The organism is Mycolicibacterium fluoranthenivorans (genome assembly GCF_011758805.1).
In the GTDB taxonomy this organism is placed as follows: domain Bacteria; phylum Actinomycetota; class Actinomycetes; order Mycobacteriales; family Mycobacteriaceae; genus Mycobacterium; species Mycobacterium fluoranthenivorans.
In genome coordinates this window covers 1,086,362-1,198,622 of record NZ_JAANOW010000001.1, presented here as the reverse complement: position 1 = coordinate 1,198,622, position 112,261 = coordinate 1,086,362, and the positions used below count along the sequence as shown (strand labels likewise).

Annotated in this window: 122 protein-coding genes (1 of these 122 only partly in view); 41 read left to right on the top strand and 81 right to left on the bottom strand. The window is 68.1% G+C overall.

Annotated features, from left to right (window positions below; translation table 11 throughout):
- Positions 1–402: the 3' portion of a DsbA family protein gene (locus FHU31_RS05920; protein ID WP_263987997.1), read on the top strand. The gene continues 270 nt to the left of window position 1, outside the view; 402 of the gene's 672 nt are visible here — the last part of the coding sequence; its start codon lies beyond the left edge, outside the window; the stop codon is at positions 400–402.
- On the opposite strand, the gene FHU31_RS05915 is transcribed toward FHU31_RS05920, so the two are convergent.
- From FHU31_RS05915 to FHU31_RS05880, 8 genes are all read right to left on the bottom strand, one after another.
- Positions 377–892, bottom strand: a complete 516-nt coding sequence (locus FHU31_RS05915; protein WP_167156683.1) for a DUF3592 domain-containing protein — start codon at positions 890–892, stop codon at positions 377–379. The genes FHU31_RS05920 and FHU31_RS05915 overlap by 26 nt on opposite strands.
- Positions 892–2,538 (bottom strand): 2-succinyl-5-enolpyruvyl-6-hydroxy-3-cyclohexene-1-carboxylic-acid synthase, encoded by a 1,647-nt coding sequence (gene menD / locus FHU31_RS05910; RefSeq protein ID WP_167156681.1) that lies wholly within the window; start codon positions 2,536–2,538, stop codon positions 892–894. The genes FHU31_RS05915 and menD overlap by 1 nt, the downstream gene beginning before the upstream one ends.
- Positions 2,539–2,547: 9 nt before the next feature.
- Positions 2,548–3,357 carry an alpha/beta fold hydrolase gene (locus FHU31_RS05905; protein ID WP_167156679.1) on the bottom strand — a complete coding sequence of 270 codons (810 nt, stop codon included), beginning with the start codon at positions 3,355–3,357 and terminating at the stop codon, positions 2,548–2,550.
- 10 nt (positions 3,358–3,367) lie between these two features.
- Positions 3,368–4,078 (bottom strand): DJ-1/PfpI family protein, encoded by a 711-nt coding sequence (locus tag FHU31_RS05900; protein WP_167156677.1) that lies wholly within the window; start codon positions 4,076–4,078, stop codon positions 3,368–3,370.
- 11 nt (positions 4,079–4,089) lie between these two features.
- Positions 4,090–5,052: a GlxA family transcriptional regulator gene (locus tag FHU31_RS05895; RefSeq protein ID WP_208410475.1), complete on the bottom strand. Its 963-nt coding sequence runs from the start codon at positions 5,050–5,052 to the stop codon at positions 4,090–4,092.
- A gap of 306 nt (positions 5,053–5,358) precedes the next feature.
- Complete coding sequence (locus tag FHU31_RS05890; protein ID WP_263988012.1) at positions 5,359–6,318, bottom strand: o-succinylbenzoate synthase; 960 nt, start codon at positions 6,316–6,318, stop codon at positions 5,359–5,361.
- Positions 6,302–7,891 (bottom strand): long-chain-fatty-acid--CoA ligase, encoded by a 1,590-nt coding sequence (locus tag FHU31_RS05885; RefSeq protein ID WP_167156675.1) that lies wholly within the window; start codon positions 7,889–7,891, stop codon positions 6,302–6,304. Before FHU31_RS05885 ends, FHU31_RS05890 begins: the two co-directional genes overlap by 17 nt.
- Before the next feature lie 29 nt (positions 7,892–7,920).
- The gene (locus FHU31_RS05880) at positions 7,921–9,528 is read right to left on the bottom strand and encodes an amidohydrolase (protein ID WP_167156673.1); all 1,608 of its coding nucleotides are present in this window, start codon (positions 9,526–9,528) and stop codon (positions 7,921–7,923) included.
- Positions 9,529–9,641: 113 nt separating this feature from the next.
- Here FHU31_RS05880 and FHU31_RS05875 point away from each other — a divergent pair, with 113 nt between their 5' ends.
- The 5 genes from FHU31_RS05875 (at position 9,642) to FHU31_RS05855 (ending at position 15,167) form a co-directional block, all read left to right on the top strand.
- Positions 9,642–10,097 (top strand): YciI family protein, encoded by a 456-nt coding sequence (locus tag FHU31_RS05875; RefSeq protein WP_167156671.1) that lies wholly within the window; start codon positions 9,642–9,644, stop codon positions 10,095–10,097.
- Between the two features lie 211 nt (positions 10,098–10,308).
- Positions 10,309–11,943: a fatty-acid--CoA ligase FadD8 gene (gene fadD8, locus FHU31_RS05870; protein ID WP_167156669.1), complete on the top strand. Its 1,635-nt coding sequence runs from the start codon at positions 10,309–10,311 to the stop codon at positions 11,941–11,943.
- A 67-nt stretch (positions 11,944–12,010) separates the two neighbouring features.
- Complete coding sequence (locus FHU31_RS05865) at positions 12,011–13,204, top strand: RNA polymerase sigma factor (RefSeq protein ID WP_208410474.1); 1,194 nt, start codon at positions 12,011–12,013, stop codon at positions 13,202–13,204.
- 29 nt (positions 13,205–13,233) lie between these two features.
- Positions 13,234–14,472, top strand: a complete 1,239-nt coding sequence (locus FHU31_RS05860; RefSeq protein ID WP_167156665.1) for a GNAT family N-acetyltransferase — start codon at positions 13,234–13,236, stop codon at positions 14,470–14,472.
- Positions 14,473–14,486: 14 nt separating this feature from the next.
- On the top strand, positions 14,487–15,167 hold the full coding sequence (locus FHU31_RS05855; protein ID WP_167156663.1) for an HAD family hydrolase: 681 nt from the start codon (positions 14,487–14,489) through the stop codon (positions 15,165–15,167).
- A gap of 44 nt (positions 15,168–15,211) precedes the next feature.
- Here the strand turns inward: FHU31_RS05855 and FHU31_RS05850 are convergent, their stop codons facing one another.
- Positions 15,212–15,487 carry a hypothetical protein gene (locus FHU31_RS05850; protein ID WP_090360198.1) on the bottom strand — a complete coding sequence of 92 codons (276 nt, stop codon included), beginning with the start codon at positions 15,485–15,487 and terminating at the stop codon, positions 15,212–15,214.
- A gap of 96 nt (positions 15,488–15,583) precedes the next feature.
- Here FHU31_RS05850 and FHU31_RS05845 point away from each other — a divergent pair, with 96 nt between their 5' ends.
- The gene (locus FHU31_RS05845; RefSeq protein ID WP_167156661.1) at positions 15,584–16,486 is read left to right on the top strand and encodes a 1,4-dihydroxy-2-naphthoyl-CoA synthase; all 903 of its coding nucleotides are present in this window, start codon (positions 15,584–15,586) and stop codon (positions 16,484–16,486) included.
- Positions 16,487–16,495: 9 nt separating this feature from the next.
- Here the strand turns inward: FHU31_RS05845 and FHU31_RS05840 are convergent, their stop codons facing one another.
- Positions 16,496–16,990 (bottom strand): pyridoxamine 5'-phosphate oxidase family protein, encoded by a 495-nt coding sequence (locus FHU31_RS05840; RefSeq protein WP_167156659.1) that lies wholly within the window; start codon positions 16,988–16,990, stop codon positions 16,496–16,498.
- A 59-nt stretch (positions 16,991–17,049) separates the two neighbouring features.
- Between FHU31_RS05840 and FHU31_RS05835 the strand changes: the two genes are divergently transcribed.
- Entirely contained in the window at positions 17,050–17,907 is an 858-nt protein-coding gene (locus tag FHU31_RS05835) for an SDR family oxidoreductase (protein WP_167156657.1), read from the top strand.
- Between the two features lie 25 nt (positions 17,908–17,932).
- On the opposite strand, the gene FHU31_RS05830 is transcribed toward FHU31_RS05835, so the two are convergent.
- The 5 genes from FHU31_RS05830 to FHU31_RS05810 are packed head-to-tail and all read right to left on the bottom strand — an operon-like array spanning position 17,933 to position 22,627.
- The gene (locus tag FHU31_RS05830; RefSeq protein ID WP_167156655.1) at positions 17,933–18,778 is read right to left on the bottom strand and encodes a polysaccharide deacetylase family protein; all 846 of its coding nucleotides are present in this window, start codon (positions 18,776–18,778) and stop codon (positions 17,933–17,935) included.
- Positions 18,768–19,736: an agmatinase gene (gene speB, locus FHU31_RS05825; RefSeq protein ID WP_167156653.1), complete on the bottom strand. Its 969-nt coding sequence runs from the start codon at positions 19,734–19,736 to the stop codon at positions 18,768–18,770. The genes FHU31_RS05830 and speB overlap by 11 nt, the downstream gene beginning before the upstream one ends.
- Positions 19,733–20,494, bottom strand: coding sequence for an SDR family NAD(P)-dependent oxidoreductase (locus FHU31_RS05820; RefSeq protein WP_167156651.1), 762 nt, complete (start codon positions 20,492–20,494; stop codon positions 19,733–19,735). Before FHU31_RS05820 ends, speB begins: the two co-directional genes overlap by 4 nt.
- Positions 20,491–21,189: an SDR family NAD(P)-dependent oxidoreductase gene (locus FHU31_RS05815; protein WP_167156649.1), complete on the bottom strand. Its 699-nt coding sequence runs from the start codon at positions 21,187–21,189 to the stop codon at positions 20,491–20,493. The genes FHU31_RS05820 and FHU31_RS05815 overlap by 4 nt, the downstream gene beginning before the upstream one ends.
- On the bottom strand, positions 21,182–22,627 hold the full coding sequence (locus FHU31_RS05810) for an APC family permease (protein ID WP_167156647.1): 1,446 nt from the start codon (positions 22,625–22,627) through the stop codon (positions 21,182–21,184). The genes FHU31_RS05815 and FHU31_RS05810 overlap by 8 nt, the downstream gene beginning before the upstream one ends.
- A gap of 165 nt (positions 22,628–22,792) precedes the next feature.
- Here FHU31_RS05810 and FHU31_RS05805 point away from each other — a divergent pair, with 165 nt between their 5' ends.
- Genes FHU31_RS05805 through FHU31_RS05780 form a run of 6 tightly spaced genes read left to right on the top strand, consistent with a single transcriptional unit; the run spans position 22,793 to position 27,363 of the window.
- Positions 22,793–24,139 carry a PucR family transcriptional regulator gene (locus FHU31_RS05805; RefSeq protein WP_167156645.1) on the top strand — a complete coding sequence of 449 codons (1,347 nt, stop codon included), beginning with the start codon at positions 22,793–22,795 and terminating at the stop codon, positions 24,137–24,139.
- Positions 24,140–24,174: 35 nt separating this feature from the next.
- Positions 24,175–25,122, top strand: coding sequence for an efflux ABC transporter ATPase subunit, DrrA-related (locus tag FHU31_RS05800; protein WP_167156643.1), 948 nt, complete (start codon positions 24,175–24,177; stop codon positions 25,120–25,122).
- Entirely contained in the window at positions 25,119–25,859 is a 741-nt protein-coding gene (locus tag FHU31_RS05795) for an ABC transporter permease (protein WP_167156641.1), read from the top strand. Before FHU31_RS05800 ends, FHU31_RS05795 begins: the two co-directional genes overlap by 4 nt.
- Entirely contained in the window at positions 25,856–26,614 is a 759-nt protein-coding gene (locus FHU31_RS05790) for an ABC transporter permease (RefSeq protein WP_167156639.1), read from the top strand. Before FHU31_RS05795 ends, FHU31_RS05790 begins: the two co-directional genes overlap by 4 nt.
- A 12-nt stretch (positions 26,615–26,626) precedes the next feature.
- A complete protein-coding gene (locus FHU31_RS05785) occupies positions 26,627–27,031 on the top strand; it encodes a VOC family protein (RefSeq protein WP_167156637.1) in 405 nt (134 codons plus the stop codon).
- An 11-nt stretch (positions 27,032–27,042) separates the two neighbouring features.
- Positions 27,043–27,363, top strand: coding sequence for an EthD family reductase (locus tag FHU31_RS05780; RefSeq protein WP_167156635.1), 321 nt, complete (start codon positions 27,043–27,045; stop codon positions 27,361–27,363).
- A 61-nt stretch (positions 27,364–27,424) separates the two neighbouring features.
- Here the strand turns inward: FHU31_RS05780 and FHU31_RS05775 are convergent, their stop codons facing one another.
- The 3 genes from FHU31_RS05775 to FHU31_RS05765 are packed head-to-tail and all read right to left on the bottom strand — an operon-like array spanning position 27,425 to position 29,327.
- Complete coding sequence (locus tag FHU31_RS05775; RefSeq protein ID WP_167156633.1) at positions 27,425–27,733, bottom strand: DUF3349 domain-containing protein; 309 nt, start codon at positions 27,731–27,733, stop codon at positions 27,425–27,427.
- A 9-nt stretch (positions 27,734–27,742) separates the two neighbouring features.
- On the bottom strand, positions 27,743–28,027 hold the full coding sequence (locus FHU31_RS05770; protein ID WP_167156631.1) for a hypothetical protein: 285 nt from the start codon (positions 28,025–28,027) through the stop codon (positions 27,743–27,745).
- A gap of 49 nt (positions 28,028–28,076) precedes the next feature.
- Positions 28,077–29,327, bottom strand: a complete 1,251-nt coding sequence (locus tag FHU31_RS05765) for an inorganic phosphate transporter (protein ID WP_167156629.1) — start codon at positions 29,325–29,327, stop codon at positions 28,077–28,079.
- A gap of 224 nt (positions 29,328–29,551) precedes the next feature.
- Between FHU31_RS05765 and FHU31_RS05760 the strand changes: the two genes are divergently transcribed.
- From FHU31_RS05760 to FHU31_RS05750, 3 genes are read left to right on the top strand one after another with little or no spacing between them, the layout of a single operon-like run.
- The gene (locus FHU31_RS05760; protein ID WP_167156627.1) at positions 29,552–29,854 is read left to right on the top strand and encodes a DUF3349 domain-containing protein; all 303 of its coding nucleotides are present in this window, start codon (positions 29,552–29,554) and stop codon (positions 29,852–29,854) included.
- Positions 29,851–31,014 (top strand): o-succinylbenzoate--CoA ligase, encoded by a 1,164-nt coding sequence (gene menE, locus FHU31_RS05755; RefSeq protein ID WP_167160683.1) that lies wholly within the window; start codon positions 29,851–29,853, stop codon positions 31,012–31,014. The genes FHU31_RS05760 and menE overlap by 4 nt, the downstream gene beginning before the upstream one ends.
- A gap of 7 nt (positions 31,015–31,021) precedes the next feature.
- Positions 31,022–31,636 (top strand): pyridoxamine 5'-phosphate oxidase family protein, encoded by a 615-nt coding sequence (locus FHU31_RS05750; protein ID WP_167156625.1) that lies wholly within the window; start codon positions 31,022–31,024, stop codon positions 31,634–31,636.
- Here FHU31_RS05750 and FHU31_RS05745 read toward each other — a convergent pair.
- Together FHU31_RS05745 and FHU31_RS05740 are read right to left on the bottom strand one after the other, a co-directional pair.
- Positions 31,633–32,418, bottom strand: coding sequence for a GNAT family N-acetyltransferase (locus FHU31_RS05745; RefSeq protein ID WP_167156623.1), 786 nt, complete (start codon positions 32,416–32,418; stop codon positions 31,633–31,635). The two genes, FHU31_RS05750 and FHU31_RS05745, sit on opposite strands and share 4 nt — an antisense overlap.
- Before the next feature lie 68 nt (positions 32,419–32,486).
- Entirely contained in the window at positions 32,487–33,026 is a 540-nt protein-coding gene (locus FHU31_RS05740) for a Dps family protein (protein ID WP_090360241.1), read from the bottom strand.
- A gap of 132 nt (positions 33,027–33,158) precedes the next feature.
- Here FHU31_RS05740 and phoU point away from each other — a divergent pair, with 132 nt between their 5' ends.
- The 3 genes from phoU to FHU31_RS05730 all read left to right on the top strand — a co-directional run bounded on the left by phoU (position 33,159) and on the right by FHU31_RS05730 (position 34,488).
- Positions 33,159–33,818 (top strand): phosphate signaling complex protein PhoU, encoded by a 660-nt coding sequence (gene phoU, locus FHU31_RS05735; protein ID WP_167156621.1) that lies wholly within the window; start codon positions 33,159–33,161, stop codon positions 33,816–33,818.
- Positions 33,819–33,896: 78 nt separating this feature from the next.
- Positions 33,897–34,031 (top strand): hypothetical protein, encoded by a 135-nt coding sequence (locus tag FHU31_RS31820; protein ID WP_263987996.1) that lies wholly within the window; start codon positions 33,897–33,899, stop codon positions 34,029–34,031.
- A 43-nt stretch (positions 34,032–34,074) separates the two neighbouring features.
- Entirely contained in the window at positions 34,075–34,488 is a 414-nt protein-coding gene (locus FHU31_RS05730; protein ID WP_090360247.1) for a nitroreductase/quinone reductase family protein, read from the top strand.
- On the opposite strand, the gene FHU31_RS05725 is transcribed toward FHU31_RS05730, so the two are convergent.
- The 4 genes from FHU31_RS05725 to FHU31_RS05710 form a co-directional block, all read right to left on the bottom strand.
- Complete coding sequence (locus FHU31_RS05725; RefSeq protein ID WP_167156619.1) at positions 34,475–35,923, bottom strand: alpha/beta hydrolase; 1,449 nt, start codon at positions 35,921–35,923, stop codon at positions 34,475–34,477. The two genes, FHU31_RS05730 and FHU31_RS05725, sit on opposite strands and share 14 nt — an antisense overlap.
- 109 nt (positions 35,924–36,032) lie before the next feature.
- Complete coding sequence (locus FHU31_RS05720) at positions 36,033–37,157, bottom strand: nitronate monooxygenase (RefSeq protein ID WP_090360251.1); 1,125 nt, start codon at positions 37,155–37,157, stop codon at positions 36,033–36,035.
- 44 nt (positions 37,158–37,201) lie between these two features.
- On the bottom strand, positions 37,202–37,996 hold the full coding sequence (locus FHU31_RS05715) for an S-methyl-5'-thioadenosine phosphorylase (protein WP_263988011.1): 795 nt from the start codon (positions 37,994–37,996) through the stop codon (positions 37,202–37,204).
- Positions 37,996–38,229, bottom strand: a complete 234-nt coding sequence (locus tag FHU31_RS05710) for a hypothetical protein (protein WP_090360256.1) — start codon at positions 38,227–38,229, stop codon at positions 37,996–37,998. The genes FHU31_RS05715 and FHU31_RS05710 overlap by 1 nt, the downstream gene beginning before the upstream one ends.
- A gap of 135 nt (positions 38,230–38,364) precedes the next feature.
- Here FHU31_RS05710 and FHU31_RS05705 point away from each other — a divergent pair, with 135 nt between their 5' ends.
- On the top strand, positions 38,365–39,234 hold the full coding sequence (locus FHU31_RS05705; protein WP_167160681.1) for a 1,4-dihydroxy-2-naphthoate polyprenyltransferase: 870 nt from the start codon (positions 38,365–38,367) through the stop codon (positions 39,232–39,234).
- Here FHU31_RS05705 and FHU31_RS05700 read toward each other — a convergent pair whose 3' ends face one another.
- Entirely contained in the window at positions 39,235–39,999 is a 765-nt protein-coding gene (locus FHU31_RS05700; RefSeq protein ID WP_167156615.1) for an SDR family oxidoreductase, read from the bottom strand.
- A gap of 57 nt (positions 40,000–40,056) precedes the next feature.
- On the opposite strand from FHU31_RS05700, the gene FHU31_RS05695 reads away from it, so the two are divergent.
- Entirely contained in the window at positions 40,057–40,962 is a 906-nt protein-coding gene (locus FHU31_RS05695; protein ID WP_167156613.1) for a LysR family transcriptional regulator, read from the top strand.
- A gap of 40 nt (positions 40,963–41,002) precedes the next feature.
- Here the strand turns inward: FHU31_RS05695 and FHU31_RS05690 are convergent, their stop codons facing one another.
- Entirely contained in the window at positions 41,003–41,287 is a 285-nt protein-coding gene (locus FHU31_RS05690) for a DUF4229 domain-containing protein (RefSeq protein ID WP_170847363.1), read from the bottom strand.
- 76 nt (positions 41,288–41,363) lie between these two features.
- On the opposite strand from FHU31_RS05690, the gene FHU31_RS31420 reads away from it, so the two are divergent.
- Positions 41,364–41,528 (top strand): hypothetical protein, encoded by a 165-nt coding sequence (locus FHU31_RS31420; protein WP_090360272.1) that lies wholly within the window; start codon positions 41,364–41,366, stop codon positions 41,526–41,528.
- A gap of 14 nt (positions 41,529–41,542) precedes the next feature.
- On the opposite strand, the gene FHU31_RS05685 is transcribed toward FHU31_RS31420, so the two are convergent.
- From FHU31_RS05685 to FHU31_RS05640, 10 genes are all read right to left on the bottom strand, one after another.
- Positions 41,543–42,700 (bottom strand): MinD/ParA family ATP-binding protein, encoded by a 1,158-nt coding sequence (locus tag FHU31_RS05685; protein WP_263987995.1) that lies wholly within the window; start codon positions 42,698–42,700, stop codon positions 41,543–41,545.
- Positions 42,701–42,702: 2 nt separating this feature from the next.
- Positions 42,703–43,719 (bottom strand): c-type cytochrome biogenesis protein CcsB, encoded by a 1,017-nt coding sequence (ccsB, locus tag FHU31_RS05680; RefSeq protein WP_167156609.1) that lies wholly within the window; start codon positions 43,717–43,719, stop codon positions 42,703–42,705.
- Between the two features lie 7 nt (positions 43,720–43,726).
- Positions 43,727–45,289, bottom strand: coding sequence for a cytochrome c biogenesis protein ResB (gene resB, locus FHU31_RS05675; RefSeq protein WP_167156607.1), 1,563 nt, complete (start codon positions 45,287–45,289; stop codon positions 43,727–43,729).
- Positions 45,286–46,038: a cytochrome c biogenesis CcdA family protein gene (locus tag FHU31_RS05670; RefSeq protein ID WP_090360281.1), complete on the bottom strand. Its 753-nt coding sequence runs from the start codon at positions 46,036–46,038 to the stop codon at positions 45,286–45,288. Before FHU31_RS05670 ends, resB begins: the two co-directional genes overlap by 4 nt.
- Before the next feature lie 18 nt (positions 46,039–46,056).
- The gene (locus FHU31_RS05665; RefSeq protein ID WP_167156605.1) at positions 46,057–46,638 is read right to left on the bottom strand and encodes a TlpA disulfide reductase family protein; all 582 of its coding nucleotides are present in this window, start codon (positions 46,636–46,638) and stop codon (positions 46,057–46,059) included.
- Positions 46,638–47,225, bottom strand: a complete 588-nt coding sequence (locus FHU31_RS05660) for a histidine phosphatase family protein (protein ID WP_167160679.1) — start codon at positions 47,223–47,225, stop codon at positions 46,638–46,640. The genes FHU31_RS05665 and FHU31_RS05660 overlap by 1 nt, the downstream gene beginning before the upstream one ends.
- Positions 47,226–47,257: 32 nt before the next feature.
- Positions 47,258–48,556 carry a glutamate-1-semialdehyde 2,1-aminomutase gene (gene hemL / locus FHU31_RS05655; protein ID WP_167156603.1) on the bottom strand — a complete coding sequence of 433 codons (1,299 nt, stop codon included), beginning with the start codon at positions 48,554–48,556 and terminating at the stop codon, positions 47,258–47,260.
- A 78-nt stretch (positions 48,557–48,634) separates the two neighbouring features.
- The gene (locus FHU31_RS05650; protein ID WP_167156601.1) at positions 48,635–49,489 is read right to left on the bottom strand and encodes an NAD(P)-dependent oxidoreductase; all 855 of its coding nucleotides are present in this window, start codon (positions 49,487–49,489) and stop codon (positions 48,635–48,637) included.
- A 10-nt stretch (positions 49,490–49,499) separates the two neighbouring features.
- Positions 49,500–50,369 carry a VOC family protein gene (locus FHU31_RS05645; RefSeq protein ID WP_167156599.1) on the bottom strand — a complete coding sequence of 290 codons (870 nt, stop codon included), beginning with the start codon at positions 50,367–50,369 and terminating at the stop codon, positions 49,500–49,502.
- 2 nt (positions 50,370–50,371) lie between these two features.
- Positions 50,372–51,241 (bottom strand): NmrA/HSCARG family protein, encoded by an 870-nt coding sequence (locus tag FHU31_RS05640; RefSeq protein WP_167156597.1) that lies wholly within the window; start codon positions 51,239–51,241, stop codon positions 50,372–50,374.
- A gap of 95 nt (positions 51,242–51,336) precedes the next feature.
- On the opposite strand from FHU31_RS05640, the gene FHU31_RS05635 reads away from it, so the two are divergent.
- Both FHU31_RS05635 and FHU31_RS05630 read left to right on the top strand, forming a co-directional pair.
- A complete protein-coding gene (locus tag FHU31_RS05635; protein WP_167156595.1) occupies positions 51,337–52,260 on the top strand; it encodes a LysR family transcriptional regulator in 924 nt (307 codons plus the stop codon).
- Between the two features lie 199 nt (positions 52,261–52,459).
- Positions 52,460–53,353: an amidohydrolase family protein gene (locus FHU31_RS05630; RefSeq protein WP_167160677.1), complete on the top strand. Its 894-nt coding sequence runs from the start codon at positions 52,460–52,462 to the stop codon at positions 53,351–53,353.
- A gap of 13 nt (positions 53,354–53,366) precedes the next feature.
- On the opposite strand, the gene FHU31_RS05625 is transcribed toward FHU31_RS05630, so the two are convergent.
- The gene (locus tag FHU31_RS05625) at positions 53,367–53,741 is read right to left on the bottom strand and encodes a helix-turn-helix domain-containing protein (protein ID WP_167160675.1); all 375 of its coding nucleotides are present in this window, start codon (positions 53,739–53,741) and stop codon (positions 53,367–53,369) included.
- A gap of 238 nt (positions 53,742–53,979) precedes the next feature.
- On the opposite strand from FHU31_RS05625, the gene FHU31_RS05620 reads away from it, so the two are divergent.
- Positions 53,980–54,366, top strand: coding sequence for a nitroreductase family deazaflavin-dependent oxidoreductase (locus FHU31_RS05620; RefSeq protein WP_167156593.1), 387 nt, complete (start codon positions 53,980–53,982; stop codon positions 54,364–54,366).
- A gap of 55 nt (positions 54,367–54,421) precedes the next feature.
- On the opposite strand, the gene FHU31_RS05615 is transcribed toward FHU31_RS05620, so the two are convergent.
- The 13 genes from FHU31_RS05615 to FHU31_RS05555 form a co-directional block, all read right to left on the bottom strand.
- On the bottom strand, positions 54,422–54,859 hold the full coding sequence (locus FHU31_RS05615; protein ID WP_167160673.1) for a pyridoxamine 5'-phosphate oxidase family protein: 438 nt from the start codon (positions 54,857–54,859) through the stop codon (positions 54,422–54,424).
- Between the two features lie 49 nt (positions 54,860–54,908).
- A complete protein-coding gene (locus tag FHU31_RS05610) occupies positions 54,909–55,118 on the bottom strand; it encodes a hypothetical protein (RefSeq protein ID WP_167156592.1) in 210 nt (69 codons plus the stop codon).
- A 49-nt stretch (positions 55,119–55,167) separates the two neighbouring features.
- Positions 55,168–55,758: a TetR/AcrR family transcriptional regulator gene (locus tag FHU31_RS05605; protein ID WP_167156590.1), complete on the bottom strand. Its 591-nt coding sequence runs from the start codon at positions 55,756–55,758 to the stop codon at positions 55,168–55,170.
- Entirely contained in the window at positions 55,745–56,638 is an 894-nt protein-coding gene (locus FHU31_RS05600; RefSeq protein WP_167156588.1) for an oxygenase MpaB family protein, read from the bottom strand. Before FHU31_RS05600 ends, FHU31_RS05605 begins: the two co-directional genes overlap by 14 nt.
- A 110-nt stretch (positions 56,639–56,748) precedes the next feature.
- A complete protein-coding gene (locus tag FHU31_RS05595; protein ID WP_167156586.1) occupies positions 56,749–56,979 on the bottom strand; it encodes a hypothetical protein in 231 nt (76 codons plus the stop codon).
- A complete protein-coding gene (locus FHU31_RS05590) occupies positions 56,976–57,458 on the bottom strand; it encodes a transport-regulating membrane protein Mce1N (RefSeq protein WP_167156584.1) in 483 nt (160 codons plus the stop codon). Before FHU31_RS05590 ends, FHU31_RS05595 begins: the two co-directional genes overlap by 4 nt.
- Entirely contained in the window at positions 57,455–57,889 is a 435-nt protein-coding gene (locus FHU31_RS05585) for a hypothetical protein (RefSeq protein ID WP_167156582.1), read from the bottom strand. Before FHU31_RS05585 ends, FHU31_RS05590 begins: the two co-directional genes overlap by 4 nt.
- Before the next feature lie 12 nt (positions 57,890–57,901).
- Complete coding sequence (locus tag FHU31_RS05580) at positions 57,902–58,342, bottom strand: hypothetical protein (RefSeq protein ID WP_308206733.1); 441 nt, start codon at positions 58,340–58,342, stop codon at positions 57,902–57,904.
- Positions 58,339–59,271, bottom strand: a complete 933-nt coding sequence (gene hemB / locus FHU31_RS05575; RefSeq protein ID WP_234901299.1) for a porphobilinogen synthase — start codon at positions 59,269–59,271, stop codon at positions 58,339–58,341. Before hemB ends, FHU31_RS05580 begins: the two co-directional genes overlap by 4 nt.
- A 62-nt stretch (positions 59,272–59,333) precedes the next feature.
- Positions 59,334–61,004 (bottom strand): bifunctional uroporphyrinogen-III C-methyltransferase/uroporphyrinogen-III synthase, encoded by a 1,671-nt coding sequence (locus FHU31_RS05570; RefSeq protein WP_167156580.1) that lies wholly within the window; start codon positions 61,002–61,004, stop codon positions 59,334–59,336.
- Positions 61,001–61,936: a hydroxymethylbilane synthase gene (gene hemC / locus FHU31_RS05565; RefSeq protein WP_167156578.1), complete on the bottom strand. Its 936-nt coding sequence runs from the start codon at positions 61,934–61,936 to the stop codon at positions 61,001–61,003. Before hemC ends, FHU31_RS05570 begins: the two co-directional genes overlap by 4 nt.
- A gap of 28 nt (positions 61,937–61,964) precedes the next feature.
- Positions 61,965–63,326 carry a glutamyl-tRNA reductase gene (locus FHU31_RS05560; RefSeq protein WP_167156576.1) on the bottom strand — a complete coding sequence of 454 codons (1,362 nt, stop codon included), beginning with the start codon at positions 63,324–63,326 and terminating at the stop codon, positions 61,965–61,967.
- Positions 63,327–63,423: 97 nt separating this feature from the next.
- Positions 63,424–63,702, bottom strand: coding sequence for a glutaredoxin family protein (locus FHU31_RS05555; protein ID WP_167156574.1), 279 nt, complete (start codon positions 63,700–63,702; stop codon positions 63,424–63,426).
- A 50-nt stretch (positions 63,703–63,752) separates the two neighbouring features.
- Between FHU31_RS05555 and FHU31_RS05550 the strand changes: the two genes are divergently transcribed.
- Both FHU31_RS05550 and FHU31_RS05545 read left to right on the top strand, forming a co-directional pair.
- Positions 63,753–64,634, top strand: a complete 882-nt coding sequence (locus tag FHU31_RS05550) for an HAD family hydrolase (RefSeq protein WP_409371221.1) — start codon at positions 63,753–63,755, stop codon at positions 64,632–64,634.
- 14 nt (positions 64,635–64,648) lie between these two features.
- Entirely contained in the window at positions 64,649–65,176 is a 528-nt protein-coding gene (locus FHU31_RS05545) for an FAS1-like dehydratase domain-containing protein (protein ID WP_167156572.1), read from the top strand.
- Here FHU31_RS05545 and FHU31_RS05540 read toward each other — a convergent pair whose 3' ends face one another.
- From FHU31_RS05540 to FHU31_RS05500, 9 genes are all read right to left on the bottom strand, one after another.
- A complete protein-coding gene (locus tag FHU31_RS05540; protein WP_167156571.1) occupies positions 65,177–66,241 on the bottom strand; it encodes a lysophospholipid acyltransferase family protein in 1,065 nt (354 codons plus the stop codon).
- 48 nt (positions 66,242–66,289) lie between these two features.
- Positions 66,290–67,381, bottom strand: a complete 1,092-nt coding sequence (locus FHU31_RS05535) for an NAD-dependent epimerase/dehydratase family protein (protein ID WP_167156569.1) — start codon at positions 67,379–67,381, stop codon at positions 66,290–66,292.
- A gap of 29 nt (positions 67,382–67,410) precedes the next feature.
- Positions 67,411–67,512 (bottom strand): 30S ribosomal protein bS22, encoded by a 102-nt coding sequence (locus tag FHU31_RS05530; protein ID WP_003402602.1) that lies wholly within the window; start codon positions 67,510–67,512, stop codon positions 67,411–67,413.
- A gap of 97 nt (positions 67,513–67,609) precedes the next feature.
- Entirely contained in the window at positions 67,610–67,840 is a 231-nt protein-coding gene (locus FHU31_RS05525; RefSeq protein ID WP_167156567.1) for a cell division/environmental response transcriptional regulator, read from the bottom strand.
- A gap of 139 nt (positions 67,841–67,979) precedes the next feature.
- A complete protein-coding gene (gene proC, locus FHU31_RS05520; RefSeq protein WP_167156565.1) occupies positions 67,980–68,831 on the bottom strand; it encodes a pyrroline-5-carboxylate reductase in 852 nt (283 codons plus the stop codon).
- A 27-nt stretch (positions 68,832–68,858) separates the two neighbouring features.
- A complete protein-coding gene (locus tag FHU31_RS05515; RefSeq protein ID WP_167156563.1) occupies positions 68,859–69,680 on the bottom strand; it encodes a thioesterase family protein in 822 nt (273 codons plus the stop codon).
- A 31-nt stretch (positions 69,681–69,711) separates the two neighbouring features.
- Complete coding sequence (locus FHU31_RS05510) at positions 69,712–70,569, bottom strand: sugar phosphate isomerase/epimerase family protein (RefSeq protein ID WP_167156561.1); 858 nt, start codon at positions 70,567–70,569, stop codon at positions 69,712–69,714.
- A gap of 19 nt (positions 70,570–70,588) precedes the next feature.
- A complete protein-coding gene (locus tag FHU31_RS05505) occupies positions 70,589–71,662 on the bottom strand; it encodes an Rv0497 family membrane protein (RefSeq protein ID WP_167156560.1) in 1,074 nt (357 codons plus the stop codon).
- Positions 71,659–72,669 (bottom strand): Ppx/GppA family phosphatase, encoded by a 1,011-nt coding sequence (locus FHU31_RS05500; protein ID WP_167156558.1) that lies wholly within the window; start codon positions 72,667–72,669, stop codon positions 71,659–71,661. The genes FHU31_RS05505 and FHU31_RS05500 overlap by 4 nt, the downstream gene beginning before the upstream one ends.
- A 34-nt stretch (positions 72,670–72,703) precedes the next feature.
- On the opposite strand from FHU31_RS05500, the gene FHU31_RS05495 reads away from it, so the two are divergent.
- A complete protein-coding gene (locus tag FHU31_RS05495; protein ID WP_263987994.1) occupies positions 72,704–73,504 on the top strand; it encodes a DUF3109 family protein in 801 nt (266 codons plus the stop codon).
- 32 nt (positions 73,505–73,536) lie between these two features.
- On the opposite strand, the gene regX is transcribed toward FHU31_RS05495, so the two are convergent.
- From regX to FHU31_RS05465, 6 genes are all read right to left on the bottom strand, one after another.
- Complete coding sequence (gene regX / locus FHU31_RS05490) at positions 73,537–74,223, bottom strand: two-component sensory transduction protein RegX (RefSeq protein WP_167156556.1); 687 nt, start codon at positions 74,221–74,223, stop codon at positions 73,537–73,539.
- Positions 74,224–74,231: 8 nt separating this feature from the next.
- Positions 74,232–75,419 carry a sensor histidine kinase gene (locus FHU31_RS05485; RefSeq protein WP_167156554.1) on the bottom strand — a complete coding sequence of 396 codons (1,188 nt, stop codon included), beginning with the start codon at positions 75,417–75,419 and terminating at the stop codon, positions 74,232–74,234.
- Positions 75,420–75,542: 123 nt separating this feature from the next.
- The gene (locus FHU31_RS05480) at positions 75,543–76,286 is read right to left on the bottom strand and encodes a phosphoglyceromutase (RefSeq protein WP_409371220.1); all 744 of its coding nucleotides are present in this window, start codon (positions 76,284–76,286) and stop codon (positions 75,543–75,545) included.
- 23 nt (positions 76,287–76,309) lie between these two features.
- Entirely contained in the window at positions 76,310–76,816 is a 507-nt protein-coding gene (locus FHU31_RS05475; protein WP_167156550.1) for a type III secretion system chaperone family protein, read from the bottom strand.
- Positions 76,817–76,862: 46 nt separating this feature from the next.
- Positions 76,863–78,218: a D-inositol-3-phosphate glycosyltransferase gene (mshA, locus tag FHU31_RS05470; RefSeq protein WP_167156548.1), complete on the bottom strand. Its 1,356-nt coding sequence runs from the start codon at positions 78,216–78,218 to the stop codon at positions 76,863–76,865.
- A gap of 10 nt (positions 78,219–78,228) precedes the next feature.
- Positions 78,229–79,473, bottom strand: a complete 1,245-nt coding sequence (locus FHU31_RS05465) for an ROK family protein (protein ID WP_167156547.1) — start codon at positions 79,471–79,473, stop codon at positions 78,229–78,231.
- Between the two features lie 275 nt (positions 79,474–79,748).
- On the opposite strand from FHU31_RS05465, the gene FHU31_RS05460 reads away from it, so the two are divergent.
- A complete protein-coding gene (locus FHU31_RS05460; RefSeq protein WP_167156545.1) occupies positions 79,749–80,492 on the top strand; it encodes an SDR family oxidoreductase in 744 nt (247 codons plus the stop codon).
- Here FHU31_RS05460 and FHU31_RS05455 read toward each other — a convergent pair.
- Together FHU31_RS05455 and FHU31_RS05450 are read right to left on the bottom strand one after the other, a co-directional pair.
- Positions 80,476–81,813, bottom strand: coding sequence for a L,D-transpeptidase (locus FHU31_RS05455; RefSeq protein ID WP_208410148.1), 1,338 nt, complete (start codon positions 81,811–81,813; stop codon positions 80,476–80,478). The two genes, FHU31_RS05460 and FHU31_RS05455, sit on opposite strands and share 17 nt — an antisense overlap.
- Before the next feature lie 6 nt (positions 81,814–81,819).
- A complete protein-coding gene (locus tag FHU31_RS05450) occupies positions 81,820–82,875 on the bottom strand; it encodes a UDP-N-acetylmuramate dehydrogenase (protein ID WP_167156541.1) in 1,056 nt (351 codons plus the stop codon).
- 25 nt (positions 82,876–82,900) lie between these two features.
- Here FHU31_RS05450 and FHU31_RS05445 point away from each other — a divergent pair, with 25 nt between their 5' ends.
- The 4 genes from FHU31_RS05445 to FHU31_RS05430 are packed head-to-tail and all read left to right on the top strand — an operon-like array spanning position 82,901 to position 85,892.
- A complete protein-coding gene (locus FHU31_RS05445; protein ID WP_167156539.1) occupies positions 82,901–83,407 on the top strand; it encodes a DUF2505 domain-containing protein in 507 nt (168 codons plus the stop codon).
- Entirely contained in the window at positions 83,386–84,207 is an 822-nt protein-coding gene (locus FHU31_RS05440) for a class I SAM-dependent methyltransferase (RefSeq protein ID WP_263987993.1), read from the top strand. The genes FHU31_RS05445 and FHU31_RS05440 overlap by 22 nt, the downstream gene beginning before the upstream one ends.
- Before the next feature lie 9 nt (positions 84,208–84,216).
- Positions 84,217–85,023 carry a carbon-nitrogen hydrolase family protein gene (locus FHU31_RS05435; protein ID WP_167156537.1) on the top strand — a complete coding sequence of 269 codons (807 nt, stop codon included), beginning with the start codon at positions 84,217–84,219 and terminating at the stop codon, positions 85,021–85,023.
- Entirely contained in the window at positions 85,020–85,892 is an 873-nt protein-coding gene (locus FHU31_RS05430; RefSeq protein WP_167156534.1) for an LmeA family phospholipid-binding protein, read from the top strand. Before FHU31_RS05435 ends, FHU31_RS05430 begins: the two co-directional genes overlap by 4 nt.
- On the opposite strand, the gene FHU31_RS05425 is transcribed toward FHU31_RS05430, so the two are convergent.
- From FHU31_RS05425 to FHU31_RS05405, 5 genes are all read right to left on the bottom strand, one after another.
- Positions 85,889–86,284, bottom strand: coding sequence for a DUF2599 domain-containing protein (locus FHU31_RS05425; protein WP_167160662.1), 396 nt, complete (start codon positions 86,282–86,284; stop codon positions 85,889–85,891). The two genes, FHU31_RS05430 and FHU31_RS05425, sit on opposite strands and share 4 nt — an antisense overlap.
- Before the next feature lie 47 nt (positions 86,285–86,331).
- A complete protein-coding gene (locus FHU31_RS05420) occupies positions 86,332–86,613 on the bottom strand; it encodes a DUF2516 family protein (RefSeq protein ID WP_181953104.1) in 282 nt (93 codons plus the stop codon).
- Positions 86,614–86,653: 40 nt separating this feature from the next.
- Positions 86,654–87,295, bottom strand: a complete 642-nt coding sequence (locus FHU31_RS05415) for a heparin-binding hemagglutinin (RefSeq protein WP_167156532.1) — start codon at positions 87,293–87,295, stop codon at positions 86,654–86,656.
- 16 nt (positions 87,296–87,311) lie between these two features.
- Positions 87,312–87,812: a helix-turn-helix domain-containing protein gene (locus FHU31_RS05410; protein ID WP_208410147.1), complete on the bottom strand. Its 501-nt coding sequence runs from the start codon at positions 87,810–87,812 to the stop codon at positions 87,312–87,314.
- Between the two features lie 83 nt (positions 87,813–87,895).
- Entirely contained in the window at positions 87,896–89,170 is a 1,275-nt protein-coding gene (locus FHU31_RS05405) for a DUF445 domain-containing protein (protein ID WP_167160658.1), read from the bottom strand.
- A gap of 161 nt (positions 89,171–89,331) precedes the next feature.
- Between FHU31_RS05405 and FHU31_RS05400 the strand changes: the two genes are divergently transcribed.
- The 3 genes from FHU31_RS05400 to FHU31_RS05390 all read left to right on the top strand — a co-directional run bounded on the left by FHU31_RS05400 (position 89,332) and on the right by FHU31_RS05390 (position 91,945).
- Positions 89,332–90,024, top strand: a complete 693-nt coding sequence (locus tag FHU31_RS05400; protein ID WP_167156530.1) for a TetR/AcrR family transcriptional regulator — start codon at positions 89,332–89,334, stop codon at positions 90,022–90,024.
- Between the two features lie 81 nt (positions 90,025–90,105).
- Positions 90,106–90,975 (top strand): polyphosphate kinase 2 family protein, encoded by an 870-nt coding sequence (locus FHU31_RS05395; protein WP_090360395.1) that lies wholly within the window; start codon positions 90,106–90,108, stop codon positions 90,973–90,975.
- Positions 90,976–91,084: 109 nt separating this feature from the next.
- A complete protein-coding gene (locus FHU31_RS05390; protein ID WP_167156528.1) occupies positions 91,085–91,945 on the top strand; it encodes an endonuclease domain-containing protein in 861 nt (286 codons plus the stop codon).
- A 59-nt stretch (positions 91,946–92,004) separates the two neighbouring features.
- Here the strand turns inward: FHU31_RS05390 and FHU31_RS05385 are convergent, their stop codons facing one another.
- The 4 genes from FHU31_RS05385 to FHU31_RS05370 all read right to left on the bottom strand — a co-directional run bounded on the left by FHU31_RS05385 (position 92,005) and on the right by FHU31_RS05370 (position 96,312).
- Positions 92,005–92,877 carry a cyclopropane mycolic acid synthase family methyltransferase gene (locus FHU31_RS05385; protein ID WP_090360400.1) on the bottom strand — a complete coding sequence of 291 codons (873 nt, stop codon included), beginning with the start codon at positions 92,875–92,877 and terminating at the stop codon, positions 92,005–92,007.
- A 118-nt stretch (positions 92,878–92,995) separates the two neighbouring features.
- The gene (locus FHU31_RS05380) at positions 92,996–93,850 is read right to left on the bottom strand and encodes a 3-hydroxybutyryl-CoA dehydrogenase (RefSeq protein ID WP_090360401.1); all 855 of its coding nucleotides are present in this window, start codon (positions 93,848–93,850) and stop codon (positions 92,996–92,998) included.
- Positions 93,851–93,954: 104 nt separating this feature from the next.
- On the bottom strand, positions 93,955–95,241 hold the full coding sequence (aceA, locus tag FHU31_RS05375; RefSeq protein ID WP_167156526.1) for an isocitrate lyase: 1,287 nt from the start codon (positions 95,239–95,241) through the stop codon (positions 93,955–93,957).
- Between the two features lie 273 nt (positions 95,242–95,514).
- Positions 95,515–96,312 carry an acyl-[acyl-carrier-protein] thioesterase gene (locus tag FHU31_RS05370; protein WP_208410146.1) on the bottom strand — a complete coding sequence of 266 codons (798 nt, stop codon included), beginning with the start codon at positions 96,310–96,312 and terminating at the stop codon, positions 95,515–95,517.
- Between the two features lie 113 nt (positions 96,313–96,425).
- Here FHU31_RS05370 and ramB point away from each other — a divergent pair, with 113 nt between their 5' ends.
- Together ramB and FHU31_RS05360 are read left to right on the top strand one after the other, a co-directional pair.
- Positions 96,426–97,865, top strand: coding sequence for an acetate metabolism transcriptional regulator RamB (gene ramB / locus FHU31_RS05365; protein WP_167156522.1), 1,440 nt, complete (start codon positions 96,426–96,428; stop codon positions 97,863–97,865).
- The gene (locus FHU31_RS05360) at positions 97,862–98,443 is read left to right on the top strand and encodes a carboxymuconolactone decarboxylase family protein (RefSeq protein ID WP_234901140.1); all 582 of its coding nucleotides are present in this window, start codon (positions 97,862–97,864) and stop codon (positions 98,441–98,443) included. Before ramB ends, FHU31_RS05360 begins: the two co-directional genes overlap by 4 nt.
- On the opposite strand, the gene FHU31_RS05355 is transcribed toward FHU31_RS05360, so the two are convergent.
- The 3 genes from FHU31_RS05355 to lpdA all read right to left on the bottom strand — a co-directional run bounded on the left by FHU31_RS05355 (position 98,440) and on the right by lpdA (position 100,780).
- Positions 98,440–98,976: a hypothetical protein gene (locus FHU31_RS05355; RefSeq protein ID WP_167156520.1), complete on the bottom strand. Its 537-nt coding sequence runs from the start codon at positions 98,974–98,976 to the stop codon at positions 98,440–98,442. The two genes, FHU31_RS05360 and FHU31_RS05355, sit on opposite strands and share 4 nt — an antisense overlap.
- A 133-nt stretch (positions 98,977–99,109) precedes the next feature.
- On the bottom strand, positions 99,110–99,379 hold the full coding sequence (locus FHU31_RS05350; protein WP_167156519.1) for a hypothetical protein: 270 nt from the start codon (positions 99,377–99,379) through the stop codon (positions 99,110–99,112).
- A 6-nt stretch (positions 99,380–99,385) separates the two neighbouring features.
- Positions 99,386–100,780, bottom strand: coding sequence for a dihydrolipoyl dehydrogenase (gene lpdA / locus FHU31_RS05345; RefSeq protein WP_167156517.1), 1,395 nt, complete (start codon positions 100,778–100,780; stop codon positions 99,386–99,388).
- A 189-nt stretch (positions 100,781–100,969) separates the two neighbouring features.
- Here lpdA and FHU31_RS05340 point away from each other — a divergent pair, with 189 nt between their 5' ends.
- Entirely contained in the window at positions 100,970–101,833 is an 864-nt protein-coding gene (locus tag FHU31_RS05340) for a cyclopropane mycolic acid synthase family methyltransferase (RefSeq protein ID WP_167156515.1), read from the top strand.
- Here FHU31_RS05340 and FHU31_RS05335 read toward each other — a convergent pair.
- Positions 101,817–102,299 carry a DUF779 domain-containing protein gene (locus FHU31_RS05335; RefSeq protein WP_167156513.1) on the bottom strand — a complete coding sequence of 161 codons (483 nt, stop codon included), beginning with the start codon at positions 102,297–102,299 and terminating at the stop codon, positions 101,817–101,819. The two genes, FHU31_RS05340 and FHU31_RS05335, sit on opposite strands and share 17 nt — an antisense overlap.
- Before the next feature lie 33 nt (positions 102,300–102,332).
- On the opposite strand from FHU31_RS05335, the gene FHU31_RS05330 reads away from it, so the two are divergent.
- A complete protein-coding gene (locus FHU31_RS05330; RefSeq protein WP_167156511.1) occupies positions 102,333–104,351 on the top strand; it encodes a prolyl oligopeptidase family serine peptidase in 2,019 nt (672 codons plus the stop codon).
- Here FHU31_RS05330 and FHU31_RS05325 read toward each other — a convergent pair.
- Complete coding sequence (locus tag FHU31_RS05325) at positions 104,344–112,065, bottom strand: cadherin-like domain-containing protein (protein WP_167156509.1); 7,722 nt, start codon at positions 112,063–112,065, stop codon at positions 104,344–104,346. The two genes, FHU31_RS05330 and FHU31_RS05325, sit on opposite strands and share 8 nt — an antisense overlap.
- Positions 112,066–112,261 lie beyond the last annotated feature (196 nt).

Sequence of the window (112,261 nt, the reverse complement as noted above, 5' to 3'; positions counted from 1 at the left end):
TACCGTCCGATGACGTTCCTGGACACCGACGGCAACCACCATTCGGAGCGGGTCGCCAACGCGTTGTTCCTGGCGGGCACCGGCAAGCACACCCCGGCCACCGCGTTCCAGTCGTTCGTCGAGGAGCTGTGGGCCAACCAGGACCCCGGCGGTAAGGGACCCACCGACGACGAGATGGCCGAGATGGCCCGCACCGCCGGCGTGCCCGACGCCCAGGCCACCCAGATCGCCGACGGTGAGGCGGTGGTGGACGTCTCGGGCATGGAGGACCTGAACTTCGGGTTTCTCTACGACATCGACCCGACCGCCACCGGCACGCCGACCGTCTACGACCTCAACAAGGACCGCAAGGTCGACATCTACGACAACGACTGGCTCAAGAAGCTGGTCGAATCGGCGTGAGACGCCGGTCCACCACCTCGGCCACGATCAGCACCGCGCCGGCGATCAGCCAGGCCAGCACCGCGATGGAACCCGCCGGGATGATCGCCAGCGAGGCGTTGCGGTGCTGGACGCGCACCAGATCAGGATTGGTCTTGTCGTATTCGACGTAGATGCGCATCCCGTTCTCCAACTCCGACGGGTAGAGCACCCCGAGCTCGGGCCGGTAGGTGACGCGGTCCGGTGTCACGAATTCGATGGTGGAACGGCGCGGGCCCGCGTCGAGCACCTCGGCTGCGGCCACTCCCATATGGCGTTCGATCTGACCGTCGTTCACCCAGGCGCCCACCACCAGCAACACGGACTGGAATGTCACCAGGGCTGCGACCAGCACGACGCCGACCCGGATCCGGCGCAGCACCCGCTGTGGCCGGGTCTGCGCCCCATCACCGACGATGTGCGGAATCACGATGCGCCAGAGGGCTTTCAGCCGCTCGGCGAGTGCACCCACTACAGCGCCGCCCTGATCGACGCGTGCAGCGCCCGCAGCGACGACCGGTCGGCCTTCACCTCCAGCACCCGCATCCCGTCGTACGGCTGCTTGAGGACGTCGGTCACGTCGTCCACGTCGAGCTGCGCGCAGTCGACGTGGTAGGCGCGGCACAGGGCACCCACGTCGACATCATGCGGCGTGCCGAAGATCCGTGAGGACACGTCGGAGAAGCGCGGGTCGCCCTGCTCCAGCAGTTCGAAGATGCCGCCGCCGTTGTCATTGGACACCACGATGGTCAGGTTCTTCGGCGTGGGCTCGGTGGGCCCGATCAGCAGCCCGGAGCTGTCGTGCACGAAGGTCAGGTCACCGATCAGCGCGATGGTCTTGCGCGGCGGACCGCCGCCCGCGCGCTCATGGGCCAACGCTGCGCCGATGGCCGTGGACACGGTGCCGTCGATACCGGCGACCCCGCGATTGGAGCGTACCGAGACACCGGGGGCGGCCAGCCCCACGAGCGCGACATCGCGGACTGGGTTGGAGGCACCGAGCACCAGCTGGTCGCCGTCGCTCAGCGCGGCGGACACCGCCGCAGCCACGTGCAGGCCGGTGGTCAGCGGGTGCTGGGCCAACTGGGTGTGCACCGCGGCCAGGGTCCGTCGGTGCAGCTCGGCGCAGCGGCGCAGCCAGCTCGGATCGGCGGCACCGGTGGTGACGGCACGGGTACCGGTGGCCTGCGAGTTGCCCGAGACGTCGGGCCAGCGTGGGCCCGTGGTCAGAGCGAAGACCGGCACCGCGGGGTCGGCGAGCAGCGCGGACACCGCGCGGTGCAGGGTGGGCCGGCCCAGCATGATGACCTGCTGCGGACGCAGCAGCGGCAGCGCCAGCGGATGCAGCGCATTGGTGAGTCCGGACATCGGCGCTGTGGGTTCGGCGACGGTCGGCAGCCCGGCCAGGTTCGGGTGGATGCCCGCGCCGTGCCCGGCGATGACGACGGTGTCCGGGCTCAGGTCGATGTCCAGCGGCTGGTCGAAATCGACCGGTGGTGTGTAGGTCCACGGTTTGCCGTCCGGGCGGCCGGGCGGGGTCTCGTCGTGATCGTCACGGTCGGGCACCAGCGGCTCACGCAGCGGGATGTCGAACTGCACCGGGCCGGCGTTGGCGCTGCGTGCTCCGGTGGCGGCCACCAGCACCCGGCAGGTGGCCGACCGCCACTGGGCGTTGAGCGCGGCCAGGTCCGTGTGCGGCTCGGCCAGGCCGAGGCTGATGTTCTCGCGGACCTGGCTGCCGAAATAGCCCAGCTGCTCCATCGTCTGGTTGGCGCCGGTGCCCAGCATCTCGTAGGGCCGGTTGGCGCTCAGCACGATCAGCGGCACCCGGGCGTAGTTCGCCTCGACCACCGCGGGGCCGAGGTTGGCCACCGCGGTACCCGAGGTCATGGCGATACACACCGGCGCCTTGGCGCTGACCGCCAGCCCGATCGCCAGATACCCGGCGGTGCGTTCGTCGATACGCACGTGCAGCCGGATACGTCCCGCGCGGTCGGCATCATGCAGCGCGAAGGCCAGCGGCGCATTCCGCGAACCGGGGCACAACACCACGTCGCGCACGCCGCCGCGAATGAGCTCGTCGACGACGACACGCGCCTGTGTCGTCGAGGGGTTCACCACGTCAGCCTATGCCCGGGGCTCGATGGGCAACTGCATGCGCTCTTCGCCGAAGAACTGCAGGACGGCGTCGTTGACGGTGTCGGGCTGCTCGATGAAGCCGAGGTGCCCGGCGTCGGCGATCTCCAGGTAGCGGCCGCGCGGGATGGCGTCGGCCACCTCGCGGCCCAGGTGCGGGGGCATCACGATGTCGTCGGTGAACCCGATCACCAACACCGATGCCGTGATGCTGCGGTAGGCGGGCAGCCGGTTGGTCTGCGGGGAGATATCAAGCTGGCTGCGCAGCCCCGGGGTGTACTTGGTCGGCCACATGGTGAACATCTCCGCCCAGTCCGTCACCGCCCGGTCGTCGTTGAGGGTCTTGGGCGAGAAGCTCTCCAGCAACCGGATCTTGGCGTCGTAGGCCGGCGGCAGGGTGACACCGGCGGCGGCGAGCTCACGTTCGGCATTGCTGAAGAAGTCCCGCGCCTTGTCGTGTCTGCCCCGGGTGGCCATCAGCACGCCCTGCGTGACCAGGTCGGGCCGGGCCAGCATCAGTTCCTGCGCGATGAACGACCCCATCGACACGCCGACGACGCGGACCGGTCCACCGACCAGGTCCTCGATCAGTTTGGCGGTATCGGCGACCACCTGTTCGGTGGTGAAGCCGCTGGCGTTCTCGGTGGCGCCGATACCCCGGTTGTCGAACGTGATGACGCGGTAGCCCGCCCGCCGGAACGCGGGCGTCTGATGCAGGTGCCAGGTGCGGCCCGCGCCGCCACGGCCGGCGATGAACAGGACGGGATCGCCGCTGCCGCGGTCGTCATAAGCCAGGTTCACCCGGCCGACCCTACAAGCGGGCGCGGACCTTCTTGATCGCCTGGTCCCACAGCAGCAGCGTGCTGGCCTTGAGCGCGGCGGGTTTCAACAGCTCGCGCGACATCAGCGCCGTCGCCGAGGCCTTGGTGGCCGCCGAGGCCTTCGAGAAGTGTCCGGAGTCGAACGGCGGCTGCGGGTCGTACTCCATCGACAGCTGGATCGCCTTGGCCCGGTCCTCCCCGCCGATCTGGGCGGCCAGCCACAACCCGAGGTCGATCCCGGCCGACACGCCCGCGGCCGTCACCACCTCACCTTGATGCACCACGCGCTCGTCACCGACCGGCGTCACCCCGAACGTCTTGAGCACCGGCAGGGCCGCCCAGTGCGAGGTGGCGCGTTTGCCGTCCAGCACGCCCGAGGCGGCCAGGATGACCGAGCCCGAACACACCGATGTCGTCCAGGTGGCGGTGCGGTGGGCGCGGCGCACCCAGTCGAGCAACCGTTCGTCGCGGGCGTGCTCCATGGTGCTGAAGCCGCCGGGGATGAGGATCACCTCCGGTGACGGGGTCTCGTCGAACGAATGGGTCGCGCCGACCACCAGCACCCCGGAATCCGCGGCGACGGGCCCGGGCTCGTGCCAGACGAAGCGCACCTCCGCGTCGGGCAGCCACCGCAACGACTCGTAGGGACCGATGAAATCGAGCGCGGTGAATCCCGGGTACAGGACGATGGCGGTCTGCATGGCGATCTCCTCTAGGCGAAGGACTTGCGGTACTGATCGGGCGAAACACCCACGCGCCGGACGAAGTTGCGGCGCAGGGTTTCGGCGCTGCCGAACCCGCAACGGGTGGCGATCACGGTGACGGTGTCATCGGTCTCCTCCAGTTGCCGGCGGGCGGCGTCGGTACGGATCCGTTCGACGTAGGCACCGGGCGCCTCGCCGACTTCCTCGGTGAACAATCGGGTGAAGTGTCGCGGGCTCATCGCCGCGCGCTGAGCCAGGGCCGAAATGCTGTGCGCGCCTCCGGGTTCGGATTCGATGGCCTCCTGCACCTCGCGGATGGGCGCGCGCCGGGCCCGCGGCATCCACACCGGAGCGGCGAACTGCGTCTGCCCGCCCGGGCGACGCAGGTAGAGCACCAGCCACCGGGCGACGGTCTGCGCGATCTCGGTGCCGTGGTCCTCCTCGACGAGGTGCAGGGCCAGGTCGATCCCGGCGGTGACGCCCGCCGCGGTCCACACCTGCTCGGAGCTACGCACGAAGATCGGTTCCGGATCGACGGTGATGGAGGGGAATTCGCCGGCCAGCCGCGGCGCGAAGGCCCAGTGCGTGGTGGCGGTGCAACCGTCGAGCAGCCCGGCCTCGGCCGCCAGGATGGCGCCCGAGCAGACGGTCACGATCCGCCGTGCGCGCGGTGCGGCAGCGCGGATCCATGCGACGACCGCGGGGTTGTGGCGCGCCTCCTCGACGCCGAACCCGCCGGGGATGACCACGGTGTCGACGGCCTGCCGCGGATCCGGTGGTGCGGCGGCGACGAACTCCAGTCCGGTCATGGTGGCGATCGGCCGGCCGTCCATGGAGATCAGGCGCACGTCGTATCCGCCGAGGCGCTCCTGCGCGGCGAGGTGCATCGTGGCGCCGGTGAACACGTCGAACGGCCCGACGACATCGAGCCCCTGGACACCGCCGTAGCCGAGGATCACCACCGATCGCATCACGATCTCATCGTGGCGGGCCCCGGCCGTGGCGTCCAGGACATGGTCCCCACAGATCAGGACACGGCGCTACAGCCGCTTCAGTCTGCGGACGATCTGGGCGAATGGCAGCAGTGCCGTGACTCCCCGCACGGCGCTGCGCTGCAATGCACACCCGTTGATCTGAACGTGTCCACCCGCGGCTTGCCCGCGACGATCGTCTCGAGCAGTCCGACCTGCATGCAGTCAGTGTCTATCCGCTGGTCAGGCCCGCATAGCGTAGGCGGATACGCAATCGCCCGGCGTCACCCGACGACGATCCGCGACTCACCACAGCGCATGACATTCCCGCACCCGCTCGATCCACCACTGGCGCCGGTCCGGCCCCACGGCCAGTCCGGCCAAGCGGGCCGGGTCGGGCGTCACCGGCCCGACCGGAAGGTAGCCGTCGACCGGCGGCGCCGCGTCCACCACGTCCTCGACGAAGAGTCCCCCGGTGCCCAGCCCGCAGGCGTGCGACAGGTCGGGCAGGCAGGCCGCGGCCAGCAGGCCGCGGGACATGCCGACCGCGGAGTCCAGCGCGCTCGACACCACCAGCGGGATGCCGATCGCGGTGGCGATCTCCAGCAGCCGGCTCACCCCGCCCAGCGGGGCCACCTTGACCACCGCGATATCGGCGGCCGCCAGGGCCACCACCCGGAACGGATCGTCCGCCTTGCGGATCGACTCGTCGGCCGCCACCGGCACATCGATCAGGCGGCGCAGCTGCGCGAGCTCTTCGACCGTGGCACAGGGCTGTTCGAGATACTCCAGGGGCCCGAGACTGGCGGCCGCCTGCACCGCCTGGTCCACCGTCCACCCGCCGTTGGCATCGACCCGGACCACGGGCACCAGGGCGCGGACTGCGGCCACCCGGGCGATGTCGTCGGCAAGGGTCTGCCCCGGTTCGGCGACCTTCACCTTCGCGGTGGCGGCACCCGGAAACCGGGCCAGCACTTCGGGCACCTGCGCGGCGGGCACCGCGGGCACGGTCGCGTTGATCGGGATCCGGTCGCGCCGCGGAACGGGCGAAACGCCATACGCCGCTTCGATTCCCGACGCCAACCACAGCGCGGCCTCGGCCGGCGGGTACTCCAGGAACGCCCCGAATTCACCCCAGCCGGCGGGCCCGTCGATCAGTGCCACCTCGCGGACGGTGATCCCGCGGAACCGGACCCGCATCGGCAGCGCGACCACATGCAGCCGTTCCAGCAGATCGGGCAGGGGTACGTCAAACGGTGGCGCGATCGCGACCCTCCCAATGCGGCTTGCGTAGATCCTTCTTCATGATCTTGCCAGTAGGGTTGCGCGGCAGCGCATCGGTGAAGTCGACAGTCTTCGGGCACTTGTACGCCGCCAGGTGCTGACGCGCCCACGCGATGAGGTCGGCCTCGCTGGCGTCACCCTCCAAGGCCACGACGGCTTTGACCGCCTCGCCCCACTTCTCGTCCGGCACTCCGAACACCGCGACCTCGGCCACGGCCGGATGCTCAGCGAGTATCCGTTCCACCTCGATGGAGTACACATTCTCGCCGCCGGTGATGATCATGTCCTTGAGTCGGTCCTCGACGAACACGTAGCCGTCGGCGTCGATCCGGCCGATATCGCCGGTGCGGAACCAGCCGTCGGGGGTGATGGCCTCGGCGGTGGCCTCCGGTTTGTTCAGGTACCCCTTCATCAACTGCGTTGTGCGGAACCACAATTCACCCTGTTCGCCCTTGGGCACGTCCTGCCCCGTGTTGGGATCGACGACCCGCAGCTCGGTACCGGAGATCAGGGTGCCCGCACTGACCAGGCGCTCCTCGTTGTCCGCGCGGTGATCCTCGGGCATCAGCCGGGTCACCACCCCGCACACCTCGGTCAGCCCGTACACCTGGATGAACTCGGTGTCCGGCCAGGCCTCCAGCGCCTGACGCAGCAGCGGCAGCGGCATCGGGGAGGCGCCGTAGGCGTAGGTCTTCAGCGCGCCGAACAGCTGCACCGCCTCCGGGCCGGTGTCGAGCACCTTGGCCAGCACCGCGGGCACCAGGAAGGTCCGGTTCGCGCCGGCCAGGATGCCGCCGGCCAGCGCCGCGCCGTCGACGTCGCGGGTCATGTAGCTGGGCACGCCGTGGTGCAGCCCGTACTGCATGTAGGAGGTGCCGCCGACGTGGAACAGCGGCATGGCCACCAGGTTCTTGTCCCCCGGTTCGGCGGTCCAGCCCTCGAATGCGTTGATCGTGTGGGCGATGACATTGGCCTGCGACAGCGCGACACCTTTGGGCCGGCCGGTGGTGCCCGACGAATACATGATGATGCAGGTGTCCTCGGGGCTCACCTCGGGCGAGCGGCCGGTCGGGGTGGCGGCGGCGAGCATGGCCTCGTACTCGTCGTCGCCCTCGGGTGTGACCTCGATGATCTGCGTGACGGCCGGTAATTTGTCGCGGATCGCCTCGACGGCCGGCTTGAGATCGGCACCGACGAAGAGCAGCTTGGCGCCGGAATCGTTGACCACATAGTCCAATTCCTCGGCGGCCAGCCGGAAATTGATGATGGCGTTGGCCGCACCCAGCGACGCTGCCGCCAGCGTCACCTCCACGCACGCCGGATGGTTCTTGTCCAGGAAGGCGACGACGTCGCCGCGGCCGATACCGCGGGCCGCCAGCGCCCCGGCCGCCCGCCGGATTCGGTCATCCCACTGCGACCAGGTCCAGCTCCGGCTGAGGTAGGTCACCGCCTCCTCGTCGGGTGTGGTTGCCGCCCAGTGGGCGACACGTTCATCGAGAAATTGCGGCTCGGGCAGGGCTGAGCCGAGCGCAGCGGCAGGGGTGGCCTCGGACATGCCCACAGCCTGCCACTTCTACCCGGACATCAGGCTGGTTTGGGATAAACCTGTCGCCCCGCCAGATAGGTGGCGCGGACCGTCAGATTCGCCACCTCTTCGGGGCTCACCGCGGACGGATCCGCCGACAGCACAACAAGATCGGCGTACTTACCGACCTCGATCGACCCGACGATGTCATCGGCGAACAGCTGGTAGGCGGCGTCGATGGTCTGCGCCTTGAGCCCCTGGTCGACCGTCAGCCGCTCCTGCGGTGCCAGCACCCGCCCGCTCGGCGCGGTGCGGGTCGCGGCCACGCTGATATTGCGTAGCGGCTCCTCGGGTGTGACCGGCGGGTCGTTGTGCAGCGAGATCCGCATGCCGGTGGCCACCGCCGACCCGCACGGCATCCACTGCTCCCCGTGTTCCGGCCCGAACAGCCCGTCGACGATGACGTCACCCCAGTAGTGCAAGTGATCGACGAACAGGCTGCAGGTGACGCCGAGGGCGTGCGCGCGCTGCAGCTGGGCCGGGGTGATGGCGCCGACGTGCTCCAGCCGCAGCCGGTGGTCTGGACGTGGATTGGCTTGCAGCGCATGCTCATACACATCGAGGATGGTGTCGACGCCGTGATCGCCGTGCACGTGGCAGGACATCTGCCAGCCCTGGGGATAGAACGTGCCGACGATCTCGGTGAGTTGCTCGCGGGTGTAGTTGGCATGTCCGCACGAGCCCGGGACGACACCGATGATGCGGGTGTCCTCGGTGTCCAGGTACGGGAACGTCAGGTCGACGTTGCCGATCCACGGTGAGCCGTCCACCCAGATCTTGATGCCCACCTGACGCACCAGGTCGTCGCCGTCACCGGGGTTCGCGTCGGTGTGCAGCGCGGCCGTGGACATCTCGTAGGTGCGCAACCGCACCGTCAACCGGTCGTGCAGTGCGGTGAGCACCGGCCGCAACATCGGGTCGAACGCCATCTCCGAACATGTCGTGAGTCCGGCCCGGTTCAGCCGCTCGCATTCGGCCATCAGCATCGCCGGGTAGTCGCTGACCTTGACGGCCCCACCGAGCAGCGGGAACACCGCCGCGGATTCTTCGGCGGTGCCGTCGAGTTCACCGTCGGCGTCGCGCCCGTAGCGCGCACCCTTGGGATCCGGGGTCTCCCTCGAGAGCCCGGCGGCGCGGGCCGCCGCGGAATTGAAGAAGGCCTTGTGGCCCGAGTTGTGGATGATCACCAGCGGGGTGTCCGCGATGTCGTTCAACCAGGACAGCGTGGGTTCGGGCAGACCGCGCTGCAGCAGCGGATCCCAGCCGTTCAGGTACGCGCCGTCCGCGCCACGCTTGGCGACCTCGGCGCGGACGGCGGCGACCACCTCATCGGCCGAGCGCAGCGTGACGGGCCGGATGTCGGCCATCCGGTCCGACAGCGCGACGGCCTCCATCAACGGATGGCCGTGTGCCTCGACGAACCCGGGCAGCACGCAGCCGTCCCCGACGTCGACCACCGCGGTGCCCGGCCCGACCCACTCCTCGATGTCGGCCGGATCAGCCCCGATGGCGACGATGCGGCCGTCGCTGACCGCGAGCGATCGTGCGGTCGGTCGGGAGTCGTCGATGGTGCGGATGTTTCCGGTGAGGACCAGGTCGGCGGGCATGACGATGATTCTTCAAACTTTTTTGCGCGGCCGTGTCGATTTGGCCGGGATGTCGTTCGACGTCATCTCGAGGGCACGATAAGCGGAGCCCCGACACGACAGGAGAGAACACGATGTCGCGCTACATGCTGATCATGCGGTCCACCCCGGCGGCCGAAGAGTTCGTGGCGGAAAATATCGATTTCACCGAGATCATCGCCGCGATGGGCCGCTACAACGAGGAGCTCATCAAGGCCGGTGTCCTGCTGGCCGGTGAGGGGTTGACCCCGCCCGAGGAGGGCTTCGTGGTCGACTTCGACGCCGACCCACCGGTGGTGACCGACGGCCCGTACACCGAGGCCAAGGAACTGTTCAACGGCTTCTGGATCCTGGACGTGTCATCCAAGGAAGAGGCCAAGCAGTGGGCGCGCAAGTGCCCGCTGGGGCCGGGCGTGAAGCTGGAGGTCCGCCGGGTCAGCGAGATCGACGAGTTCCCGCAGGACAACGAGTGGGTGCAGCGCGAGATCCAGTGGAAGGCCGATATGGCCGAGAAACTGGCGGCCGACGCCCGCAAGGCTGCGGGCCGCTGACCGGCCGCTGACGCGTGAACGCGGTCCCCGACGGTGCGTCCACACCGCCGGGGACCACGCCGGCCCTCCCCCGATGGCCGCGCCGGCAAACCCCTCGTCTCTGTTGCGCACCAGTCTCCGACGGCCCGCGTGGTCGCGCATGCGTAGTTGACTACCTGCTTTTCGGGGCATCCCCTGGCTTCATTTCTGAAACACGTTCTAGTCTGTCTGTATGACCCAAGCTGTTGCTTCCTCGCGCGAGCGCTCGTCAGGCGACCTGCTGAGGCACCCCATCCATTCCGGACACCTCACCGTGGGCGCCCTCAAGCGCAACAAGAACAAGCCGGTGCTGTTCCTCGACGACACCACGCTGACCGGCGGTCAGCTCGCCGAACGGATCAGCCAGTACATTCAGGCCTTCGAGGCGCTCGGCGCCGGCACCGGCGCGGCCGTCGGGCTGCTCTCGCTGAACCGCCCCGAGGTGCTGATGATCATCGGTGCCGGGCAGACCCAGGGCTACCGCCGCACGGCACTACACCCTCTAGGCTCACTGGACGACCACGCCTACGTCTTGACCGATGCCGGGGTCAGCACGCTGGTCATCGACCCCACCCCGGCTTTCGTCGAGCGGGCTCTCGGCCTGCTGGAGAAGGTGCCCTCGTTGCGCCAGGTGCTGACGATCGGTCCCGTCCCGCAAGCGCTGGTCGGGGTCGCCACGGATCTGGCCGCCGAGGCCGCCACGTACGATCCGCAGCCCCTGGTGGCCGCCGACCTGGCCCCCGATCATGTCGGTGGGCTCACCTACACCGGCGGCACGACCGGCAAGCCCAAAGGCGTCATCGGCACCGTGCAATCGATCACCACGATGACGACGATCCAGCTCGCCGAGTGGGAGTGGCCGCAGCATCCGAAGTTCCTGATGTGCACCCCGCTGTCGCACGCGGGGGCCGCGTTCTTCGTGCCCACCATCATCAAGGGCGGCGAGCTGGTCGTGCTGACCAAGTTCGACCCGGCCGAGGTGCTGCGGGTGATCGAGGAACAGAAGATCACCGCCACCATGCTGGTGCCGTCGATGATCTACGCGCTGATGGATCACCCGGATTCGCACACCCGGGACCTGTCGTCGCTGGAAACCGTCTACTACGGCGCCTCGGCGATGAACCCGGTGCGGCTCAAGGAGGCCATCGACCGGTTCGGCCCGATCTTCGCGCAGTACTACGGCCAGTCCGAAGCACCGATGGTGATCACCTACCTCGCCAAGGACGACCATGACGAGAAGCGGCTCACCTCGTGCGGCAGGCCCACCCTGTTCGCCCGGGTAGCCCTGCTCGGCGACGACGGCAACCCGGTGCCCCAGGGCGAGGTCGGCGAGATCTGCGTGTCCGGTCCGTTGCTGTCGGGCGGGTACTGGAATCTGCCGGACGCCACCGCCGACACCTTCAAGGACGGCTGGATGCACACCGGCGACCTGGCCCGCGAGGACGAGGACGGCTTCTACTTCATCGTCGACCGCACCAAGGACATGATCGTCACCGGCGGGTTCAACGTGTTCCCCCGCGAGGTGGAGGACGTCATCGCCGAACACCCGGCGATCGCCCAGGTCTGCGTCATCGGAACGCCCGACGAGAAGTGGGGCGAGGCGGTGACGGCGGTGGTCGTGCTGCGTCCGGGCGCCCCGTCCGACGAAGCCGCAGTGTCGGCGATGACGGTGGAGATCCAGTCCGCGGTCAAGGACCGTAAGGGTTCGGTGCAGTCACCCAAGCAGGTCATCGTCGTCGATGCGGTGCCGGTGACCGCGCTGGGCAAGCCGGACAAGAAGGCGGTGCGCGCCCAGTTCTGGGCCGGTGCGGCCCGATCGGTGGGCTAGGCCCTCCCGCGCGCACAATGGCAACGTGCCGGAGGACATCCGCCAGACCGTGGACGCGGTGTGGCGTATGGAGGCCGCGAGGATCATCGCGACGCTGACCCGCTGGGTGGGTGACCTCGGCGTGGCCGAGGACCTGGCATCCGATGCCCTGGTCGACGCGCTGACGCAGTGGCCGCAATCCGGGGTGCCACGCAACGCGGGTGCCTGGTTGACGACCGTCGCCAAGCGCAAGGCCGTCGACCAATGGCGCCGCCAGGAGAACCTGGACGCCAAGTACGCGGTGCTGGCCCGCGAGCTGGACGACCACGTCGACCAGGCGTGGGATCCCGATCGCATCGACGACGACGTGTTGCGGCTCATCTTCAGCGCCGCGCATCCGGTGTTGTCCCGCGAAGCCCAGATCGCGCTGACGCTGCGCGTGGTGGGCGGGCTGACCACCGACGAGATCGCGCGGGCGTTCCTGATCCCGACAGCGACTGCGGCGGCCAGGATCACCCGCGCCAAGAAAGCCCTGGCGGGGTGCGCGTTCGAGGTGCCCGAGCGCGACGAGTTTCGAGCCCGGCTGTCCGCGGTGCTCAGTGTCCTCTATCTGATCTACAACGAGGGCTACTCGGCATCGTTCGGCAGCCGCTGGATTCGTGACGAATTATGCAGTGAGGCAATCCGACTGGCCCGCGTGCTGGCGGCACTGGTGCCCACTGAACCCGAAGTCCACGGGTTGCTGGCCCTGATGGAGTTCCAGTCCTCGCGGTTCGCCGCGCGCACCGACGCCGACGGTAACGCCATCCTGTTGGAAGACCAGGACCGCACCCGTTGGGACCGGGCTCAGATCCGGCGCGCCACCGTGGCCCTGCAGCGCGCCGAGGACGCGCGGGCCGGGCGCGGTTGGGGCCCTTACGCGTTGCAGGCCGCACTGGCCGAATGCCACGCGCTGGCGCCCACGAGTGCCGACACCGACTGGTCCCGCATCGTGACGATTTACGATGCCCTGCTGCAGATCTCGCCGTCGCCGGTGATCGAGCTGAACCGCGCCGTCGCGGTGGCGATGGCGCAGGGACCCGCCAGCGGCCTGCGGATCGCCGACGGCATCACCGGGCTGCAGGACTCCTACCTGCTGCCCAGCGTGCGCGGCGAACTGCTGGCCCGGCTGAACCGCCACGCCGAGGCGGCGGCTGCGTTTCACGCCGCGGCGGAACTGGTCGGCAATGACCGGGAGCGCGACGTGTTGCTACGCAAGGCCGCCAGATATTCACGTGACTGACCGCACCGCGGTGCGGTACGCATGAACGTGTGCCCGAACTGAGCTTGCGCGCTGTTACCGACGATGACGACTTCCAGAGCTTCATGGCCACCATGTACTCGGTGTTCCTGCAGGATCCTCAGCCCGACGAGATCGAACTGGGCCGCAAGTTCACCGAGCTGGACCGGATGTTCGGTTTCCACGACGGAACCCGCTGGGCCGCCACGGCGGGCGCGTACAGCAAGAAGGTGAGCCTGCCCGGCGGTGCGCTGGTGCCGGTCGCCGCCGTCACCGGAGTGACGGTGTCGCCCAGCCATCGGCGCAAGGGTCTGCTGACGGCGATGATGCGCCACCAGCTCGACGACATCCGGTCCCGCGGCACCGAGGCGCTGGCCATGCTGTTCGCCTCCGAGACGCTGATCTACGGCCGGTTCGGATACGGGCTGGCCAGCTCCAATGCGGTGCTCTCCGGCAGGGTCCGCGATCTCGGGTTCCGCACCGACGTCGATCTGGGTGCGGGGACGGTGACCGAGGCCGACCGCGAGACCCTGCTGGGGGCCGCCCCGGCGATCTACGACCGGGCGCTGGCGAACCTGCCCGGCCGGATGGACCGCCCCGCCCCCTGGTGGGACTACTGGCTGCACGACACTGCGGAACGACGCAAGGGTGCCGGCAGTATCCGGTTCGCCCTGCATCACGAACCCGACGGTTCCGCCAGCGCCTACGCGATCTACCGACCCAAGTCGGATTGGGCGCCGGCCGGGCCCAACGGCGAACTGCACGTCCAGGAGGTGCGTGCCACCAATCCTCGTGCCTACGCGCGTATTTGGCGCTACCTGCTCGATATCGACCTGATCAGGACCATGCAGTACGACGGTGCCGCCGTGGACGAACGCCTGCGCTATCTGGTCGCCGACCAGCGGGCGCTGCAATGCCAGGTGAACGACGCCATCTTCACCCGACTGGTCGATGTGCCGCGCGCCCTGACGCTGCGGCGGTACGCCGGCGATGTCGACGTGGTGCTGCAGGTCAGCGACGAGTTCTGCCCGTGGAATACCGGACGGTTTCGGCTGCGCGCCGGCCGCGACGGCGCCGAGTGCGAAAACACCGACGCCCCAGCCGATATCGCGATCACCGCACGCGATCTCGGCGCCATCTACCTGGGCGGGGTCAGCCTGCAGGCGCTGACCACCGCAGGCCTGGCCGGTGAACTCACCTCGGGTGCGGTGCCCGCGACAGCGACCGCGTTCGGCTGGCCGGTGGCGCCGAGCATGCCCGATCACTTCTGAGCCAAGATGGAACGGTGACTCAGCTACGCGCGGTTCTCTTCGACTACTCCGGCACGCTGTTCCGACTCGAGGAGGACGACAGCTGGTTCGCCGGCATCACGGTGGACGAGCAGGCGGTCGAGGGCCATGTGCAGGCCGAACTGATGCGCCGGGTGACCGCACCCACCGGCAACTCCGTGCCGATGGATGACGAACAGCACCACAACTGGGCGAATCGGGACCTGGAGCCGCACCTGCACCGTGAGGCCTACCTGCACGTGCTGCGCGAATCCGGCCTCACCGACCAGCACGCGAGGAGCCTCTACCCCAAGCTGGTCGACCCGGCGTCCTGGACGCCCTACCCGGACACCGCTGCGGCGCTGAACGGCCTGCGCGCCGCCGGCGTCGCGACCGCGGTGGTGTCGAATATCGCTTTCGATCTGCGGCCCGCGTTCGCGGCCGTCGGCACAGCGGCCGACGAATACGTGCTGAGCTTCGAGGTCGGCGCGATCAAACCGGATGCCGAGATCTTCCGCATCGCCCTGACACGCCTGGGTGTCGAGGCGGCCGAGACGCTGATGATCGGTGACAGCGAGGAGGCCGACGGCGGAGCCCGCGCACTGGGATGCGCTTTCGCTCTGGTCGACCCGCTGCCCACCGCGCAACGCCCGGACGGCCTGTTGCACGCACTCCGCGAGCACGGGTTCGACCTCTAGGCTGAACACATGGCGCAGCCCGGCGCGGGTACCCCGTCTAGCCCCTAGAGGTGCGGGGCCTCTTTGATCTTGCTGTCCTGTTTACCGGCGGTCTGGCAGAACGTCTGCACCGAGAGGCGGGTGCCGGTGATCTCCAATTGCGCTGCGTCCTGGCCCTTTTCGTCCTTGAGCATCTTGGCGACCGCATCGGTCTGGGTCTTCTCGTCCGCGTTGAGGAAGTCCTTGCACGATGTGTCACCACCCGTGATCGACGGGGCCGAGCACCCCATGAGCAGCCCTGCTGCTGCGAAAGCCGTCAGCAAACCGGTAGTGAACTTCATCGTCACCCTCCTGTGTCTCGGTGCGTGGGACGCACTGTGGCGGCTCACTGATACCCGACTCCCCACCCGGCCAAACATCCTGAATACAGTCGGGGCATGACCTTTGACCCGGCACTCTGGCAGCCCGTACCCGGTTTCGAGCTGACCGACATCACCTATCACCGGCATGTCCTCGACGGTGTCGCGCAGCCGACGGTGCGGGTGGCCTTCGACCGGCCCGAGGTGCGCAACGCGTTCCGGCCGCACACCGTCGACGAGCTGTACCGGGTACTCGACCATGCCCGGATGTCGCCCGATGTCGGGGTGATCCTGCTGACCGGCAACGGCCCGTCGGCCAAGGACGGCGGCTGGGCGTTCTGCTCCGGCGGCGATCAGCGCATCCGCGGGCGCAGCGGCTACCAGTACGCCGAGGGTGAGACCGCCGAGACGGTGGATCCGGCGCGGGCCGGGCGGTTGCACATCCTGGAGGTGCAGCGGCTCATCCGGTTCATGCCGAAGGTGGTCATCTGCCTGGTCAACGGATGGGCCGCCGGTGGCGGGCACAGCCTGCACGTGACCTGTGATCTGACTTTGGCCAGCCGCGAGCACGCCCGGTTCAAGCAGACCGATGCCGACGTCGGCAGCTTCGACGGCGGGTTCGGCAGCGCCTACCTGGCCCGCCAGACCGGCCAGAAGTTCGCCCGCGAGATCTTCTTCCTGGGCCGCACCTACGACGCGCAGACCATGTACCAGATGGGTGCGGTGAACGAGGTCGTCGATCATGCCGATCTGGAGACCACCGGCCTGCAGTGGGCCGCCGAGATCAACGGCAAATCGCCCCAGGCCATCCGGATGCTGAAGTTCGGTTTCAACCTGATCGACGACGGCCTGGTGGGACAGCAGGTGTTCGCCGGTGAGGCAACACGTTTGGCGTACATGACCGATGAGGCCGTGGAGGGCCGCGACGCCTTCCTGGAGAAGCGCGACCCGGACTGGAGCGGGTTCCCGCGCTACTTCTAGAACCTGACGTCAGAACCGAAACGACGTCTGCCCGTGCGGCGCCTTCGCGAAGGCCAGCACCTTGGCCGGCGCCACCTCGAACACGTACGCGGCGTTCTCGCCCGGGCTGAACGTCTCGTCATCGCAGTCGAAGGTCCAGTCCTCGCCGTACTTGGCGCGGTAGGCCGCCGCCAGCGCGGTCAACCGATCGCGGCCTCGCACCCGCTGCGCGGTGCCCTCGAGCACCGCGTCGAGTCCGGCGTTCCAGGTGTTGGCCCCCGTCGTGACGGCGACGGCCGCGCCGTGGGCGAGGTTGTGTGCCTTCTGCTCGGTCGGTCCGGTGCAGAACACGAACGCCTGCCCCGTCCACAGCCCGACCAGCGGGGTGACGTGCGGGCGGCCGTCGGCGCGCACGGTGCTGAGCCAGTACAACTCGGCGCCGGCCAGCAGGTCGGCCACCGAACCCCAGTCGACGGGTGCGGTGGCCTCACTGAAGCGGGTGTCCAGGGTTGCGGTGATCGCCATGTCATGGTGACCACGCAGGCGGCGCGAACTCATCGCGGCGGCCTTCCTAGACTCGCTGGGTGAGCTTTAACCCGTTGCGCCGACTGTCCGAAGCCGTGCTGCTCACCAGCATGCGCCCGCCGCTGACGGAATACCTCAGCCGCGGGCCCGAGGTCGAGTTGCGCGGTAAGCGCATCCTGATCACCGGTGCCTCCTCCGGTATCGGCGAGGCCTCCGCGCGCAAGCTCGCCGCGTGCGGCGCCAGCGTCATCGTGGTGGCCCGCCGGGCCGACCTGCTGCAGACCCTCACCGAGAGCATCCGCGACGGCGGCGGTATCGCCGAGGCGATCCCGGCGGACCTGTCCGATCTGGATGCCGTCGACGCCCTCACCGCACAGGTGCTCGAAAGCCACGGCGGCATCGACATCCTGATCAACAACGCCGGTCGCTCCATCCGGCGCCCACTGATCGAATCGCTGGAGCGCTGGCATGACCTGGAGCGCACCATGGCGCTGAACTACTACTCGCCGCTGCGGCTGATGCGGGCCCTGGTGCCAGGGATGATCGAACGCGGCGACGGGCACGTCATCAACGTGTCGACGTGGGGTGTGATGAACGAGTCGTCACCGCTGTTCGGCGCGTATCAGGCGTCGAAGGCCGCGCTGACCGCGATCAGCCGGGTCGCCGAGACCGAGTGGTCGGGCAAGGGTGTGCATTCGACGACGCTGTTCTACCCGCTGGTGAAGACACCGATGATCGAACCGACCGAGGCTTTCCGGGGCATGCCAGGCCTGTCGGCCGAGGAGGCCGCGGACTGGATGCTGACGGCGGCACGCACCCGACCGGTGCGTATCGCTCCCCGGATGGCGGTATCGGCCAAGGCGCTCGACAGCATCGCCCCCAGCCTGCTGGACGCGATCATGAAGCGCGGGATCTGAGTCGCAGCGTCCCGCGGGCAAGCGCCTACGGCCTCGTGATGCTGCGGGGCTCCAGCCCCAGCGACCGGACGTGCTCGGCGATGGCGCCCAGGTTCGTCGTCCACACCTGGTCGTGTTCGACGACGTGGCGCATCAGGTCGCCGAGCTCCACCGCACGCGATGCCCGCCCCGACAGGAACGGGTGGTTGGTGAGCACCCAGCACGCGCCGGCGTCACGGAGCGCTTCGAACTCCAGCTGCCACAGTTCTCGCGCCTTGCGCGGGCTCTCGATCAGCCCGCTGCCGGAGATGTCGGGCAGGTAGCAGTACTGCTCCCAGTCGTCGAGCGCCCACTGGATGGGGATCTCCACCAGCGAGCCGTCGCCCACCGCCAGCTCATACGGATGGTCGGCGTCCATCAGGCTGGAGTCGTAGAGGAACCCACGCTCGGCCAGCAGACCCGGCGTGTGCCAGGACAGATCCCACATCGGTGCGCGGTAGCCGACCGGGCGTACACCGGCCACCTCGGCCAGCGCATCCAGACCGCGGTCGAGCGCCTCGTTCTCCTGCTCCAGTGTCAGGGCCGTGGGCTGCTCGTGCAGATAGCCGTGATGGGCGATCTCGTGTCCGGCGGTGACGATGCTGCGCACCGCAGCGGGATACCGGTGCGCGGTGTGGCCCGGCACGAAGAAGGTCGCCGGGATCTGGTGGCGGTCCAGCAGATCGAGGATGCGCGGGATCCCGACGAGCGGGCCGTATGCCTGATGCGAGATCACGCTCATCCGCGCCGCGACGGCCTCGTTCCCCCACAGCACCGCCGACTCGGCGTCCACGTCGAAGGTGAACGCCGCCGCCGCGGACTTACCGGCGGGCCAGACGAGGCTAGAAGTCATCGGCCATCAGGCTAACCAGTTCATAGGCGAGATTGGCCGCGGCGACGGCGGTCACCTCACCGTTGTCGTAGGCGGGGGCGACCTCGACGACATCGGCGCCGACGATCCGCATCCCGCGCATGGCGCGCAGCACGGCGACCAGTTCGCGGCTGGTCATGCCGCCGATCTCCGGTGTCCCGGTGCCGGGGGCGAACGCCGGGTCGAGCACGTCGATATCGATCGACACGTAGACCGGGTGCTCGCCGACCCGGGTCCTGATGCGCTCGATGACACCGTCGATCCCGATCCGGTCGATATCGCGGCAGTGCACGATGGTGAACCCCAGCGATTCGTCGTCGAGCAGATCGGCCCGGTCGTACAGCGACCCCCGGATACCCACATGTGCCGAGTGGTCCTTGACCAGCAGGCCCTGCTCGGCGGCACGGCGAAACGGTGTGCCGTGCGTGCACGGCGCCCCGAAATAGGTGTCCCAGGTGTCCAGGTGGGCGTCGAAATGCACCAGCGCCACCGGCCCGTGCACCTGGTTGACCGCCTGCAGCGCAGGCAGCGCGATGGTGTGGTCACCGCCGAGCAGGACGACGCGCTGCTCCGGGCGCCCCAGCAGGTCGGCCACACCGTCGCGGATCTGATCCACCGCTTCGGTGATGTCGAACGGGTTGGCCGAGATGTCGCCGGCGTCGACCACCTGAGCCTGCGCGAACGGGCTGATGTCGAGTGCGGGGTGGTAGGGCTTGAGCAGCCGGGATGCCTGCCGGATCGCGGCGGGCCCGAATCGAGCGCCCGGCCGGTAGGTGACGCCGCTGTCGAACGGCACGCCCACCACCGCGATGTCGTGGTCGGTCACCTCGTGACGCTGGGGCAGACGCGCGAAAGTCGCCAGCCCCGCGTAGCGCGGGACGACCTGGGCATCGACCTGCCCGACCTTGCCCGCCTGTGACCGTACGTACCGCTGCGTCATACCCTGCTCCTCGTGGATCCCCCGTTGCAGGAGATCACCTGTCCGACAACCGCTTCCATTTCGAAGTCACTCAGCAGCAGGACCGCGGCGGCGATCTCGTCCGCAGTTCCGATGCGGCCCAACGGAATCGACTCCGCGTACCGGGCCGCGACCGTGGCCAAGCCGACTCCGGCCGCGTCGGCGTCGACCTGCAGTTGCGGGGTGTCGATCACCCCGGGTGCCACCGCGTTCACGATGATCCGCTCCGGCGCGAGCTCCCGGCCCAACGTCTTGACCAGCGAGATGAGCCCGGCCTTCGATGCCGCGTAAGCGGTGGCGTCGGGCCAGCCGGTCACGCCCCACTCACTGGTGATCACCACGATGCGGCCCTCCCCCAGCCGGCGCATGTGCGGCAGCACGGCCCGCACCAGATGAAACGTGCCGCCGAGATTGGTGTCGACGACCCGCCACCAGTCGCGCTCGTCGTGCTCCAGCAGCGGCGCCATGGTCATGTAGGCGTGGTTGGCCACCAGCACGTCGAGGCGCCCGGCGTCCGCCGCGACCGCGTCGGCGAGCTGCGCGCACACCCCCGGGTCGGACACATCGCCGGGTACCGCGAGTCCGCCGATCTCGGTGGCCAGTGCGGCCAGGGCGTCGCTGGGGCGAATATCGTTGACCGCCACGGTTGCTCCCGCGGCGGCGAGCCGTCGCGCGTGGGCGGCACCCATACCCTGCGCGGCCCCGGTGACCAGTGCGACGCGGCCGGTCAGCGCGCTCATATGACCGCTCCCGAGTTCACGTTCACCACATCGCCGGTGCTGAAGGTGGCATCGCACACCAGGTATTCGACGCAGCGCGCCACCTCGGCCGGTGCGGTGAGCCGCCGCAGCGGCAGCGTGGCCAGGTATTCCGGTGCGCGCCAGGGTGAATCCGCGGCCAGCAGCGGGGTATCAGTGGGGCCGGGGGCGACGGCGTTGACCCGCACACCACCGCCGGCCACTTCGGCCGCCAGGCTGCGCACCAGTCCGAGGATCGCCCCCTTGGCCGCCGCATAATGCGCATCGTGCTCGCCGCCGCCGACGGCGAGTTCACTGGCCACCGCCACCACCGCTCCCGAGTTCCGTTGCAGCATCCCGGGTAGGCACGCCCGCGTCGCGTGGAACAAGCCGCCGAGGTGGACCCGCAGCATGCGCCGCCACGCCTGCGCGTCGATCTCGGCCACCGGCGCCATCTCGTAGTACCCCGCCGATGTCACCAGCGCGCTGATCGGGCCGAGCCGGCGGCCGATCTCGGCGATCGCACCGGTGACCGCGGGCCCGTCGCAGACATCCACGGCCACCACGTGATCGGCATCGGCGCGGTCGCTGAGGTCCAGGGTGCCGACCAGATATCCGCGGTGCCGCAGCGCGGCGACGACGGCAGCGCCGATCCCGCTGGCACCACCGGTCACGACGGCGACGGGCGCGTCAGGCATCCGCGGTCTCGAGTTCGTCGATCATCTCGGCGCCGACGATGCGGCGGCGCACGCCGAACAGGATCACGCACCCGACGATCAGGACGACCGCCACCCCGATCCACACCGACCAGTCCAGATACCGCTCGTCATACACCGCACGCGGCCAGGAGATGTTGAGCATCTGCAGCACCGCCCAGACCGCGGCGACCACGGCCACCGGAGTGGTGGCCCGCCCCAGGGAGAACGCGCCATCGGTCCACTTCCGCCGGGCCAGCACCACCACGAACCCGATCAGCGGGAACAGGAATGCCAGGTAGAAGCCGCCGGTGGTGAAGTTGACCATCAGCGAATAGATGTCTCCGGCCACGATGCTGAGCAGGAACAGCGCGCCGCCCACGACGGTGGTCACCAGGATGGCCAACACCGGGATCCGCGCGGTGCCACTCAGCCGGGCCAGCGCGGTGGCACCGGGCAGCGCACCGTCGCGGGCGTAGGCCCAGATCACCCGCGACGCGGACGTCTGCAGGGCCAGGAAGCTCGCGATGAAGCCGATGACGAAGAGCACCTCGACCGGCTTGGCGATGCCGCGACCCAGTGCGGTGGTGAGGGTTTCGTACACCGGGTCGGCCACCGAACCGGCGACCACCGCATCGAGGTCGGGAATGGCCAGGATGATCGCCAGGCTGGAGTAGGCCACCACCAGCGCGATGAACGTCAGCGAGAACAGCACGGCCTTGGGCAGATAGCGACGCGGTTCGTGCACCTCCTCGGCGATGGCGCCCGCGCTCTCGAACCCCACGAAGGAGAAGCCGATGAACGCCACCGCGATCAGGAACGGGCCGCTGAGATAGGTCCAGGTGCTGGTGTCCGCGCCACCGCCCTCGAACAGCACCGAGATCGAATTCTGCCGGTGGAACAGCAGTAGCCACGTGCCCAGGCCGATCGAACCGATCACCTCGGCCACGATGCTGGCGGTCATGAACACCTTGAGCGCGCCCCGCCCGATCAGGTTGATGGCGGTCCCGCCGACCAGGATCACCAAGGCGATCACGGCCCGCAGCCCGCCCGACGGTGCGTCGACACCGGCGATGTTGGCCACGAACCCTGCCGCGCCCAGCGCGACGGTGGCCATCGCGATCACCAGCGTCCACATGTAGACCCACCCCGCGAGCCAGCCGTAGGTGGTGCCCAGCAGCCGCCGCGACCACTGGTAGATGGACCCTTCCAGGGGCCAGCGCGACACCAGCATCGCGAACACCAGCGCGACCAGTAACTGTCCGCCGAACACCAACGCGAAACCCCACCAGAAGCTCGGCCCGGCGGCGGCCAGCGCCAAGCCGAAGATGCCGTAGAGCGCCACGATCGGCGAGATGAACGCGAAGGCGAACGCGAACGCCGACCACAACGAGAATTCGCGCCGCAGGACGTGCGACCCGTCGGTATCAGGTGCTGACATGGTGCTGCTCCTCAGGACGTGTTGGACGAACTATCAACCGGCACCCGCATGTGCACCAGCGTTGCAGGCGAAGACGCTGCAACCGCACGACGGACGCGCCGCCGCATTGGTCGATCGCACAACGTTGCCCGGGTATCCGTGTGACGGCGGCGTTACGCTCGGCGGGTGCCGGACCCGACCTCGCGTGACCTGCTGACCTCCGGCCTGGGGCTGGCGGGACCGGAGCCGGCCACCGGCGATCTGGACCGGCCGATCAGCTGGGCGCACACCACCGAGCTGCGCGACCCCTCCCGTTACCTGCGCGGCGGGGAGCTGGTCTGCACGGTGGGCATCAGCCTGCAGAGTCCGCAGGAGTGCCGGGACTTCGTCGCCTCGCTGCGCAGGGCCGACGCCTCGGCGGTGTGCTTCGGCACCGGCGATGTGCACGACGACGTCCCCGAGGCATTGATCGCGGCGTGCCGGCACGACGGGCTCGCGCTGCTCATCGCCCCACCCGAGGTGCCGTTCGCCGCGCTCAGCCGGTTCGTCGCCGACTTCCGGATGGGTGGTGAGATCGCCGCCGCCCGGGCCACCAACAGCCTTGTGCCGGAGCTGCTCTCATCGCAGCGTCGGGGCGAGACGGTGCGTCAGCTGCTGGACCGGGCCGGGCAGGTGCTGGGCGGCTACTTCGTGCTGGAGCCGGAGGGTTCCGGCGGAGCCATCGACGTGGAGGGGGTGGGAACCCTCGTGTGGGTGGGGCGCGACGGCCCACCGGAGCCGGCCCTGCTGGAGGTCATCGCCCGGTTCGCCCAGGCCGCGCAGAGTGATCGCGATATCGAGGCCGCGCTGTCCCGGGAACGTGTCGGTCAGCTGCTCTCCTTGGTGGAGCGCCGGATGCTGCTCCCGGACGCGTTGGGCCAGTTGCTCGACTGGCCCGGTCTGTCGGCACCCGAACTGGCCTGCTCGGCGTGGCCCGCGGGGGCCGGCGCGGTGCTGTCGATGGCCTTCCCCACCGCGCTGGTGGGCGACGCCCCCGACGTGTGCCTGGTGCTGACCGCCGGCGACGCCGAGTTCCGGCGCCTGGCGGCCGAGCTGTCCCTGCCGTCCGGGCACTCGGCGGCTTCCGCGCTGGTCGAGCTGGCCGCGGCCATCACCCAGGCGCGGATCGCCCTCGACATGGCCCGCCAGCACGGTGGCAGCGTCGGGCCCGACCAGCTCAGCACATTCGGCAGCCTGCTCGAGGGGCTCCCGTCGAATCGCTTGGCGCCGTTCAAGAATCAGCTCATCGATCCGCTCGAGGAGATCGACCGCGAGCGCGGCACCCAGCACGTGCGGACACTGCGGACGTTCCTGGCGACCAACGGATCCGTCATCGACACCGCACGCGAGCTGTTCCTGCACACCAACACCGTGCGGCACCGGCTGGGCCGCATCCACGAGCTGACCGGACGTGACCCGATGAGCCTCGGCGATCTCGCCGCGTTCGCCATCGGGATACAGGCCAGCGACCGCGCCCGCCGACGACCGGACTGACAGATTATTAGGTTAGCCATGCCATACTCAACCGCGTGTCCGAGTATGCGATCCAGCTGGAAGACGTCACCAAGCAGTTCGGGGACAAGCAGGCGCTGCGCGGCGTGACGTTCAGCATGCCGGCGGGCACCGTGCTGGGCGTGCTCGGACCCAACGGGGCCGGCAAGACCACCACCATCAACGTGCTGTCCACGTTGATCCGGCCCACCTCCGGCCGGGCGACGGTGGCCGGATTCGACGTCGTGAAACAGGCCGCGGCGGTGCGCAGGAACATCGGCCTGACGGGCCAGTACGCCGCGATCGACGAGATGCTGACCGGCCGGGAGAACCTCATCCTGTTCGGCGAACTCAACGGCCTGTCCCGCACCAGGGCCCACGCCCGCGCCGAGGAGTTGCTGGCCGCGTTCAGCCTCACCGACGCCGCGGGCCGCCGGGTGTCCACCTATTCCGGCGGCATGCGCAGGCGTGCCGATATCGCATGCGGCCTGGTCGCCGTGCCCGCCGTGGTGTTCCTCGACGAACCGACCACCGGCCTGGACCCGCGCAGCCGGCGCGAGGTGTGGGATCTGGTCGGTGCCCTGACCGGTCAGGGCACCAGCGTGCTGCTGACCACCCAGTACCTGGACGAGGCCGACGCCCTGTCGGATTCGATCGTCGTCATCGATCACGGCCGGGTGATCGCCGAGGGCACCGCCGACGAACTCAAGCACCGGGTGGGCGCCACCGTCTGCCAGGTCACCCCGGTGCATCCCGTCGACGGCCCCCGGATCGCGGCCGCCCTGGCCGATATCGCCGGCGCCCCAGCCGATCTCAGAGCCGATCCCGACACCGGGACACTGTCGTTGCCGGCGCCGCACGGTCTGTCCACCCTGTCGGAGGTGTTCCGCCGTATCGAGACCCTCGATATCGCGATCTCCGATATCGCCCTGCGCAAACCGTCACTGGATGAGGTGTTCTTCGCACTGACCGGGGCGCCGGCATGACCGCACTGGGCACCCTGGCCCGCCGCTCGGTACTGGGCACCCTGCGCGACGGCGACCTGCTCTTCGCGATCGGCGGGCCCGTCGCGTTCTTCGTGTGCTTCACCCTCACCCTGCGCAAGGTGATCGATACCGGCGAGATGAGCTACCCGCAGTACATCGTCGCGGTCATCGTGGTGCAGGCGATGATCTTCACCGCGATGACGACCGCCGACCGCGCCGCCCGGGATCACCTGAGCGGCATGGGAATCCGGATGCGGTCCCTCCCGATCACCGCACTGGCACCCGTGGCCGCCCGGATGCTGGCCGCGCTGGTGCGCGCGGCGGCGGCATTGGCCGCGGCACTGGCCGTGGGTTACGGATTCGGGTTCCGGTTCCACGGCACCGTCGCCGACCTGCTCGCCTTCGTGGGTATCGCACTGCTGTTGTCGCTGGCCCTGTCGCTCGGCGCGGACGCGATGGGCTCGGCGGCCAACAGCACCGAGGCCGCCGGGCAGATCCTGCTGATCCCGCAACTACTGCTGGTCATGCTGTCCACGGGAATCGCTCCGGCCCAGTCGTTTCCGTCCTGGCTGGGCCCCTTCGTGCGCAATCAGCCGGTATCGGTCATCGCCGAGACGCTGCGCGCCCTGGCGATGGGCCACTATGTGCGCGTCGGGGCCAGTATGGCCTGGTGTCTGGGGCTGTTGGTGGTGTTCGGCGCGATCGCCCTCCGGATGCAACGAAGGGCACCGGCATGATTCGGCAATCTCGGCTGCACGCCCGGCGGCTGCTGCTGGGCTGGCGGCGCGCCCCGGTCGTATTGATCCAATCCCTGCTCTTCCCCACCTTCCTGCTCATCGTGTACTCCCTGGTGGTCGGCAGATCGGTGCTGCACCTGACCGGGTCCAGCAGCCTGTACGGCCTGGTGCCGATGTGCGCGGTGGCCGGGGCATTGTTCGGCGCCATGGGCACCGGTGCGGCCATCCCCGACGAACGCGAGGCCGGCCTGCTCAGCCGGCTGTGGGCCCTGCCCGTCCATCGCGCCAGCGCGCTGGCCGGCCGACTGCTCGCCGAGAGCGCCCGCGCCTTGATCGGCGCGGTGGTCATCACCGTCGTGGGTGTGGCGATGGGACTGCGGTTCGTGGCGGGCTGGCCGGGCGTGCTCGGATTCATCCTGGTCCCGGTGCTGATGGTGGTCGGGTTCTCGACCGTCGTCGTGGCGGTGGCGGTGCAGGCCGGCGGCAAGAACATCATCACCGGGCTGTCGACGGTGTGCTTCCTGTTGTTGTTCTTCAATTCCGGCATGGTGCCCGTCGAGGTGTTCCCCGGCTGGGTGCAGCCGATCGTGCGGGCCCAGCCGATGTCACCGGCCATCGAGGCCATGCGGGGACTGGCGGCCGGCGGCCCGATCCTGTGGCCGGTACTGCAGTCGGCGGCCTGGGCCGCCGGGCTCCTCGCGGTGTTCGGTCCGATCGCGGTGCGCGGCTACCGGCTGGCCGCCGAAAATCCGTGATAGACACGGAAGATGGAAATCCTGGCCAGCCGGATGCTCATCAGGCCGGCGGACTATCCGAAATCCGTCGCGTTCTACCGGGATCTGATCGGCCTGGCCGTCGCCCGCGAGTACGGGGCGGGCACGGTGTTCTACGCGGGCCAGTCGCTGATCGAACTGGCCGGCCACGGTGAGCCGTCGGCCGCTGGGACACAGGTGGGGCGAGCGGAGCGACGGGGTATGACGCTGTGGCTGCAGGTCCGCGATGTCCGTGCCGCACAAGCGGAACTGGCGGGCCGCGGGGTGCACATCGCCAGGACCGCCCGAGAAGAGCCCTGGGGTCTGCACGAAATGCACGTCACCGACCCGGACGGCATACTTCTGATCTTCGTCGAGGTGCCCGCCACCCATCCCCTGCGCCGCGACGTCCGCAACTGAAAGGTACTCCCATGGCCGAGACCAAGATCACCGTCATCTACGACAACCCGACCGATCCCGCTGCATTCGAGAGTGCTTATCCCGCAGAGCAATTGGAGGCGGCCCGGCGCATACCGGGCTATCTGAGGTTCGAGGCGTCCAAGGTCTGGCCCAAGGAGGACGGCAGCCCGACGCCCGCCTACCGGTCCCTCGACCTCTACTACGCCGACTACGACGCGGCCAGCGCCGCCGTCACCACACCGGAAGCCGGGGAGTTCTTCGCCGCGATGGCCCGCCTGTCCACCGGCGGCGTACGCGTGCTGTTCTCCGAGATCGAGATACCGCAGCAATGAGCCACTGACCAACCAAAACACCCCCGGCCCAATCGGACCGGGGGTGTTTTGGTGAACGAGCTCAGCGTGCCGACGTCGCCAACGGCCAGCCGACCGAGGCCAGCCGCGAGGCGACCTGATGGATCTCCTCGGGGTTGGGCTCCTTCTCGATGACCTGCGCGATGGCGGCGTGGATGTCCGCATCGGTCACCGGGTCGTCGCCGTCGCTGGTGCGCAGGATCGACTGCGCAGCCTTGACGACCTCATCCTCGGTGAGCGAACGCTTCAGCAGGGCCAGCAGCGGGAAATAGTCCTTGGGCGGGACGCCCTCGGGGTAGCCCTCGTGCAGCCAGCCGAGCACGTTGTCGATGACATTGCTGTTCTCAGTCATGTCGTCAGCTCACTTGCCCGGGATGAACGGGACCGGGTTGAAACCGAAGTGGTGGATGATCGTGGCCTTGGTGATCCACAGGATCGCGATCAGGATCACCGCGGAGACCAATGCGAACAGCAGCAGACCGAAGGCCTTGATCGCCGGGTTGGGCGCCTGCACAGTGCCGTCGTTGTTGGTGCCACCGGATCCGCTGGAGAAGGCCACCAGTCCGGTGGCGAACAGAGCGGGCAGCCCGGCGCCGAGGACAAGTCCCACGACGAGCACCTTGAAGATGGATTCCACGTAAGTCATTGCGTCACATTTCCTATCTCAGCGGATTCGAGGGCTCGGAGACACGCGCTCAGACGGCGGCTTTGTCGGAGCTGCCGGACGTGCTGGTGTCGCGGACCTCTACGGGCACCACCGAGTTGGTGGACTCGTCCCAGTCAGCGTTGACGTTGTTGTGGTCGACCTTCTGCTGCTGGGCGCGCCAGTACAGGTAGCCCGACAGTGCGACCAGGATGACGAAGATGACACCGTCGCCGACCAGCTGCGAACCGGTGGCGGACTTCAGGCCGTAGGACAGCCAGTAGGACAGGGCGCCCACCAGAGCGGCGGCGGGCAGCGTGATCAGCCAGGCCATGGCCATCCGGCCCGCCACGGCCCAGCGCACCTCGGCGCCCGGCTTGCCGACACCGCTACCGAGGATCGAGCCGGTGGCGACGTGGGTGGTGGACAGCGCCATACCGGCGGCCGAGGAGCTCAGGATGATGGCGGCCGACGACGCCTCGGCGGCCAGGCCCTGCGGGGACTCGATCTCGACGAGGCCCTTGCCCAGCGTGCGGATGACCCGCCAGCCGCCGATGTAGGTACCCAGTCCGATGGCCAGGGCGCAGGAGGCGATGATCCAGAACGGCAGGCCGTCCTTCTTCACGTCGCCGGTCAGGTGGCCGGTGGTGATGAGCGCCAGCGCGATGACACCCATCGTCTTCTGCGCGTCGTTGGTGCCGTGTGACAGCGCCACCAGCGAGGCGGTCGCGATCTGGCCCCAGCGGAAGCCGTCCTCGCGGCGCTTCTTCTGGACGTTGCGGGTGATCCGGTAGACCAGCCAGGTGCCGACCGCGGCGACCAGGCCGGCGATGAACGGGGCGGCGAGCGCGGGGATGATCACCTTCTGGAACACACCGGGCCAGTTGACACCCGCGAGGCCGAGCGCGGCCAGGCCGGCACCGATCAGTCCGCCGAAGAGCGCGTGCGACGAGCTGGACGGGATACCGAAGAGCCAGGTGAGCAGGTTCCACAGGATGCCGCCGATGAGGCCGGCGAAGATGATGGTCAAGCCCATCGAAGCATCGATGCCCGAGAGCAGGTGTCCGGTCTTACCGTCCTGCACCTTGAGTACCGAGGTGGTGACGGTGACGGCCACCTCGACCGAGAGGAAGGCACCGACCAGGTTCAGGAAGCCGGCCAGGATCACCGCCGTCTTGGGCTTCAGCGCGCCCGTGGCGATCGACGTCGCCATCGCATTTCCGGTGTCGTGAAATCCGTTGGTGAAGTCGAATGCCAGTGCTGTGCCTATCAGCAGCACCAGGATGATCATCTCTGCGCTCATGGCGCTAATTCTGGGGTAATCACATCCGGTTTGACCAGCGGGTAGGGCGGCTATGAATATGGCCTGACCAGGTGATTCTCAACTGCCCGACAGGAGTTCACCCAGTGTTCATCTTTGTGCCCCGGGGCGTTCGCCCGGGGGCGGACATGGCTGCTCGTTTGTCAGCAGCGACCCGTGAGCACGGGCACTACCATCGAGGCGAATTGTAGGGAGGAGGACGAGCGGTGAACGCGTTTCTCGCAAAGATCGTGGCGTGGCTCAATGCCGGCTACCCGGACGGAATTCCGGGGCCCGACCGCGTGCCTCTGATGGCATTGCTCACCCGCCGGCTCAGCAATGACGAGGTGAAGGCCGTCGCCCAGGACCTGATGGATCGGGGCGAATTCGACCATATCGACATCGGCGTGCTGATCACTCAGGTCACCGATGAGCTACCTCGCGACGAAGACGTGGAGCGGGTCCGGGCCCGGCTGGCCGCCAAGGGCTGGCCCCTCGATGATCCGCGCGATGGCGAGGAGACCCCATAGCCGTCCTGCGCCCGCTGCCCGTCGGACCCGGCGTGTCGGCACTGTCCGCGCTGCCGGCCATCGAGGACCTGCTCGGTGGCCATCCCGGTGACGGTCACCCGGCCCTGCTTCCGGTGCCCACCGACGATCCCCGCCAGACCGAGCTGCTCATCGGCGCGCTCCGGGCCGATGAACCCATCGACGATCACATCGCGGTGGTGGTGCCGACCTCGGGTACCACCGGGACGCCGAAGGGCGCCATGCTTTCGGTGGCCGCGCTGACCGCCAGTGCGGTGGCCACCCACCAGCGGCTCGGCGGTCCGGGCCGCTGGCTGCTGGCACTGCCCGCACACCACATCGCCGGACTGCAGGTGTTGGTGCGCAGCGCACTGGCCGGCACCACACCCGTCGCGCTCCCGGCGAGTTTCGCCGCCACCGAACTCGTCTCGGCGGTGGCGGCCATGGGACCGGGGCGACGCTATGTCTCCCTGGTGGCCGCCCAGCTGACCAAGGCTCTCGACGATCCGGACGCCGCGGCGGCGCTGGCCGACCTGGATGCCGTCCTGATCGGCGGCGGTCCGATGCCCGTGGGGGTCGGTGAACGGGCCGCCGAGGCCGGGGTACCGGTGGTGCGCACCTACGGGATGAGCGAGACCGCAGGCGGCTGCGTGTACGACGGGCGGGCGCTGCCCGGCGTCACGGTGCGCATCGATGACGGGCGCGTGGTCCTCGGCGGGGCGATGGTGGCCGACGGCTACCGCAACCCGGCCACACCCGACCCGTTCGCGGAGCCGGGCTGGTTCCGCACCGACGACCTCGGCGCAGTCGACGAGTCGGGTGTGCTGTCGATCCTCGGCCGGGTCGACGACGCGATCAGCACCGGCGGGCTGACGGTGCTGCCGCAGTTGGTGGAGAACGCGCTGGCGAGCCATCCCGCGGTGGCCGAGTGTGCCGTGTTCGCGGTTCCCGACGAACGGCTGGGACAGCGGGTGGTCGCCGCCATCGTGCCGGCGCCCGGTGCCGCGGCGCCCGCCGTGGCGGACGTGCGCGCCCATGTCGAGAAGACGCTGGACGGCACCGCCGCCCCGCGGGAGATCCACATCGTCGACGCCCTGCCTCGCCGCGGTATCGGGAAGCTGGACCGAAAAGCGCTTTCCCAACGGTTCGGTGGCGACGGATGATGGACGCATGCGAACCGAAGTCACGACTGTCGAAGAGCTCCGGGCCATCGTCGGACAACCCACCGCCGCCGTCGCCAACAAGGTGACCGATCGGCTGTCCGATATCCATCGGGACTGGATCTCGCACTCGCCGTTGTGTTTCGTCGCCACCTCCGACGCCGACGGCCGGGTCGACGTCTCACCCAAGGGTGATCCGCCCGGATTCGTGCACGTGCTCGACCCGCACACCATCGCCATCCCGGAACGCCCCGGCAACAAGCGTGTCGACGGTTACCTCAACGTGCTGGCACGCCCGCAGGTCGGCACGTTGTTCGTCATCCCCGGCCGCGGGGACACCGTGCGCATCAACGGTCGCGCCCGGATCCTCTCCGACGCACCCTGTTTCGATGACATGGCGATCGCCGGCAAGCGGCCGATCCTGGCTCTGGAGATCACCGTGGAGGAAGTGTTCTTCCACTGCGCGAAGGCTTTTCTCCGTTCAGACACCTGGAAACCCGAGACCTGGAATCCGGAGGCGATGCCGAGCACGGCCCAGCTGGCCAGATCTTTCAAGCCCGACGAAAGCCTGGAACAGCTGCAGAAGTACTACAGCGAAGCGCACCTGCGCACGCTTCTCTACTAGCGCACCAGGATCGCCCGGGTGTAGAGCAGCGCAAAGCCGTTGCGCTGCACATTCTGCTGACTCTTCGAACCGGGCGATGTGGTGACGACGGCGATATCGGCACCGGCCGCGTACGCGTCGGACAGGCGGGCCGCCAGCAGTGCGCTCTGCACACCTCGGCGGCGGAAGGCGGGCGCGGTGGCCGCCCCGGTGAGCTGTGCGACGCCGCCGGTGAGACGCATGCTGGCTCCGCCCGCGATCGTGCCGCCGCACCGAGCCAGATAGGTTACCGCCCCGGCCGCGACCATATCCCTGATGGCACAGGCGATCACGTCCCGAGCGAAGTCCTCGTGACTCGGCACACCTTCGGTATCGGGCTGGGCGAATCCGTCGACCACCACCTCGACCCAGGCGGAAAGCTCATCGGCACCGGCGATCTGGATATCGACGCCCGCAGCCGCGGGTTGCACCGCGGGCCGGGCGCCGAGCACGTTCTCAAAGGACACCAACCGGTAACCGCGGCCGGTCAGCAGCGCGCCGATCTGCGGGTCGGCCAGGTTGGACAACTCGACCTGAACCGGCGCACCCAGACGGGCGTACTCCTGCTCGATCTCGTCGAGCTCGGGGTCGCCGGGCACACCGGCGAAGCCCAGTCCGACGACCTTCGTCAACGGCGAGTCCGGCCCGGCGAAACATGCGGCACCGCCGGCCAGCGGCCGGGCTCGGGTGGCGCCGGCGCTGATCAACGCCGTCTCGGCGGCCTCGATACGGGCGGCCAATTCGGTACCGGCGAACAATTCCATGGCGGTCACTCTGGCCGAGCCGCGCGGGCGGTGACAACCGATTTCTCACCGCACGGTATCCGGCGTCATCACCTCGCGGCTTTGGCTGCGCCCTTCTCCGTGGTCTTGCCCTTGTTGGCGAGCTTTCCGCCGGCACTCTCCAGATGCGCACGGACGAACCACTGGAACTTCTCCAGCGCTCCGGCCTGGCCGATCAGCAGGTCCTGGGACACCAGGTCGAGGTCGTCCAACGTCTCGATGGCCTTGCGAATGTCGCTGATCACGCCGTCGTACACCAGATCCAGTGCCGCCAGGTGCGCCTGCACGGTGTCGCGGCCCACCGAGTAGTCGTCCCACACGCGATCCTTGAGGATGGCGCCGGGCGTGCCCTGCGGCGAGGATCCAAGGGCGGCAATGCGCTCGGCAACGTCATCGGCGAAGCCGCGCACCAGCTCAACCTGCGGGTCGATCATCTCGTGCACGCCAATGAAGTTCGGGCCCACCACATTCCAGTGCACATGCTTGAGGGTGAGGTGCAGGTCGTTGTAGGTGCTGAGCTGCTTCTGCAGCAGATCGGCGATCTTGCGGCCATCCTTGTCGGACAGACCGGGAATGGTGAATTCAGTCATCAATTCGCTCCTTTACGCGGGTGACTACCGGCTGCGAGTACCCCAGGCCGCGCCGCACCAATCACCTCCACCCCTCGGCCGACGAACCGGGCGAGGAGTTTGGTATCGCCCGGGCAACGGGTATCCCCGGATATGCGCACGGACTGTCACGCCGAGATCGACCGCTTGACAGCGGCACTGGGCGAGATGTGCGCGGTCGCGGCTCACACCATGGAGTGCGCGACGAACGCGTTGGTCCGAGCGGACCGGCAGACGGCCCAGCGCTGTCGCGCCGAAGCCGCTCGCCTCGGCCAGCTGCACCACCGGGTGGATGAGCAGGCCTTCGCGATCCTGGCCCTCCACGCTCCGGTGGCACATGACCTTCGGGTGGTCATGTCGGCGTTTCCGATCTCCGCCGACGCCCACCGGATGGGCGGGCTCTCCGTGAACATCGCCAAGGTGAATCGCAGCCGCGAGGCGGTGCCCACACCGCCCATCGCGCTGACGGTCTTCGCCGAGATGGGTCGCCATGCCGTGGCACTGGCCCACAGCGCGCAATCCGCGGTACTGGCCAACGATCTCACGACCGCACAACGGATCACCGACGGCGACGAAGCGATGAACCAGCTGCACCGCCTGCTGTTCGGCATGGTGCTCGGCGACCGTTGGGAGCATGGGCCGAGGGCGGCGGCGAACGTCATGCTGCTCGGCCGGTTCTACGAACGGTTCGCCGATCACGCGGTCGGCATCGCCCGCCGGGTGGTCTTTCAGGCTTCCGGGCGGCTCCCCCACATCAGCATGTCCCCGATCTGAGAAAGGGAACCCTCACATGCCACCTCTGCGCCGCCTCACCGTCGTGAGCACCTCGCCGCACTGCCCGAAGGAGTGACCATGCCCCGCGGAAAAGGTATCTACCAGGACGACCCGGCAGAGCAGCCGACACCGAAGACGACCGAGGACGGCGACCTGAAGAAGGACACCCCGGACGTCGATACCGACACACCCACTCAGGAACCGCCCGACTGAGCTCTCTTGTTTTTGGGAGATCGTTCTATTATCGTCGTTAACCATGAGTGACGGGTTGCGCAAGTTCAGATTCGAACGTCAACTCGGCCGCCTGGTGATGAACCCGGTGGTCGCGGCTTTGGAGAAGGTGGGCGTGCGCTCACGCCTGATCGTCGAGCTGGAAACCACCGGGGCCAAATCGGGCCTGCCGCGCCGTGTCCCACTCGCCGGCCGTGCCGACGAGGACGGCGTCTGGGTGATCTCGCAGCACGGCCGCCGCGCAGGCTGGGCGCACAACATCGCCGCGCATCCCGAGGTTCGGGTCCGCGTGAATGATCAGTGGCGAAGCGGCACAGCCACCTTCGAACCCGAAGACGACGTCCGGACCAGAGCCCGCACCTTCGGCGGCTCGGCGACGGCGCTGACGATGCGCGCCATGGAGAGCGACCCCATCTCGGTCCGTATCACCTACCGGTAGCCGGCTCCGCCACGCTGATCGGCGCCGCGGCGGCCGCGGTGGGGAAACCGACCCGAGGAACACCCGGGGTACCCAGTTTTCCCGCCAGCCACGGCAGCGACGCCGTGAAGGCGGCCTTCGCAAACGGCCAGTCGTGCTTACCGGGCGCGGAGATCACCGCGCAGTCCATGCCTTTCGCCGCACCGAGGCGACACAGGGTCTGGGCAGCCGCCGTCTGATCCCCCGGGTTGCCACCCGCATCGCGACCACCCAGCCCCACGGCGTCACTGGCCGCGGCCTGATTGCCCGTGTGCGGGGTCGGGGCATCACTGGAGATCTGGAACCAGCCCGACACCCCCTGGTAGCCGGCCCGCGCAGTCATGACCGTGCTGGGATCGAACTGGGCCCACGCGGCCTCGCTGCCACCGAACAGGCGCGCGACGGTCTGCTCCTTGGTACCGGCGGTGGGGCCGAGGTCACCGGCGATATCGACGAACGCGCTGAACAGCTCGGGATGCATCACGGTCAGGTCCACCGCGCAGGTGCCACCCATCGACCAGCCGACGATACCCCAGTTGGCCGCGGCCGGACTGACCCCGAATGTGGAGTTCATGTACGGCACAACATCTTTGGTGAGATGGTCGGCGACATCTCCGCGCGGCCCGTTGACGCATTCGGTGTCGTTGTTGAATGATCCGCCGCTGTCGATGAAGACGAACACCGGGGCGTTGCCGCCATGCGCGGCCGCGAAGCCGTCCATGGTGGCGGCGGCATCGCCGGTGCGCAACCAGTCGGCAGGGGTGTTGAACTCGCCCCCGATCATCATCACCGTCGGCAACCTGGCGTCACCGGCGAACCACGCCGGCGGCAGATACACCAGTTCTTCGCGGTGTGTGAATCCCGAGGCATCGGCCGGGATGGTCACCGGCACCACCGCGCCGTGCGCGGGCACGGTGTGGCTCGCCTTCTGCGCCTGCACGGTGGCCAGATCGGTTTCGTCGGGCAGCGGCCCGGCGGTCAGCTGGTTCCACGCGGTCTGCACCGTCGGGAAGTAGCCGACCCAGAAGTTGACCGCCAGCGCGGTGCTGAGCAGGCAGGCGCCCACCGCGAGGACGGACACCCCGCGCCGCCACCATGCGGCCGAGGCGAAACCGAACACGGCGACACCGATGGCCAGCCCGCTGAGCCCGATCCACACCCACAACTCATCCGGGGCCGGGTCGTCGGCCATTCCCTGCGAGTCGATGAACCAGTTCGCCCACGCCGCCGCGGCGACCCCGATCATGACGGCCAGAGGTAGCCACAGCAGCCGCCAGCGCCGGGTGCGCCAGCCGACCGCGGCGAGCAGGATCGCGGCGGTCACCAGCTGGATCACGATCGGCAGCCAGCCCCGCAACAGCGAAAGACCGTGGTGATACGGATCCGCCGCGGCGGCATCGGCGAGCAGCGTCGTCACATGCTCATCATGGCGCCGTAATCTTTATGCCCGCTGTGAGACAAGGACATTCACGCACAGCGGACACATATCCGCCCAGCTCGGGAGCTCAACGCCGGCGCCGGAGCGCCTAGTCCGGCAGCGAGCCGCTCAGCCGCTCCGTGGCGGCCACATAGTCCTCGATGAATTCCAGCACCACATCGCGCGCCGGCTTGACCTTGTTCATCAACCCGACACCTTGGCCGACGAAGTACGTCGCCAAGGCCTGCGCGCCCTCGTGCCCCTGCGCCGCCAGCGCATCGATGCGGCGCAGCACCGGCTCACTGAGCATGTTCTGCAGCGGCAACGGAAGCGGTTGCTGGCCGCCCTTGGGCGCCCAGGCGTCGGTCCAGTCCGACACCAGCTGGCGCGACGGCTTGCCGGTGCGGCCGGCCGAGCGCACGGTGTCCCGCGAGGTCGCGGCCAGCATCTTGGCCACGGTGTGCGGTTCGGTCTCGGCCTCTTCGGTGGTCAGCCACACCGATCCCGTCCACGCCCCGGCCGCGCCGAGCGCCACCGATGCGGCCATCTGCCGTCCGGTGACGATGCCGCCGGCGGCGAGCACCGGTACCGAACTGCCGGCGGCCTCGATGGCTTCGATGACTTCGGGGACCACCACCAGGGTGGACACCTCACCGCAGTGCCCGCCGGCTTCGGTGCCCTGCGCGACGATCAGGTCCACGCCGGCGGCGACCTGCTTGACGGCATGCTCCTTGGCCCCGACCAGGGCGGCGACCGGAATCCCGTGCTCGCGCCCGGCCTCGATCATGTAGTCCGGCGGCACCCCGAGCGCGTTGGCCATCAGCTTGATCGGGTGACTCAGCGCGACCTCCAGCAGATCGGAGCCGGTGCCTCCGGCCAGCACCGGAGCACCGGTGCGCGGTTTGGGGTCGGGCTCGATACCGTGCTCACGCAGCAGGTTGTCGATGAACTCGCGGTGCCCCTGCGGGATCCGTGCGGCCAGATCGGCCTTGCTGAGTGCTTCGCCCTTGCCCTCGAACTTGGCCGGGACGATGATGTCGACGCCGTAGGGCTTGCCATTCACATGCTGGTCGATCCAGGTCAGCTCTTGTTCGAGCTGGTCAGGGGTGAAAGCCGCACCGCCGAGCACGCCGAACCCGCCGGCATTGGTGACCGCTGCCACCACGTCGCGGCAGTGACTGAAGGCGAACAGCGGGAAGTCGATACCGTATTGCGTGCACAGGGCCGATGTCATCCGCCCATTATCGACACCCGTCAAGTTTGTTCGGAATGGGGGTCCTATGGGAGCTCGAACGGCAGCGCCACACCGTCATGGGCCAGGCAGTGCGTGCAGGAGCGTTCGGGGGCCACTCCCGCGATCGCCTCGCGGACCAGCTTCTTGAAGCCGACCATGTTGCGTTCGAATTCGGCGAAGACGTCCACCGCCCTCACTCCCGCACCCGCTTCCACTCCGGCATCCAGATCGGTCACCAAAGCGATTGCCGCGTAACACATCTCCAGCTCCCGGGCGAGCACCGCCTCGGGGTAGCCGGTCATGTTGACCAGGGTGAACCCCTGATCGGCGAACCACCGGCTCTCGGCGCGGGTGGAGAACCGCGGGCCCTGGATCACCACCATGGTGCCGCCGTCGACGATGCCCGGCAGGTCCGCCGCCGCGGACCGCAGCGTCGGGCAGTACGGGTCGGCGAATCCGACGTGGATACCGCCGGAGTCGAAGTAGGTGTCCGCGCGCCCACTGGTGCGGTCCACCAGCTGATCGGGTACCACCATGGCACCCGGTCCGAGCCCGGGTGTCAGGCTGCCGACGGCACACGGCGCGAAGATGCGCCGCACCCCCAGTGCCCGCAGCGCCCACATGTTCGCGCGGTACGGCACGGTGTGCGGGGAGAACTCGTGGGCCACGCCGTGCCGCGGCAGGAAGGCGACTTCATGCTCGCCGACCACGCCGACGGTGATGGCGGCGCTGGGCGCGCCGTAGGGGGTGTCGAGGTTGATGCTGCGCGCATCGGTTCCGAAGAACGAATAGAAGCCGCTGCCGCCGATTACTCCGAGCATCCGCCCATTGTGGTGGATCAGTCCTGGGCGGGCTCCGACACCTCCGCGTTCAGGTCGGCCTTTTCGGCGGCCTGCTTGGCGGCGTCCCGGATGGCGAAGGCGTCGGTGGCCAGGCCGCCGATCGCGTTCGCCACATCCTTGACCGCGGTGGTGATGATGGTGGCCACCTCACCTACCGTCGACGCCACCGACTCGACACCTTCCTGCAAGGCATCTTTGGCGATTTCAGTCTTGCTCAGGCGGTCCGTCATGAGACAAGTGTCACGCCGTGTCCACGGTGTGACAAGGTGCCGCTCGTCACGCCTGCCCGGCGACCCATGCGGCACAGGCCCCACGTCGCAGCATGCGACTCAGGCCCCATGTCGCAGCATGCGACGATGACCCGCATGGCTACCTTTGCGCAGTGGGTGGAAGGCGCGCGCCCTCGCACCCTGCCCAACGCCGTGGCACCCGTTCTCGCCGGCACCGGCGCGGCCGCCTGGCTGGGCGGGGCCGTGTGGTGGAAGGCGCTGCTGGCACTGCTGGTCTCGCTGGCCCTGATCGTCGGGGTGAACTATGCGAATGACTATTCCGACGGTATCCGCGGCACCGACGATGTGCGGTCCGGTCCGCTGCGGCTGGTCGGCTCGAAGGTGGCCTCCCCGCGCGCGGTGCTGACCGCGGCGATCGTCAGCCTGCTCATCGGCGCCACCGCCGGCCTGGCCCTGGCGATCCTCAGCCAGCCCTGGCTGATCGCCGTCGGCGCCGCGTGCATCGCCGGGGCCTGGCTGTACACCGGCGGCTCGACGCCCTACGGCTACCGCGGACTCGGCGAGATCGCGGTGTTCGTCTTCTTCGGCCTGGTCGCGGTGCTGGGCACGCAATACACCCAGGCGTTGCGCGTGGACTGGGTGGGCCTGGCCGCCGCGGTGGCGATGGGCTGCCTGTCCTCGGCGGTGCTGGTGGCCAACAACCTGCGCGATATCCCCACCGATTCCGAAACCGGCAAGATCACCCTGGCCGTGCGGCTCGGCGATACCCGCACCCGGGTGCTCTATCAGGTGCTGGTGGCGGTGGCCTTCGCGCTGACGCTGGTGCTCATGCTGGCCACCCCGTGGTGCGCCGCGGGGCTGGTGGCCGCACCCCTGGCAGTGCGCGCCGCCGCCCCCGTCCGCCGCGGTCTCGGTGGGCGCGACCTGATCCCGGTGCTGCGCGACACCGGACTGACCATGCTGGTGTGGTCGGTCGCGGTGGCGGCGGCGCTGGCCTTCGGCTGATCAGCTCGCGTGCGGGTCGGCTGAATTGAGCACCGCGATCGCGTGCTCGTACTCCCCTCGCACCTCCGCGTACCGCAGGAACTTAACGTTCTCCACCTGAATCTCGGTGGCCTCGGGCTGTTTCTCCAGAATGTCGACGACCTCGCGGACGAAATCCTCCAGCGGCATGGCCCATTCGCTGTCCCGCTGCCCAGGGACCAGGTCGGTCTTGACCGCGGGCGGCACGAGTTCCTTGAACTCCACCGACGACCCGGCGAACTGCAGGCGCAGGGTCTCGGTCAACAGGTGGATGGCCGCCTTGGAGGCGTTGTAGCTGGGGGTGACCCGTAACGGCGTGAACCCCAGCCCCGAGGAGACGGTCATCACCGTGGCCGCCGGCTGGTTCTGCAGGTGCTCGATGAACGCGGCGATCAGTCGGATCGGGCCGAGCACGTTGGTGGTGATGGTCGATTCGGCCGACGCCAGGAAGGTCTCGGGGTGGTGCCAGTCCTCGATGCTCATCACCCCGGCCATGGTGATCACCACGTTCAGGTCGGGATGCGCGGTCAGCACCTGCGCGGCGACGGCGGTGATGCTGTCCGGATCGGCGGTGTCGATCCGGACGGCATGCACATCGGGGTGCTCGGCCACGATCTGGTCCAGCAGCTCCTGCCGGCGGCCGCCGACGATGACGTTGTTCCCCTTGTCCCGCAATGCGAGTGCCAGAGCCAGACCGATACCGCTGGTGGCGCCAGGGATGAAAACGGTGTTGCCGGAGATCTTCATACACCCAGCCTGCGCGTTCCCCGACCATCTGTCACATGCATATTTATGATTCTCTCCATGCTCACCACGCATATCGATCGGGTGGATCTGAATCTGCTCACGCCGTTGGTCGCCCTGCTCGAGGAACGTCAGGTTTCCCGGGCCGCCGCGCGCGTGGGCCTGAGCCAGCCCGCGATGAGCCGGGCGCTGCAACGGCTGCGCCGGGTCCTCGACGATCCGCTGCTGGTGCGCGACCCGGACGGATTCCGGCTCACGGCCCGGGCGCAGGACATCTACGACCAGCTCACCACCGTGGTCCCGCTGTTACAGCATCTGCTGTCCCCCAACGACTTCGACCCGAGTCAGTCCAGCGCTCCGGTCAACCTGGCCGGCAGCGACTACGCCGTGCAGACCCTAGGTCCCGCGATATGCCGACAGGTGCGAACGCAGTCCCCCGCCACAGCGGTGCGGTTCCACAACCTGCGACTGGACGGAATCACCGAGCAAATCCGCAGCGGCGCAGTCGATATCGGGCTCTACGGCGGGGACCTGCCACCAGATCTGCAGGCCGAAGTGCTCTTCGTCGAGGACTTCGTCTGCGTGCTGGCCCATGATCACCCGCTGACCGGTGCCGCCCCCGTCACGCTCGATGACTATCTGCGCTATCCGCACATCGTCATCGACACCTCCGACGGCCGGCAGACCGCCGTCGACCGTCCCCTGGCGTCGCTGGGCCGGCCCCGCGATGCCGCCGTCACGGTGCCCTACCACTCGTCGGCACTGGCCCTGCTACCCGGAACCGATTTGATCGCAACGCTTCCCGCTCGACTACGAGCGGGCTGGGATGGCGACGGCACACTGTGTGCCGTGCCCGCGCCCACCGAGGTCGCGACCCTGCCGTATCTGATGATCTGGAACCGCATCTTCGACACCGATCACCGCCACGCCTGGTTGCGTGGCGTCGTGCGGGCGGCCTTTGACTAGCTCGGGCCTAGCCCTGAACTAACTCGGGCCTAGCTCGGGCCTAGCTCTGCTCCGGCCCGTCGTCACCACGGAGCCGGGCCTGCAACGACTCCCGGTCCTTACGGCGGCGTTCGTCGAACGCCGCGATGCTGGCGGTGGCGCGCCGGCGCAGCGGCGCGAAAACCCAGATCCCCAGGGGCAACGCCAACACGATGGCGAAGAGCGCCGCCACGATCAACGGGAAGTCGCGTATCCCGACCAGGTGGCCGGCCCCGACGATCAGCACGGTGAGTACAGCGGCAAGGGCAAGCCGGGCCAACAGATAAGCTCCGACATCACGCAACATCCGGGTACCCGGCCGACCTTCAGACACGGGCCTGAGCCTACCCACGGCGCGTATATTCGGATCAAGGAGGTTTTCGTTGCAGTACTTACTCCTGGTCCTGATCGTGGCCGGGCTTGCCTATGCGGTGTTGCGAGTGGTTCGGGCATCGGCAGATCGACCACGCACACGGGTGATCGGTCCCGACGATGACCCGGATTTCCTCCGGCGCCTCGGCCACGGGGACAACAACCCCCGCAGTTAGCCGGGCGCGACCGCTCAGGTCGTGCTCGGGAATCCCGCTGCGACCACGGCGGCCAGCTTGATCAACGCCTCTCGAGTCTGCGGTTTCAGCCGCTCCAGGCTGATCTCGGCGCCCTCTTCCAGATGCGGGTCGAAGGGTACCTGCAGCACCGCGCGACAGCGCCGCGCAAAGTGATCCGTCACCTTCTGCAAATCCACCTTGCCCGACCGCGGGCGAACCGCGTTCACCACGGCGATCGCATTGCGCACCATGTCCTGATGACCATGGGCGTCGAGCCAGTCCAGCGTGGCCGATGCCGAACGCGCGCCGTCCACCGAACCCGAGCTGACGACGATCAGCACGTCGGCATGGGACAGCACCGCGGCCATCGCCGAATGCAGCATGCCGGTGCCGCAGTCGGTGAGCACCAGGCTGTAGTACCGCTCCAGCACCTCAAGGGTTCGGGAGTAATCCTGCGAACTGAACGCCTCCGACACCGCCGGATCACTTTCGGAGGCCAGCACCTCCAGCCGGCTGGGTCCCTGATTGGTGTAGCGGCGGACATCGCTGTAGGCGTTGATGCCCTCGGCATCGCGCAGCAGGTGCCGCACGGTGGCCGGGGTCTCCAGCGGGACCTTCTGGCTCAGGGTGCCGCGATCGGGATTGGCGTCCACCGCGATGACGCGGTCACCGCGGGTGGAGGCGAACGTAGCCCCGAGGGTGGCAGTGATCGTCGTCTTGCCGACGCCGCCCTTCAAGGACAGCAGCGCGATCCGATAGCAGCCGCGCAGCGGCCGGCCCACCTCGCCGAGCAACTTGTTGTAGTCGGTGACCTTCGGGCTCTCACCGAGATTGACGGTCTTGAACGTCGCCAGATACAGCCAGCGCCGCCAACCCCTCGACGGCGCCCGCTTGGGCTGGCCGAGCAGGGCGACCGTGGACAGGTCCAGGTACGGCGCGGGCAACGGGAACGGACTGGTCTGGTCGGCCGGCGGTTGCGCCGGAATATCTCCCGTCGCTGCGCTCGCCCCGGCACTCCCCGTCGCTGCGCTCGCCTGGACGACTACGGGGATCCCGTGCGGCGGCGTCGGGGCCGTCCATTCCGGCGGCACCTCTTGCGCCGGATCTTGGCCAGGAACGCTGAACCTCTGCTGCCCGCGGAAGTTCACGGGCTGATCCGGACCGACCGGCACTGTCAGCCCACCCCCGCATACGAGTGCAGGCCGACGGTGACCAGATTGATGAAGAACAGGTTGAACACCATCGCCACGAAGCCGATGACGTTGATCCATGCGGCCCTTCGATCACGCCAGCCTGCGGTGGACCGCGCATGCAGATACGCCGCGTACACCACCCACGCGATGAATGACACCGTCTCCTTGGGATCCCAGCCCCAATAGCGGCCCCATGCCTCCTCGGCCCAGATAGCCCCGAAGATGACACCGAAACCGAAGATCGGGAACGCGAAGATGGTGGTGCGGTAGGCGATCCGGTCCAGCGTCTGCCCGTCGGGCAACCGCTGGATCATCCGACCGAAACCGTTGTCGCGATCGGCCAGCGGGGACATCTTGAGCAGGAACAGAATGCTGGCCACACCGCCGACCAGGAACACCCCGGAGCCCAGGCTGACCACCGAGACGTGGATCGGCAGCCAGTAGGACTGCAGCGCGGGCATGACCGGAGCGGCATTGGTGTACAGCCAGCGCCCGGAGACCGTCAGCAGGATCAGCACCGGCACCAGCACAAACACCCACAGCGCCCGGAACTGCGGTTTGCGCAACACGATCGCCCCGGCGATCAGCCCGGAGAGGCACGTGAGGTTGATGAACTCGTACATGTTGCCCCACGGCACCCGTGCCGTGGCCAGACCGCGCAGCACGATGCACGTGGCCAGCAGCGCGATGCCGACGTACACCAGCGCCAGGCCGGCGCGGCCGACGCGTTCATCGGCGGACCGGGTCGGGGTGTCGGCGATGACGCCGGGGGTCGGGCTGTCCGCGCCCACTGCGGCGCCCCTGCCCGATGTCGCCGCCGTAGCGGCTCCCGTGCCCGCTGTCGCCCCGACGAGTTCGCGGGCTTCGACCTTGCGGCCCCGCGCGTACGCCAGCTCGACGGCGAGCAGGATCAAGGCGACGACCAGCACGACCACAGACGAGGTGAAGGCCCAGTCCGAATAGCGGGCCAGCCCGATATCGATGTGCGTTGTATTCATGCGCGCGTCACTCTTCTCCCAGCAGCTTCACGGTGAGCCGCTCGAACTCGTCACCCCACCCGGAATTGTCGGTTCGGGCCAGACCCCCCAGCTCGACGCTTACCGTACCTGCCGCGCCTGGGGTAAGCCGAACCCACACGCGCCGCCGCCGCACCACCAGGGAGACCAGCAGCCCACCCATCATCGACATGGCGAACACCAGCACCCACACCTGCGCAGGGTCATGGGAGACCTGCAGGTTGATGAACGGGACCGCGCCGTCGAACCGGATCGTCGTGCCGTCGTTCAACCGGGTCTGTTCACCTGCCTTGAGGTTGACCCGGGCCTGCTTGGTCAGCCGGCCCTGCCCGATGAGCCGTGGGTCCAGGGTGAACAACGACTGCGGGCGCCCGGTGTCCAAGCCGGCGTCACCGCGGTAGATGTCGATGGCCACCGCGGGATCGTTGAGCGCCGGGAAGCTCGACGACAGCAGGGTGCCGTCGAGCCGTTCGGTCGGGGCCAGCAGCCCCTGCACCGCGATCTGATGCTTACGGCGCTCATCGGGGTCGGGATAGGTGCCGCCGGGCGGATCCACCCGGATCACCCCGGAGGACAGCAGCGTCAGCGGATCGTCGGGACGCCACTGCACCGTGCTGGTGCGCTTCTGCCCGTCCGGGAAGGTCACCGTGAACGTCGGCGCGTAGCCGTGGCCCTGCAGGTACACCCGGTCGCCGCCGATCCGCAGTGGATGGTTGACCTCCAGCCGGTAGGGCCGCCAGGTGTCGGTGAACAGGTCATGGCCGTCCTGGTACTGGATGTTGGCGGCGAAGCTGACCGCCTGCCCGCTGGGCAGGTACTCGGCGTCGAAGTCGTCGACCTTCAGGCAGATCGGGTACAGCGAGGTGCCGTCGACGGTGTTGCCGGCCCGGAACGAATCGAACGCGGCCGGCGAGGCCGAGCAGAATCCGGGTCCGCCGTCGGCGATGACGATGACGTTGCCCTCGTAGCCGAACAGCTTGCCCGCGGCGACGGCGACCAGCAGACCCAGCAGCGAGAAGTGGAAGACGATATTGCCGAACTCGCGCAGATAACCCTTCTCCGCCGAGATCTCAGTGACTTCGTCCGTGTGGCGGGTGGTGCGCCGCCAGCCTTTGAGCCGGTCGCTCATGGTGGCGGCCAGCTGCGCGGCGTCGCCGTCGACCTTCCCATCGAGCACGGCCTCATGGTGTTTGGGCAGCCGTGCCAGATTGCGCGGAGCGGCCACCGGTACGGCGCGCAGGCTGCGCATGTGCTCGGCCAGCCGCGGGGTCAGACAGCCCACCAGCGAGACGAACAGCAGCACGTAGATCGAGGTGAACCAGAAACTGGAGAACACATCGAAGGCCTGCACCTTGTCCAGCCACGGCCCGATGGTCGAATGCTGGGCCAGGTATTCGTCGACCTTGCCGGCGTTGAGACTGCGCTGCGGGAGCAGCGCACCGGGCATGGCGCCGAGCGCCAAAAGGAACAGCAGCACCAGTGCGGTGCCCATGGAGGTCAGGGTGCGCCAGGTGTTGCGGATCAGCGCCCACACTCGCTGAAGGGAGCTCATATCGGCAGCCTCACGTCACTGACGAACGCATCCCGCACCCACGCCACGAAGTCCCCCCACAGCCCGGTGACCAGGGCGATACCGACCGCGATCATCAGCACCCCACCGAAGATCTGGATGCCGCGGGTGTGCGCGCGCAGCCAGGCCAGCCCGCGCACCGCCCGCGCCGAGCCGAACGCCAGCAGCAGGAACGGCACACCGAGGCCGAGGCAGTAGGCGATCACCAGCGCGATACCGCGCGCGACCGCCGACCCTTCGGTGGCCGACGCCACGGCGATCACCGCCGTCAGCGTCGGACCCAGGCACGGCGTCCAGCCGAGCGCGAATACCGCGCCGAGCAGGGGGGCGCCGCCGAGGGTCGACAGCTGGCGCGGCGCGAACCGGGCCTCCCGTTGCAGCAGCGGGATGACGCCCACGAAGATCAGGCCCATCACGATGGTGACGACACCGCCGATACGTTGCAGCAGTGCCTCATTGGTGATCACCGATGTCGTCATGCCGAGCACCGCGACGCTGCCGAGCAGGAATACCACCGTGAAGCCGGCGACGAACAGCGCGGCCGCACCGACCACCCGCCACCTACCGCGGTCATCGGACTCGCTCACCCCGACGACGCCGGCCAGATACGACAGATAGCCCGGAACCAGCGGCACCACGCACGGCGACGCGAACGACACCAGCCCGGCCAGCACGCTGACGCCGAGGGCCAGCAGGACCGGACCGTTGGATACGAGCTCGGTGGGGTTCACGTCGCCGTCACTTCGCCATCACTTTTCCGAAGCCAAGCGCTCAATGACCGGCAGCAGGTCGGCGGCCAGCAGCTCACGCAGGAACACGGCGGCGACACGGTGATGCCGGTCCAGCACCACCGTGGACGGGATGACGGTGGTCGGGTATTTACCGCCGAACGCGATCATGGTGCGCATCGGCGGGTCATAGATCGACGGGAAGCTGACCTTGCGGTCGATGACGAAATCCTTTGCCGCATCCCGGTTGTAGTCCCGCACGTCGATGCCGAGAAAAGCGACCCCGAGGTCGCGGGTCTTTTCGAACACCTGCTCCAGCTGGGGAATCTCCGAACGGCAGGGCCCACACCACTGGCCCCACACGTTGATGACGACGACCTTGCCAGCGAAGTCGTCCAGGGCCAGCGTGCGGTTGGGGTCCATCAGGTCGGGCCCCGCCAGTTTCCCTGGGGTGCCGCGCTTCTCGGGCGGATCGTAGAAGATATCGGTCTTACCGCCCGGAGCGACGAACTCGAAGGTGCCCCCCTGAGCGACGGCGTCGTCACCGGTGGAACAACCGGTGAGCACCACAAGCGCCGTCGCCAGCGCAGCCAACCACTTCACTACAGACCCCAGGGCTCCGTATAGGCCCACCGGACGAGGTGGTCATCGTCGAACACGAAGGACGTGATGGACGAGAGGTTGCACAGTCGGCTGTGCGGTAACGGCAGGTGAGCGAGCCTGCGTCCGGTCATGGCCCGGCGCAGCGTCTCCACCGGCAGCTGGTGGCTGACGCACACCGCCTCATGGCCTTCGGCGTTCTCGCGCGCCCGGTGCAGGGCGGCCGTCATCCGTGGGGCTATCTCGACATACGGCTCGCCCCAGGACGGTTTCATCGGGTTGCGCAGCCGCGGCCAGTTGCGGGGGTCGCGCAGGGCGCCGTCGCCGGGGGCCACCCGCTCGCCCTCGAACTGGTTCCACGACTCGATCAGGTCGGCGTCGGTATGAATGGCAAGCCCGTGCGCCGCGGCGATCGGCGCGGCGGTCTCCTGTGCCCGCTCCAGCGGGGAGGCCACGATATGGGTGACGTCGTGCGATGCCAGCCAGTCGGCGGCGGCTTGAGCCTGGGCCCGGCCACGATCGGAGAGGTGGTAGCCGGGCAGCCGGCCGTAGAGCACCTTCTCCGGATTGAACACCTCGCCGTGGCGCATCACGTGGACTGTCGTTCTCACCGGCACTGTGCTCACTGGGTGGCCTCGGCGGCGGCCCGGGCCGCGTGCGGCAGCGCTTCGGCGATCTTGTCGAATGCGGCGTCATCGAGAGCCGTTGACACGAACCAGGTTTCGAATGCGCTGCAGGGCGGGTAGACACCGGCGTCCAGCAGCGCGTGGAAGAAGGCCGGGTAGCGCCAGGTCTCGGTGGCTTTCGCGGTGGCGAAGTTCGTCGGCTGCCCGTCGCCGAAGAACACCGTGAGGAAGTTGCCCGCGCGCGAAATATGGTGCGCCACGGAAGCTTCGGTGAGCGCGGCGGTGAGCAGTCCGTGCAGCCGGTCGGCGTGGGCGTCCAGAGTGGCGTAGACGGTGTCGTCGGCGGCCGCCAGGGTGGCCAGTCCGGCGGCCATCGCCACCGGGTTCCCGGACAGGGTGCCGGCCTGATAGACCGGCCCCAGCGGGGCCAGGCGCTCCATCACTTCTGTGCGGCCGCCGAAGGCGGCGGCGGGCAGCCCGCCGCTCATCACCTTCCCGAAGGTGAACAGATCGGCGTCCACCGGGTCGATGCCGTACCAGCCGGATCGGCTGACCCGGAACCCGGTCATCACCTCGTCCAGGATCAGCAGGGCGTCGTGCTCGGCGGTGATCCGCCGCAGCGCGGCGTTGAAGCCGGGCAGCGGGGCCACGGTGCCCATATTGCCCGGGCTGGCCTCGCTGATGACACAGGCGATGTGTTCGCCGTGGGCGGCGAAAGCCTCCTCCACGGCGGCGACGTCGTTGTATGGCAGCACGAGGGTGTCCGCGGCGGCTGCCCCCGTGACGCCGGGTGAGGACGGCAGCCCCAGCGTCGCGACCCCGGAACCGGCGTCGGCGAGCAGCGCGTCACTGTGCCCGTGATAGCAGCCGGAGAATTTGATGATCTTCGGCCGGCCGGTGTAGCCGCGGGCCAACCGGATGGCGCTCATGGTGGCCTCGGTGCCGGAGTTGACGAAGCGGATGCGCTGCACCGGCGCGACCCGCTCGATGATGGCGCGGCCCAGTTCGGTCTCCGACGGCGTCGGAGCGCCGAAGGACAGCCCGTTGACCGCGGCTTCCTGAACGGCCTGCACGACATCGGGATGGGCGTGCCCGAGGATCATCGGACCCCATGAGCACACCAGGTCGACGTAGCGGTTGCCGTCCGCGTCGGTCAACCAGTACCCATCGGCTTTGGTGATGAACCTCGGGGTGCCGCCCACCGCGCTGAACGCCCGGACCGGCGAATTCACGCCGCCGGGGATGACTGCGCAGGCGTCGGCGAACAATGCAGCGGAGGCGGCCGTGCTTGTCATGGTGTCCAGTGTCCCAGTTCCGCACACCACCCCAACTACAGGGTGTAGTGGAAAGGCTCGGGTGGGAGATGTCCCTGGTCAGGTTGCCCGGTACGGGGGCCGGGCGGTGGTTCTGCGGGTGAGATCGATGAACTCGGGCTCGAATCCGGTCTCGGCGTCCACCGCGGCCCAGAGCCGGTCCCGCCCGGCGGCACATATCGGCAGCAGGTCGGGATCCTCGACGACGGACAACAACGTGTCGAAATCCTCGGCCGACGCCCGCAGCGGGCGGGGGTTCGAGGGATCCAGCGCCCGGGCCGTCACCGCGGCCATCGGGCCCAGACCGAACAGGCGCAGCGCGGTGCCGTAGTCACCACCGAGGATGTCGGTGAGATCGAGCGCTTCCCGCAGTCCGACCTCGGCGGCCATCACGAATGCGTTGGTGATCAGCTTGTAGGCCACACCTGAGCCGTAGGGCCCGACCCGCTCCACCTTGCCCAGCACCGACAGCACGGGATCGGCCCGGTCCACGGCGTCGGTACTGCCTCCGGCGAGGAAGGTCACCGTCCCCTCGCGCGCGTACCGGACACCGCCGACGATGGGCGCATCGACCAGGAGTGCGTGCGGACCTGCCTGTGCCTGTAGGTCCGCAACGATCCCAGGCGTGGTCGTCGAGCACACCACGAGCACACTGGCCGGCCCCAACCCGGCCAGTACACCGTGCTCACCGTAGTGGGCGGCCGGGATGTCCTGCGACATCACCACACTGAGCACCACATCGCTCGCCGCGGCCGCCCGTGCCGCCGAATCGGCCGGGCGCGCCCCCACCTGAGCCGCCGAGCGCAACCGGTCCGGGTCGGTGTCGAAGGCGGTCACCTCGAATCCGGCGTCCAGCAGACGCGGCAGCATCTGCGCGCCCATGTCTCCGACTCCGACCAGTCCGACGGTGAGCACCGGCACTCCTTCAGATCGCGTGAACTTCGGCGAGATAGCCGCCGGGAAATCGCAGGACGGCGCTTCGCGCCGACCCGGCGGGCGGCGAGAGCACCTGTGCACCAGCGGATTTCGCCTTCATCAGAGTCACCTCGACATCGTCGACGGCGTAGCCGGCGAGTTCGTGGCCGAACGGATACCGCAGATGCCCGTCGGTCACCGACACCATGGTGTTGCCGAACGGCCCGGACAGATGGATCTGCCGAAACGTCGTCCCCGGCGCGCCGAGGAGACCGCCGTCCGCGGCCGGCTGGTCCGAATCCACAGTGGCACCGGTGAATTCCCCATAGGAACGCAGGAAGGGCTCGACGTCACCGGGTGACAGATAGATCCGGTTGTCCGGCACGGTGCGCAGCGCCGGATACGCGGGCGCCGTGGTGTGCCAATAGAGCTGGGTGCGCACCCCGCCGGGGAACTGGATGATCGCGTCCCGGCCGATGGGGTCGTCGAAGGGCGCCACCACCGTGGTGGCGCCGGCAGCCTCCGCATGGGCCAATCCGGCGTCGAGATCGGCCATCAGCCAGCCGCCGCGTTCGGTGCCGAAGGGATACGGCACGGGCGTGGTGAATCCGAAGACCGACAGGGTGCCCACCGGCGACAGGATGAGCTGGGACCGGGTGGTGCTCGGTGTCGGGGTGACGTGCGTGGTCGCTGCCGCGCTCGTCGTTCCGCCGAAGGTCGACACCCAGCTGTGCACGAACGTGTCGAAGTCGGCAGGGTCGACATAGACGTGGACGGAGTCGTATTGCGCGCCAACGGCATCCGTCGGGACAGCCGCGGCCGACGGCGCCACACCGAACGCCAGGGCCAGCGCCACCACCGCGACTGCGAGTGCGCGCATGGTCAGCCCGCCCGGTTCGCGGACAGCGTGTCGTCGAGCCAGTCGTCGTACCTGTGCCAGCCGACGCCCGAGAACTCACGGTGCAACCAGGTGGTGTCCACGGCGTAGCCACGGTCGGTGAGGAACGTGTACATGGCACGCATATCCGGCGACTCGATATCGGCAGGGTCGAAGCTGAGCGCCCGGACCGGCCGGCCGGAGGCGCGTTGCAACGCCGCGGCCATCTGGCGGGGAGTGATCGCATCGGAGGCGATGTCGATGCGCCGCCCCACGAACCGTTCCCGCTCGTCGAACACCTGCGCCACGAAACTGCCGAGGTCTCGGCGGTCCAGTTGTTGTAACGGCTGATCGACCGGCAGCGCCAACTCCAGCACTCCGGAGCCGAGCTCGCTGATCGCACCGAGCAGGTTGTCGAAGAAGAAGGTGGGTCCGACGATCGTATGCGGCACGGCGGTCGCCGCGAGCGCCTGTTCGATTTCGGCCTTGCTGTCGAAATGCGGCACGCCGGAGCTCTGGTCGGCGCTGGCCACCGACGAATAGACCAGGTGCCCGACGCCGGCTCGCTCGGCGGCCGCCAGCACATGCAGGCCCTGCTCGACCTCGACGTGGGGCCCCTCCTCGAACGGTGTCGTCACCGCGAAGACGCCCGCGGCCCCGGCGAACGCCGCGGTGAGCGCGCTCTCGTCGGCGAGGTCGGCGACGACGACCTCGGCTCCCCCGGCCACGAGGGCGTGCGCCCGCGACGAATCCGGATTACGCACCACCGCCCGCACCCGCACCCCTCTGGCCTGCAGCGCATCCGCCACGGCACCACCCTGAGCACCGGTGGCGCCGAGGACCGCCACGGGCGCGGCGGCAAGATTCACGGACATGACACTCCCATTTGTCTAGACATGACCGCACGAGTCTGGCACATCCCCGATATCTGATTGATGGATAGATCGCGGAACATTAATCTCTTTGACAAATGGAATTGCGGCAGCTCACCTATGCGCTCGCGGTGGCCGACACCGGCTCCTTCACCGCCGCGGCCCGCCGCTGCCACATCTCACAATCCGCGCTGAGCACGCAGATCGCGCAGTTGGAGGGCGAACTCGGCGTCCGGCTCTTTCATCGGACCACCCGGCAGGTGAGCCTGACCGAGGCCGGCGAGCTCTTCATGGCCACGGCCGGCCGCATGGTGGAACTGGCCGACGAGTTGCGGGCCAAGATGAGCGCCTACACGGCGGAGTCGCTGAGCACGTTGCGTGTCGGCAGTACCCAGACCGCGACGCGCGTCCTCGATGTGCCGGCCGCACTCGGGCGATTGCGCGGCCGGTATCCGCAGGTTCGGATCACCATGACCGCCGGCCCGAGCGCGGAACTGATCGACGCGGTCGCGGACGGCTCGCTCGACATCGCGTTGGCCGGCTCGGTGTCACCGCTTCCGGATCCCCGACTCACGTTTCGCCCGCTGGCCGCTGCCGAGCCGTTGGTGGCCGTTGTTCCGGTCATCTCGCCCGCTCCCGCCACCTCCTCGACCGCGCCGCACGGACCGATACCGTTGTCCCAGCTGGCCGCCGCGGGGCCTTTCATCGAATTCCATCCGGGTTCACGGCTGCGCACCATGGTCGACACGCTGTTCCGCGATGCCGGCCTGCACCGCGAGATCATCTTCGAACTCGGTCAGATTGCGGATGTGACCCGTTGCGCGGCAAATGGTCTGGGGATCGCCGTCGTTCCGCGAACGTTCACCGTGGGCCTCGAATCCACCGGCACCGCCATCCGTGACATCGAGGGCGATCCCGCCCTGACCATCGGCGCCTACACCCGACGCTCGGCACATGAGCCCGTGTTGCACGCGATGCTGGAGCTGTTCGGTCAGCGCGGGCTCAGCGCGACCAGCGGGTGATCAGCGTCGTCGGGTAGCCGGCGCCGCACTCCTCGACGACCCGACCCAGCACGACCGTGTCCACCTCACACGCATGTGATGCGCATCACCATTCGGTTTGGGGCGCGGCCAGCGACTAACTCAGCATGCAGGCATGTTCTGGGCGCGTCGCCCTCCCTTCCGTCAGAGCACAGGCTGGATCGATCGGTCCCGGCCGGTCATGACCTTCTATGCGTGCGACATCGATTTCGACACCATCGATGCGCTGGACATCCACGCTCATGTGTCCATTGACTGGGACGGCCGCCGCTGGCGCACCGACGAACCCGGGCTCTCGATTCAGAGCGCCGCATCACCGCTGGCGGGAGCGATCCCGACCATCGACGCGGTGGCCCAGTACTATCGCGAGCGCAACATGGCCGCCGTGGTCTTCACCGTCGACGCCACTGCAGCGACCGGGCGCGCGCCCAATTCCGTCGAGGAGATAGCCGAACGAGCCGCGCTCAACGCAGATGTACTGATCCCGTTCGGGTCGGTCGACCCCTGGCAAGGTACTGCTTCCGTCCATCGCGCGCACCGCCTCGCCGGCGAATACGGGGTACGAGGGTTCAAATTCCATCCGAGTGTTCAGGCATTCGAACCCAACGATCGACAGTTCTACCCCATCTACGAAGCCATCGCCGAGCATTCGCTGCCCCTGCTCTTCCACACCGGCCAGACCTGCATCGGCGCCGGCCGGCCCGGCGGACGCGGGATCAAGCTCCGCTACTCCAACCCGATGATGCTCGACGATATTGCTGCCGACTTTCCGGAACTGACCATCGTGATGGCCCACCCCGCGGTGCCGTGGCTCGACGAGCAGATCGCCATTGCGACCCACAAGGCCAACGTCTACATCGACCTGTCCGGAACGTCCCCCAGAGACTTCCCACCACTGCTCGTCGACGCGATCAGGACCACGTTGTCGACGAAGGTTCTCTTCGGCTCCGGTTATCCCGGTCATGATGTCGACCTCTGGCGCGATGACTTCGCCACGTTGGATATCCCGGCAACAACCGTTGATCGCGTGCTGAAGGACAACGCCCTGCGGGCGCTCGGAATAGCCGACTCATGATCTGCACCGGCGGTCAGACCCCTGCGGCAGCAAGGATCTGTTCCTGACGCTTGGGCGGCAGCTGGATCAGCGCGGTGGTGACGCGGCGGATTCCTGGATTGCGCGACAGCGCAAGCCAATACAGCTCTTCGTCGAGCCGCCGACGGTAGCTCTCGTCGCGTCCGGTGAAGTAGTCACTTCGGATACCGAAGAACTCGGCAATCAGCTCCATCGTTTCCAGCGACGGGTTACCGCGCCGGCCAAGGCGCAGCTGGGACAGATACGGCGCGGACAGCGCCAGACCGCGGTTCGCCAGAGCGGTCACCAGTTCACGACTGCAGTAGGGGCCGCGCCCCGGCGGGTAGACCGTGTCGAACAGCCGATTCAGACGGGCGGCAAAACTGTCCAGATCCGCCGCGGATACGCGCGTCCGCGGCCGACGGCGCAGCGCCGTATCGATCACCACCGCGCCATGCTTGAGCACCGCATACACCCCTCCCCCGCCGGCCCCGACCTGGGGACGGAACTTGTCGATCGTGAGCCCATTTAAAGGGATGATACATCAGTCATAATAATGGACGCCGAATCGAGTCCGGCGGCCCCAACAGCCCTTGTGATAGTCCCCGTATCGGACTTGGATCGACACCATGCAGCTACCGCAATGGCTGGCCCGGTTCAACCGGTATGTCACCAACCCGATCCAACGGCTGTGGGCGGGCTGGCTGCCCACCATGGGCATCCTCGAGCACGTCGGCCGCAAGTCCGGAAAGCCCTACCGCACACCACTGTCGGTGTTCAGCACCCATGACGGCGTCGCGATCCTGCTCAGCTACGGCCCGAACCGGGACTGGCTGAAGAACATCACCGCGACCGGTACGGCCACCATCAAGCGGGGTGGCCGAACCGCCGGCTACGCCGATCCCCGGGTGGTCACCAAAGCCGAAGCGGCACAGACCGTCACGGGGCCGGCCCGATTCGTCTTCCCGCACATCCCCTTCGAGCAGGCTGTGCTCTTGACCCGGACGGGCTCGTGACCGCGGCCGTGGCGCAGACTTCTCCAGGCGACGGGTGTCGAACTCACCCTGCTGCTCACGCGTGCCAGTTGAGCACCCCGGAGCCGGTGATCATCGCCGCACCCGGCATCACCCGCAGGCGATGGGGCGTCAGCCGTAGCGCCGCGAACGACGGTGAGGTCGGGCTGTCCCAGCCGGGGATGATGCTCGGGTCGTAGCCGACCGGGGCCGGGCCGGTGGCGAACTTGTCCCACACCTGGGTTCGGGTCTCATCGTCGGTGTACCACTCGACCAGACACTCCGCGCTGCAGGTGTCGTGGCTGGGCGTCCAGTAGCTCACCGACACGTACGGGTGCACCGCCAAATGCGCCTTCTTGACCGGGGTGGGCGCGGTCGCGATCCAGCCCAGCAGATCGGTCCCGTCCCACTCCCAGATGGGGTGCAGGATCCGGCTGCGCGGCCGGCCGTCAACGTCGACGGTGGCCACCGAGGCCCACACGATCGAATGGGCCATCTCGATGAAGGCAGGTGCGATTCGCTCCAGCGGGGTCACACCGGTCAGGTTATGTCCTGTCGGCCTCGCCGTAGCGGGGTTTGCCGTCGCCATCGAGCCAATCGTTGATCGCAGTCCCCGAGACCGTGCCGTTGCTGCCGGGCAACGTGACGGTCGGCCGGGAGTCGTCATAGGACTTCATGACGTCTTCGGCTTTCTTGTGGTGTTCCGCGGTGACTTCCAGTGGCTCTTGCGCGGGCAGCTGGCCTTCGTTACTCATAGGTGAAGGCTGCCCGCAACTGTGACCCACCAAACACTGCGCGGCGCGATCACGCCGAGATGGTGCGCAACGCCGCAGGCAGGCTGGGCAGGAAATGCTTCACGGCGAACGCCCGGATGTCGTCGGCGGTCTGCAACGGCTCCACACTCGGCAGCAGCAACGCCATCGCCGCATAACGAAGGATGGTGTCGGCGAGGTCGTTCACGGCCCGCTCCCCGATCCGGTCGGCGAAACCCGGCGGGAAGATCACCCGCAGTGCGTCGGCCATCCGCCCGACCGCGGCCCCGTAGTGCCGGTGCATCAGTTCCATCACCAGCGCGGGTTCGTCGATGACCATCTGGTTGAGCACCCGGTGCCTACGGAACCGCAGGATGGACAGGGTGAACGCCTCGACATAGTAATTCGATTGCGGCCCTGCTGCTTTCAGCTCGTGCGCGATATCGGCGAACAGCGCCACGTTCTCGCGCTCGATGACCGCACCCACCAGTTCGTCACGGTTGACGAACCGGCGGTAGATGGTGGTGCGGCTGACGCCGGCCCGCTTTGCGACATCGTCAAGCGCGACGCGGCGGAACCCGTGCCGTTCGAACTCGACGAGCGCGGCGTCGAGGATCAGTTGCGTGGCGTCAGGCGCCGGCATGCTGGCCGGCCCGTTGGCTGGCATAACCCTGCTGCGCGAACTTGTTGTAGCGCACCGACATCGGCAGCCGATCCCAGAGCCAGTTCACCGGCCCGGACCGCCAGAACGCGGCGAATCGCTGATAGTTGCGCTCCTGGCGCTCTGTCCACGGCAGGTCCAGCAGCACCCGGGCCCGCGGCGGCAGGCCGCCGGTGGTGAGGAACGCCGCCATCGGGTTGAACACCGGCGCAATGAATTTCCATGCCAGCGGCGAGACGCCCTTGGGCTTGGGGAATCCCTTGGTGACATAACCGACGCCGTACTGGGCGGTCTTGTGGCCCACCACGATCTCGTCCATCATCCGGTCCCAGTATTGGACGAACTCCGCGTAGGTGGCGGGCATGGCGCGGTCACTCACGCCGTAACGGCGGTACCAGGCCTTGGACTCCAGGTAGATCCGCTCCTTCTCATCGTCACTCAACCGCTTGACGAACGTATCGGCGAAGTAGAGCACCTGCTCGACGAAGGTGGCGTGCGCCCAGTAGTAGGTTTCCGGGTCCAGTGCGTGGTAGCGCGCGGCCGGTTGTCCGTCCTGGCTGGGCATCTCACCCTTGATGTTCTTGTGGAAATCGCGCACCTTCTGGCCGGGGTTGTCGTCGTCAGAGCCGTACACCGTCATCATGATCGGCGGGATCGACCGCTTCACGCGCGCGGCGGTGTCCGCGAAGAACACCGAGTGATCCAGCACGCCCTGGCCCAGCTCGGCCAGCATGTTCTGCAGGACGGCGGGGCGCGGCCCGATCAGATACATCCGGTTGTCACCGAAGTACTTCCACACCAGCGATTCGGGGCCCAGCGGGAGGGAGTCGGCGTGCTGCGGCTGCTCGGCCAGTTCGGTCATGGGTACAGTGTTACAACTTTTGAACTTTGTTCCAAGCGGGTGTGGCGGAGCTCACGCGAGAGGGTGGAACGTCCGCAGAAGTCCACGGACGAAGGACTGCGGTGCGCAGCTCAGCGCCGACGCAGGCGCGCGATGCCCAGCACCGCCAGCACCCCCGCCGCCGTCGCCAGCACCAGCGCCAGCACGATCAGCGGCGGGTAGTAGACCACCGAGGTGGTCGACGGCTCGCCGTCGGTGATGGGGGCGGCCTGCGCGGTCTCGCCCGCGGCCTGCCAGCTCAGCACACATCCCACCAGCGCGACGAACGCCAGCACGAGTTCGACCAGGGCACGGCGGTTCACAGGGCCGGTTCCTCCACCACGCTGTGCAGCGCGGCGCGCAGGGTACGGTGCCGCCGCGCCCACGCCTGCGCGGAGCGGTCACCGGACAGCTTGAGCCCGATTCCGGTCCGGCCACGCGGCACCCCGGTCAGCTCGCCGAGCGCGCGGTAGGACTGCCACTTCTCGGCTTCAGCCCCCTTCGCCTCGGGGAAGATCCGCACGATGTCCGCGGTGTCGATCGTCTCGGTGCCCTGGCGCAGGGTGTGCGGCGTCAGCTCCACGGAGGTGTGGATGCGGGCCGCCTTGATCTGGATCGCCAGGAAACCACTCACCAGCACCAGGAACACCGCCGGCACACCGAACTGCACGCCGGCGCCGCCGGTCAGCTGAATCGACGCCATCGCCAGTGCCGACAGCGGACCCACCAGCAGCCACCACCAGCTGGCGCCCGGCTCGTAGAACAGCACCTGCGGCTCGTCCTGAGGGTCCGCGGAGGTCACGACGCATCCTCGAACCAGTCCGCGGCCGGAGGCCGGGTGAACAGCGTCGCACCGATCGCCACCGGAACCACACCGATGAGGGTGAGCAGTTCGAGGTTGTAGGGCGCGAACAGGGCGATCAGGAACACGAGGAAGACCACCACGCCCGCCAGCGCCGCCAGCGCCCGGCGGAACCGCTTGTCGCCGTTGCGGGTCCGTCCGGCCAGGAAACTCAGGCCGAGACCCGCGAGCGCCAGAACGGCACCGACGCCGCCGTGCATGAGCAGAATGCGGTGCGCCTGCCCCTGGCCCATCGACGCCGGGAACGCGCTCACCGGTGTGGTCAGCGACGTGGTGATGCCCAGGATTCCGCCGGCCAGCAACAGGACCGCACCCACCATCGTCAGCCAGAAAGCAATGGTGATGATCCGTGGACGCGGTGCTGTTGACATGGTCGGGCCAGCCTAGCGGGTGAGATATTCGTGACTGTCCCGACGGTGCAGCAAGAACACCCCGCCGACGATCAGCACCGAACCCGTGATCGCGCAGACCGCATAGGCCACCGCCGCTCCCGTACCGCGGTCCACCGTGAACAGACTGGTGAGTGAATACATCACCGCGGTGATGCCGCCCGCGGTGAGCAGAGTGCGTGCCCACCGGTAGCCCGCGCGCATCAACAGGGCGAAGGTGACCACCAACGCGGTGACGATCACGAGGAACAACGCGGTCAATGCGTAGGCGAGCCCCGCCGTCTTGGGTGTCGGCGCCGTCACCGTGTCGATGATGTTGGTGATCACCATCAACGGCAGGGCCGTCATCCAGAGCCAGAATCCCGTGATCACATCGTCCGGGCGGCCATCCTGGCGGCCTTGCGGACGCTCGGCGGGCTGGTCGGGCGGAGTCACGCCAGCCAGCCGGCGACATCGGCCGCCCAGTAGGTCAACACGATATCGGCGCCGGCCCGCCTGATACCGATCAGCGACTCCAATGCCGAGGCTTGCAGGTCGATCCAGCCGTTGGCCGCGGCGGCGCTGATCATCGCGTACTCGCCGGAGATCTGATACGCCGCCACCGGCACCGGTGAGATATCCGCGGCGGCGCGCACCACATCGAGATAGCTCATGGCGGGCTTGACCATCACCATATCGGCGCCCTCCTCGATATCGAGCTCGATCTCGTGCACGGCTTCCCTGATGTTGCCCGGGTCCTGCTGATAGGTGCGGCGGTCGCCGACCAGACTGGAGGACACCGCCTCCCGGAACGGCCCGTAGAAGGCGGACGCGAACTTCGCGGCGTAGGCCAGGATCGCGACATCCTCATGCCCGGCGGCATCGAGCCCGTCCCGGATCGCGGCCACCTGACCATCCATCATGCCGCTCGGACCGACCACATGTGCACCTGAATGCGCCTGGGCGACAGCGAGTTTCACGTACTGCTCATTGGTGGCGTCATTGTCGACCCGGCCGGCGGAGTCCAGCACGCCGCAGTGACCGTGGTCGGTGAACTCGTCCAGGCAGGTGTCGGCCATCAGCACGGTGGCATCACCCAGGTCGGCGGACAGATCGCGCAGGGCGGCATTCAACACACCGTCGGGGTCGATACCCACCGACCCCTGGGCATCCTTGTCCTCATCGCGCGGCACCCCGAACAGCATCAGGCCACCGACACCCGCCGACACCGCGTCGGCGGCCGCTCGGCGCAGCGAATCCCGGCTGTGCTGAACCACTCCCGGCATGGAGGAAATGGGTCGCGGCTCGGCGATACCGTCGGCGACGAACATCGGCAGCACCAGGTGCCGTGGCTCCAAGGAGGTCTGCGCAACGAGTCGGCGCATCGCCGGCGTGGAGCGCAGCCGGCGAGGCCTATGCCGTGGAAACACAGTCGGGATCCTGCCGGTTAGCGCCGGCGACTCTTCTTGCGCGGAGGCGGTAGCGCACCCTCGGCGCGCAACCGGGCGGCGTGTTCGGCGAGCGCTTCGACGAGCGGACCGACCGCGGCCGTCTCCGGCTGCACGTCCACCCGCAGACCGAATTCGGCAGCGGTTTCGGCCGTCTTGGGGCCGATGCAGGCCACGATGGTGCGGGCATGCGGCTTACCCGCGATACCGACCAGGTTGCGCACGGTGGAGCTGGAGGTGAAGCAGACCGCGTCGAAACCACCGGTCTTGATCATCTCGCGAGTGTGCGCCGGCGGCGGAGCGGCTCGGACCGTCCGGTAGGCGGTGACGTCCTCGATCTCCCAGCCCCGCTCGCGCAGACCCTCGGCCAGCGTCTCGGTGGCGATATCGGCGCGCGGCAGCAGCACCCGGTTCACCGGGTCGAAGATGTCGTCGTACTCCGGGAACTCGTCGAGCAGACCGAGCGACGACTGCTCACCGACGGGCACCAGTTCGGGGTTGATGCCGAAGGCACGCACCCGGTCGGCGGTGGCCTGACCGACACACGCGATCTTCACCCCGGAGAACGCGCGAGCGTCCAGACCGAATTCGTTGAACTTCTCCCACACGGCGCGCACGGCGTTGGTGGAGGTGAACACCACCCACTGGAACCGGCCGTCCACCAAACCCTTGACGGCCCTTTCCATTTGAGCCGGGCTGCGCGGCGGCTCGACGGCGATGGTGGGCACCTCGACCGGAAGTGCGCCGTGGCCGACCAGCTTGTCGCTCATCTCGCCGGCCTGGTCCTTGGTCCGGGGCACCAGCACGGTCCAGCCGTACAGGGCCCGGCTCTCCCACCAGTTCAGCTTGGCCCGGTTGGTCACGGTCTTGCCGATGGTGACCACCAGCGGCCCCGACAGCGGCCCCGGGGTTCCTCCGCTGACCTCGGCAGCCTGCTGAATTGCCTTGTCCCCCAAGCCCGAAAGCGTGGTCTCGACGGAATGCTGCTGGCAGGTGGTGCCATGCGCGGTGACGACGGCGGGTGTGCCCTCGGACAGGCCGTACTCGATGAGAGTGCGCGCGGCGTCGGGCAGGTGCGACGCCGTGGCGTGCAGGATCAGCGGGCCGGGCGCGGCGGCCAGCGCCGCCCAGTCCACGTCACCACGCACATCGGCGACGGTGTGTGACGAGCCCAGCGGCAGACCGGCGTAGGTCGGCACCGCAGTGGTGTCCGGCAGACCCGGCACGATCTCGAAGTTCAGGTGGGTCCGGGCCAGCGTGTTGACCTCGGTGATGACCGAATCCACCGACAGCGGATCACCGGCCACCAGGCGTACGACGTCCATGCCGTGCCGGGCCTCGTTGGCCAGGGTCTTGGCGACCTCGGCGGGATCGCCCAGCGCGGGCCGGACATCCGGGCCACCCGGGATGACCGGGGGCGCCGACTCGGTGGCGCCGTCAGAAGTCACAGCCGCGGCCTCGGGCTGCGGTCCAGACGGTGGCGGCAGCTCGGCACCCACCAGCGCCAGCACCGCATCGGGCACGTCGGGGTCGGTGAACACCAGTGCGGCGTTGGTCAGTACCGCGCGCGCCCGGCTGGTCAGCAGGCCGGGATCACCCGGACCGGACCCCACAAAGGTGATGCGGCCGGGCTTGATCTTGCGGCCTCGGGTCCCTGCGTGCCCAGTCATCTGTCACTCCGCTCAATTGCCAACACGTCTCGTGCACCCAGTTCGAACAGCTCCGCGGCCACCGAGAGCCCCAGCTCTCGTGCCCGCTCGGGGGACCCGATACCGGACGCACGGATCACGTCGGATCCGTCCAGCGCCGCCACGCATCCGCGCAGCGACAGCTCCTCGAAGACCCGGCCTTCCTCATCGATGGACTCGACCACTTCCGCGATCGCACCCACCGGCGCGGAACACCCCGCCTCCAGCTCGGCGAGCAGGGCTCGTTCAGCGGTGACCGCTGCGCGAGTGTCGGCGTCGTCCAGCTCCGCCAGCACCGCGGCAAGGTCGGTGTCACGTGCGCGGCATTCCACCGCGAGCGCGCCCTGAGCCGGTGCCGGCAACATCTGCACCGGTTCCAGGGACTCGGAGACATCAGCCAGCCGTCCGATGCGGGCCAGACCCGCCCGGGCGACGACGACGCCGTCGAGATCACCGCTACTTACCCTGTTCAACCTGGTGTCTAGGTTGCCTCGTAGGGGGCGGATTTCCAAACCGAGACCCAGTGCTCTAAGCTGCGCGGCCCGGCGCGGGCTCGACGTGCCGATCACCGAGCCCGCCGGCAACTCCCCCAGCACCAGGCCGTCGCGGGCCACCAGGGCATCCCTGGGGTCCTCTCGGCGCGGGATCGCCGCGATCGTGAAACGTTCATCGTGCGCGGTCGGCAAATCCTTGTAGGAGTGCACCGCCATGTCCACGCGGCCGTCATCGATGGCCTCGCGCAGAGCGGCGGTGAACACCCCGACGCCGATCTCGGCGATGGGGGCGTCCGACCGGTCGCCGTCGGTGCTGATGATGACCAACTCTGCGGGGTGTCCCAGCGCGATCAGTGCGTCGCGGATGACGCCGGCCTGGGTGGTCGCCAGCAGGCTACCCCGGGTGCCGATCCGGATCACGGTCTCAGCGTCTTCGCGAATGGCCAATCTACAACTCAGGCTTGTCGTTCTCGGTTGCGATCAAAGGCAATTCGCCGCCCGACACCGCATCGACAGCTTGTGGATCGAGCTCGAAGAGCTCGCGTAGCGCCTCGGCGTAGCTGTCGCCACCGGGCGCACCGGCCAGTTGCTTGACGCGCACGGTGGGGGCGTGCAGGAGCTTGTCGACGACGCGCCGGACCGTGCGGGCGACCTCGTCGCGGTGGGCCGAATCGAGGCCGGGCAACCGATTGTCCAGCCTCAGCAGTTCGGCCTCGACCACGTCGGCGGCGCGCTGACGTAGCGCCGTCACCGTCGGGGTGACCTCGGCCATGCGCTGGCTGGCCAGGTACTGGGCAACCTCGTTGGCGACGATGACACGGGCCGCCTCGGCATCGGAGGCGGCGCCCCGGGACGCCGGTTCGCGCTGGATACGGTCCATGTCGATGACATGCAGACCCGGGAGGCCGGCAACGGCGAGGTCGACATCGCGCGGCATACCCAGATCGCAGATCACCAACGGCCGGTCCCCGGTGGCTCCCGTGTTCCGCTGGGTCAGGGCGTGGTGCACATCGGCCAGGGAGACCACCGGACGCACCGCGCCGGTGCTGCTCATCACCACATCGGCGTCGACCAGGACCGACGAGATGTCATCGAGCACGTGCGCGTGTGCCTCGACGCCGAGTTCCTTGATGTTGTTGGCGAGGCGCCGGGCTCGCGGCAGCGAGCGGTTGACCACCTCGATACGCGCCACACCGGCCCGGACCAGGTGTTTGGCGGCCAGGGCACCCATCGAGCCGGCGCCGATCACGACGGCCGTCGTGCCGACCAACCCGCCGGGTATGCGTTTGGCGGCCATGTCCAGCGATACCGACACCACCGAGGCGCCCGCGCCGTCGATACCGGTCTCGGAGTGCACCCGCTTTCCGACGGACAGGGCGCGCTGGGACAGTTCGTGCAAGGTGCGGCCGACGGTGTGGTTGGCCTCGGCGGAGGCGTAGGCCCGACGCACCTGGCCCAGCACCTGCTGCTCACCCATCACCAGCGAGTCCAGGCCGCTCGTCACCGCGAAGAGGTGCTCGACGGCGGCCTCGGCGTACCGCACGTAGGCGTACTTGGTGAGGTCGTTCAGACCCATCCCGGAGTGCTCCGAGAGCACCTGGCCGATCACCGACAAGCCACCGTGGAACGCCTCGACGACCGCGTAGACCTCGACCCGGTTGCACGTCGAGAGCACCATGGCCTCGGTCACCAGGGAGGATTGCAGCACCTGATCGATGATCTTGGCCTGATCGGACTCATCGGTACTCAACTGCTCGAGTACGGATACCGGCGCACTTCGGTGCGAGACCCCGAATAGCAGCACGCTCACGGCATCATCACCTAGGTTTCTCCCCGTCGCCTCGCTCGCCCGGACCAGGTCCAAAGTAGCCGTTTACCAGCCCCCCTACCAAATTTGCTGTACCGGTTCAGCTCGGGTCTACCCCCAACCCGCCGGACTCCAGATCCGCACGCAGCCGCTGCTCATCCACTTCCCAGTAGCTGTGCTCGACACCGTCGAGCAGCACCACCGGCACCCGATCCCCGAACTCGCTGCGCAGCGAAGGATCGCCGGCGACGGCAGCCTGGTCCACATCGGTGGCCGTCCAGGTGAAGCCCAACTCGTCGGCCAGTGCGGCCAGTGTCTGCGCCGCCCGTTCGCAAATGCTGCACCCCGACCGGGTGAGCAACACCACCTCATGCTCCACGCCACCAGTATCGGCGGCGGGTCTGGACTGCCGTGACTTAGGGTTGTGTCGTGTCCGAGTCCGGTGCCGCCGATATCGACGGGGTCGAGAGCGCGTTCGAGAGTGCCGAGGCGCTGGCCGGGGAAGCCAGCGCCGAAGCTGCCCTCACCCCGCCCCCACCGCCGCCGCCGGATCTCACCGCGGCCGCGTTCTTCGATGTCGACAACACCCTGGTGCACGGCTCTTCGCTGGTGCACTTCGCCCGCGGGCTGGCCGCACGCAAGTACTTCACCTATCAGGACATCCTCGGAATCGTCTACGCGCAGGCCAAATTCCAGTTCACCGGCAAAGAGAACAGCGACGACGTCGCGGCCGGGCGGCGCAAAGCCCTGGCCTTCATCGAGGGCCGGTCCACCGCCGAACTGGCCGCCCTCGGCGAAGAGATCTACGACGAGATCATCGTCGACAAGATCTGGCCCGGCACCCGTGAGCTGGCGCAGATGCACCTGGACGCTGGCCAACAGGTGTGGCTGGTCACCGCCACGCCCTACGAGTTGGCCGCGACCATCGCCAGCAGGCTGGGCCTGACCGGCGCCTTGGGCACCGTCGCCGAATCGGTCGACGGGGTGTTCACCGGCCGGCTGGTCGGGGATATCCTGCACGGCCCGGGCAAGGCGCACGCGGTCCGCTCGCTGGCCATCCGGGAAGGCCTCAACCTGCGGCGCTGCACCGCGTATTCGGACAGCTTCAACGATGTGCCGATGCTGTCCCTGGTGGGTACCGCGGTGGCGATCAATCCCGACGCGGCACTGCGCGACGTTGCTCGGGAACGTGGTTGGGAGATCCGCGACTTCCGCACCGCACGCAAGGCCGCCCGGATCGGCGTGCCATCTGCGCTGGCCCTGGGTGCGGTGGGCGGGGCGCTGGCAGCGGTTGCGTCCCGGCGCCGCTGATAGGCTCTTCCGCCATGGGCATTGCGGAGAACATCATCGGAACCCACTACCGCTCCCCCGATTTTTTCGAGGTGGGCCGGGAAAAGGTCCGGGAGTTCGCCACTGCCGTGCAGGACTTCCACCCGGCGCACCATTCCGAGGAAGCCGCGGCCGAAGCGGGCCACGACACCATCGTCGCCTCACTGACCTTCCTGGCGGTGGCCGGGCGGCGGGTGCAGCTCGAGTTGTTCGAGAACTTCGACGTGCCGATCAACCTGGAACGGGTGCTGCATCGCGACCAGAAGCTGATCTTCCACCGTCCCATCAAGGTCGGCGACAAGCTGTGGTTCGACTCCTACCTCGACTCGGTGATCGAGTCGCACGGCACCGTGATCTGCGAGGTCAGGGCCGAGGTGACCGATAACGACGGCGCGCCCGTGGCCACCAGCATCGTCACGATGCTCGGCGAGGCACAGATCGACGAGGCCAACGAGATGAGCGCGCAGATCGCCGCCGCCCGCGACGCCGCCATCGCCAAGATGGTGGCCGGTCAGAAAGGCTGATCAGCCCAGGAACGTGTTCCGGCGGCCGGCGAGCAGCTGGTAGAGCGTGTGCTGGATGGTCTCGCGGACATGGTCGGTGAGTTCGAACGTCACCATCGGATCCTCGGCCGCCGTCTCCTCGTAGCCCTCGGTGGAGATGGGCTCGCCGAACTGGATATGCCATTTCGACGGCAGCGGCACCACTCCGAGCGGGCCGGCCAACGGGAACAACGGCGTCACCGGGAAGTACGGCAGGCCGAACAGCCGGGCGAGCATCTTGATATCGCCGATCTTGGGATAGATCTCCTCGGAACCGACGATCGAGCACGGCACGATCGGCGCCTGCGCGCGCAGCGCCGCCGACACGAATCCGCCGCGGCCGAACCGCTGCAGTTTGTAGCGGTCCTTGAACGGCTTGCCGAGGCCCTTGAAACCCTCCGGGAACACCGCCGTCAGTTCACCGGCGGCCAGCAGCCGGTGCGCGTCCGAGGCGCACGCGACGGTGTGGCCGGCCTTGCGTGCCGCCTGGCCGACCACCGGTAGATCGAACACCAGGTCGGCAGCCAGCAGACGCAGATCGCGGCGCAGCGGGTGATGGTCGTGGACGGCGACCGAGGCCATCAGACCGTCGAACGGCAATACGCCGGCGTGGTTGGCCACGATCAGGGCGGCGCCCTCCAACGGAAGGTTTTCGATCCCGCTGACCTCAACACGGAACCACGACTTGAAAAACACTCGCAGTAAAGGCATTACGACCGCGTTGGTCAGGTGCGGGTCGAACCCGAACTCGTCGACGGCGTAGTCGCCGGTCATCCGCTTGGTGACGAAATCCGCGACAGCGGTGATGGCTTTGGACAGTTCGTTGGGAGCGTCCTGCTCGTCGCCGGGCGTGACGCCGCGGTGCTGGTCGATCTCCCGCACGACCGCGGCGATCTGTTCGGCCGAGGCGCGGGTACCGGGATCGGTCAGCAGGGACGGATGCCGGCGGGCGCTGTCCGCGCGCTGGGCGGCCCGGCGCTGCGCAGCCGCAGAGCGACCCGAATTCGAATGCAGCGGAATCACTTTCGCTTTTGATTCACCCGCCACGTCGTTACCTTCTCCCCGCCCCAGTTGGAGTATCAGACCCGACCGCCGCTAACGCCCCCATCGCTGCGCGACTGCAGTGGCTCGGCTCTCCATTGAGCGTACCCATTTCGGGTCGATGATCGGCGTCAATCCACGGCCACGCACGTAGTCGTCGAATGCCTCCACAGTGGTCCACTTGGGGCTGTAACCTAGGTCGTTGCGCATCCGCGCGGTGTCCATGACCCGGCCATAGCTCAAGTAGTTCAACTGCTCGCGATCGAGCTCAGTGTAACTGGTTGCGCGCCTCAGTGAATCGACGACTTGAAGCGCCGAACGCGGGACCGGCAGCGCCACCCGCCCCGACCGGCGGATCGCCTGGCTCATCATGATGATGCCCGAACCGCCCACGTTGAAGGTGCCCGCCCGGCCCGCCATGGTGGCGCGCTCCAGCACACCGAGGGCATCCTGCTCGTGCAGGAGCTGCAGTCGTGCGTCATGACCGAGCACCGAGGGCACCACCGGACCGGCGAGATACCGCGAGAGCGCGGTGTCCATCGCCGGGCCGATCATGTTGGCCAGCCGCAGGATCGTCAGCGCGATATCGGGCCGACGCCTGGCCAGGCCACGCGCGTACCCCTCGATATCGATGCTGTCCCGGGCGAACCCCTCCCCGAGGGGACGCCGCGCGCTGCCGTCCTCGGTGAACAGCACCGGATCCCGCGCACTCGCCCCGTACACCTCAGAGGTGGACTTGAGCACCACCCGCCGCACGGTCGGAGCCTTCTGACAGGCCGCGAACAGCTGGATCGCGCCCATCACGTTGAGCTCTTTGAGAGTGGCCCGACCGCCGGCCCGCGGTGCATAGGACGCCGCCGCGGCATGCACGACGGTGTCCACATTGCCGTTTCGGATGACCTTGGCGATGAACGGGTTCCGGATGTCGGCGCGGACGAACTCCGCGCGCCCCATCCGGCGCAACAAATCCTTGCTGGGAGCGATCGCGTCGACCGCGATGACGTGGTCGATCGCCGGGTTCTGGGCCAGGCGCGCCGTCAGGTAGCCACCGAGAAACCGGCACGCACCCGTGACCAGGACCACCTTGGGGTGGTCTGAGCGGTCAGCGGTGGCGTCCCGGTGATCACCGGATCCCTGGCTATCCATTCAGGCGAGCCTACCGAGAAACTGGAAGGCTACTTACCGAGTTTTCTGCGCTGAACCCGTGTACGGCGAAGCAGCTTGCGGTGCTTCTTCTTCGACATGCGCTTACGCCGCTTCTTGATGACTGAACCCATGAACTCCGCTACCTACGAATGAAGGACTGACCGGGTTACTTTACCCGGGCAGGCCCGTGATGATGAAAACGCATCCCGCCCCATGGGCAGGGAGACCTCAGCCTGCGCTGAAGTACGACGTCTCCAGAAGGTCGTGAACCGCCTTTGCGTGCACGCGGAACGACCGTCCGACCCGCACCGCCGGCAACTCGCCGTTGTGCACCAGTCGGTAGACCGTCATCTTGCTGACCCGCATCAGGCTGGCCACCTCGGCAACGGTCAAAAATTGAGCTTTAGGCTGGCCATCGCCAGCCGAATCCCGCGCCGATGGCCCGTTCATTGACGTCATCGCTACCCAATCCTTAAGGCACGGCCAGTTCCAGCGGCTTCCCCACCGTTGGCACGAACGCGTGCATACAACGAGGAGAATAGCGTGGCCATTGGGGTTATTGCGACGGGTGTGGGGTAATCCGTCCGAAATTCTTGAATTACTCTGATGTAATTCCTAGCTGCTCAGAGCGTGTTTTCGCAGCTGCGACCGCGTCGGCCACCGCGGCCCGCAGGCCTCCGCGTTCGAGTTCGCGCAGCCCAGCTGCGGTGGTACCACCCGGTGAGGTCACGATAGCCCGCAACTGGGCCGCGGTGGTGTCCAATGCGGTATCTGGTGCGCTGTCCAGACGGTCCAGCAGCATCGCTGCCGAGCCCGCCATCGTCTGTGACACCAGATCGGTGGCGACCCCGCGCGACAGACCCGCCGCGACTGCCGCGTCGACGAGGGCCTCGACCATCAGGAAGAAATACGCCGGACCGGATCCCGATACCGCGGTGACGGCGTCGAGCTGGACCTCCGGCACCGTCAGCACCCCACCCACGGTGTGGAAGATCGCCGACACCTCCTTGAGGTGCTCGTCGGTGGCGAACCGGCCGCGCGAGAGCGCGCTCACCCCGCCACCGACCACCATCGGCGCGTTGGGCATCACCCTGATCACCGGCGCACCCGCCGGCAGTTTGGACTCGTAGAACGAGGTGCTGACACCCGCCGCGACACTCACGACGACCTGGTCCTCGCTGTTGTCATCGGCCTTGGCGACCGCCCCGGCGATCTCGCCGATGGCCGCGTCCACGTCGGCGGGTTTGACCGCGACGATCACGTAGGTGGCGTTCTCGGCGGCGTCCGCCACCGAGGTGACCAGCACTGAATAGGTGTCGGCCAGATATTTGGCCCGTTCCGGGAACTTCTCCGCGACGACCAGATCCTTGACCTGGCGGCCGGCTCGTAGCAGACCCGAGAGCAGCGCTTCGCCGATGCTGCCCCCGCCGATGATTGCAATCCTTGGCACGGGTCAAAGCATTGCACGGCGCCGCGGTCAGGACTGGCTGGGCACCAACGCGAGTTGCCGCGCCTGCACCACGATGCGGCCCTCGCAGTCGACCACGATGTGGTCCTCGTCGAACCACTCCTGGCCGATCTGAGTGGTGGTGCACAGCACCCGCAGCCAGCCGTCGGCCGGCAGTGCCCGCACAAAGGCCGTCAGCTGCACCGTGGGCGCCCAACCGAACCGGTTGACCCCGTAGGTGACCGGGGCCGACACATCGCCGCACAGGAGCGCGAACAGCACGTCCGGCGCCGCACCCCGGGGCCGCACCCAGTACTCGATCACCGGCGGTCCACCGTCGGCCCGCGGCGCCATGGTGGTCAGCGACGGACGGATGTCGCAGCCACGGGCGAGATGCACGATATCGGCCATCGGATGACCCGGCCCGATCGGCTCGAGCCCGGGCGGCGGCTCCGGTGTCATCAGCGGCACCACCGGGTTCACCGAAAGCAGCGGTGGCACAGCGCGTTCGGGCACACCGAGGGTGATCGCCGCCCGCACGGCCACCCGCTCCCCCTGTTTCAGCTCCACATCGACCAGGCTGATCCGGCGCCCCCGCTTGCGCACCAGGGTGTGCACCTGCAGCGGGCCCGGATCCGGGGCCCAGAGAAAATTTCCCGATACCGCAATCGGTTCCACGCCGGTATCGATCCCCCGGTCGCTGCGCTCTCCCCCACCGGCCAGGCCGAACTCCGTCCGCGCCGCGTTGGCGCACAGCGCCAGCATGGCCCCACCGTGCACCTTGGGCCCGATGGTCCAGTTCTCGTCGAGCACGCCGTGGTAGACGCCGGCACCGGCCGATGTCAGCGACATCGCCTCACTGAACAACACCGTCACAACACCGTCACCGCAGCAGGTGCTCCCTGGCGAAGGTCAACGATTCGACCAGCAGCGCCTCACGGTCGGCGGCGGTGCGGGCCTGCGAGGTCGTGACCTCAAGGATGACGTGCCCGGTGAAATCGCTGGCGGCCAGCATCCGGCAGATCTCCGCCGCCGGCTGGGTTCCGCGCCCCGGCACCAGGTGCTCGTCGGTCGAGGCACCGCTGCCGTCGCACAGGTGCAGATGCGCCAGGCCCCCCAGACTGCCGATGCCCATCCGCTGTGCCATCTCCAGGGCGTCGGTGCCCGCGGTGGCGCTGTGCGACAGGTCGAGCGTGTAGTGCGCATGGCCCCCGTCGAGGGGGTCGTAGGACGGCGCGAAGGCCGAGATGCCGGGTCCGGGGTGGCCGCCGCGTTTGCGCATCCGCTCGATCGACGGCGCCCCGGTGCCCCAGAACCGGTCGGCGCGGAACGGGAACATGTTCTCCACGGCGACCAGCACATCGCTGCTGCTCTCCAGCTCCGCGACCTGCTCGGAGAAGCCTTCGGCGTACCGGCGCTGCCAACGGAAGGGCGGATGCACCACCACGGTCTGGGCGCCCAGCTGCTCGGCGGACCGCACGCTGCGTTCCAGTTTGGAGATCGGGTTGGCCCCCCACACGCGCTGCGAGATCAACAGGCAGGGGGCGTGCACGGACAGCACCGGGATGCCGTATCGCTTCGACAGCGCAGCGACGGCGTCGATATCTTGGCTGACCGGCTCGGCCCACACCATCAGCTCGACGCCGTCGTAACCCAGGCGTGCGGCGTAGTCGAAGGCCGCCTCGGTCCGCAACGGGTACACCGAGGCAGTCGAAAGACCGACCTTGATGGCAGGGCGCACTGTGTCTTCTGGAATCCGGTCAGGTGGACTGCAGCAGGGCCAGCGGTCCGAGCGTCACCAATGCCCCGACCGCCACCGCGATCAGCGTGCTGGCGATGTCCTCGGTCCTGCGCACCACGCGCACACCGACCACCAGGCCGAGGATGACCAGAACCGACAGCACCAGGGCGACGATGTTGTTCCACTTCCACAGCTGGTCGAAGGCCACGAACAAACCGGCGCCGAACGCGACGGCGAAGATGCTCTGCGCGACGATCCACACCCCGGTCAGGAACGGCGATCGGGTCTTGGCCGGTTCCTCGTCCAGATCCTCGTCGAGGTCGCCGGTGACGACCGCCGTATCCGCCAGCGTCGCGGCTCCGTCGGACCCGTCCAGGTCGATGCTCTCCGGCCCCGGAGTCCGCGGCCGGCGCGCCACATCGTCGGCGACGGTGTCCCCGCCGAAGAGCGTGTCCGCCGACGAGCGCAGGTAGGACGGCAGTGCGGCCGTGGCGTCGGTGTCGGCGCGGGACTCGACGGCGACATCCTCGTCGTCGATCAGCGGATCCGGGCTCATCTCCTCGGCCCCGCCCGCGGGCAGCGCCGCGGATCGCCGCAGGCCGTGGTGGGTCCGATGGGCTCGAGGATCGAACACCAGCGGCTCGAACTCGGCGGCCCGCTGCTGCACGTGCGCCTCGTAGTCGGCTTCGGCCGCCTTTTCCGGAGTTTCCTCGTGCGGCTCGGCGGGCTCTTCTGCGACCTTGGCGTCTTCGGGGGCCTCCTCGGACGTCTCTGCCGTCTCGGACGTTTCGGCCGCCTCGGTTGCGCCCTCGGTTGTGGCCTCGGTGACCTGGGGTTCGAGCGCGGACTGCGCCTCGGCGGCGACATCCGCGTCGATCGCCTCCTGCTCGGCGTCGATCGCCTGGTGCTCGTCGGTGCGGAAGTTGACGATCGGGATCTCACCGGTGAGTTCGGCAACCGTGACGGCATCGGCGTTGCCGCGGCGTCGCCGCCGGCGGCCGCCGGGCGACGGAGCGCCGATGCTGCCATTCTTGGCCAGCAGCTCCGCCACCGAGATGGGGCGGGTGCTGGTGGTGTCGTTCGGTTCAGTCATCGTGTGTTGCCTTTGGGCCGGGAAGCGCGGGATACCGATCCTGACGCTGGTGACAATGCGGTCTCCACCAAGGCTGTGCCGTCGGCCTCACTGTCGAGTTTCCGCAGAATCAACCCTTCTCGCAACGCCCAGGGACAGATCTCCACCGTCTCGATACCCAGCGCGCGCATACTCGCCTCAGCTACCAGCGCGCCGGCCACGATCTGTGGCGCCCGTTCGGCACTCACCCCCTCCAGCTCGGCTCGGTCGGCCGTAGTCATCCTAGAGATGAACGCTATGAGCTGCCGCAATCCCGCCGCGGTCAACGTGCGTTTGGCCCGCGGCCCCGCCGCCGACGGCGCCGCGCCGGTCAGTCGCGCCAGCGAACGGAAGGTCTTCGACGTGGCGACGGCCAGGTCCGGGCTGCCCGCCGCCTGGATCGTCGACCCGGCCTCCGACATCTCGGTGGCCAGCCAGTCGCGCAGCGCCGCAACCTTGCGCCGGCCCGGTGGATCGTCGGCCAGCCACTCCCGGGTCAGCCGTCCGGCGCCCAGCGGAAGGGACAGCGCCACCTCGGGCTCCTCGTCCACGCCGGTGGACAGCTCCAGTGAGCCCCCGCCGATATCGATGTTGATGATCCGGCCCGCGCTCCAGCCGTACCAGCGGCGCACCGCCAGGAAGGTCAGCCGGGATTCGTCGACGCCGCTGAGCACCCGCAGCGACACCCCGGCTTCGGTCTGCACCCGGGCCAGCACGTCCTCGGAGTTGGTGGCATCCCGAACCGCCGAGGTGGCGAAGGCCATCAGCTCGGCGCAGCCGGAGCTGGTGGCGATGCTCGCGAACTCGGTGACGGTGTCCACCAGCTTGTCCGCGCCCTTGCGGGTCAGCTTGCCCGACGAGTCGATCGACTCGGCCAGCCGCAGCGCCGCCTTGGTGGAACTCATCGGCGTGGGGTGCCCGCCACGGCGCGCATCCACCACCAACAGGTGAACCGTATTGCTGCCTACGTCCAGCACGCCCAATCGCACGCGCACCACGTTAGTGGGTTTACCGTTTACTTCCGTGAGCACATCGCACGTCGGCGGTTTGGGAGGCAGCCTTGGGAATGAAGTCGAACTCGACTTTGCCCGCGAATGGGTGGAGTTCTTCGACCCCGACAATCCCCAACACGTCATCGCCGCGGACCTGACATGGCTGCTGTCGCGATGGACGTGCGTCTTCGGTACACCGGCGTGCCAGGGCACCGTGGCCGGCCGGCCCGACGACGGTTGCTGCTCGCACGGGGCGTTCCTGTCCGATGACGACGACCGGGCCGGTCTCGACGATGCGGTGAAGACCCTCACCGACGACGACTGGCAGTTCCGGGACAAAGGCCTGGGCCGTAAGGGCTACCTGGAAATGGACGAGTACGACGGCAAACCCAATCTGCGCACCCGCAAGTACAAGGGCGCCTGCATCTTCCTGAATCGTCCCGGCTTTGCCGGTGGTATCGGTTGCGCCTTGCACAGCAAGGCACTGAAGCTGGGCGTGGAACCGCTGACGATGAAGCCGGAGGTCTGCTGGCAGCTGCCGATCCGGCGCACCCAGGAATGGGTGACCCGACCGGACGGCACCGACATCCTCAAGACCACGATCACCGAATACGACCGGCGCGGCTGGGGCGAAGGCGGCGCCGACCTGCACTGGTACTGCACCGGCGATCCCGCGGCACATGTCGGGGCACGACCGGTGTGGCAGTCCTACGCCCCCGAGCTCACGGAGCTGCTGGGCGAGAAGGCGTACGCGGAACTCGCCGCCATGTGCAAGCGGCGGGGCATGCTCGGGCTCATCGCGGTACACCCCGCGACCCGCGCCGCGGAGTAGCCCGGCGGCTGGTCCACACGTTGCTGGACCGGTTACCCTTCGAGCTTGTAGCCCAGCCCACGCACCGTCACCAAGTGCACCGGGTTCGCCGGGTCGGCCTCGATCTTGCTGCGCAGCCGCTTGACATGCACATCGAGGGTCTTGGTGTCACCGACGTAGTCCGCACCCCAGACCCGGTCGATCAGCTGGCCACGGGTCAGCACCCGGCCGCTGTTGCGCATCAGGTACTCCAGCAGGTCGAACTCCTTGAGCGGAAGCGTGATCGCCTCACCGTTCACGCTGACCACATGGCGCTCCACGTCCATCCGGACGGGGCCTGCCTCCAGCACTCCGTCACCGGACCCGGCCTCTTCGTTGTCGGTACCGCGCCGCAGCACCGCGCGGATACGGGCGATGAGCTCACGGGCCGAGTACGGCTTGGTGACGTAATCGTCGGCACCCAGCTCGAGGCCGACCACCTTGTCGATCTCACTGTCCCGCGCGGTCACCATGATGACCGGCACGCTGGACCGGGAGCGCAGCTGCTTACAGACATCGGTGCCACTCATCCCCGGCAGCATCAGGTCCAGCAGGACGATATCCGCGCCCACCCGCTCGAACTCCGCGAGAGCCGACGGGCCGTCGGAGACCACCGTGGCCTCGAACCCCTCCTTGCGCAGCAGAAAGGCCAACGGATCGGCCAGGGATTCTTCGTCTTCTACGATCAGGACACTGGTCATCGGTATTGCTAATCCTCTCGGTGATCTCGTTCGTACGAGTCGTCGTCGGTGTCGGGGTATGCGGGAATCGACAGGGTGAACGTCGAGCCGGTGCCCGGCTGACTCCACAGCCGGATGGTGCCGTTGTGGTTGGCGGCGACATGCTTGACGATCGCCAGCCCCAGACCGGTGCCTCCGGTGGCCCGCGATCGCGCCTTGTCCACCCGGAAGAACCGTTCGAAGACCCGCTCCTGATCGGCGCGGGCGATGCCGATACCGCGATCGGTGACGGCGATCTCGATATCGTTACCGCGCCTGCGCCGGCTGATCGACACACCCGAGCCGTGCGGGGAGTACGCGATCGCATTGGACACCAGGTTCGCGATGGCGGTCACCAGCAGACCCTGGTCGCCCAGGACGCGGTAACCGGTCGGCGCGTCGGTGGTGATGGCGATATCGGCCATATCGGCGGACACCTTGTGCCGGGACAGCGCCTCCGAGACGACGGTGTCGACTTCGACGACCTCCAGGTCGGGCAGGGGTTCGGCGCCCTGCAACCGGGACAGTTCGATCAGTTCGCCCACCATGCTGGCCAGCCGGTGGGATTCGACGAGCATCTTGTCGGCGAACCGGCGCACGGTCTCGGGGTCGTCGGCGGACGCCTGCAGCGCCTCGGCGAGCACCCCCATGGCGCCCACCGGGGTCTTGAGCTCATGGCTGACGTTGGCGACGAAGTCCCGCCGGGTGGCCTCCATCCGCGCCTGCTCGGACTGATCCCCGACGAACACGACGGCGAAGCGCCGGTCTTCCTCGGTGAGCAGCCGCACGTGACCACGCACCGACAGGCCGGATCGTCCGGTGGGGGTGCGTTTGCGGGGCGACAGGTCGATATCGACATCGTCGCCGCTGGACAGGCAGCGTTGCACGGCCTGCCAGGCGCGTTCGTCGAGCAACCGGTCACGTACCAGGCCCAGTTCGGCCGCCTGCTCGTTCATGTAGACGACATCGCGGAACGCGTCGACCACGACGATGCCCATCGGCGAAAGCCCCACCACATGACTGAGCATCTGGGACACGGTGATGCCGCCCTGCTCCGCCTCACGACGTGCACGCCGTTGCTGCCGCACCCGGGAGATGACGGCTCCCGCCGCCACGCCGACTCCGAGCGCGAGCAGCGACACGGCTGCTGTCAGCAGCAGCACGGAGGCCACACTCACGCGGAAATCGTACGCATCCGGTGAACGCCATCCCAGCAGCGTGAGGCCAAATCGGGACAAGTCACACAAGCAAACACAGGAGTTCGGCCCGCGTTCACCTGAGTTAACCGGCTATTTGCCGGATTACTTCTTGGCACCCTGCGCAGCCACCGCGGCGGCACCCGCTGCCGCGGCCTCCGGGTCCAGGTACCGTCCGCCGGGCACCGTCGGCTTGAGGTCCGCGTCCAGCTCGTAGAGCAGCGGGATGCCGGTCGGGATGTTCAGGCCGACGATATCGGCGTCGGACATCCCGTCCAGGTACTTGACCAGGGCACGAAGTGAATTGCCGTGCGCGACGATCAGCACGGTCTTGCCGGCCAACAGGTCGGGCACGATGGCCTGCTCGTAGTACGGGACGAACCGCGCCACCACATCGGCCAGGCATTCGGTCAGCGGCCCGCCACCGATATCGGCGTAGCGCGGGTCGGCATCCTGGCTGAACTCGCTGCCCTTCTCGATGGGCGGCGGCGGCGTGTCGTAGCTGCGCCGCCAGGCCATGAACTGCTCCTCGCCGTACTTGGCCAGCGTCTCGGCCTTGTCCAGACCCTGCAGCGCGCCGTAGTGCCGCTCGTTGAGGCGCCAGTCGCGGTGCACGGGGATCCACAGCCGGTCGGCGGCCTCCAGCGCGAGGTTGGCGGTGATGATGGCCCGGCGCAGCAGCGAGGTGTACAGCACGTCCGGGAGGACACCCTGCTCGGCGATCAGCTCGCCGCCACGCACCGCCTGGGCCCGACCCTTGTCGGTGAGGTCGACATCGACCCATCCGGTGAACAGGTTCTTCTCGTTCCACTGGCTCTCGCCGTGGCGCAGCAGGATCAGGTTCGCCATGTCGCTCATCCTGTCACAGCGGGTCAGTCACCGTCATCGTCGATGAGATGAGCGAAAGCCTGCAGGTTCTTCAGCGACTCGCCGCGGGCCACCCGCCACTCCCACTCCTTCTCGATGGACGAGCGAAAACCCAACTCCAGCAAGGTGTTGAAGTCGGAGTCGACGGCTTCGAGGACTTGACCCAGCACCCGGTCGAGCTCATCGGCGGTGACGGATTCCAGTGCCATCCGGCCCACCAGGTAGATATCGCCGAGGTTGTCCAGGGTGTAGGCCACGCCGTAGAGCCGGCGGTTGCGCTTGAGCAGGAACCGGTACACGGCTTCGAAGTTCTCGTCCGGCTTGCGGCAGACGAACGCCTCGACCCGCACCGAGTGCTCACCGATGCTCAGGATGGTGTTCGTCTTGAGCCGCCGTTCCCCCGGCAACGCGACCACCAGGCCGGGCAACCCGCCGTGGCTGCCCTTGTGGTGGGTGTACTCGAGCTCGTGCTCCTGCAGCGTCGCCTCGATGAGCTGTTGCACGCTACTCAATACTCGTCTCCCACTCGCTGCGGTCCTCGCTCGCGCTCGACTTCGGTCATGCCCGCACCCCCCTGCGCATCGTGAACCGCCGGCCGCTGCGCCGTGCCGCGCCGTCGCGGTGCGGGTGCCGCGCGCGGTAGTCACCGATCGCCCGCCCGTAGCTGGCCAGCAGGGCGTCGACGGAATGCGCCCAGGAGAACGTGGCGGCATGGGCGATGGCGGCGGCACGCATCCGCTCCGGCCCGCCGGCCAACAGTGCGTCGATGGCGGTCGCCCAGTCCTGCGGGTCGTGCCCGTCGACCAGCGTGCCGGTGACACCGTCACGGACCGCCACCGGCAGACCACCGACCGCGGCGGCCACCACGGGCGTGCCGCAGGCCTGCGCCTCGACCGCGACCAGCCCGAAGGATTCGGAATAGCTCGGCACCGCGACCAGGTCGGCCGCCCGGTAGACATCGACGAGCTGTTCGCGGGACTGCGGCGGCAGGAAGGTGATGCGGTCGGCGATACCGAGTTCGTCGGCCAGCCGGATCAAACCGTCGGGAGCCGCCAGACCGGATCCGGACGGTCCGCCGGCCACCACCACGCGCAGGCGTCCACCTTCCCCGGTCGCTTCGCTCCTGCCCTCCGCCACCCTCGCCGCCGCACGCAGCAGCACATCGGGCGCCTTCAACGGCTGGATCCGGCCCACGAACGCCACGATCCGTTCGGCCGGGTCCAGCCCGACCGCGGCCCGCGCGGCGGACTTGTCCCCCGGGGTGAAGACGCCGAGATCGACGCCGGGGTGCACGACGTCGATCTGCGCCCGATCCGCGTGATGCAGCGAAACCAGTTGCTCTGCTTCGATTTCGGTGTTGACGATGAGACGGTCGGCCTCGTCGACCACCTGTTGTTCGCCGATCGCACGCATGGCGGGCTCCGGGACGTCGCCCTGCGCCAGCGCCGCATTCTTCACCGCGGCCAGCGTGTGCGCGGTGTGCACCAGCGGCACGGCCCAGCGATCCCTGGCGAGCCAGCCGACCTGCCCGGACAGCCAATAATGCGAGTGCACGATGTCGTAGTAGCCGGGTTCATGGTTGGCCTCGGCCCGCAGCACTCCGGCCGTGAACGCGCACAGCTGCGTCGGCAGATCCGTCTTGTCCAGGCCTTCGAACGGTCCGGCGACCACGTTGCGCACCAGCACCCCGGGGGCCACCCGCACGACGGGTTCGTCCGTCGACGAGGTGGCCCGGGTGAAGATCTCCACCTCGACACCGCGCCGCGCCATCTCAAGGGCCGTCTGCAGCACGTAGACGTTCATCCCGCCGGCATCCCCGGTGCCCGGTTGGGCCAGCGGTGAGGTGTGCACCGACAGCACCGCCACTCGTTTGGCCGACGGACCTGCGGTGCTCAGATCGCTTGAAGGACGCACACTGACATGTCTACACCCCGGGCGTCACGAGCTCGCCGCGGCGCAGCTGGGCACGGCGCATCGCGGCGATCGGATCGGCGTAGAGCCCGCCGAGGGACACCACGCCCGCACCGGCCTCCTGGACCCGGTTGCCGAAGGCGGTCACCCGGATATCGCGCGAGGGCAGGACCGAGCGCGCGGCGAAGGCCCGTTCCAGCACCTCCATGCCCTCCGGGTATTCGGTGAAGGCCTGTCCGCCGACCACCAGGTCGTCCGGGTTGAGCATGTCGCGCAGCAGCGCCACGGCCTCACCCAGCACGCGGGCGCGTTCGGCGAGGAGGGCGCGGGCGCCGTCGTGGCCTGCGCGCGCGGCGCGCAACACCGCGGTCAGCGTCGACGCCGGACCTTCGGCCGGGATGATGCGCTGCGCGCGGGCCGCCGTCAGCACCGCCTCGTCGCTGACCGTCGACTCCAGTTGCCCTGTGCCGCCGAGCAATTCGGAGTGCACCGGCAGTGCGGCAATGGTGCCGGGGCCACTGGCGGGTGAGTGCACCCGGCCGCCGATCGACAGCGCGTAGCCGACGGTCTCGCGCGCGTAGACATAGAGGCTGGTCCCGGTCTGGGTGCCCGGCCGGCGCACCCCGAGCAGCAGTTCGGCACCGGCCATCGCGTCGACGTGCGAGGCCACCGACACCGGCAAACCCAGCGTCTCGGCCAGCACGGGGCCGACGGGCGCTTCCGACCAGCCCAGCCGGGGGTGGTCCAGGTAGCCCGACACGCTGTCGACCACGCCACCGCTGGCGACGCCGACCCACAGTGGGCGCCGGCGGTGCCAACGGCTCAGGTAGCGCCGGGCGCTGCCGGCCAGCGAGGCCAGCGCGGCGTTCTGCGCGCCGCGCGGGGTGGGCGTCTCGACGACGTCGAGCGTGCGGCCGAACAGATCGGTCGCGACGATGCTGGTGGTGCGGGCACCGATGTGCAGGCCCAGGGTGAGGAACGGTTCGTGGTTGACCTCGACCGGCACCCGCGGCCGGCCGATCGCGCCGGAGACGGCGAGGTCGGCACGCTCACGCAGCACGCCGGCGTCGAGCAGGGCCGTGACCTGGCGGTTCACCGTGGCGATGCTCAGGCCGGTGACGCGGGCGATGGCATCGCGGGCGGTCGGGCCGCGCTGCCGCGCGGCCCCGAAGACGGCTGCCGCGGCCGCATCGGCGACCTTCAGCGACGGGGCGACGATGTGATGACGGGAGAGCAGGGCGCGCTTGGCGTGGGCCACCGACGCAGCAGCGGAAGCGGTGGCGGAGGAAACAGAAGCGGAAGCGGTTGCGGTACGCACAGGGGGTGTCCTTTGGTGAAGTTTCGAGGGTGGGGGCTTCTGCCACACCGTCGACTTCAGGAGGACGTAGGGTCCGCTAGAGCAGTCGGGCGCGGCGGGATGCGCAACAACAACACGCACGCCGCGAGAGAACGCGGTTCACCGGACTGGTCTGCAACACACGGCGAACTTAGCACGCCAACTAAAGTTCGGGATATGACACCAGAGTTCGGGATATGACATCAGCCACCCCCCGCGTCGCCGTGGTCACCGGCGCCAGTTCCGGCATCGGTGAGGCGACCGCCAAAAGCCTTGCCGCACTTGGTTTTCACGTGGTCTGCGTGGCCCGCCGAGCCGACCGCATCGAGGCGCTGGCAGCCCAGATCGGCGGCTCGGCGATTGTGGCGGACGTCACTTCCGACTCGGATGTGGCACGGCTGGCCGACACGCTGGACGGCGTCTGCGTGCTGGTGAACAACGCCGGCGGGGCCATGGGCCTTGAGCCGGTCGCCGACGCGGACCTGGAGCATTGGCGCTGGATGTGGGAGACCAACGTGCTGGGCACGCTGCGGGTCACCCGGGCCCTGCTGCCCAAACTGGTCGACTCCGGTGACGGCCTGATCGTCACCATCACCTCGATCGCGGCCTTCGAGACCTACGACGGCGGCGCCGGTTACACCTCCGCCAAACACGCCCAGGGCGCCCTGCATCGCACGCTGCGCGGCGAACTGCTCGGAAAACCGGTGCGGCTCACCGAGATTGCTCCAGGGGCGGTCGAGACAGAGTTTTCCCTGGTGCGTTTCAAGGGCGATCAGGACCGCGCCGACAAGGTGTACGAAGGCATCACCCCGCTGGTCGCCGACGATGTCGCCGAGGTCATCGGGTTCGTCGCGTCCCGACCGTCACACGTCAACCTGGATCAGATCGTCATCCGGCCGCGCGACCAGGCGCCGCACGGACGGTTCAACCGCCGGGTGTAGCCGTCGGCGCGGGCCTCGACGTGGCGACCGGCTCCGGCGTCGCGGTCGGCGTCGGGGCGCCACTGGGCGTCGCCGGCGCCGAGGCCGGGATGCCCGCCGGCGGCTTCTGCGAGGTCAGCGCGGACATCGACTGCCACTCGTCCCACGGCACCGCCCAGTCCCAGATGTCACCGTCGGCGTAGGACAGTTCGATCGAGGTGCCGGTGACCTCGACCGGGTCGCCGTAGATGGCGGTGTTGAAATACTGCTGCGCGTCCTCGGTGGACAGGTTGATACAGCCGTTGGTGACGTTGGTGTTGCCCTGCGCTCCCGCGCTCGACGGGTTGGCGTGGATGAACTCACCGTTGTTGGAGATCCGCACCGCATACCGCTCGTGCGCGTTGGTGTACCCGGCGGCCGGGTTGGACATGTAGAAGTCCTCGTACTTCTCCGTCACCACGTGCACCCCGCTGCGGGTGATGTTGCGCGGCAGGTCCCCTTCGCCGTAACTGCACGGGAAATCGAAGAGCACGCCCTCGTCGGTGATCACCTGGATCCGGTGGCTGGAGGCCTCCGCCTTGACCACCTGACGGCGGCCGATGCTGATGTCCAGCGTGGAATCCGTTGCGCCGAAGGCATCTTCGGCGAATGGCACGCCGTACAGGCCGGCCTTCACGTGGACGGTGGTACCGGCCGGGTAGTACTCCTTGGTCCGGTAGTGCACGCGGGACCCACCGACCTCGTCGGGTAGCCAGGCCCAGCTGCCCTCGACGGGTGGGGTGGTGGTGACTTTCAGCGCCTTCTCGACGTCGGCCCGGTACTTGGTGTCGATGGCCGCATCGAACTGCAGGATGATCGGCGCCGCGACACCCACGACCTGCCCGTCGGCCAGCAGGAACTGGCCGTTGACCGTGGTCGTCGGGTTGACGGTGGTGAAGCTGCCGGCCAGCTTGACGGCCTTGCCGTCCTTGCCGACCACCGACCCCGCCCAGGTGTACTGCACGCCGTACCCGAGCGGTTCGGTGACGCTGAACCCGGTGCGGTCGGGGTTGAGCGCGCCGGCGACGGGCTTGCCCTCGGCGTTGGTCAGGCTCACATGCTGGAACCAGCCGTCGCTGACGGCGACGCCGATCGACGAGGTGGGCACGACGCCGTCGGACTTGTCCTCGGGCGTGTAGGTGATCACCGGGGCCGGCGCCGGGGCCGCGGATTCGGCGTGGGGTTGGCCCGATTTGCCCGCACAGGCGGCCAGCAGACCTGCACCGCCGACCGCGAGCACGGTGAGGGCACGCCGCCGATTCACTAGCGGGGACGTCTCACCTGCGGGGCTCACGTGAATCAACGGTACCTAGAGTCGGCAGCCAAACAGAACCGGTTCGGGTGTGAGATCGATCCCGAATCGGTTGCGCACGCCGTCCCGCACCGTCCTGGCCAAGGCGATCACGTCCGCGGAGGTGGCCCCGCCACGGTTGGTGAGCGCCAGCGCATGTTTGGTCGACAAGGTCGCGGCCGCGCCCGGACCGGGGAATCCTTTACCGAATCCGGCCTGCTCAACCAGCCAGCCAGCCGCCAGTTTCACCCCGTTCGGCGCCGGATAGTGCGGCACCCTGCCCTCACACGCGGCCTGGATACGCTCGAAAGTCTCGGCCGGGACCACCGGATTGGTGAAGAACGACCCGGCACTCCAGGTGTCGTGATCGTCGGCGTCGAGCACCATGCCCTTGGCGGCGCGCAGCTTCAGCACGGCCTCTCGGACCCGCAGCGGATCGGTGCGCTCCCCCGGCGCCACGCCCAGTGCCGTGGCCAGCTCGCCGTAACGCAGTGGCGCGCTCTGTCCCGCCGGGTCCAGGCCGAACTCGACCTCGAGCACCACCACGTCCGGCGAGTTCTTCAGCACGCTGTGCCGGTAGCCGAATCCCAGTTCCGCCGGATCCGCCCAGCGGTCCGCCCCGGTGCGGCGGTCCAGCAGACGCACCCGGGCCAGCGTGTCGGCGACCTCGGCGCCGTAGGCGCCCACATTCTGCACCGGCGTGGCACCCGCCGAGCCGGGAATACCGGACAGGCACTCCAGCCCGCCCAGCCCGTGCGCCAGCGAGGTCACCACCACGTCGTCCCACAGCGCACCGGCCTCGGCACGCACGGTGGATTCGTGCACGGTGATCTCGGTGTTGGCCACCGCCACCACGGTCAGGCCGGTCAGGTCGTCGGCCAGGACCACGTTCGAGCCGCCCGCGAGCACCAGCACGTCCGGACCGAGAGGCAGGGCGCGCAACACGTCGACGAGCTTGTCGGTGGTATCGCAGGTGATGACACGGTGCGCGACGGGACCGACCCGCAGCGTGGTCAGCGGTGCCAGCGCGACATCCCCGGCGACCGAGGCGCCTTCGAAAAACTCACTGACCACGGGTCATAACGGTAGCGTGGCTGTCATGCCACGTTCATTCGACATGGCAGCCACCTACGAATGCCCCGCCGCCCAGGTCCTCGCGGCGTTCTCCGAGAAGCCGTACTGGCTGACTCGGTTGGAGAAGTCCGGCTGCGATGAAACCTCACTGGATGTCCTGGAGAAGGCTGCCGACGGCACCATCGAAGTGGTCACCACCCAGACCGTCCGGCCGGCCAAGCTGCCCGCCGTCGTGACGCAGTTCCACCGTGGCGATCTCACCCTCATCCGGGAGGAACGCTGGAGCCCGCTGACCGGTGGCAGTTCCAGCGCCGCCATCAAGGGCGATCTGACCGGCACACCGGCACTGGTCACCGCCAGCGCGGCACTGTCCGACACCGGCACCGGAGCGCACGCCCAGATACGCGTCACGGTCGAGGTGAAGATCCCGCTGGTCGGCGGCAAGCTGGAGAGCTTCATCGGCGGGCACCTGGTCGAGATGCTGCGCCTCGAACAGGTCTTCACCAGCGAGTGGATCAGGGACCACGGCTGAACGAGCCCATCGGCCACGCGCAGGGTAAACCTGTCGGCTCACCGACGCGAGGCACCACGGGGTACAACCGGCTGCGCCGCAGCGACCGCTGGCTGGTGCATTCCCCGATCGTGCGCGAGGCACTGCTGACCGCGCCGCAACCACTGGTGGTCGACCTCGGTTACGGGGCTCTGCCGGTCACCACGGTCGAGCTGGCGTCGCGGCTGCGCACGGTCCGCGCCGATGTCCGCGTCGTCGGCCTGGAGATCGACCCGCAGCGGGTGGCCACCGCCCGCGCCGCGGACACCGATGTCGAATTCGCCCTCGGCGGCTTCGAGCTGGCCGGACTGCGGCCGGTGCTGGTACGAGCCTTCAACGTGCTGCGCCAGTACCCGGTGCACGAGGTCGACGCCTCATGGGAGCAGCTGAGCACCCGGTTGGCGACCGGCGGGCTGATCATCGACGGCACCTGCGATGAGCTGGGCCGGCGCTGCTGCTGGGTGCTGCTGGACGCGGCGGGCCCGGTCAGCCTGACGCTGGCATGCGATCCGTTCGCCATCGAGCGGCCCTCGGATCTGGCCGAGCGGCTGCCGAAAGTCCTCATCCACCACAACGTGGCGGGCCAGCCGATCCACGAGCTGTTGACCGCGGCCGACCGGGCGTGGGCCGGCGCGGCCGGCCACGGCGTGTTCGGCCCGCGAGTGCGCTGGCGGGCCATGCTCGACGATCTGCGCGCCCAGGGGCTGCCCGTGCAGACCTCACGCCGCCGGATGCGCGACGGTGTGCTGACCGTGCCGTGGCCGACCGTCGCACCCGTCTAGGCTGGGCTTATGCGGATCGCCCTGGCACAGATCCGGTCGGGCACCGACCCGGCCGCGAACCTGGACCTCGTCGCGCAGTACACCCGGGACGCCGCCGAGGCCGGGGCGCGGCTGGTGCTGTTCCCCGAGGCGACGATGTGCCGGTTCGGTGTGCCGCTGGCACCGGTGGCCGAACCGCTGGACGGCCGGTGGGCCGACGGGGTGCGGGCCGCCGCGCAGCGGTCCGGGATCACCGTCGTGGCCGGGATGTTCTGCCCGTCCGGAGACGGCCGGGTGACCAACACCTTGATCGCGTCCGGGCCGGACGTCGACGCGCACTACGACAAGATCCACCTCTACGACGCCTTCGGTTTCGCCGAATCCAAGACCGTCGCCCCCGGCCACCAGCCGGTGGTGATCAGCGTCGACGACGTGGCGGTGGGTGTGACCCTCTGCTACGACGTCCGGTTCCCCGAGCTGTATCTCGACCTCGCGGACCGCGGCGCCCAGCTGATCACGGTGCACGCCTCGTGGGGCACCGGTCCGGGCAAGCTCGACCAGTGGACGCTGTTGGCCCGGGCACGCGCCATCGACACCACGGGCGTGGTGGCCGCGGTCGACCAGGCCTACCCCGGTGACGAGATCGCCGCACTGGGGCCGACCGGGGTCGGCGGCAGCCTCGTCGCCTCCGCGGCGGGCGAGATTCTGCAGGCCGCCGGGCAGGAACCGCAGCTGGTCGTGACCGATGTCGACCTCGACGCGGCCGCCCGAATCCGGGAGACGATCGCGGTGCTGCGCAATCGCACGCAGTTCGCTAAGGCACAATCGACTGCGTGACCGATCCCTGGGCTCCTCAACCCACCGACGCAGCGCCCGCCGGGTCTCCTGCACCCGCAGGCGCGCCCGTGCCCCCGCCTCCGGCGGATCCCGAGCCGAAGAAATCGCTGGGCGCCAAGATCGGCGGCCTGTTCCGCGACCCGCTGTCGATCGTGTTGGTGGTGGTCATCGTCCTGGCGCTGGTCGTCGCGGGGGTGGTCGGGTCGGAGCTGGTGGCGCGGCATATCGCCGACAAGACGGTCACCCAGATCACGTCCTGCGTGGTGCAGGACGATGTCGACGTGTCCTTCGGCAAGACCCCGGTCCTCCTGCAGTATTTCACCGACCACTACAACAACATCACCGTGACCACCGCGGGCCACCGCGTCCGCGAGGCCGACGGGATGAAGGCCGAGATCGTCATCAACGACATCCGGCTGACCGGTAACCAGAGCGCACCCGGGACCATCGGCGCCTTGGATGCCAACATCACCTGGACCGCCGACGGCATCAAGAACACCATCCAGAACCAGATCCCCCTGGTGGGCAGCTTCGTCAGCAGCGTGTCCACCCATCCCAGCGACGGCACCATCGAACTGCAGGCCGCCCTGGGCAGCATCGTCGTGAAGCCGGAAGTGCAGAACAACAATCTGACGCTGACGGTGCAGAGCCTGTCCGGGCTGGGCTTCATGCTGCCGCGCGAGACGGTGCAGCCCGCACTCGATGCGTTCCTCGAGCAGATCACCAAGAACATCCCCCTGGGCATCCATGCCGAGAGCGTGCAGGTGACCGATACCGGGGTGACGGCCAAGTACGTGACCCGCAACGCGACGATGCCTCCGGGCCGCAGCGGTAGCGGCGGCGATCCGTGCTTCGCGGGGCTGGACTAGAACGGTTCCTCGGTGCCACCGGGATTGCAGCCGGCGGCGAACATCGCGGTATCGCTGACCTCGGGCCGCCACGGCTCGAGGTTCCAGCTGGTCTTGCCGGGCTCGGCGATCTCGGCGAACTGCCAGTGGCAGAGGAACTGGGCGCGCATCCCGGGCAGGTCGGCGTCGGGCGCATCGGTCAGCACCTCGGCCCATGCCTGGTCGGCCTGGGCGAGGGTGTTCGGGCGGGCGGACTCGGCCCGGGCGGCCGCGGTGGGATAGACCCGCAGGCTGGACAGGTCGCCCCATTTCACCCACGTGGTGTGGTCGACATAGTGGCCGGCGGCCGCGGCTACGGGTGCCGTCCCCACGAGAACTGACGCCGCGCCGAGCGCGGCGATCAGGGTGCGCATCGCACGGTGCCGCATCGCCGCACTCCGCACCGCTGAATCGTCGGGGATCAGCGCGACTTTCCCTGGATCTCAAGAATTTTCGGCCGGACGTCCACGAGGTACACACCCGCCGCGCACGCGCAGATCGCGGCGCCGAACGCATCGCGCATCAGGAGCGCGAGCAGCACGCCCGCACCGAGGATGAGCAACCACACCGGCTTGGTGAGCTTGCCGGTGGCGGTGTACGCGTCGGGCCGCTGGATGGCCGCGTGGACGAATGAATACACGCCGACCAGGGCGACGATCCCGACCAGCACAAACATAATGGCACCCGCCAGGTCTGCAAGCATCACACGTGCAGCCTAGGCGGGTGCCATCAGAACGTCGAACTTACTTCTGAGTGACCTTCTTGGCCGGGGCCTTCTTGGCGGCCGGGGTGGCCGTCGAGGCGGCGGGCGCAGCCTTCTTGGCCGGGGCCTTCTTGGCGGGCGCGGCCTTCTTGGCGGGCGCGGCGGTGACCGGAGCGGCAGCCTTCTCGACCTTCTTGGGCAGTTCCACGCCGACCAGCTTGGCGGCACGCTCGCCGACGGCGCGGGTCTGCGACGCCACGGTGCCCAGCGCATCCTGGGTCAGCTCGACGGCCTGGTCGGTGACCTCTTCGACACGAGCGGCGGCTTCCTCCAGCGCCGGCTGGTTGCGCAGCCGCTCCAAGGCGGCCTCGCCGCGCTCGACGAGCTTGTTGTACCGGGTCTGCGCCTCGTCGGCGTACTTCTCGGCCGCCTTGCGCAGCTCTTCGGTGCTGAGCTTGTCGCGCAGCTCGTCGAACTGGGTCGGCAGCTCCTCCTGCAGTTTGGTCAGGCGGGCGCGACCCTCCTCGACGCGGCCCTGGGCGTCGGTGCGCGCATCCTCGGCACGCTCACGCAGGGCGGCGACGATCTCGTTCACGGTGGCCAGGGCCAGGTCGGCGGCACCCACGGCGGCGAGCAGCGGGGTCTTGAGATCCTCGATGGTCTTCTCGGTCTTGTCGGTCATGATTGTTCCTCTCAGGTCAGCTGTGTGATGTGTGTGGTTCTGATGTGATGGCGTGAAACTTGGATTCAGGCGTGGTCGTCACCCCTTCCGCTGCCCCCTGCGCGCCGGATTCGGCGTCCGCTTCGGCCTCGTTCTGCTGACAGAACGACGTGTAGATGTCGAGCAGCACCTGCTTCTGCCGCTCGGTGATCGCGTGATCTCCGATGATCGCGTCACGGACCTGACTGCCCTCGGATGGCTCGAGCATCCCGGCCTGCACGTAGAGGACCTCAGCCGAGACCCGCAGCGCCTTGGCAATCTGGTTGAGCACATCGGCCGACGGTTTGCGCAATCCCCGTTCGATCTGGCTGAGGTAGGGATTGCTGACGCCGGCCTTCTCCGCGAGCTGGCGCACCGACACCTGGGCCGCCTCCCGCTGAGCACGGATGAAGCTGCCGATATCGGATGCCGCACTGCTCACGACTTCCGCGATCTTGTCGTTGTTCACCACGGAAGCGATCTTGTCGTCGGGCGACATCTGAGCCTCCATCCGCCGGATTCCACTGACACAATCCACGGTACGAGCGAGTGCTAACTATTGCAAGCACTTGCTAGCAGTGCTCAGAAAATCAGCTGCGCCACCGAATAGATGACGAGGCCGGCCAGCGATCCGACCACCGTGCCGTTGATCCGGATGAATTGCAGGTCACGGCCCACGTGCAGTTCGATACGACGGCTGGCCTCGTCGGCGTCCCAGCGCTCGATCGTCTCGGTGATGATCGCTGTGATCTCCGTCCCATACTGCGAAACCAGGTGCTGAGCAGCGCGGATGATCCAGCCGTCCACCTTGTCGCGCAGGTCGGCGTCGTCACGCAACGACTCCCCTACCCGCACCACGGAGTCCGCGATCCGGGTGCGCAGCGCCGACGACGGGTCCTCCACCGACTCCAGCACGATGCGCTTGGCGGCACTCCACGCCGTCTCGGCCGCCTTGGTGACCTCGTCGCGCGCCATGATCTGCTCTTTGACCTTCTCGGCGCGCGCAATGGTGGCCTGGTCGTACTGCAGGTCGTCGGCGAATTCGAACAGGAACTTCGTGGCCGAGCGACGCAGCTCGTGATTGGGGTCGCGGCGCACCTTGTCGGTGAAGTCCATGAGCTCGCGGTGGATGCGGTCGCCCACCAGGTGGTCCACCCAGCGCGGCGACCAGGTGGGCGAATCACGCTCGATGACCCGCTCGATCACCTCGCCGGCGTTCAGCGACCACTGGAACGCCCGGTCGGCCAACAGTTGCAGCAGCGCTTCCTGGCGCTGCTCGGCGAGCAGGCCGGACAGCACCCGGCCCACCGGCGGTCCCCACTGCGGTTCGGCGATGCGTTTGACGATCATTCGGTCCAGGACGTGCTGGACGTCCTCGTCTCGCAGCATCTCGACCAGCACCCGCAGCACGGTCGACGCCTCCGCGGCCACCCGCTCGGCGTGGCGATACTCGCACAGCCATTTGCCCACCCGGCCGGCGATCTCGGCATCGCGCAGCTTCGTCGCCACCACCTCGGCAGACATGAAGTTCTCCCGGACGAAGGTACCCAACCCCTCGCCGAGCTGGTCCTTCTTGCGCTTGATGATCGCGGTGTGCGGGATGGGGATGCCCAGCGGATGCTTGAACAGCGCGGTCACCGCGAACCAGTCGGCCAGCGCGCCGACCATCCCGGCTTCGGCCGCGGCCCGGACGTAACCCACCCAGTTGCCGGCGCCACGAGATTGGGCCCACGCACATGCGAGGAAGATCACCGTCGCGCCGATCAGAAAACCGAGGGCGACGGCCTTCATCCGCCGCAGCGCGCGGCGGCGTTCACGGTCGGCCATCGCATCCGGTCCGGCGTCTGCCGCCGTCATCGCCGCAGCAAAACTGGCCGTCAGCGACGGCGGGCCCGGGGCTGGTCTGTGCGCCACGCCTCCATCATCCGCTAACGCGCCGCCGACGCGCCGCGGCGATCGACCGAGGGCGCCGAATCACCGTATTATCGAGATGACCTAGTGAACGGATATTCACGACAGTGCCACAGCAGAGCTCGGCGGCAGCGGTAAAAACCGACGGCCGCAAACGACGCTGGCATCAGCACAAGGTTGACCGTCGTAATGAGCTCGTGGACGGCACCCTGGAAGCGATTCGCCAGCGGGGCAGCAACGTCAGCATGGAGGAGATCGCTGCCGAGATCGGCGTGTCCAAAACCGTGCTTTACCGCTACTTCGTCGACAAGAACGACCTCACCACCGCGGTGATGATGCGATTCGCCCAGACCACGCTGATCCCGAACATGGCGGCCGCCCTGTCCTCGACGTCCGACGGCTATGCGCTGGTGCGCGAGATCATCCGGGTCTACGTCGACACCGTCGCCGCCGAACCGGAGACCTACCGGTTCGTCATGTCGAACAATTCGGCCAGCCGGACGAAGGCCATCGCCGACTCCGAGCAGATCATCGCCCGCATGCTGGCGGTGATGCTGCGCCGCCGCATGCAGTTGAACGGTATGGACACCCAGGGCGTGGAATCGTGGGCGTTCATGATCGTCGGCGGCGTCCAGCTGTCCACCCACTCCTGGATGTCCAACCCGCGGATCACCACCGACGAACTGATCGACTATCTGACGATGCTGTCCTGGAGCGCGCTGTGCGGGATCGTCGAGGTCGGCGGATCGTTGGAGAAGTTCAACTCGCAGGCGCATCCGTCGCCCACATTGCCCGCGTAGCTGTTTGACTGGCCGGGTGACTTTCCGAGGGCGAACGCGAGGCCGGCACGGGCGAGGACCGCAACGAGCGGGAGCCCGGCCGTGACGACCAGTGACACCGACCTCCCGGCGCTGTGGACCCACGAGCCGCACACCCATCTGGAATTCAAGCCCGGCTCCTCGGTCACCGGGATCGACCCGGACGCCACACCCGGATTCGTCGGCTCCAAACGCGACGCCCCCGTGCTGCAGGCCGAGCGCAATATCCGCTTCGCCGAGTTGCAGGAGATGCTGTACGCCAACAGCCGCGCCGGCGATACCCGATCACTGCTGCTGGTGCTGCAGGGCATGGATACCGCAGGCAAGGGCGGCATCGTCAAACATGTTGTAGGAGCAGGCAATCCGCAGGGAATCGACTACGCCAGCTTCGGTAAACCCACGGAGGAGGAGCTGGCCCACCACTATCTGTGGCGGATCCGCAACGCCCTGCCCGCGGCCGGCCACATCGGGGTGTTCGACCGTTCACACTACGAGGACGTGCTGATCGTGCGCGTCCACAACCTGGTCCCGCCCGAGGTGTGGGGTGCGCGCTACGACGAGATCAACGCGTTCGAGAAGGAACTCGTCGAGGGCGGCACGAAGATCGTGAAGGTGGCGATGTTCGTCTCGCTGGACGAGCAGAAGAAGCGCCTGGCCGAGCGACTGGAACGGCCCGACAAGTTCTGGAAGTACAACCCTGCCGATATCGACGAGCGGCTGCTGTGGCCCAAATACCAGGAGGCCTATCAGGTGATGCTGGACCGCACGTCGACCGACTACGCGCCCTGGCATGTGATTCCGTGCAACCGCAAGTGGTACAGCCGGCTGGCCATCCTGGAGCTGCTCATCGAGGCGCTCAAGGAGTTCAACTTTGCCTGGCCGCCACCGGACTTCGACGTGAAGGCCGAGAAGAAGCGGTTGGCGAGGGCCTAGGTCCGCCGAAACTACGGTTTGTGGTGTGATTTTCCGGCTTCGCCGTCAACATCCGTAGTCTCGGCGTGCGCGGGAACCGAATGCTGCCGCGCTGCGTCCGGTAAGGGGTGTGGGACACATCGTGCTGGGCACCGAAGCGCTGGCCACCGGCCTGACGACGCGCCACGGACTGCGGACGAAGTACCGGAAGCTGCATCACAACGTCTACGTTCCGCGCGACATGGCGCTGGATGCCGCTACCCGCGCAACCGCTGCCTGGCTGTGGTCGGGTCGGAGGGCGACGCTGGCCGGCTACTCGGCGGCCGCGATGCTCGGCAGTAGATGGCTACCCGCCGACGCCCCGGCCGAACTGGCTCGCCTCCGCCAACCCAGCCCGCCCGGCATCGTGGTGCACTCCGGTGAGATCGCCGACGACGAACTCACCACGGTCGGCGACATCCGTTGCACAACGGCGGCGCGTACTTGCTATGACATGGGACGACGACTGCCGGTGGACACCGGCATCATCCGCATCGACGCGCTGCTCAACCACGCGGGCGAGCGGGTGGCTGTGGTCGCCGCGATTGCCGAGCGCTACCCGGGCGCGCGCAGAATCCGCCGCCTGCGCCAGGTACTCGACCTCTGTGATCCCGGAGCTGAATCTCCGCAGGAAACGCGGCTGCGCCTTTTGCTGGTGCGCGCCGGGCTCCCCCGACCGGTCACCCAGATACCCGTGCGCAACGACCGGGGTCGCGTGGTACGCCGGATCGATATGGGTTGGCCGCAGTGGATGGTGGGCGTCGAGTACGACGGCGAACAGCACTGGAGGGACCCGGCGATCCACAGTTCGGACATCGACCGGCTGGAATTCCTGGCGGACGCGGGATGGACCATCGTGCGGGTCAGCGCCAGACATCTGCGTTACCTGCCCGACGCCGTCATCACGCGTACCCACGACGCACTCAAAAGGCGCCGAGACTACGGTTTCTGACGAGGTCCGTGTCGATTCTCGTCAGAAACCGTGGTCTCGGCGCCTTCTGGTCAGCAGCCTTACTTGGCCAGCGTGAACTGGCCGATGTTGGTGATCCCGCGGCGGAAGAAGTCCGCGCAACCGGTCAGGTACTTCATGAAGCGGTCGTAGACCTCCTGGCCCTGCAGGGCGATGGCCTCGTCCTTCTTGGCTTCCAGGTTGGCGGCCCACATGTCCAGCGTGCGGGCGTAGTGCGGCTGCAGCAGGTGGGTGCGCTTGAGCTCGAACCCGGAGTCGGCGGCCAGCTTCTCGATATCCTCGACGGCAGGCAGCTGCCCACCCGGGAAGATCTCCGCGGCGATGAACCGCATGAACTTCAGATCGCTGATGGTCAGCTTGATGTTGTTCTCGCGGAAGAACTGCTGGGTGTGGGCGAGGATGGTGTGCAGCAGCATGACGCCGTCGTCGGGCAGGATGCTGTAGGCCCGCTCGAAGAACACCGGGTAGCGCTCCTGCTTGAAGGCCTCGAACGCGCCGATCGACACGATGCGGTCGACGGGCTCGTTGAACTCTTCCCAGCCCTGCAGCCGGATCTCGACGTTGCGCTTGGTCTCGATCTTTGCCAGCCGCTTGCGGGCGTAGTCGGACTGTTCCTTGCTCAGGGTGATGCCGATGACGTTGACGTCGTAGTTGGTCAGCGCCCGCTCCAGCGCGCCGCCCCAGCCACAGCCGACGTCGAGCAGTGTCATGCCCGGCTCCAAGCCCAGCTTGCCCAGCGCCAGGTCGAACTTCGCGTTCTGCGATTCCTCGAGGTTCATATCCTCGCGCTCGTAGTAACCACAGGTGTAGCCCATGGTCGGTCCGAGGAAGAGGGCATAGAACTCATTCGAGATGTCGTAGATCGACTGCGACTCCTCGTAGTACGGCGCAAGATCGGACTCGACGTTTGACATGCGAAAAATAACCTCGTTTGTTGATTTGGCGGCCGCGGCCCGGATACCCCCCGAAGTCATTTTCGAACCGTACGCGACGATGGTACCCCATATTAGCTAGGCTAAATGTTTCCCAGCGCTAGTACGTGTAGAAGCCCTGACCGGATTTCTTCCCCAACTGCCCCGCCTCCACCATGCGTAGCAGCAGCGGCGGCGGACCGTAGAGCGGCTCCTTGAACTCCTCGTACATCTTGTCGGCGATCAGCTTCAGCGTGTCGAGGCCGACCAGGTCCGAGAGCCGCAGCGGACCCATGGGGTGCGACAACCCTGCGACCACGGCCTTGTCGACGTCTTCGATGGTGGCGAATCCGGCCTCCACCATCCGGATGGCGGCGAGCAGATACGGCACCAGCAGCGCGTTGACCACGAAGCCGGACCGGTCCGAGCAGCGCACGACCTGCTTACCCAGCACTTTGCCAGCGAATTCTTCGGTGCGCTTGAGCGCGTCGTCCGAGGTGACCAGGGTCGAGATGAGCTCGACCAGGGGCAGCACCGGCACCGGGTTGAAGAAGTGCAAGCCCAGCACCCGCTGCGGATTCTTGGTCGCCGCTGCGATCTTCATGATCGGAATGCTGGAGGTGTTCGACGCCAGGACCGCGTCCGGGTCGGTCACGATCTCGTCGACCTCGGCGAAGACCTTCGCCTTGACCTTGTCGTCCTCGACGATCGCCTCGATCACCAGCTGCCGATCGGCGAAATCCGCCAGGTTCGTGGTGAAGGTCAACCGGCCGAGCGCGGCGTCACGGTCCTCCGCGCTGAGCTTGCCCTTGGCGGCGGCGCGGTCCAGCGACGCGGTGATGCGGGCCTTGCCCGCGTCCAGGAATTCGGCAGCAGGTTCGTAGACGACGACCTGCGCGCCGGCCTTGGCGCATACCTCGGCGATACCGCCGCCCATCTGCCCGGCGCCGATCACGCCCACGCGTTCGATACTCACTTGCTCTCCTCAGACTCCCGATACGGCGTCAGGCCCCGCCCGCGGTGGCGGACGGGGCCTGACGCTATCAACTCAGTAACTCGGCGCCGAGTGGCACCGAAGGATCAGTGGAACTGACCCTCTTCGGTGGAACCGGCCAGCGCGGTGGTCGAGCTGGTCGGGTCGACCGTGGTGGCGATCCGGTCGAAGTAGCCGGCGCCGACCTCGCGCTGGTGCTTGGTGGCGGTGTAGCCACGCTCCTCGGCGGCGAACTCGCGCTCCTGCAGCTCGACGTAGGCGCTCATCTGGTTGCGGGCGTAGCCGTGGGCCAGATCGAACATCGAGTAGTTCAGGGCGTGGAAGCCGGCCAGCGTGATGAACTGGAACTTGAAGCCCATCGCGCCGAGCTCCTTCTGGAACTTCGCGATCATCGAGTCGTCCAGGTGCTGCTTCCAGTTGAACGACGGCGAGCAGTTGTAGGACAGCATCTGGTCCGGGAACTCGCTCTTGACGCCCTCGGCGAACTTCTTGGCCAGCTCCAGATCCGGGGTGCCGGTCTCCATCCAGATGAGGTCGGCGTACGGCGCGTAGGCCTTGGCACGCGCGATGCACGGCTCCAGGCCGTTCTGCACCCGGTAGAAGCCCTCGTTGGTGCGCTCACCGGTGATGAACGGGCGGTCCCGCTCGTCCACATCGGAGGTGATCAGGGTGGCGGCCTCGGCGTCGGTGCGGGCGATGACCAGGGTAGGAACGTCAGCCACGTCAGCCGCGAGCCGGGCAGACGTCAAGGTGCGGATGTGCTGCTGGGTCGGGATGAGCACCTTGCCACCGAGGTGGCCGCACTTCTTCTCCGACGCGAGCTGGTCTTCCCAGTGCGAACCGGCCACACCGGCGGCGATCATCGCCTTCTGCAGCTCGTAGACGTTCAGCGCGCCACCGAAGCCGGCCTCGCCGTCGGCGACGATCGGGGCGAGCCAGTTCTCGACCGAGGTGTCACCCTCGACCTTGGCGATCTGGTCGGCGCGCAGCAGCGCGTTGTTGATGCGGCGCACGACCTGCGGCACCGAGTTGGCCGGGTAGAGGCTCTGGTCGGGGTAGGTGTGACCGCTCAGGTTGGCGTCACCGGCGACCTGCCAACCCGACAGGTAGATGGCCTTGAGGCCGGCCCGCACCTGCTGGACAGCCTGGTTGCCGGTCAGCGCACCGAGGGCGTTGACGAAGTCCATGTTGTGCAGCTGGTCCCACAGCACCTCGGCGCCGCGGCGGGCGAGGGTGTTCTCCTCGACGACGTGGCCCTGCAGCGCGACGACGTCGGCCGGGGTGTAGGTACGGGTGATGCCCTTCCAGCGGGGGTTGTGATCCCAATCGTGCTGGATCTGTTCCGGGCTCTTCGGCGTGCCAACGGTGGACATGGCTCTCCTTAACGGGTTAACAGGTTGCGACTGTCGCTGCGGCCCATCAACCCTCAGGTTGTTAATGCCACCGCGGCCTCGCGGGTGTGCTAATCCGAGGATGCCCTACTGCATATGTGCAGGTCCACCCGTTTCAGTTGCCAATTTTGGCTAACGCCCCGCGTTAAGTTGCGAAGATTGCGAAGATCGCGAACGGCTTAACCGGTTCAGAATCTACCCACCGGTAGCCAATTGCCGCTGGTCAGTACGCCCGTACTGTTAAACGGCGGACCATCAGCGAGCGAACAACGCGGCGACGGCTTTGGTCTCCTCGCCCACCGCATATGTGAGCGTTGTAACAGTCCGGTCCGTCAGCTCCGGGCCGAATTTGTCCGTCGATCCGGGCGGATACACGTGCACCATGATGTCGAGGTCGTCGCCCAGTGCCACCGCCGAGTCGTGCTCGATGGTCACCCGTAGCGGCGCGGAGAGCAGTTCCGGAGTGGTCTCCAGGTAGTCCTCGACCACGCTCCAATAGACCGAGTTGTTCATGTGGTCGAACAGGTCGATATCGGTGACGCGCACCGGGTAGCGCCGGATGGCGACCGCGTCCTCGCGGGCTCCCCCCTTGAGGTACCCCTTCCACCGCAACCGGTCCACGTCCGTCGTCCGTCGCAGCCCGGCGAGGAAGTCATCAGAGATGCGGCCCGGGCCCTGGGTCTCGCGGCTGAAGCAGATCCAGAACGCCTCGGATTCCACCAGGCCACCCTTACGACCATCGATGCGCACCCGCATCTCACACCAGCGCGTCGACGTCCCCGAACACCACCGGCGCAACCGCAGGATGTCGGGGAACTCGATGGGCTCGACGATGTCGATCATGGTGCGGCGCACGATCCACGCCGGGTGTACGTCCTCATAACCCATCTGCCGCAGCTGGTCCTGGCCGACGTCCTGGATGTGGCGGGTGGCACCGTCGAAACGCAACCGGCCGTCGCGGTCCACATCGGCCATTCGCAGCGACCACGAGGTATCGAACACGTCGGGGTGGCCGTCGGGCACGGGCATCATCGTCTTGGCCAAACCACTCATGTCTTCCATATTGGTCTGCGAACAATGCAAAGCCAATCTTTACAAGCGTCTCACTTCGCTCGCCCCGTCGGTTTCCCCCGTCGCTTCGCTCGCCCCGTCACTACCCTGGACGAGTGGCCAAGACGTTCGTCGGATCAAGGGTCCGCCAACTACGAAACGAACGCGGTTTCAGCCAGGCATCGCTGGCCCAGATGCTGGAGATCTCGCCGAGTTACCTCAACCAGATCGAACACGACGTGCGGCCCCTCACGGTCGCCGTGCTGCTGCGCATCACCGAGGTGTTCGGGGTGGACGCCACCTTCTTCGCGTCCCAGGACGACACCCGGCTGGTCGCCGAACTGCGCGAGGTCACCATGGACCGCGATGTCGACATCGACATCGACGCCGCCGAGATCGCCGATCTGGTGGCCACCCATCCCGCGATCGCCCGCGCCATGGTCAACCTGCACCAGCGCTACCGGTTGACGACGACGCAGCTGGCCGCGGCCACCGAGGACAGGTTCGGGGTGAATGTCGGAGGCAGCGGCTCCGGGTCGGGGTCCATCACCATGCCCCACGAAGAGGTGCGCGACTACTTCTACCAGCGGCAGAACTATCTGCACGAGCTCGATACCGCCGCGGAGGACCTGACCATCCGGATGCGGATGAACCGGGCCGATCTGGCCGGTGAGCTGTCGGCGCGGCTGACCGCCGTGCACGGGGTGCACATCGTCAAACGGCAGAACATGGGCGAGACCGTGCTGCACCGCTTCGATCCCGCCACCCGCACGCTGGAGATCGGCAGCCACCTGGCCAGTGGGCAGTACGTCTTCAAGCTCGCCGCCGAACTGGGTTACCTGGAGTTCGGCGACCTCATCGACAAGCTCGTCGACGAGGGCAAGTTCACCAGCGACGAGTCCCGCACGTTGGCCCGGCTGGGCCTGGCCAACTATTTCGCGGCGGCCACCGTGCTGCCGTACCAGCAGTTCCACGCCGTGGCCGAGGAGTTCCGCTACGACGTCGAGCGGTTGTCGGCGTACTACGCGGTGTCCTACGAGACCATCGCGCACCGGCTGTCCACCTTGCAGCGGCCGTCCATGCGCGGCGTGCCGCTGTCGTTCGTGCGCGTCGACCGGGCCGGGAACATGTCGAAACGCCAGTCCGCGACCGGTTTTCATTTCTCGTCCTCGGGTGGCACCTGCCCGCTGTGGAACGTGTACGAGACGTTCGCCAACCCGGGCAAGATCCTGGTGCAGATCGCCCAGATGCCCGACGGCCGGCAGTACATGTGGGTGGCGCGCACTGTCGAGCGCCGCGCGTCGCGCTATGGTCAGCCGGGTAAGACGTTCGCGATCGGTTTGGGCTGTGAACTCCGTCATGCGCACCGACTGGTCTACTCCGAAGGGCTGGAACTGACCGGTGACCCCAACGTCGCAGCGATTCCGATCGGCGCCGGGTGCCGGGTGTGCGAGCGTGACAACTGCCCCCAGCGCGCGTTCCCCGCACTCGGCCGCGCCCTCGACCTCGACGAGCACCGCAGCACGGTGTCTCCTTACCTGGTGAAGCAGACATGACCGGTTCCGAGCTGACACCGCCCGAGTCCTCCCCCGCACCGATGCCCGCCCGAATCCCACCCGGCGGATTCCGGGAACTCGGCCCGGTCAACTGGGTGATCGCGAAGGCCGGTGCACGCGGAATCCGGGCACCGAAGTTCCACCTGTTCAACGTGCTCGGCCAGCACCGGTTGCTGTTCCTGGCCTGGCTGCCGTTCTCCGGGTATCTGCTCTACGCCGGTAAGTTGTCCCGCCAGGACGCCGAGGTGGTCATCCTGCGGGTGGGCCATCTGCGCGCCAGCGAGTACGAGTTGCAGCAGCACCGCAGGCTGGCGCGCAGCCGCGGTCTGGATGCCGCCACCCAAGCCGCGATCTTCGAGGGCCCGGACGCCGACGGGCTCACCGCCCGGCAGCGGGTGCTGGTCACCGCGACCGACGAGTTCGTGATCACCCGGTCCATGTCCACCGAGACGTGGACCGCGTTGGCCAAGCTGTACAACCGCGCTCAGATCATCGAATTCTGCACGCTCGCAGGGCAATACGATGCGCTGGCGGCGACCATGGCGACGCTGCGGATCCCACTGGACTTCCCGGACTAGCGGCCGGCGCAGACAGCCCACAACTGGTAAGCCGCCGATAATTCTTGTGCAGCACTTCCGGAGGTCGCGAAAAACGCGTCCTGTAAGCGCTCCCCCACCGCCGGTGCCGCGATCCAGTTCAGCACCGCTGACTTGCTGACCGTCTTGAACGGTGTGGTGCGGGTGAACACCGCGTCGACGAGATCGGCCAGATGTCGGGCCGCCGCCACCGGCCCGGTGAGCAACGCATCAAGGTGATCTCCGAGTGGCAGTCCGCACCAATCCACCAGGTCCAGTGCCGATGGGGAGTCCGAAAAATACCCGAGGTCTGCCGGGTATACGGAGAGCAGCTCCGCCCACACGGCCGTGGCGAACCCCTGCAGCGCCGACCGTTCCGGACCGGTCCACGTCACCATCCGGATCTTCACGTCCCACACCCGGAAGTCGAAGACCGGCGCGGACGTGAGCAGGAGTAGCTCCATCATCCGCGGCAAGTAGTACCGCAGCGCATCGTCGTCGAGCTCCATCACGTGCAGGGCCGTCAGATGTTCCAAGCTCAGCGCACCCAACGGCGTCGCAGCCAATCCTGCCGCCGTGAGGTCCGGGGCGCATTGCACGCAGACCCGTATCGGCGTCGGTGCACGGTACGCAGCGCATGCTGCGTACAACTGCGCGAGCCGTTCCTGCCTAGAGATACGTGACGCCCAGCACCGCGATCGTCATCAGCACCGGGGCGATCGGCAGCGCCCAGAGGAACGCCGTCCGCACCTGCTGCTTGCGCTGATACGAACGCCAGCCCAGCAGGGCGACGCCGGCCGACAGGCCGATGATCACCACCGAGACGATCAGCACCCAGAAACTCACGTCACTGGTGTTGATCGCCGCGGTGATGGCGAGCAGCCACAGGACGTGGCCGATCACCAACCCGCCGATGGCGGCGACTACCCTCTCGCGCACCGGCGATCAGAAGTTGATCATGTGGCCGGTGAGGCCGTGGAAGCACTCCTGCAGCGCCTCCGACAGGGTCGGATGCGTGTGCACGTTGCGGGCCAGCTCGTTGGCGGTCAGATCCCACTTCTGCGCCAGCGTCAGCTCGGGCAGCAGCTCGGAGACGTCGGGGCCGATGAGGTGGCCACCGAGCAGCTCGAGGTGTTTCTTGTCGGCGACCAGCTTGACGAAGCCGGTCGGGTCGGCCAGGCCGTGTGCCTTGCCGTTGGCGGTGAACGGGAACTTGGCGACGACGACTTCGTAGCCCTCGTCACGGGCCTGCTCTTCGGTCAGCCCGAAGCTGGCCACCTGCGGCTGGCAGAAGGTGGCCCGCGGCATCATCCGGTAGTCCCCCAGCGCCAGCGTCTCGGCACCCGCGATCGTCTCGGCGGCGACCACACCCATCGCCTCGGCGACATGGGCCAGCTGCAACTTGGCGGTCACATCACCGATGGCATAGATGTGGCCCACGTTGGTGCGCATGTAGTCATCAATGGCGATGGCCTTGCGCTCGGTCAGCGCGACACCGGTGTTCTCCAGGCCGAAACCCTCGACATTCGGCCCGAAACCGATGGCCTGCAGCACCTTGTCGGCCTTGAGCTCCTCACTCTTGCCGTCCTTGCTGACCGCGACGGTGACCGTCGAGCCGTCATCGGTGATCGACTCGACCTTGGTGCCGGTGAGGATCTTGACGCCGAGCTTCTTGTACTGCTTCTCAATCTCCTTGGACACCTCGGCGTCCTCGTTGGGCAGCGCCCGCGGCAGGAATTCGACGATGGTGACGTCGACGCCGTAGTTCTTCAAGACGTAGGCGAACTCCATGCCGATGGCACCGGCGCCGGCGATGATGATCGAGCCGGGCAGCTCCCGCGAGAGGATCTGGTTCTCGTAGGTGACGACGTTCTTGCTCAGCGAGGTCCCCGGGACCAGCCGGGTGGACGACCCGGTCGCGATGATCGCGTTGTCGAAGGTGACCGTCTCGGTCCCGCCCTCGTTGAGGTCGACAGCCAGGGTGTGGGCGTCGGTGAACTTGCCGTAACCATGGATCTCGGTGATCTTGTTCTTCTTCATCAGGAAGTGCACACCGGCGACACGGCCGTCGGCGACCTTACGGCTGCGGTCGAAGGCGGCGCCGTAGTCGAAGCTCGCCTCCCCGCTGATACCGAAGGTCTTGGCTTCCTTGCTGAAGATGTGGGCCAGTTCGGCATTGCGCAGCAGCGCCTTGGACGGAATGCACCCGACGTTCAGGCACACGCCACCCCAGTACTTCGGTTCGACGATGGCGGTGTTCAGGCCGAGTTGGGCAGCGCGGATGGCCGCAACGTATCCGCCGGGGCCAGCTCCGAGTACGACGACGTCATAGTGGGTCACGCCATCACCCTATCGGGGCGCCGTCCTGGTCGGCACGAGACCGACCCCGGTTCTGCGAAGTCGCTCCCATCCGCGCCCGAACCGGCTACGAAAGCTGCTGGAGGGGATCTTCCGGGGGATGCTTATCTGGTTCAAAGAGGTGATCGGCGGGTATCCCACAAACGCACTCAAGCGAAAGGCCATTGGCCAATGCCCGAACAACTCAAACCTCACTTCGAAGATGTACAGGCACACTACGACCTGTCCGACGACTTCTTCCGTCTTTTCCAGGACCCTACCCAAACGTATAGCTGTGCTTATTTCGAGCGCGACGACATGACCCTGGAAGAAGCCCAGCTGGCCAAGATCGACCTGTCGCTGGGCAAGCTGGGACTCCAGCCCGGTATGACGCTGCTGGACATCGGCTGCGGGTGGGGCGCCACGGCGCGGCGCGCGGTGGAGAAATACGACGTCAACGTCATCGGACTGACGTTGTCGAAGAACCAGGCCGCGCACGTCCAGCGCAGCTTCGATGAAATGGACACCGAGCGGACCCGGCGGGTGCTGCTGCAGGGCTGGGAGCAGTTCGACGAACCCGTGGACCGGATCGTCTCCATCGGCGCCTTCGAGCACTTCGGACACGACCGGTACGCGGAGTTCTTCGCGAAGACCTACCGGATCCTGCCGTCCGACGGTGTGATGCTGCTGCACTCCATCTGCGGTATCCACCCCGCGGACGCGAAGAAGCTGGGCATCTCGCTCACCTTCGAGCTGGCCCGGTTCATCAAGTTCATCCTCACCGAGATCTTCCCCGGTGGCCGGTTGCCGTCGGTGCCGATGGTCGAGGAGCACGCCACCGCCGCCGGGTACAAGGTCACCCGGGTGCAGTCGCTGCAGCCGCACTACGCCAAGACGCTCGACATCTGGGCCGCGAATCTGGAGGCGAACCGGGACGAGGCCATCGCCATCCAGTCTCAAGAGGTCTACGACCGCTGCATGAAGTACCTGACCGGCTGTGCGGATCTGTTCCGCAACCGCCAGGTCGACGTGGATCAGTTCACGCTGGAGAAGTAGCTCCGGGCACCGGACAAGCGTCGGCGGCTTCGGCCACGATCCGGGTCCGGTCATCGGCGGGGCGCGCCCCCTCGGCGTATCGCGCGCCGGTGATCGGCGCCTGCCGGCCCAGCTCGGTGTTCTCCTCGTCGGTGTAGACCCGGCCGCGGGACAGGAAACGCATCCCTTCGGGGGATTCCAGGCTGAACCCGCCACCGCGGCCGGGCACCACATCGATGATCAGCTGGGTGTGCTGCCACGCCTCGAACTGCGGCCCGGAGATCCACACGGGCACGCCGTCCCCGACGTCCAGCACGCCCAGCAGGATGTCGCGATCGCCCACGATGAAATCACCGGCCGGGTAACACATCGGCGACGAGCCGTCACAACAGCCGCCGGACTGGTGAAACATCAACGCGCCGTGGCGTTTCTGCAGTGTGGCGAGCAGATCGGCGGCCTCGGTGGTGATCAACGCTCGGCTGGTCATGTACCCACGCTACGCCCACGGTAGAAAGGTCACATGAGTTCTGGAACAGATCCCGTCGCTTCGCTCGCCCCGGACCTCAACCTTTGGCTGGAGGACATCACCGGCGACGACGCGCTGGCCTGGGTACGTGCCCACAACGAGCCGACGCTGGCCGCGCTGGCCGGTGAGCAGTTCGAGGCGATGCGAGCCGAGGCGCTGGAAGTCCTCGACACCGACGCCCGTATCCCGTACGTGCGCCGCCGTGGTGAGCACCTCTACAACTTCTGGCGCGATGAGGCCAACCCGCGCGGACTGTGGCGGCGCACCACATTGGAGTCCTACCGCACCGAGGCGCCGGTGTGGGATGTCGTCATCGACCTCGATGAACTTGCGCGCGCAGACGACGAGAACTGGGTGTGGGCGGGCGCCGAGGTGATCGAGCCCGACCATTCACGCGCGCTGATCAGCTTGTCCCGTGGCGGCGCCGACGCCGTGGTGGTGCGTGAATTCGACATGTCCACAAGGGAATTCGTCAGCGCTGAACTCGGCGGCTTCGAGCTACCCGAGGCCAAGACCCAGATCACCTGGGCGGACCCGGATACGGTGCTGGTCGGCACGGATTTCGGCGAAGGCTCGCTGACCGACTCCGGCTACGCCCGGCTGGTCAAACGGTGGCAGCGTGGCCAGGATCTGGCCGACGCCCCGACGGTATACGCCGGGGAGCGCACCGACGTGATCGTCGTCGCATCGGTGGACCGGACACCGGGCTTCGAGCGAACGCTGATCAGCCGGGCGGTGGATTTCTTCAACGACGAGATCTACGAGCTTCGCGGCGCCGAGCTGATCCCGATCGACGCGCCCACCGACGCGACGGTGTCCGTGCACCGGGACTGGTTGCTGATCGAGCTGCGCACCGACTGGAAGGGCCATGCCGCCGGCTCACTGCTGGCCGCCGATTACTGCGAATTCCTCGACGGCACAGCGGATATCGCCGTGGTGTTCACACCCGACCAGCGCACCTGCCTGCACCAGTACTCCTGGACCCGCGACAAACTGGTCGTGGTCACGCTCGCCGATGTCGCCAGCCGCGTGCAGATCCTCACCCCGGGCGACTGGAAGGCCGCCGACGTGCCCGGACTTCCGGACAACACCAATATCGTGATCGCCGGCGCCGATCCGTACGGTGACGAGATCTTCCTGGACTCAAGCGGATTCACCACCCCCTCGCGGTTGCTGCTCGGATCCCACGATGGCGCGTTCGGCGAGATCAAACGGGCGCCCGCATTCTTCGCCGCCGACGGAATCGAGGTGAGCCAGCATTTCGCGGTGTCCGCCGACGGCACCCGGGTCCCCTACTTCGTGGTGGGGCGGCCGGGTGCCACCGGCCCGACCCTGCTGGGCGGGTACGGCGGATTCGAGGTGTCGCGCACCCCCGCCTACGACGGTGTGCTGGGCCGGCTTTGGCTGGCCCGCGGTGGCACCTACGTGCTGGCCAACATTCGCGGCGGCGGCGAATACGGGCCGGGCTGGCACACCCAGGCGATGCGGGCCGGCCGCCACCTCGTCGACGAGGACTTCGCGGCCGTGGCGCGCGACCTGGTCGCCCGCGGGATCACCACGGTGCCCCACCTGGGCGCCCAGGGCGGCAGCAACGGCGGACTGCTGATGGGCATCATGCTGACGCGCTACCCCGAACTGTTCGGCGCGCTGGTGTGCAGCGTTCCGCTGCTGGACATGAAGCGCTTCCATCTGCTGCTGGCCGGCGCATCGTGGGTCGCCGAGTACGGCAACCCGGACGACCCCGCCGACTGGGAGTTCATCTCCAAATACTCTCCGTACCAGAATATTTCGGCAGACCGCAGCTATCCGCCGATCCTGATCACCACCTCCACCCGCGATGACCGGGTGCACCCCGGACATGCCCGGAAGATGACCGCCGCACTGGAGGCAGCCGGCCACCCGGTGAGCTACTACGAGAACATCGAGGGCGGGCACGGCGGCGCGGCCGACAACTCGCAGGCGGCGTTCCGGGCGGCGCTGATCTACTCCTACCTGTGGCGGACGCTCAGCTGATCTGGATCACGGTCACCTTGGTGGGTCCCGCACTCGTCGAGGCGGACGCGACGACATAGCTGCCGTCGGCGCTGATCCGCGCGGGGTTCACCGGCGTCCCGGCCAGCACGGCCGTCGTACCGATCTGCGCGCCGGTGACGGTGTTGAGGATCGCCACTTGGGTGGTGCCACCCGCGGCCGCGGTCACGACCACCCGGGTGCCGTCCGCGCTGAGCTGAGGCTGCCCGGCGGCGCCGCCGGCCAGCGTGAGGCTGTCGCCGACCTGTGCGCCGGTGACTGTGTCGCGCACCGACACCGTCGTCACGCCGGCAGTCACCGAGGTCACCACCACCCTGGTCCCGTCGGAATTCAACTGCATCCCGGCGGGTTGGTCGGCCGTACTGCCGAGGGCGGATACCTGTGTCCCCGTGGCTGTGTCGATGACGATGGCACTCGTGGTGAACTGGCCGTCACCGTTGTCGGTGTTGGCGACGATCAGCACGCGTGCCCCGTCGCTGCTCGACTGCGCCGTCGACACCAAGCCGGAGCCGGCGACCCAGCCGCCGTCGAGGCTCAGCGTGCTGCCCACCTGGGTGCCCGTGGTGAGGTCGATCACCATCACCCTGGTCGTCGACTGGTCGGCCGCCTGGGCCACCAGCACCGCCCGGGTGCCGGCCGGGTTCAGTACCAGCCGGTCGTAGGAACTCTTCGAATCCCCTGAACCGGAAGGCCATCCGCTGGTCTGGATCACCGAACCCACCTGTGCACCGGTGGCCATGTTGACCACCACCAGGCCGGCCCGGAAGACGTCGGTCTGCGAGCTGCCGTCGATTCCCTGCGAGGTCAGCACCGCCCGGCTGCCGTCGGCGCTGAACTGGGCCCGTGCCACCGGCGCGTAGGACGAGACCGTGAAACCGGCCCCGATCTGGCTGCCGCCGGCGTTGTACACCGAGACCTTGAAGCTCAGGCCGGTGTCGCTGGTCTGCACGAAATCGGTGACGACGATCTTGGAACCATCGGAGTTGAGACTGGCCAGGGTGGAGCTGTTGTAGGTCGCCGCGGACGCAGCGGCCCGGGTGAGCGGCGCACCGATCGTGGCGCCCGTCGCCGCGTTGACGACGGTGATGGTCGTGGCGGCGCTGACGCCGCCGATCTGCCCGCCGGTGACGACGGCGGCCCGGGATCCGTCGGCGCTGAACGACGCGGCCGCGGTACCCACGACCTGACCGGTGTCGTAGACGAGCGCGCCCGTCGCGGTGTTGATCAGGACCAGCCGGCCGGACGGTTTCGCGTCACCGGACAGTCCGGTGGTCGCCACGGCCACGCGGCTACCGTCGGCATTCGTCTGGACTGCCGGGCCGACCGCCTTGTCCCCCAAGTAGTTCGAGGAGGTGTAGGTGGTGCCGACCTGGGCACCGGTCGTGACGTCGAGGATCGCGACCCGCACGTTCTTGGAGTAGTCGTCGCTGGTGGCGATGACCGCGCGAGTGCCGTCGGCGCTGAACGCCACGAAGCTCGGCGCGGTACCCGAGAGGGTGATGAAGTTCCCGACCTTCGCACCGGTGACGGTGTTGACGACCGAGAAGGCGACGACCCCGCCGGCGGCCGCCTTGGTGACCACGACGGCACGGGTGCCGTCGGCGCTGAAGTACGCGTCGTGGGCGACGCCGTTGACGGTGATGGTGCCCACGGTTGTCGCGGTCCGTGTCACCGGCGCGATGTCGACGGTGACGCTGATGGCCGTGGTGCCGCCGTATCCGTCCTTGACGGTGACCGTCAGGGTGTCTTGTCTGTCCGCGGCGGTGGCGCTGCCCGCCGCCGCCAGGAGTCGGGCCGCCTCGGTCGGGGTGTAGGTGAACGCACCGGTCGAGGCATTGACCGTGACGGTGCCCTTGCTGGTGGATGCGGGCGCGGTGTAGGTCAGCGGGTCGCCGTCGGGGTCGGCGCCCGACACCGTCCCGGTCACCACGCCGGTGGTCGCGTTGGGCGATCCGGTGGTCACCGACAGGGCCGGCGCGCTGTTGGCGGGCTGGATGCTCACCGACACCGTGGTGGTGGCGGTGCCGCCGAATCCGTCGGTCACGGTGACGGTGAAGCTGTCGGCCTTGTCGGCCGTGGTCGCCGTCAGCGCGGCCGCCGCATGCCGCGCCGCCGCCGTCGGGGTGTAGGTGAAGGTGCCGGTCGACGCGTCGATGGTGACGGTGCCCTTGGAAGTGCTTGCCGGAGAAGAGTATTGGAGTACGTCGCCGTTGGCGTCGGTGCCGGTCGCCTTACCGGTCACCACGCCGGTCGAGGTGTCCGGGGAGCCCTTGGTCACCGTCACCGTCGGCGCGGTGTTGGCCGGCAGGATGTTCACCGTCACCGTGACCGGCACACTGGCGCCGTACCCGTCGGTGACGGTCACCGTGAAGGTGTCGGTCTTCTCGGTGGTCGCCGTGACCGACGCCGCCGCGTGCCGGGCCGCCGCGGTCGGGGTGAAGGTGAACGCGCCCGTGGTGGCGTTGATCGTGACGGTGCCCTTGGAGGCACCTGCGGCGGCGTACTTCAGGGTGTCCCCGTTGGGGTCGGTGCCCGACACCGTGCCGGTCACCGCACCGGTGGTGGCGTTCGGCGTATTCGTCGTCACCGTCGCCGTGGGCGCGGTATTGGCGGGCGCGATGCTCACCGACACCGTGGTGGTGACGGTGGCCCCGAAGCCGTCGGTCACCGTCACGGTGAAGCTGTCGGCCTTGGCGACGGCGGTCGCCGTCGTCGACGATGCGGCATGGCGGGCCGCCGCGGTCGGGGTGTAGGTGAACGCACCCGTGCTGGCGTCAATGGTGATGGCGCCCTTGGTGGTTGATGCGGGCGCGGCGTAGGTCAGCGTGTCGGTGTCGGCATCCGTGCCGGTGACGGTGCCGGCCACCACACCTGTCGAGGTATCGGGTGAGCCCGTCGTCACCGACAGCGTCGGCGCGGTGTTGGCCGGCCGCACGGTCACCGAGAGGGTGATCGGGACGCTCGCGCCGTAACCGTCGGTCACCGTGACCGTGAAGCTGTCGGCTTTGTCGGCTGCGGTCGCCGTCGTCGAGGCCGCCGCGTGCCGGGCCGCCGCCGTCGGGGTGTAGGTGTACGCACCTGTCGACGCATTGATCGTGATGGTGCCCTTGCCCGTCGACGCGGGTGCGGAGTAGGTCAGCGTGTCGCTGTTGGCATCGGTGCCGGTGACCTTGCCGGTCACCACGCCGGTCGTGGTGTTCGGCGTGCCCACCGTCGCCGTGGCCGTCGGTGCGGCGTTGGCGGGCTGAACGCTCACCGACACGGTGGTGGTCACACTCGCCCCGAAGCCGTCGGTCGCCGTCACGGTGAAGCTGTCGGCCTTGTCCGCGTCGGTCGCGGTCAGTGCGCTCGCCTTGTGCCGGGCGGCCGCCGTCGGGGTGTAGGTGAAGGCACCGGTGCTGGCATTGATGGTGATGCTGCCCTTGGACGTGCTGGTGGGTGCGGCGTATTTGAGCGTGTCGCCGTCGGCGTCCGTTCGGGCGACGGTCCCGGTGACCACACCCGTGGAGGTGTCGGGTGCACCCGTCGTCACCGACAAGGTCGGTGCGGTGTTGGCCGGCTGGATGCTCACCGACACCGTCGCGGTGGCGGTGCCGCCGAATCCGTCGGTGACGGTGACCGTGAAACTGTCCGACTTGACGGCGGTGGTCGCGGTGGGAGAGGCCGCGGCGTGCCGCGCCGCATCCGTCGGGGTGTAGCTGTACGCCCCGGTCGACGGGTCGATCGTGATGGTGCCCTTGCTGGTTGACGCGGGTGCGGAGTAGGTCAGCGTGTCACCGTTGGCGTCGGTGCCGGTGACCTTGCCGGTGACCACCCCGGTGGTGGAATTGGGCGAGCCCGTCGTCACCGACAGCGTCGGCGCGGTATTGGTGGCCACGATGTTCACCGTCACCGTGACCGGCACGCTGGCCCCGTAACCATCGGTGACCGTGACCGTGAAGCTGTCGGTCGCGTCGGTCCCGGAAACCGACGCCGCCGCGTGCCGGGCTGCCGCCGTCGGGGTGTAGGTGAAGGCACCGGTGCTGGCATTGATCGTGATGGTGCCCTTGGACGTGCTGGTGGGCGCGGTGTAGGTCAGCGCATCACCGTTGGCATCGGTCCCCGACACCGTCCCGGTCACCACACTCGTGGTGGGGTTCGGCGTGCCCGTCGTCACCGTGAGGGTGGGTGCGGCATTCGCCGGGGCGACGCTCACCGAGACCGTGGTGGTGACGCTGGCACCGAACCCATCGGTCACCGTGACGGTGAAGCTGTCGGCCTTGTCGGCCGCGCTCGCCGCCGGCGAGGCCGCCGCGTGTCGCGCCGCCGCCGTCGGGGTGTAGGTGAACGCACCGGTCGACGCGTCGATCGTGACCGTGCCCTTGGAAGTGCTCGCCGGAGCCGAGTATTGGAGTACGTCACCATCGGCATCGACACCCGAGACCGTCCCGGTCACCACACCGGTCGAAGAGTCCGGGGAACCCGTCGTCACCGACAGCGTCGGCGCGGTGTCGGCGGGCAGGATCGCTACCGTGACCGTGGTCGATGTGCCGGCACCGAGCTCGTCGGTCGCCGTGACGGTGAAGCTGTCGGTCTTGTCCGCGTCCGTCGCCGTCGGCGAAGCCGCCGCATGCCGGGCTGCCGCCGTCGGGGTGTAGGTGAAGGTGCCACCCACGATGGTCAGTGTGCCCTTGGGTGTGGTTGCCGAGCCGGTATAGGTCAGCGTATCGCCGTCGGCATCGGTGGCCGAGAGCGTGCCCGTCACCGCTCCCGAGGTCGGATTCTGTTCTGTGACAGTGGCAGTGAGATTCGTCGGCGCGGAGTTGGCCCTGTCCGGCGCGATCGCCACGGTGACGGCCACCGCGACGACGTTGCCTTTGCCGTCACTGACCATGACATTGAAGGTGTCCGACCTGTCCGCGGCCGGCGCCCCGGCGACGGCCGCGGCATGCCGCGCATCATCGGTCGGGGTGTAGGTGAATGTCCCCGTCGCCGCATTGACGCTCACCGCGCCTTTGACGGTGTTCGCGGGAGCGCTGTAGGTCAGCACATCGTTGTCGGGATCCGTGCCGGTCACCTTGCCGGTGACGACACCCGTCGCGCTGTCCGGCTGGTTCACCGACACGCCGACGGTGGGTGGCAGATTGTCCGCAAGGATGCTCACCACAACGTTTTTGGTGGCGGTACCTCCGTAGCCGTCGGTCACGGTCACCGTGACGGTGTCGCTCGCCGCCGGGTTACCCACCGCAGCATGGCGCGCCGCGGCGGTCGGGGTGTAGGTGAAGGCGCCGGTCTTGGCGTTCACCACCACCTTGCCGTTGGCCGTGGACGCACCGCTGTAGGTCAGCGTGTCGTTGTCGGCATCGGTGGCCGAGATCTGGCCCGACACCACCCCGGTTGCCGAATTGGGCGCGCCCACAGTGACATCGCCGATCACCGGATTCGCATTGGCCGGCGCGATCGCGACCTTCACGCTCTTGGTCAGCGTCCCGCCGTGCCCGTCGGTGACCGTCACGGTGAACGTCTCGGATTTGACCGCGGCGAGCGCCCCGGTGGCGGCCGCCGCATGCCGTGCCGCATCCGAGGCCGTGTAGGTGAACGACCCGTCCTGCGCGAAGGTCACCGTCCCCTTCTTCGGGGTGGCCGTGAAGGTCAATGCATCCGAATCACCATCGGCCACACCAAGAGTGCCCGTCACCACACCCGAACCGCCGGGCACGTTCACCGTCGGTGACGCGTTCGCCGTCGGCACCGCGTTGATCGGCGATATCGATACCGTCACTGTCTTGGTGCTGACCCCACCGTGGGTGTCGGTGATGGTCACGAGGAACGAGTCGGACTTGTCCGCGGTGGCACCGGTGGCGGCCGCGTGCCGCGCCGCGTCGGTCGGGGTGTAGGTGAACGCCCCGGTGCTCGCGTTCAGGGTGACCGTGCCCTTGGACGTCCCCGGCGCCGCGGAATAGGACAGCGGGTCCTTTTCGGCATCAGCGCCTTTGACGGTGCCGGTGACTATTCCGGTGGTGGCATTCGGTTTACCCACCGACACCGTGGCCGTGGGGGCAGCGTTGGACGGAAGAATGTCCACCACAACGGTTTGTGACGCGCTGCCGCCATGGCCATCGGTGACCGTCAGCGTGATGGCCTCCGAGGTGGCGCCGCCCCCTGCGGCGGCGTGCCGGGCCGCCGCGGTCGGGGTGTAGGTGAAGGTACCGGTCTTGGCGTTCACCACCACCTTGCCGTTGACCGTGGAGGTCCCTTTGTAGGTCAAGGTGTCGTTATCGGTATCGGTGGCCGAGATCTGGCCCGACACCACGCCTTTGGTGTTCGGCGTCCCGGCGGTCACGGTGGAGATCTCCGGATTCGCATCGGCCGGCGCGATCGCGACCTTCACGTTCCTGGTTACCGTCCCACCGTGACCGTCGGTGACCGTCACCGCAAAGGTCTCGGTCGTCACCCATCCGTTCGCGCCGGGCACGGCCGCAGCGTGCCGCGCCGCATCCGACGCCGTGTACGTGAACGACCCATCTTGGGCGAACGTCACCGTCCCCTTCGTCGGGGCCGCCTTGAACGTCAAGCCATCCGAATCACCATCGGCCACACCGAGGCTGCCCGTCACCACACCCGAACCGCCCGGCGCGTTCACCGTCGGTGACGCGTTCGCCGTCGGCGCCGCGTTGATCGGCTTCACCGCGACGGTGACGAGTTTGTCCGCCGTCCCGCCGAACCCGTCGGACACGGTGATGGTGAACGTGTCGGTCTTGTCCGCCGTCGTCGCCCCGGTCACCGCGGCGGCATGCCGGATGGCGACCGTCGGGGTGTAGGTGAAGGCGCCCGTCGTCGCGTTGACCACCACGGTGCCACCCTTGGTGCTGGTCGCCGGCGCCGAATAGGTCAACGCGTCCTTGTCGGCATCGGCGCCTTTGACCGAACCGGTGACGACTCCGGTGGTGGCATTCGGCGTTCCCACCGTGGGCGTGCCCAGCGTCGGACTGTGGTTGTCGGTCGCGGCGGTCGCCAGTGCCATGGCGGCTTTCGCCGTGGTCTCGGCTTCGGCCTCGGCGTCCGCACCGTCGTCGGCACCGAACTCACGCCGGGAGGCTGCCGCGGCCACCCACAGCAGTGGCGAGTTGACCAGGGGGCCCGCCGGGACGCCGCCCAACAGCGACGAATCCACCACCGCACCTGACACCACCCCGACCGACTCCGCCACCACCGCAGCGGCCGGTGCCACCTGCGCCACCGGCGCGGCGGTCGACGGGGCTGTCGCGCTCACCGCGACCGGCGCCGTCTGCACACTCTTCGCCGGGGTGGCGTCTTCGTCGTCTTCGTGACGGACCGGCCGCGACGTCACCGACGGTCTGGGTGCGTCGGCGGTCTCCCGCTTGGGCTCCGCGGCGGCCGGTTTCTTGCGCTTGTGCGATGTACCCGTCGCGGCCTTCGTTGCGGGCTCGTCGCTGGCCTTGGTGCCGGTGGCGGAGTCTGCGGCCGGGGTGTTCGTGCTGGTGTCGGGGTTTTTGACCGTGCCACCGGAGGACTCCGAGGGCCCGGCTGTGCCACTGGATTCGGTGCCGCCCGTGGCCGTGTCATCTGCCCATGCGGTCCCCTGACCCAGGGATACCGCCGCGCCGACGCCCAGCGCCACCGCGAGACCGCCGACGCGGCCCACGAATCGCCCAGCACCCACCACAACTCCCAACGTCCAGATCGCAGCGGGCACCAGGGCACAGCTAGCTATGTCGCTACAGGGTAAAGCCTGAAAATATCCTTAGCGTCAAATTGCTGGAATTGCAAGGTCCCGGCCCAACAATTCACCCAGTCGGGTATGAACATCGCGATCAGCTCGCATTTTCCTGCGTACCCGTGCCGCCTGTGATTAGGCGTGTCTGCAACCACGAGTTTTGCCACACCAGCGG

Bases quoted from the DNA above. Each gene is read 5' to 3' on its own strand.
- FHU31_RS05585 (WP_167156582.1), bottom strand. From the start codon at position 57,889: ATGTCAACAGCACCGCGTCCACGGATCATCACCATTGCTTTCTGGCTG.
- FHU31_RS05780 (WP_167156635.1), top strand. From the start codon at position 27,043: ATGGCCGAGACCAAGATCACCGTCATCTACGACAACCCGACCGATCCC.
- FHU31_RS05790 (WP_167156639.1), top strand. From the start codon at position 25,856: ATGATTCGGCAATCTCGGCTGCACGCCCGGCGGCTGCTGCTGGGCTGG.
- FHU31_RS05480 (WP_409371220.1), bottom strand. From the start codon at position 76,286: ATGGCGAACCTGATCCTGCTGCGCCACGGCGAGAGCCAGTGGAACGAG.
- FHU31_RS05880 (WP_167156673.1), bottom strand. From the start codon at position 9,528: ATGCCCGCCGACCTGGTCCTCACCGGAAACATCCGCACCATCGACGAC.
- FHU31_RS05850 (WP_090360198.1), bottom strand. From the start codon at position 15,487: ATGAAGTTCACTACCGGTTTGCTGACGGCTTTCGCAGCAGCAGGGCTG.
- speB (WP_167156653.1), bottom strand. From the start codon at position 19,736: ATGACGCAGCGGTACGTACGGTCACAGGCGGGCAAGGTCGGGCAGGTC.
- FHU31_RS05525 (WP_167156567.1), bottom strand. From the start codon at position 67,840: ATGACGTCAATGAACGGGCCATCGGCGCGGGATTCGGCTGGCGATGGC.
- FHU31_RS05750 (WP_167156625.1), top strand. From the start codon at position 31,022: ATGCGAACCGAAGTCACGACTGTCGAAGAGCTCCGGGCCATCGTCGGA.
- FHU31_RS05460 (WP_167156545.1), top strand. From the start codon at position 79,749: ATGACATCAGCCACCCCCCGCGTCGCCGTGGTCACCGGCGCCAGTTCC.
- hemB (WP_234901299.1), bottom strand. From the start codon at position 59,271: ATGCGCCGACTCGTTGCGCAGACCTCCTTGGAGCCACGGCACCTGGTG.
- FHU31_RS05785 (WP_167156637.1), top strand. From the start codon at position 26,627: ATGGAAATCCTGGCCAGCCGGATGCTCATCAGGCCGGCGGACTATCCG.
- FHU31_RS05620 (WP_167156593.1), top strand. From the start codon at position 53,980: ATGCAGCTACCGCAATGGCTGGCCCGGTTCAACCGGTATGTCACCAAC.
- regX (WP_167156556.1), bottom strand. From the start codon at position 74,223: ATGACCAGTGTCCTGATCGTAGAAGACGAAGAATCCCTGGCCGATCCG.
- FHU31_RS05615 (WP_167160673.1), bottom strand. From the start codon at position 54,859: ATGGCCCATTCGATCGTGTGGGCCTCGGTGGCCACCGTCGACGTTGAC.
- FHU31_RS05570 (WP_167156580.1), bottom strand. From the start codon at position 61,004: ATGACTGGGCACGCAGGGACCCGAGGCCGCAAGATCAAGCCCGGCCGC.
- resB (WP_167156607.1), bottom strand. From the start codon at position 45,289: ATGAGCTCCCTTCAGCGAGTGTGGGCGCTGATCCGCAACACCTGGCGC.
- hemL (WP_167156603.1), bottom strand. From the start codon at position 48,556: ATGACAAGCACGGCCGCCTCCGCTGCATTGTTCGCCGACGCCTGCGCA.
- FHU31_RS05740 (WP_090360241.1), bottom strand. From the start codon at position 33,026: ATGACTGAATTCACCATTCCCGGTCTGTCCGACAAGGATGGCCGCAAG.
- FHU31_RS05900 (WP_167156677.1), bottom strand. From the start codon at position 4,078: ATGCAGACCGCCATCGTCCTGTACCCGGGATTCACCGCGCTCGATTTC.
- FHU31_RS05895 (WP_208410475.1), bottom strand. From the start codon at position 5,052: ATGCGATCGGTGGTGATCCTCGGCTACGGCGGTGTCCAGGGGCTCGAT.
- FHU31_RS05795 (WP_167156641.1), top strand. From the start codon at position 25,119: ATGACCGCACTGGGCACCCTGGCCCGCCGCTCGGTACTGGGCACCCTG.
- FHU31_RS05335 (WP_167156513.1), bottom strand. From the start codon at position 102,299: ATGACCAGCCGAGCGTTGATCACCACCGAGGCCGCCGATCTGCTCGCC.
- FHU31_RS05600 (WP_167156588.1), bottom strand. From the start codon at position 56,638: ATGACCGAACTGGCCGAGCAGCCGCAGCACGCCGACTCCCTCCCGCTG.
- FHU31_RS05840 (WP_167156659.1), bottom strand. From the start codon at position 16,990: ATGGCGATCACCGCAACCCTGGACACCCGCTTCAGTGAGGCCACCGCA.
- FHU31_RS05765 (WP_167156629.1), bottom strand. From the start codon at position 29,327: ATGAGCGCAGAGATGATCATCCTGGTGCTGCTGATAGGCACAGCACTG.
- FHU31_RS05875 (WP_167156671.1), top strand. From the start codon at position 9,642: ATGTCGCGCTACATGCTGATCATGCGGTCCACCCCGGCGGCCGAAGAG.
- FHU31_RS05745 (WP_167156623.1), bottom strand. From the start codon at position 32,418: ATGGAATTGTTCGCCGGTACCGAATTGGCCGCCCGTATCGAGGCCGCC.
- FHU31_RS05535 (WP_167156569.1), bottom strand. From the start codon at position 67,381: ATGGATAGCCAGGGATCCGGTGATCACCGGGACGCCACCGCTGACCGC.
- FHU31_RS05775 (WP_167156633.1), bottom strand. From the start codon at position 27,733: ATGACTGAGAACAGCAATGTCATCGACAACGTGCTCGGCTGGCTGCAC.
- FHU31_RS05810 (WP_167156647.1), bottom strand. From the start codon at position 22,627: ATGTCAGCACCTGATACCGACGGGTCGCACGTCCTGCGGCGCGAATTC.
- FHU31_RS05385 (WP_090360400.1), bottom strand. From the start codon at position 92,877: ATGTCAAACGTCGAGTCCGATCTTGCGCCGTACTACGAGGAGTCGCAG.
- FHU31_RS05410 (WP_208410147.1), bottom strand. From the start codon at position 87,812: ATGTCGCCCGACGACAAGATCGCTTCCGTGGTGAACAACGACAAGATC.
- FHU31_RS05435 (WP_167156537.1), top strand. From the start codon at position 84,217: ATGCGGATCGCCCTGGCACAGATCCGGTCGGGCACCGACCCGGCCGCG.
- FHU31_RS05545 (WP_167156572.1), top strand. From the start codon at position 64,649: ATGGGCATTGCGGAGAACATCATCGGAACCCACTACCGCTCCCCCGAT.
- FHU31_RS05605 (WP_167156590.1), bottom strand. From the start codon at position 55,758: ATGCCGGCGCCTGACGCCACGCAACTGATCCTCGACGCCGCGCTCGTC.
- FHU31_RS05530 (WP_003402602.1), bottom strand. From the start codon at position 67,512: ATGGGTTCAGTCATCAAGAAGCGGCGTAAGCGCATGTCGAAGAAGAAG.
- FHU31_RS05690 (WP_170847363.1), bottom strand. From the start codon at position 41,287: ATGTTGCGTGATGTCGGAGCTTATCTGTTGGCCCGGCTTGCCCTTGCC.
- FHU31_RS05660 (WP_167160679.1), bottom strand. From the start codon at position 47,225: ATGCGCCACGGCGAGGTGTTCAATCCGGAGAAGGTGCTCTACGGCCGG.
- FHU31_RS05730 (WP_090360247.1), top strand. From the start codon at position 34,075: ATGAGTGACGGGTTGCGCAAGTTCAGATTCGAACGTCAACTCGGCCGC.
- FHU31_RS05340 (WP_167156515.1), top strand. From the start codon at position 100,970: ATGCCCGAACAACTCAAACCTCACTTCGAAGATGTACAGGCACACTAC.
- FHU31_RS05710 (WP_090360256.1), bottom strand. From the start codon at position 38,229: ATGACGGACCGCCTGAGCAAGACTGAAATCGCCAAAGATGCCTTGCAG.
- FHU31_RS05505 (WP_167156560.1), bottom strand. From the start codon at position 71,662: ATGACTGAACCGAACGACACCACCAGCACCCGCCCCATCTCGGTGGCG.
- FHU31_RS05515 (WP_167156563.1), bottom strand. From the start codon at position 69,680: ATGTCGCTGACATCGGCCGGTGCCGGCGTCTACCACGGCGTGCTCGAC.
- FHU31_RS05610 (WP_167156592.1), bottom strand. From the start codon at position 55,118: ATGAGTAACGAAGGCCAGCTGCCCGCGCAAGAGCCACTGGAAGTCACC.
- FHU31_RS05820 (WP_167156651.1), bottom strand. From the start codon at position 20,494: ATGAGCGCGCTGACCGGCCGCGTCGCACTGGTCACCGGGGCCGCGCAG.
- FHU31_RS05360 (WP_234901140.1), top strand. From the start codon at position 97,862: ATGACCGGTTCCGAGCTGACACCGCCCGAGTCCTCCCCCGCACCGATG.
- FHU31_RS05830 (WP_167156655.1), bottom strand. From the start codon at position 18,778: ATGACTTCTAGCCTCGTCTGGCCCGCCGGTAAGTCCGCGGCGGCGGCG.
- FHU31_RS05815 (WP_167156649.1), bottom strand. From the start codon at position 21,189: ATGCCTGACGCGCCCGTCGCCGTCGTGACCGGTGGTGCCAGCGGGATC.
- fadD8 (WP_167156669.1), top strand. From the start codon at position 10,309: ATGACCCAAGCTGTTGCTTCCTCGCGCGAGCGCTCGTCAGGCGACCTG.
- FHU31_RS05720 (WP_090360251.1), bottom strand. From the start codon at position 37,157: ATGACATCGGCCCTGTGCACGCAATACGGTATCGACTTCCCGCTGTTC.
- FHU31_RS05415 (WP_167156532.1), bottom strand. From the start codon at position 87,295: ATGACCGACAAGACCGAGAAGACCATCGAGGATCTCAAGACCCCGCTG.
- FHU31_RS05865 (WP_208410474.1), top strand. From the start codon at position 12,011: ATGGAGGCCGCGAGGATCATCGCGACGCTGACCCGCTGGGTGGGTGAC.
- FHU31_RS05640 (WP_167156597.1), bottom strand. From the start codon at position 51,241: ATGTCCGTGAATCTTGCCGCCGCGCCCGTGGCGGTCCTCGGCGCCACC.
- FHU31_RS05330 (WP_167156511.1), top strand. From the start codon at position 102,333: ATGAGTTCTGGAACAGATCCCGTCGCTTCGCTCGCCCCGGACCTCAAC.
- FHU31_RS05700 (WP_167156615.1), bottom strand. From the start codon at position 39,999: ATGAAGATCTCCGGCAACACCGTTTTCATCCCTGGCGCCACCAGCGGT.
- FHU31_RS05885 (WP_167156675.1), bottom strand. From the start codon at position 7,891: ATGTCCGAGGCCACCCCTGCCGCTGCGCTCGGCTCAGCCCTGCCCGAG.
- FHU31_RS05645 (WP_167156599.1), bottom strand. From the start codon at position 50,369: ATGCGCGCACTCGCAGTCGCGGTGGTGGCGCTGGCCCTGGCGTTCGGT.
- phoU (WP_167156621.1), top strand. From the start codon at position 33,159: ATGCGCACGGACTGTCACGCCGAGATCGACCGCTTGACAGCGGCACTG.
- aceA (WP_167156526.1), bottom strand. From the start codon at position 95,241: ATGTCCACCGTTGGCACGCCGAAGAGCCCGGAACAGATCCAGCACGAT.
- FHU31_RS31820 (WP_263987996.1), top strand. From the start codon at position 33,897: ATGCCCCGCGGAAAAGGTATCTACCAGGACGACCCGGCAGAGCAGCCG.
- FHU31_RS05770 (WP_167156631.1), bottom strand. From the start codon at position 28,027: ATGACTTACGTGGAATCCATCTTCAAGGTGCTCGTCGTGGGACTTGTC.
- FHU31_RS05845 (WP_167156661.1), top strand. From the start codon at position 15,584: ATGACCTTTGACCCGGCACTCTGGCAGCCCGTACCCGGTTTCGAGCTG.
- ccsB (WP_167156609.1), bottom strand. From the start codon at position 43,719: ATGAATACAACGCACATCGATATCGGGCTGGCCCGCTATTCGGACTGG.
- FHU31_RS05695 (WP_167156613.1), top strand. From the start codon at position 40,057: ATGCTCACCACGCATATCGATCGGGTGGATCTGAATCTGCTCACGCCG.
- FHU31_RS05420 (WP_181953104.1), bottom strand. From the start codon at position 86,613: ATGCTTGCAGACCTGGCGGGTGCCATTATGTTTGTGCTGGTCGGGATC.
- FHU31_RS05635 (WP_167156595.1), top strand. From the start codon at position 51,337: ATGGAATTGCGGCAGCTCACCTATGCGCTCGCGGTGGCCGACACCGGC.
- FHU31_RS05405 (WP_167160658.1), bottom strand. From the start codon at position 89,170: ATGACGGCGGCAGACGCCGGACCGGATGCGATGGCCGACCGTGAACGC.
- FHU31_RS05445 (WP_167156539.1), top strand. From the start codon at position 82,901: ATGCCACGTTCATTCGACATGGCAGCCACCTACGAATGCCCCGCCGCC.
- FHU31_RS05705 (WP_167160681.1), top strand. From the start codon at position 38,365: ATGGCTACCTTTGCGCAGTGGGTGGAAGGCGCGCGCCCTCGCACCCTG.
- FHU31_RS05370 (WP_208410146.1), bottom strand. From the start codon at position 96,312: ATGAGTGGTTTGGCCAAGACGATGATGCCCGTGCCCGACGGCCACCCC.
- FHU31_RS05425 (WP_167160662.1), bottom strand. From the start codon at position 86,284: ATGCGCACCCTGATCGCCGCGCTCGGCGCGGCGTCAGTTCTCGTGGGG.
- FHU31_RS05630 (WP_167160677.1), top strand. From the start codon at position 52,460: ATGACCTTCTATGCGTGCGACATCGATTTCGACACCATCGATGCGCTG.